Source organism: Colwellia sp. BRX8-7, from assembly GCF_014077275.1.
Lineage (GTDB): Bacteria > Pseudomonadota > Gammaproteobacteria > Enterobacterales > Alteromonadaceae > Colwellia_A.
On the sequence record NZ_JACGVP010000004.1, the window covers coordinates 173014 to 283997 of the forward strand.

The following is a 110984-nucleotide window of genomic DNA, read 5'->3' on the forward strand; positions in this document are numbered from 1 at the left end:
CCGTCATACTATGGATCATATTGTTGTCCGTTTACTGAGTCTAAAAATTAAGGTAATTATGCCAAACGCGTAATCAGGTAGCTACTATATTTTATACGCTTAAAGAATGAATTTTTATTTATACGAGCGTTAATATAATTTCCATTTTTCTTTAATTTTTGCAAGTTGACCTGTGGTTACTAATTGTTGAAATGCCGTTTGGTATTTTTTTATCAATGTCGGTGACGTATCAATACTAAAGGCAATACTGAGTTTGTTATTTAAAGCGGCTACTTCGTTTAACCTTTGTAACTCACTAAAATCATAGCCAAGATTTTTAGCTCTGGTTTCTATGGTAATTTGTGTGGCAAGTATTAGGTCAACTCGATCAATAAATAACATATCCATGTTTTGTCGCTCGTTAGCAAGTTGGTAAATATTGGAGAAGCCTTGAGCGAGTAAATATTGTGCTGAATTCGAATTTCTAGAAACGGCGATCTTAAGATTTTTTAATGCGGAGACTTTATAGTTAGTTTTAGGGTAATGTTTTTTTAATCCCCAAAAATATAAGCGCTCTTCTTTAAGGGCGCCGATCCAATGAAATTTTTTATTTCTAAGCTTTGTATGTGCAATAGAGTAAATTAAAACATTAGGGTTATGAAGTGCAACTTCGTATGCCCTTGCCCAAGGCATTATCTGAATCTTAGGATGGTCTTCAGTTATTTTAAATAAAGCTTCAACGACATCGGTAGAAAAACCACCTAAGCTACCATCCGGGTTTTTAATTTGATAAGGCTCTAGAAGCTCGGTAACAACTTCAATGACTTCAGCTTTGCCATTAAACGGTACCAATAAAAGGAAAAAAGTTATTATTAAAATGGTGAGATAATTGTTAAATAATTTGATCATATATATTTTAAGTATCCGTAATATACTCGGTAGCAATACTATTTATAAACCTTAACCAAGATTTTTATTTTTATTAATATAGCTCATTTTATTTGAATGGGTGGTTATATTATTAAATTTAGGCATAAAAAAAGCAGCCTAAGCTGCTTTTTAAAATAAACGCTAGATATAGGTTAACTTAGCACAAAGTCTAAAATACCTATTGCTGCTTTGCGGCCCTGATCAACAGCTGTAACAACAAGGTCTGAACCTAGCACCATATCACCACCGGCAAAAATATTTTGTTTAGTGGTTTGTAATGCAAATTCGCTATTATCAGCGGCTAACACCAGACCACGTTTATCTATTTCAACGCCGGCATCTTTCATCCATTGTGGTGGACTAGGTAAGAAACCAAAAGCAATAACGACGGCGTCAGCTTCCATAATAAACTCACTACCCGCTATCGGTTCAGGGCTTCTTCTGCCTTTCGCATCCGCAGCGCCTAGTTGAGTTTTTACAAATTTAACACCACAGGCATTACCTTCTTTATCAACAGCAATATCAAGAGGTTGTATGTTAAATTGAAAGTTAACACCTTCTTCTTTAGCATTTTGAACCTCACGTGGTGAACCCGGCATATTGGCTTCGTCACGACGATAAGCACAGGTTACTTCGGTAGCACTTTGACGAATTGAGGTACGTACACAATCCATTGCCGTATCACCACCACCGAGTACAATGACTTTCTTATTTTCAAAACTAATAAAAGGTTTAGCATTTTCAGTAATTTTCATTAAGTTTTGTGTATTACCGATTAAGAAATCGAGTGCGGTATAAACACCAGTAGCGCCTTCGTGTTCAAAGCCACCTGTCATATCTGTGTAGGTACCGAGCGCTAAAAATACCGCGTCGTACTCTTCACTTAATGAATCAATGGTAATATCAACACCGACATTGACATTTAATCTAAATTCAATGCCCATGCCTTCAAAGATTTCACGACGCGTTTGAATAACATCTTTTTCTAGTTTGAATGATGGAATACCAAAAGTGAGCAAGCCACCTATTTGAGCATGTTTGTCGTAAACAACAGCGTCGATACCATTACGTGTTAGTACGTCAGCACAAGATAAACCTGCAGGGCCAGCACCAATAACAGCAACACGTTTGTTCACTTTTACTACGTCTGATAAGTCAGGTTTCCACCCTTGTGCAAAGGCAGTGTCGGTAATATATTTTTCGATATTACCAATAGTAACCGCACCAAAATCTTCGTTTAATGTACAGGCAGACTCACAGAGTCTATCTTGTGGACAAACACGGCCACACATTTCTGGTAAGCTATTTGTTTGATGACATAAGTCAGCAGCTTCAAAAATCTTACCTTCGGTAACCAACTCTAACCATTGTGGAATATAATTATGAACGGGGCATTGCCACTCACAATAAGGATTACCACAATCTAAACAACGATCTGCTTGGCCAGCACTTTGGTCAGTACTCAATGGCTGATAGATTTCAACAAAATTTATTTTACGTTGTTCAATCGCTTTTTTAGGCGGATCGATGCGTTTAACATCGATAAACTGATAAACATTTTTACTCATACTGTTTTCCCTTAATTCGCATTCTCGACACGACTACTGTGCTTGAACGCGAAGTTCAGCAGATGAACGACTACGATGACCTAATAAGGTTTTAACATCGGTTGCCGTAGGTTTAACTAATTTAAATCGTGGTGCGTAAGCATCAAAGTCAGCTAATATTTCTTGAGCGCGTGCACTACCTGTTTCATCAAAATGTTGGTTAATAATACCGCGTAAATGTTCTTGATGAATAGTCAGATCACTTATTGGTAATAATTCGATAGATTCGCTATTTAAGCGGACATCTAAATCACCTGATTCATCAAACACATAAGCAAAACCACCTGTCATACCGGCACCAAAGTTTACACCAACTTGCCCAAGAATGGTCACTATGCCACCCGTCATGTATTCACAAGCATGATCACCAGTGCCTTCAATTACGGCATGAGCACCCGAGTTACGCACCGCAAAGCGCTCACCCGCACGGCCACAGCCATAAAGTCTGCCACCGGTTGCGCCATATAAACAAGTATTACCCATAATCATGGTTTTATGGCTTAAATACTCAACACCTTTAGGTGGCTTGATGGTTAGCTTACCGCCAGTCATTCCTTTACCAACGTAATCATTGGCATCACCGGTTAGGGTCATTTCTAAGCCACCGGCATTCCAAACACCAAAACTTTGGCCAGCTGTGCCATTAAGATAAATTTTAATAGGAGATGACGCCATCCCTTGGTCACCATGATGACGAGCAATTTCACCCGATAATGATGCACCGACAGAACGATCAGTGTTTTGTATAGAAAAACGGAACTCACCGCCTGCGCTGTGTGAAACAGCATCAGTACAAGCCGCCAATATTTCTTTATTTAATACGCCTTTGTCAAAGGGCTCATTTCCTTCTGTTTGATAAAGAGCTGTATCAGCACCTGCTACAACAGGTGCAATAATAGGTGATAAATCTAATTTTTGCTGCTTAGCTGTTAAACCTGTCAATTGAACTAATAGGTCGGTTCGACCAATTATCGCTGTTAAGCTTTCGACCCCTAAACGGGCTAAAATTTCACGTACCTCTTGGGCAATAAACTTAAAGTAGTTCATTACTTGCTCAGGTAAACCTTTAAAGAATTTTTCACGTAAAACATCGTCTTGTGTTGCAACACCTGTAGCACAATTATTTAAATGACAGATACGTAAGAATTTACAGCCCAGAGTGACCATAGGCGCGGTACCAAAACCAAAGCTTTCTGCGCCTAAAATTGCCGCTTTAACAATATCGATACCAGTTTTTAATCCGCCGTCAACTTGTAAACGTACTTTATGACGCAAACCGTTAGTCACTAATGACTGGTGTGCTTCGGCTAAACCTAACTCCCATGGACAACCGGCATACTTAACTGAACTCAATGGACTAGCTGCAGTACCGCCGTCGTAACCTGAAATGGTAATAAAATCGGCGTAAGCTTTAGCAACACCAGAAGCAATAGTGCCAACACCAGGTCCTGAAACCAGTTTTACTGAAATAACCGCTTTAGGGTTAACTTGTTTTAAATCGAAAATAAGCTGAGCTAAATCTTCAATTGAATAAATATCATGATGTGGTGGTGGAGAAATCAAGGTCACACCGGGTACTGAAAAGCGCAACTTAGCAATTAACGGTGAAACCTTATCACCGGGTAATTGACCACCTTCGCCGGGTTTTGCACCTTGAGCGACTTTTATTTGTAGTACATCGGCATTAACTAAGTAATGCGGTGTCACCCCAAATCGGCCAGAAGCAATTTGTTTGATACGTGAATTTTTTACGGTACCAAAGCGGCGTTCGTCTTCACCCCCTTCACCTGAATTTGAATAACCGCCTAAACGATTCATGGCAATTGCCAATGCTTCATGAGCTTCAGGGCTTAATGCACCAATAGACATAGCGGCACTATCAAAGCGTTTAAACATTTCAGTATCAGGTTCTACTTTGCTGATATCTATGGCTTGGGTATCTTCTTTAAAGCCCAATAGGTCACGTAACGTTGCCACTGGGCGATTATTTACTTGATCGGCAAACAGGCGGTAATCTGCATAATCGCCAGATTGAACTGCTTTTTGTAAGTAAGTTACGACATCAGGGTTATAAGCGTGGTATTCACCGCCATGTACATACTTAAGTAAGCCGCCGTGATTGACTTTTTGATGAGCTAAAAAGGCTTTACGAGCAAGGTTAATATTGTCTTGTTCTATGTCTGAAAAATCAGCGCCTTGAATACGACTTGGTAAATCAGGGAAGCATATTTGCATGATATTTTGATGCAAACCAATCACTTCAAACAAACCTGCACAACGGTAGCTGGCGATTGTTGAAATACCCATCTTAGATAATATTTTCAACAAGCCTTTATTAATGCCATCACGATAGTTCATTACAGCTTGACGCGCCGTTAACTCAATTTGTCCTTGTTCAACTAATTGCTCAATTGTCTCAAAAGCAAGATAAGGATAAACAGCGGTAGCGCCTAAACCTAGTAACACAGCAAAGTGATGTGAATCTCTTGCCGATGCCGTTTCAACAATTATATTTGAGTCACAACGTAATTGTGTTTCAACTAAGCGTTGTTGTACTGCGCCAACTGCCATCGCTGCAGGTATAGGTAAAAACCCTTTATCAATTTGACGGTCTGAAAGTATTAAAATAACGGTGTTTTTATCACGAACTAATGTTTCGGCTTCATCACATAAACGAATAATAGCCGCTTCTAAACCTTCTTCTGTGCGGTAATTTAAGTTCAGTGTGTCGCTGCGGTAATGCTCAGGGGCAAGTTCACGTAGCTGCTTTAATCCGGTATACATTAAGATAGGTGTTGCAAACAAAATTCTGTCGGCATGGCCTGTTGTTTCGTTAAAAACATTATGTTCACGACCAATGCAGGTACCCAGCGACATAACATAGCGTTCACGTAATGGATCTATGGGGGGATTTGTTACCTGAGCAAATTGCTGGCGGAAATAATCATAAATTGTACGAGGTTGGCTTGAAAGTACTGCCATAGGGGTGTCATCGCCCATAGAACCCGTTGCTTCCATGCCATTTTCAGCCAATGTTTTCACAATTTGATGAATTTCTTCGTAACTGTAATTAAACATTTTATGGTATTGCGATAGGCCTTTATCATCAAAAATACGCTTACCAATAAGTTCGGCATCGAGTTGATGAAAGGGTACTAAACGGCGGATGTTCTTATCCAACCATTCACGGTAAGGATGGCGAACTTTTAGTTCTTCATCAATATCGGTAGAAGTGAATATTTTACCGGTGTAAGTATCAATGGCAAGCATTTCACCTGGGCCAACACGACCTTTTTCGACCACTTCATCTTCACCGTAATCCCAAATACCTACTTCAGAGGCAAGGGTGATAAAACCATCACGAGTAATAACATAACGAGCAGGACGTAAGCCGTTTCTGTCTAAATTACAGGCAACATGGCGACCATTGGTAACCACAACGCCGGCTGGGCCGTCCCATGGTTCCATATGCATAGAATTAAATTCGTAAAACGCTTTTAAGTCTTCATCCATTAACGGACTATTTTGCCAAGCAGGTGGCATTAATAAACGCATACCTCGGTATAAATCCATACCGCCAGCAAGGAATAATTCAAGCATGTTATCTAGTGATGATGAGTCAGAACCACTTTCATTAACAAAGGGCGCAGCATCTTGAAGATCGGGTAATAAAGGTGATTTAAAGATGTGGGTACGGGCACGACTCCACTGTCGGTTACCTTTAATTGTATTAATTTCACCGTTATGAGCCAAATAACGAAAAGGCTGTGCTAAATGCCATTGTGGAGAAGTATTGGTTGAAAAACGTTGATGAAAAACACAAATGGCCGTTTGCATGCGAATATCAGCAAGGTCTAAATAAAAGTTAGGTAAGTCTACCGGCATCATTAAGCCTTTATAGATAGTTACCAAGCACGACAAACTTGCCACATAAAAAACGCTATCTTCAATGCGTTTTTCTGCACGACGACGTGCCATAAATAAGCGGCGTTCTAAATCTCGATTTCTCCAGCCCGGAGGAGCATCAACAAAAACCTGCTCTATTTGCGGCATGTTATTGACAGCCGTTTCACCTAGCATAGAAGTATCAGTAGGCACTATGCGCCAGCCAATAAGTGTTAGGGTTTCACGCGCTAACTCTTCTTCAAGAATCTTTTTACTTAAAGCGGCTTGAATAGGGTCAGGATTGAGGAAAATCATACCTACAGCGTATTTTTTGCCAAGCTTCCAGTTGTTTTCTTCGGCAATAGCTCGAAAGAAGGTATCAGGTTTTTGCATCAACAAGCCACAACCGTCACCTGTTTTACCATCAGCAGCAATACCGCCACGATGTTGCATGCGATCAAGGGCATGAATTGCCGTTTTTACTAGTTTATGACTTGCTTCACCTTGTTGGTGAGCAATTAAGCCGAATCCGCAGTTGTCTTTTTGAACGCTGTGATCGTAAAGCATGATGTTATTTTCTCCTCAGGAAATAACCACTTGAGCACAGAGAACATGTTAAAGGAATAAAGTTATACAAATAATGCATAAATACTCTGTTTTCACTCAGGTGGAACCCTTCACATTAAACACTTATCGATAAAAGGTCAATCAAAATAGAGTATTTGCTCGTAGTTTTTGTACATTAGTGTAACTATATGTTTTTATTGGTTATTGCTTGTCTAGGTTGGTTTTGTTGATTTAATCGCCTATTTTTTAAGCTGTTATCAATAGCTTTTAGCGAGTTGAGAATGATTTTTGTTTACTTTGTTGTAATTTAATTACATTTTTATTTTTATGACGAGATATGCTGAGATATGTTAATTTTAGCTGTTATTCATCTTTTATTCATTGATGTATGTACAAGATGGTGGAGAATACGCTGAAAATTCATCAATAAAAAAGCCAGTAATTACTGGCTTTAATACTAACTTACTTTTTGTAATTGAATATCAATAGCTTAGGGTTGGTAGCCACCCTCAATGCCTTTAGTCGTAATACTTACCGCATCGTGGGCATGTAAAGATTCAAGGTGGTTGATACGTAGCCAAAAGTCGTCATATCCAGCAGTATTATTCATTGCGTGTTGTAAACGACGAGCGGCGTCTTCACAAAACATTAAGTTTTGACCATTCAGTAGCGCAAATTCTTGTTCATCTTCTCTTTTTACTGCGGCTTGAACGGGTGTCTTTAAAGAGCCTTCAATAATATCGACTAATGCAGTAATAGGGAATTCACTAATGTTGGCATTTAACTTTACTTTTAATTCAGCAACTGAGCGTTGACTATGAGGTGTAGCAACAATACCTTCAGTTGTACCCAGCCACTCATGAATTGAGTCTAAATCGGCTTCTTGGCCATTAAACTTCTCTTTAAAAGCTTTTTGGATTAACTGTCGAGCAAGGGCGGCAGAACAAGGACAAGTTGATGAATATCTAACATCAACTGCTAGCTCTATATCGAGTTTACCTTTATTTAAGCGACCGGTTAATGTTACTGGGTATGCTTTCCAGCCTTGCTTACCACTGATTAATGATTTTCTTCTTAAGTGATAGTCGAAGCGGAACTGCACTTTAGCATTATCGCTAAGATCGTGGTGACTACTGATAAAACCACTGAGTAAAGTGACCAAGCTTTGAAAGTCTAAAGTATTACTGGTTGAAAGTTCATCAAGCAGTAAATACAAGCGAGACATATGAATGCCTTTTGCTTGTGGTTCTTTTAAGTTTACAAACGCGTCAATAAAAGTAGAAACCATTCGCTCATTCTCACCTTGCGAAGCAACCATCATCGGCATTTCTATATTACTCATTCCAACCCAATCGAGGGTACCTTCGGTTTGAGCTGTGGTGTGGTTGGCGATATCAGGCATTAATGTGGACATTTCTACTCCAGTATTTCTAACACGCTATGTAAAGGGCTTTTTGAAACTTCAGTACATAACAAACTTATTAAGGGCGCGTATTCTAACGTATATTTCCTTGTAGATATAGCGACAGTTCTTTTTTAAGTTACTGAGCAAGATAACTTATTGAAACGCTCTGTATTCATATGGTTTTATGCTTTTCAAATGACTTTGAAGTAATCTAGATGAAAGGCATTTGTTTAATGACATCGGCGTTGATATTGTTACAATGAAGAAAATTACGCCACGATAATTATAATTTAAGGTAGGTTTTGTGAATTATACCGAACAGTTAGATGTTAATTTATTAGATGGATACTTGGATAGCTTAGGACAAGATATTGTGCAACAGATGTTGGACTTATATATTGAGCAATCAGTGACCTATATTGAAGACATTATCGATTCGATTGCACAAGAGTCACAAGTATTATGGCAAGAACGTTGCCATAAAATGAAAGGTGCAACTGGCAGTGTTGGTTTGTTAACCGCTCATGCTAAGTTGGTGGCAATTGAAAAATTACCCGGGCAATGGCCAGAAAAATCAGCCTTTATCTCTGAGTTGAATGAGATAAATAAAAATGCCGTTACTGCTTTTAAAGTATGGTTAGACTCAAAATAACCATGATTTAAGACAATTAAAAAAGGGGAAGCAATTATTGCTTCCCCTTTTTTAATTATTTATTGTTAAAGCGCGCTTAATCTACAGAGCCAATAAAACGATATCCTTCACCGTGAATGGTATTAATTAATTCAGCAGCGTCAGGTACCGATTCAAAATGTTTGCGTAAACGCCTAATCGTTACATCAACGGTACGGTCATTTGAGCGAAGGTCACGCCCGGTCATTTCTTTAATCAATTGCTGGCGAGTAACAATTTGGCCCGTGTTTTCAATTAATAAACGTAGAGCGCGATATTCGCCGCGAGGTATAGATAAAACTTGCCCGTCAGGTGCGGTCATTTTTCTTGAATTACCATCGAGTGACCATTTATTGAAAGTGATCACTGCTTTTTCAATTTCATTCTTTGTCTGACCAATTCGGTTAAGAATGTTTCGAGCTCGAATTGTTAATTCACGTGGGTTAAATGGTTTTGTTAAATAGTCATCAGCACCAATTTCTAAACCAAGTATCTTATCTATATCACTATCACGACCGGTAAGAAATATTAACCCTAGCTCGTTGTTGCTGGTTAATTCTCTTGCCAATAATAAGCCATTTTTACCCGGAAGGTTAATATCCATGATGACTAAATTAATGGTGTTTTTTTGTAATTGAGTATCCATGCTCTCACCGTCTGTAGCCTCTGATACTTGATAGCCTTCTGCTTCAAACAAGTTACGTAGGTTAAAGCGTGTAACATCTTCGTCTTCTACGATAAGTATGTGAGGTTTTTGCATGTTTTTTTTTCCATTCTTTATGTATTTAGCAATAATGTTTACGGTATGTTAGTTATAGCTGAAAATTATATTAACGCTATGTTACTAATGCTTATTTTGTTAATTATTTATACAATTATTAGTATGGTATAGAACCACTAACTAAAAAACAATCAAGTTTGTTAGTTTCTTCTTATTCAACAAATATTTATCAGCACAGCTTTAATCTTCTTTAATGACTTGTGTTGGGATAATAATTTTGAAATTAACCCCTTTTTCAATTTCACTAATAAAGGATATTTTTCCACCTAGTGCTTGTGTGACTAAATTATACACCAGATGTAAGCCCAAGCCACTGCCACCCGAACCCCTTTTTGTGGTGGTGAAAGGCTCAAAAATTTTATTCATAATAGAAGGCTCAATACCCCTACCGTCGTCCTGATAGTCAATAGTAAGCATATCGCTAGAAATACTAGTCTGTATGGTAATTACACCATGGTCTCTGTCATCAAAGCCATGATTAATAGAATTTTGTATTAAATTAATAATTATTTGATTGATAGGACCGGGTTTGCTTTTTATGACGAGTTCGTTTGGACAGTCCACATTAATAATAAAAGGTAACTTTTTAATTTGTGGGGCTAACGTTAATAATATGTCGTCAAACAAATTTTTAATATTGAATGTTCGTGCTTCCTCACTTGATTGGTCAACGGCAACTTTTTTGAAACTGGCAATTAATTCTGCAGCGCGTTTCAAGTTACGGTAAATAATTGCGGTATTTTCTTCACCTTCAACAAGAAACTTTTTCAATTGACTTGATTTTAAGGTTTTATCATCAAAAGCTTTTTTTATTTCTAATAAGCGATCCGATAATAATGTTGAAGCTGTAACGCCTAAACCTATCGGTGTATTTACTTCATGAGCGACACCGGCAACCATATCGCCTAACGAAGCCATTTTCTCACTTTCAACAAGTTGCCCTTGAAACTGATGCAATTTTTCTAATGTTGAAAGTAATTCATTATTTGAATCCTTCAAGGCTTGGGTACGTTTATTGACTTTATTTTCAAGATCTTTGTTTTGCTGATAAGTGAGTTGCTTGGCATCTGAGAGTTTAGCAAGTTGTGTTTCAGCTCTATTGAGTACAATGTTTATGTTGCGCGCTAGAATATCGAGCTCTTTAAAAGGCATTTGTTCAATGCGTAAATTGAACTGTTTATGTTTCGAAATATCTTGTACTTTATTTGCCATATCTGACATAGGAATGGTAATAAAGCGGTTGAGTATTATTGTTATTAAAAGCGTCACTAAAATAAGCATGAAAATAATGACGCTATAACGCAAGAACATGTTGTTTGTTATACGTTTAATATAGTCAGTACCAACTTGTATATAAACGTAGCCAACTTTTTTATCTTGCTGGGTAATGGGTACCATAAGCTCTATAATATAAGTACTTATCTTTACTGAAGATAACTCCATTATTTTATCTGTTTTTTCAAGTATAGGTGAGCTCATACTTTTATTATAGTTCGCAAAAAACACTATGCCTTCAGGCTCAGGGGACACTTTATAAATATGAACGTGGTTAATATAAGGGACAGATTTAAGCATGGATAAATAATGATCAGTTAACAGCATTTTATCATTAACAAGATTGGTGCTGCTGGCATTAGCGATAAGCTCGGCCCAATATTTTGTATTAGTCGCTGCGTCTTCTTTTGTATCTTCAATAAATGAATTAGCGATGATAAAAGAAGAAAGAGTAACAAACAATACAATGAAACCGATGATCATAATCATCAGTTTTTTCTTTAATGAGTGAATGCGTTTCATTTTTTCCATATATTTATAGTAACTTAAATTTTATATTGAGCAATTAAATTGAACAATGATAAAGAGAAAAACCCTTTTGCTTAGCTAAAATTTGTGTTCTACCAATCGCCTCTTCCATGATGGGTTGATAACGGAGAAAACTATTTGCCACCACAGTGACTTGTCCTTTCGGTTTTAAATGGGGTTTTATTTTTGAAAGGAATGTCTCTGTTGCTTGATAATTGGTTTTAAGGCCCTGATGAAAGGGTGGATTTGAAATAACGTAATCGTACTTACCTTTTACATCTGACAAGCTATCTGATGGAAAAACGTGGCCAGTTAAATTATTTAATTTCAATGTTGCTTGCGCTGAATATAATGCTAAGGAACTGACATCAAGTAAGTGTAACTTAATCTCAGGAAAAACTTTACCCAAGTAACTGGCTATGACTCCGGCACCACAGCCAAAATCGAGTAGCTCGCCGGTAATTTTCTTTGGTAAATTTTCCAACAATACCTGAGTGCCAATGTCGAGGCCGTTTTGACTGAATACACCAGGCAAGGCAACCACATCTACACTTGTGTCTTTAATCATAAAAGAATATGGCTTTAGCCAGTTGTCTAAGATAAAAGACTCTTGCGTCGCAAGTATATTGCTTGCGAATAATAAGCAATGGCGAGCAGCATCAATTTTTGCACAATCGCCAAGCTGTTGTTCGGTCAACTTTGCTAATGACTTAATACCGCTTTTATTCTCACCGACAACCAAAACTAAACATTCATTTGCTATCGAGTCTTTTATCATCGCGAGCATAAAAGTTAACTCGGCCTTACTTTTAGGAAACTGAATAATCACTAAGTCGTGGGCAGTCTTACTTTGATAATAGACATTAAATACCGCAGTCATTTGAGTGAGGTCTAATCGTTTGGCTTGTAAATGTGATTGATAATTCGTGTTATAACATGTCATCACTGCTTGAGGGTGAAGTGCATGGTATTCTTCAAAAAAATCGTCAATAGGTAAGTTGATAAATAATGGCGCTTTTGCTTTTAGTAAATCGGGATTACGCAGCAATAATTGATTGATGTTATCTAACAAAGTTATTCTCAAATAATTGGGTTATGGCATTCATAAATATATAACTTATACCCTAAATTAATTAACGGTATTTTATACGCTTAACGAAAAGATATGTTTATAATAGCCGCTATTCTACGTGAATATTATTATCATGTCAGAAAGGCGAATAATAAATTTGCAAATCACCATATAAAATTCAGGGAGTGGGTTATTTTTACTAAATTTTTTACTTGGTTTAAAGTGAAACTAATACGCAGTGATAAGCGTGCATGGTTATTAAAATTTCGCTATTTTACCGTCCCTAACTGGTTTAGAAAAACACCTGTCGCTGAAGTTTACTTAGCACTTAATGACCCTTATAGCTTTATGCTGATTCAAGTGTTACCAGAGCTAGAGCAACGTTTCAATATTCAATTTAAATTGTTCTTAGTCTATGAAAGTGTTCCAGGGGTAACTATCGATCCCAAATTAATGCGCACTTGGGCAATAAAAGATGCCAACTTTATTGCTGATCAATATCAATTGAAAAACATAACGCAACGACCGACTCAAGAATCACTCTTTACTGGTCAGCAAATGTGGCAGTTGCGACCTAAAACACTCGATAATGCTTGGCAACTCTTTCAACAGACTTGGTCGAATGATTTTGATTACTACTATCATGCTTCTACACCGGTAATAAATTATCAAATTAAAAATTTAATACGTTTAGTTAAACAAGGGCATTACTTACCTTCGTCTATTTTTATTGCGGGGCAATGGTTTGTTGGTATTGATAGGCTTGAACATCTAGAAAAACGTTTGGCTGACTTTGGTTTAGCAAAAGATGACAGTGTTGCTGTTTATCAAAAAAATAAATTAGTCTTTGCTGAGCAACAAGTGAAAGATAATGCAGCTGACATCGCTGACACGAAAATATTAGAAGCCTTTATTTCATTACGAAGCCCTTATTCTTACATTGGTTTATTACAAGCAGAAAAGTTAAGTCAGCATTATCAGATCCCTTTAAAGATAAAGCCGTTATTACCTTTGATTATGCGGGGGTTAACCACGACAGAAAATAAAGAACGTTATGCTGTTTTTGATGCCAGTCGTGAAGCTAAAAAACTTAATATTCCTTTTACCGGTATTGCAGATCCTTTAGGGCAAGGTATTTTTAATGCTTTTCAAATTTTTTCGTATGCAGAACAACAAAATAAAGAACTCGATTTTATTAAGTCTGCGTTTAAGGCCATTTATGTTGACGGTTTAGACTTATCAAATAAATCGGTAATCGAATCTTTATGTCAGCAGCATAAAATCAATTATCTACAAGCGTTAGAATATAATAATGAACATGACTGGCAACAATGGTCTGATACCAACCAAAGTACTTTAGATGGCATGGGGTTATGGGGAGCGCCTTGTTTTCGATTTCAAAATGTTATTTGTTGGGGGCAAGACCGCTTGGCACAAATTGAACAAGCGATCATTGTTTCATAAGATATAATATATCCGTATTATCTTCATTTAGAACACTATTGACTCAACATTAGAATAAATGTTCTAATGTTGCTGTCCTGAATTCAATAAAGTTTTGTTTTTTCAAACAAGCGAAACTTATGATAAAGGGCCAGAAGAGGAGCATTAACCAGGTAGTTATCATAAAGAGATCAAGCTCTAATGATTGGTAACGAGGGGGATTAATGCCGAGGTAAGTAATTTTTTGATAATTTACTTATCGGTTGTTTGGGTTGAATCCTAACAATTGTCACCAACTTGGTGGGGAGCTTCTGGCCTTTGTAAAGCCTAATGCTCTTCACATAAGTGATTGTTATCTTGGTTATTACAAACGCCTAAAAGTTCTCCGAACGAACAGAGTTCGAGAGAAATGAATCAAATAAAACTATCAAAAAAAATTAGCTTAACAGCTAACCCAACGCTTCATCATACTATTTTATGGACCGCATTAATTACGCCATTACTTGATGATGGTCAAATCGATTTTCCAAGCCTCAAACAATTAGCTATTAGTCAGTCTGACGCCGGTAATGGTATTGTCTTGCTAGGTAGTACAGGAGAGGGCCTGGCCTTAACATCGCAAGAGCAAGTTAAGATTGTTGAATTCGTTTGCCAATTATCACTAAGCGCACCTTTAATGGTTGCTGTTGGCGGTTATCAGTTAACCGAGCAAATTAATTGGATAACAGCTTGTAATAAATTACCTATTTCAGCCTACTTACTTGGTAGTCCCATTTACGCAAAGCCGGGTGTGATAGGTCAAACGCAATGGTTTAGTGCCTTACTTGATGCCGCCAACTTCCCCTGTATGTTATATAACGTCCCCTCTCGTAGCGGTGTTTCTATTGCTATTGAAACTTTACAGGCGGTGCAAAATCATCAGTATTGTTGGGCGTTAAAAGAAGCCAGTGGCGATTTAAATCAGGTACTCGCCTATCGCCAGTATTGTCCAGATATTGCCCTATATAGTGGTGAAGACGCCATGAAGCCTTACTTAGCACAAGCAGGTGTAAAAGGGTTAGTTTCGGTTTGTAGTAATGTCTGGCCGGCAGCGACTCATCAATACGTCGAGCTATCACTAGCTGGTGAGACTCAAGGTTTATTTCCACTTTGGCAAAATGCGGTCGATGAGCTTTTTCAGGTGGCAAGTCCCATACCCGTAAAAGTATTAATGCACCAAAATAAAATGATCAACACTCCCTTTTTACGTGCGCCGTTAACCCATTTAGAACTTAACGACTGCAACTCGCTGTTAGCATCAGATAAATTAATTAATCAATGGCTTGAAACTCAAGCTAAGTGATCCCTTTAAGTATTAACATGAGAATTTAAAATGAATTGGCAAGAAACATTAACACAATTAGAAGCAGGTACTGTTCGTGCGGCAAATCAAGATGAAGCAGGAAATTGGCAGGCCAATGTAGCCGTAAAAGAAGCTATATTATCAGCATTTAAAGCGGGCGAAAACATTGCTTTTGATGGCATTTATAAGGGGTTTGTCGATAAACATAATTTACCCGCGCGTGAGTTTACCGCTGACGATAAAGTGCGATTAGTACCGGGTGGTTCTTCAGTTCGCCGTGGTGCACATGTTGCTCCTGGTGTCATTATTATGCCACCCGCTTACATTAATGTTGGGGCTTTTGTTGATACAGGTACTATGATTGATAGCCATGCATTAATTGGCTCGTGCGCCCAAATAGGTAAAAATGTTCATGTTTCTGCCGCTGTTCAAATTGGTGGTGTTTTAGAACCGGTTGGTGCAAGCCCTGTTATTATCGAAGATGGTGCCTTTCTAAGTGCTGGTGTGGTCATTGTCGAAGGTATTGTTGTTAAAAAAGGGGCTATTTTAGCGCCAGGTGTCTCACTTTCAGCGTCAGTGCCTGTTTACGATTGTGTGAATGAAGTGATGCTTGAAAAAGGTGCTGATATTCCTGAACGTGCTGTAGTGGTGCCAGGAACACGTCCGGTTTCAGGGGCGTGGGCGAAAACGCACGGTTTAAATATGGCTTGTGCATTAATCGTTAAATATCGCGATGAAAAAAGTAATGCCTCGTTAGAACTCGAGTCTATTTTACGTTAAGCCCTCTAAGGTAAAGTAGGAATATCATGTCTGAGTTAGTAAATACTACCTATTGTTTTGATTCTCCTTCGGCGCTTGAATTAAGCGCTGAGTTAACAAAACAACAACCTGAAAGTAGCCAGCAAGAAGGTTACTTTGTTTATCATCTTGATGCGCTTAAAGCCCATTTAGCCGAACTACAACGCCAAGACGTCATTAAGTTATGGTTTGCGGTAAAAGCGAACCCGTTATCTAACATCATTAAAACCTTAGACGATGCAGGTTTTAATTTTGATGTGGCGAGCAGTGGCGAATTAAATCAAGTCTTAAAGCAAGGTATTACACCCGAACGTATCTTAAATACCGGTCCGGCAAAATCAAAAGCACAAATAACGTCGTTCATTAAACAAGGGGTTAATATTTTTGTTGCTGAAAGTTTGAATCAATTAATTTGGTTAAATGAAGCAGCTATTGAGCATGATGTTAAGCCAAGAGTGCTGTTGCGGGTTCAGTTGCAATGGCCAGAGGGTGAAAAAAACCCTTTAGGGGGAAATTCCCTAACACCATTTGGTTTGTCGATAGAGCAGTGGCAAAGCATTAAAGTCGTTAACTTTCCTGGTATTGAGTTGTGTGGTTTACATATTTTTCAATGGGGCAATATGCTCAGTAATGAAAAAATGTTCTCGCTGTGGTCACAAATGGTTGCACCATTAAAAGGTTTAGCTGATGACATAGGTATGCCATTAAAAATCTTAGATTTAGGTGGCGGTTTAGGTATTGATTATTTACAGCAAGGCAAAACACTTTCTTGGCAGAAAATTATTGCTGATCTGGCGATCATAAAGCAGCAGGCAGGTGCCGAAGAGTTATGGTTAGAATTGGGCCGTTTTGCGGTTGCTGAGTGTGGTTATTATGTGGTCCCCGTTGTTGATAGAAAAATGAATTATGGTCAAGAGCAGTTAGTCTTAGCCGCAGGTATCAATCATTTGTTAAGACCGGCGATAACCGAACAGCCTTTTCCTGTAAATTTACTACGAGAGTCTACACGCGAAAAACAGTTGTTTGATATTCATGGTCCGCTATGTACCAGTATGGACAAATTGGGTAAGTTGCCTTTGCCTGATGACGTATCTGTTGGCGATCAACTAGTATTTGGCTATTGCGGTGCTTACGGTTTTACTGAAAGTATGCCGTTTTTTCTTTGTCACCATATCGCTGCTGAATACGTGTTTAGTCAAGGGGCGTTGGTTGAAGTCAGAGCAGCACAACCAGCGGATTGGTATTTAAGATAGCGATAAATACTTCAGCTTAATGTTTAAGATAAAGTGAACAAAATGAATGAAATAAAAAAAGAAGTTATGCATGTTGGTGAAATGGCGAGCGGCGCAGCACTTACCGTTCCTGTTTATCGTATAAAAGGACGTACTGATGCACCCAGTGTTTATATTCAAGCGAATATGCATGGCGCTGAAGTGCAAGGTAATGCAGTTATTTTTCAACTATTAGAATTATTGAAAAACACAAAAATAAATGGCGATATTACCTTAGTACCTTATGCCAACCCTGTGGGTTGTAATCATAAAAATGGTGAATATACCCTTGGCAGATTTGATCCTATCACCGGAGTGAATTGGAATCGGATGTATCACTTTGATGAAAGCATCATCAAGCCGTTTGTTCGTGAATGTATTGGCAAAAAAAATCAAGTTATTGAAGCCAATTTTAAAAAGCTAATGATTGAAAGTATTGAAGAAAAACTTAACCATAATATTTATGGGCTAACGACCGGACAACGCATTGCTTATCAATTACAGCGCTTGGCGCATCAAGCTGACTACGTTTTAGACTTACATACCGGCCCTATTTCAAGTAAACATTTATACTGCCCTGAATATGCGCAAGAAAGCGCCCAGTACTTTGATATTCCACATACATTATTAATTCCTAATGACTTTGATGGTGCCTTAGATGAAGCAACATTCTGCCCTTGGTGGTCATTACAAGACGCTTTTGCTGAATTAGGTATCGAGTTTTCGATTAGTTCAGCGTCTATTAACAAAGAAAGCTTTACCGTTGAATTAGGCTCGCAAGAACAGATTGATCTTGATGTAGCCTTAGAAGATGCTAAAAGCATTATGAATTATTTACAGCATAAAAACGTCATCAACACTACTGAATACCGACCTAAAACGATGACACGTTATGGATGTTATTTAAAAAACTACAAAGCCTTTTATTCGCCAATGGGAGGGATGGTCGATTACTTGGCTGAATTTGGTCAACCATTAGCTGCGGGTGAACCGCTGGCGAGAATTTTGCGCATGGATAATTATGGTGACGGCGATCCATTGCACTATATTTCACTGGATAAAAAAGTCATTCCTATTTTACATTTTGCCTCGGCGAGTGTGAATCAAGGTACAGAATTATATAAAGTGTTTAGTGAGTATTTTGAGTTTTAATACTGTTTGAATTAGCCTTGATTTATAAATAAGGTATTGACAATACTACTGTTGCCAATACCTTTGAACTACTTGTTTTTTGCTCTTTTTGGCGAGATTGTTCGATACTCGCGCTAAGTTCTTTGGCTAAAGATTGGACTTCGGGTATAAAATCTTGCATTAACTGTTGTGAAAGTATGATTGAGTCTTGAATAATTAAAGGCATTTTTTTCGTCATACTTCTGCCAATATCTGAACGATAAAATGTTATTAACCCTTGTATTTCTGCTTCGGTAAAATTGCGGCTGTAGATGTCTATCATTGGCTCTTTAAAGCTATGCCAATTCATTTTCTCATGAAGAAGGGCATTTACTTTATCCATATATTTATTATCACATTATATGTTGTATAACACCGCTAATGCTTTTATGTTTTTAGCAAGACTTACATACATTAAGGCCTCTTAACATTCATTAAGAGGCCTTATTTTTTTATCAGAGAATTTTTTTATTTTAACCGCTACAGCTTCAAGTGTGTATTGAAGTAATTAGTCATCATGGTTTTAATGTGTAACGTTGTGCCACTGCCTTCGTACAAGCCATGGCTTCGATTCGGGTAAGACATGAAGTCAAACTGACGGTTGTGCTTAACTAATTCATTAATTAGGCGTTCAGAGCCTTGGTAATGAACATTATCGTCGCCTGTGCCATGAATAAGCAGTAACTTACCTTGCAAGTTTTTAGCATGGGTAATAGGAGAACCTTGTTTATAACCTTCGGCAAAGTCAGCTAATAAACCCGAATAGCGTTCTTGGTAAATAGAATCGTATAAACGTTGATCAGGCACTGGTGCTAAAGAAATACCTACATGATATTGCTCAGGATAACGGAACATCATATTTAAGGTCATCGAACCACCGCCAGAATGTCCCCAAATAGCAACATGGTCAGTATCAATATAGTCCCAACGATTTGCCATTGCTGTTAATGCATCAGATTGGTCACGTGAAGAAAGTACGCCGACTGCGCCGTAAATTGATTTGCGCCACTCTCTGCCTTTTGGTGTGCGTGTACCGCGATTATCAATAGAGGCTATTATGTAACCCTGTTCAGTTAACATTTGATCCCACATAGCTGCACTGCCACGCCAGCTATCAGTAACCGTTTGTCCCCAAGACTCTCCATAAACATAAAAAATGATAGGATATTTTTTCTTAGGATCAAAATCTGCAGGGCGAATAATATAACCGTCTAAAACGACACCATCTTGTGCTTTTACTTGAAAAAACTCATGATCTGTTTTTGGCAACTCAGCTAATTTATCGATTAATACCTTGTTGTCCATCATCATGTGTTTGGTTTGATGACCTTCAATTTTCACTAAACGTTTCTGCGTTGGTTGGCTAAATGTCGAGTGTGAATGAATCGCCCATTGCCCGTCTGCCGACATTTGGTAACTGTTAGTACCAGCAAATTCTTCAGGAGTGACCCGTTGATTACTTAAACTTCCATCAAGCTTGCTGCGATATAAGTAACGCTGTGCAACATTTTCAGGTGAAGCTATGTAGTACAACCAACCATTTTCTTCGTCGATGGTTTGAATGCTTATTACATCAAAGTCACCTTCCGTTAAGTTTAAAGCGGTTTTTCCGTCACGTGTTATGTTGAAAACATGGCGCCAACCACTGCGTTCACTAATCCATAAAAAGCTGTTGCCTTGGTTTAACCAGCGAGCATCGTCAAAGAAATCAAGAAAGGTCTCTTCTTGCTCTGTCATCACGGTTGTGACATCACCGGTATTAGCGTTAGCTAAATAAAGAATATTAGTGTCTTGTTTGCGGTTGACATGCTGTACCAATATTTGTTGACTGTTACCTGACCAATTCATGCGTGGAATATACATGTTGCGTGAGTTGTTGGGTAGATTGGCCCAGATAGTTTTTGTTGTCGCTAAATTTACTACGCCAACTTTTGGTAATGCATTTGTTTCACCCACTTTAGGGTAAGGGAATTTTGTGATGGTCGGGTAAAGTTCGTCAGTATTATTAATCATAATGAAGTCTTTACTACCACTGGTGTCTAACTGCCAGTAGGCAATTTTTTCACCGTCAGGGCTCCAGCGAAAACCATCCTTAATGGTAAACTCTTCTTCGTAAACCCAGTCAAATAAACCATTGATTTTTCCATCGCCAGCGTCAAATGTTAATTGAGACACCTTATTATTTGCTAAGTTTTCTACATAAATATTGTCTGCAACCACGTAAGCGACTTTATTTGCATTAGGCGAAAATTTTGCAAACATTAATGAGCTTGCTAAGGGGTTTTTGCCACCAAGTTGCATTAATTTATTGGTTTTTATATCTAATAACCAATAATCACCTCGACTGTTTGAGCGCCATACTTTTTTACTATTAGTATAAATAAGCAATTTTTGACGGTCGTCTGACCAAGTGTAATTATCTATATCTAATGGCTTTTCAGTGCCTTTAGGTGTCAGTTGTTGTGCCGAAATCAATACCGAACGCTTTAAGGTTTCAGGGTTATAAACAACGATGTCACGACCTATGCTGACTTCTTTGCCTTTTTCATCTGTTTTTGTTTTTGCTGATTTTTCAACGATGGTGTAACCACTACCGTCGGCTAACCAACGTAGGCGAGAAATATAATCTGAGCTAAATTCACCCTCTTTGTAAATACGTTCAACGGTTAACGGCGTTGATTTTTTAAGGTTAATGTTAGTATTTGTGGTATTTTCTGTGGAGATGTTTTGACAAGCAGCTAATGATACTGCAATAGCAGTGGTCAATGCGGTTGAGCATAGCCAACGAGTTATTTTTATTTTAGGCATAATATTTCCTTAATTTGCGTACAATCACTTTAAATTGTATACAATTAATTGGCAATGCTGTTGGTCGACTATTTTGTCACTTTTACCGTATTTAAATGATCGCTTAGCGGTTGAAAAAAGTAAATTTGACCTCACCTATTGCACATCAAAAAACAAAAGGTTGAACCATGGATAACGCACTAGAAATTTCTGGCTTAAAAAAAGTTTATAAAGGTGGTTTTACTGCACTTAAAGGTATCGATCTTACGGTTAAACAAGGTGATTTTTTTGCTTTACTTGGTCCTAATGGCGCAGGTAAGTCGACAACCATAGGTATCATCACCTCTTTGGTTAATAAAACCGCAGGTAGTGTTAAGGTTTTTGGCCATGATATCGATAAAGAACTTGAACAAGCCAAGAGCTATTTAGGTCTAGTCCCACAAGAGTTTAACTTTAATCAATTCGAAACCTTGTTAACTATTTTAGTTAATCAAGCCGGTTACTATGGTGTTGAACGTTCTTTAGCATTTAAACGCGCTGAAAAGTACCTGAAAAAACTCGATTTATGGGACAAGCGTAACGATGCAGGTCGTATGCTTTCAGGAGGAATGAAACGTCGTCTGATGATTGCAAGAGCGCTAATGCATGAACCGCAGGTACTTATTCTTGATGAACCTACTGCTGGTGTTGATATTGAACTTCGTCGCTCAATGTGGATTTTCTTACGTGAATTAAACAAGCAGGGTATTACGATCATTTTAACGACCCATTATTTGGAAGAAGCTGAAATGCTTTGTCGAAATATTGCCATTATTGACTCAGGTGTGATCGTTGAAGATACTGATATGAAATCTTTGCTGTCAAAATTAGACCAAGAAACAATCGTCTTTGATATCGACTCCGTAACTAATGCGCCAGAGCTTGATGCCTTCACTTGTCGGTTGATTGACGACCACACCTTAGAAGTTGATGTGAAAAAGTCGCAACTTATTAATGATATTTTTAGCCAGCTTAACGGACAAAATATTAATGTTCGTAGTATGCGCAATAAAAGTAATCGCCTAGAAGAGTTATTCGTCAGTCTCGTGGGTAGTGGGCAAAAAGTTAAACAGGAGAATAAATAGTATGTCATCAAAAAGTAATTTTATTGCTCTGAAAAGCATCTTATATAAAGAAATAAATCGTTTTATGCGTATATGGGTACAAACATTGGTCCCTCCGGCTATTACCATTAGCTTATACTTTGTTATTTTTGGTGAACTTATCGGTTCGCGCATTGGACAAATGGGCGGGTTTGATTATATGTCGTTCATTGTGCCTGGCTTAATCATGATGAGTGTCATTACCAATTCATACTCCAATGTCGCCTCGTCATTTTTTAGTGCTAAATGGCAACGTAATGTTGAAGAAATGCTGGTTGCACCGGTACCAAATTGGGTGATTGTTGCCGGTTATGTCGGTGGCGGTATGGCACGTGGTATGTTGGTGGGTACGATAGTGACTTTAGTCTCTTTATTGTTTGTTGATATTCAAATTCATAATATTTGGGTGATTATTGCCACGGTTAGTTTAACGTCAGCCACGTTTGCCTTAGGCGGTTTGATTAACGCTATTTTCGCTGGTAGTTTCGATGATATATCCATTATACCAACGTTTATTTTAACGCCATTAACGTATCTTGGTGGTGTCTTTTATTCAATCAGTTTACTCCCTGATTTTTGGCAAGGTGTTTCACAATTAAATCCTATCGTTTATATGGTCAATGCTTTTAGGTACGGATTTTTAGGCATCAGTGATGTGAGTCTAACATTAGCATTCTCTGTATTAGGGGCATTTATTATTACCTTATATGCGATTGCCATGACACTTATCACCAAAGGAATAGGGCTACGTAGCTAATGACTATCAATATCGATAAAGAGGATGTCAGCGTGACGGGTGATTCAAGAGTTATCATCACTAATCAACCTGGCATTCATGAAAAACTTGAAGAAATTGTTGAAAAACATTTACAGCACCGCTCACAAAAGCCTTTTCAAGCACATACCGAGCAAGCGTTTGCCGAAATGGATGCTTTAGTGAAAGCCCATCAAGGGGATATTATTTTAGACTCGTGCTGTGGTGTTGGGCAAAGTACACGTATTTTAGCCAAACAAAATCCGCAGGCTTTAGTGATTGGTGTAGATAAGTCAGCGCATCGCATTAATCGTAATGTTGATGAACTTCTCCATGACGATGGCTCTAAAATTGAGAATTTCCATTTAGTTAGAGCAAATTTGAATGATTTTTATCGTTTAGTTGACCAAGCGAATTGGCCAGTAAATAAACATTATATTTTGTATCCCAATCCTTGGCCTAAATCTAAACATATTCAAAGGCGTTGGCATGGTAGTGCGGTATTCCCACAAATTATTAATATTGGTGAACAAATTATTCTGCGCAGTAACTGGCGATTATACTTAGAAGAGTTTCAATTTGCTGCCGATGTAGCGGGTATTTTAGGTGATATTAGTGCGATTACTAATGAAGAGCCTTTAACGCCATTTGAAGCAAAATATAAAGCGAGTGGTCAACCTTGCTGGCAGTTATTGCTCAATCGTGAATATCTACCTTTTATTTAATTTTATTAACTATGCTGCTTAGCAAAATTGACAATAAGTTAGTGAAACTCGCTAATTTATTTAATGAGCAGTAAATAATGATTTTAAATTAAATTTGATTTTCATTAAAAATCAACTCTTTAACGTATATGGCTTAGATCTTGATTACTTTTTGATTAATGAGTAATAATACTCAATCAAAAAGGATATTGAAGATGAATAATTTAATTAAAAAGAATGTATTAATGATGGCGTTGAGTACTTTAGCACTTGTAGAATTAGCGCTAGTTTACGCAGCAACCATTATGTAGTGACTTTATTGCTGGACTTTTCTCTGGTAGATAAAAATAAAGTACAAGACATTTCAGTCATTTTTTATTAAAGTGCCGTTTTATGTTTACTTACCAACATGGTTACAGCGGCAAGGTATGACGACGAATAAGCGCACAGCAAAAGCGACTCAAGAGTCTTTACACAGTATTTTTACAATTCCGGAAGCACCTGATTCGACGTTGGGGCTGATCGAAAAAGAAATATCAGAAAATCTTGCTGGTTTTTTAGGTAATCATATTGCTGCTAAAGAACGTGCCTTAAGCGAAATTGAAAAAGATTTCGCTAGCTCGGCAATTCCCGAAGAACCTAGTTTTGTTTCTGATCATACTCGTCATATTTTAGATAAAGTTGTTGCACAATCAGTGCATACATCAAGCCCAAGTTTTATTGGTCATATGACCTCAGCTTTACCTTACTTTATTTTACCACTTTCTAAATTGATGGTGGGTTTAAATCAGAATTTAGTCAAAATTGAAACATCAAAAGCATTTACCCCACTTGAACGTCAAGTGTTAGGTATGATGCATCGTTTGGTTTATAAAGATAATGACCATTTTTATGAGCAATGGATGCACAGTGCTAACCATTCATTGGGTGCCTTCTGTTCTGGTGGCACTGTCGCCAATTTAACGGCCTTTTGGGTCGCGCGTAATAATTTGTTGAAAGCTGATGGTGATTTCAAAGGTATTGCACGAGAAGGCTTATTTAACGCATTAAAACATTATAAATATGATGGCTTAGTGATTTTAGTGTCTGACCGTGGCCATTATTCATTAAAGAAGTCTGCTGATATCCTAGGGATTGGTCAGGACAGCGTGATATCAATTCCTACCGATGGCCATAACCGCATTGATTGCCAGAAATTGCGTGAAAAATGCCTTGAGTTGAAACAAAGAAACATCCGCGTATTAAGTATTGTTGGCGTTGCTGGTACAACAGAAACAGGTAACATTGATCCATTAGATAAAATGGCTGATATTGCTGAAGAGTTTCAAACACACTTTCATGTTGATGCAGCATGGGGTGGCGCGACATTATTATCAAATAAATATCGTCCACTGCTTAAGGGTATCGAACGCGCTGATTCAGTAACTATCGATGCTCACAAGCAAATGTATGTGCCTATGGGGGCAGGCCTGGTGGTGTTTAAAAATCCGGCTTCTGTGGCTTCTATTGAACACCATGCAGAATATATTTTACGTAAAGGTTCAAAAGATTTAGGCTCACATACCTTGGAGGGTTCAAGACCCGGTATGGCGATGTTGGTTTATGCAAGCTTACATATTATCAGTCGACCTGGTTATGAAATGTTGATTAACCAAGGAATTGACAGAGCACGGTATTTTGCAGAACGCATTAATCAGCATGCTGACTTTGAGTTAATAACTGAACCAGAGTTATGTTTATTAACCTATCGCTACAATCCAAAAGCGGTGCAAAACTTATTAGCAAATAGTTCAGCAGAACAACAAGATAAGATTAATTATTTACTCGATGACCTGACTAAATTTATTCAAAAACGTCAACGTGAAAATGGTAAATCATTTGTTTCACGCACGCGTATTGAAGTGCAGCGTTATCAAGGTCGTAAAACTGTGGTTTTTCGTGTTGTATTGGCGAATCCATTAACCTCCAATGAAATTCTTAATGATGTGCTAGTCGAGCAACTTGAATTGGCTCAAGAAAGTGAAACCTTTCTACCTGATTTGTTGTCTTTAACTTAGCTTATATTTTGTAATTCTGCTTGAAATGTTTTACTTATACTTTCGTTGTGTAAGTTATTTCTTTCGTTTTATTATTTATCTCCCTAAAAAAAATTATCTAACTCACTGTTAAGTAAAGTTATATATATTTTTAATGAATTTTTGTTCTATAAAGTTTCATTTAGATCTATAAATGTTATTTTCTTTATGAAAGTTGCTGTGTAATAATTCATGCACGATTACATTTTGTGGTGGTAATAATTATGGAATACGACATGAGAAAAACTCCAGTAGAAGTATCTGAACACAATCACGCTGACATTTCATCGGTTCAACAAGCCTTAATTGAAGCGCAAAAAGAAATTTTAGAATTGCAATCGCAAATTCAATGGTTAGAACGCTCATACGAATAAATTTTTGTCGCGTTTTAGCACAGTAAATACTAAAAAGCCGAACGTTATGAAAATAACATTCGGCTTTTTTGATCTTTATTGATTAATACGAGCAGTAAATAATTATTACAGGAAAACTTGTAAATTATCGATTAACCTTGCTTTACCACAATGGGCAGCGGCGAGGATCACTAATTCTTTATCATCTTTATTGGCGGGTTGCAGTGTTCTTGCATGACAAATATCAATATAGTCAGTTTTCATACCGGCATTATTAATCAAATGTGTGGCTTGTTTGATCAGACCACTAAAGTCGTGATCAGACTTTATTTGCTGTGCTAGCCATTGAATGTTTTTTGCAAGTGCTGGTGCGATTGCAAGTTGTTCCGGCGTTAAATAACCGTTTCTCGAACTCATTGCTAAGCCACTTTTTTCGCGAACCGTATCGACAGCAATTATATCAATAGCCATTGAAAGGTCTTCAACCATAGTTTTTATCACTTGGACTTGCTGATAGTCTTTTAAACCAAAACACGCGATGTCTGGTTGTACTAAATTAAACAGTTTACACACAACCGTTGCAACACCACGAAAGTGCCCTGGACGGCTTTCTCCACAGTAACCAACAGATACATTGGGCACATCAACATAAGTCTGCTTATCTAGCCCTTTAGGATAAATCATTTGAGCTGATGGAATAAAGAGTAAATCAGTATTAGCAGAGACTAATTGGTGTTGATCGTTGTCGAGCGTGCGCGGGTAATTGTCAATATCTTCATTGGCGCCAAATTGCATAGGATTAACAAAGATACTGGCAACCACTTTGTCTGCGTGGCGATGAGCCTCTGTTACTAAAGCTATATGCCCAGCGTGTAAATTGCCCATGGTAGGGACAAACGCTATTTTTAAACCTTGTTTACGCCATTGAGTGACTTGTTGGCGTAATTCGATAATCTCATTTACTATTTTCATATAGGGTATTTTACAATCTATTTAACAAAAATATGTTCGTCACCAGGGAAATTTCCATCGGAGACTTCGCTAATGTATAACTCAATGGCTTTTTTAATGTCACCAGTATCGATCAAAAAATTACGTGAAAACTTCGGCATATAGCTACAGGAAATACCCAAAGCATCGTGCATCACCAAGATTTGACCATCGGTATCTTTACCTGCACCAATACCAATAGTTGGGATTGAAACAGCAGTAGAAATCGCTTTACCTAAATCACAAGGTATACATTCTAAAACTAACAATTGCGCGCCAGCCGCTTCAAGTAACTTAGCGTCGGCGATCATTTTATCTGCTTGTGATTTTTCACGGCCTTGTACTTTAAACCCACCAAATACATTAACAGATTGTGGTGTTAAGCCCAAGTGAGCACAGACTGGGATACCGCGCTCTACTAGGCCTTTAATTGTATCAACTAGCCATTCACCACCTTCCATCTTTACCATGCTTGCACCGGCTTGCATAAGTTTTGCCGCGTTAGTGAAAGCTTGCTCTTTAGTGGCATATGTCATAAAAGGCATATCACTAATGATGAGGGTGTCAGTAACACCACGCTTTACCGATTGTGTATGATAAGCCATATGGTCTATATCAACAGGTAATGTGTCATCTTGGCCTTGTAAAACCATACCCAATGAGTCGCCAATTAAAATAGCGTGAATACCCGCTTGATCGAATAGTTTTGCAAAACTTGCATCATATGCGGTGATGGTAGAAATTTTTTCACCTTGCTGTTTCATTTTTAGCAAAGTTGATGTGGTTATCTTAGCCATATTTAGTCCAAAATTTTTAAGGTTTGAGTAAATACTCAGAGAGCGTATTTGAGTGGGCGTACTTTCGCATAATTGTTAAATTAGCGCAACTTGCTATGAATTTTTAACCCATTTGTCGCAATAGCTTGGCTTAATGCTAAAACAGGCTTGCCATTGGGGAGTGTTAGCTTAGGTGATAACTCTGCAAGCGGTAGCAAGACAAACTCACGAAGCTCTAAGCCATAATGAGGCACGGTTAAGCGTTCGTGGTTAATGGTTTCATTATCGAATAAAAGCATATCTAAATCGAGAATACGTGCTCCCCAGCGATTATCTTTTCGAACACGACCGGCATTATTTTCGATAGCTTGTAATTCGTTGAGTAAATCTAAAGGATTGAGGTCAGTTCTTAACAAGGCAACAGCATTCATATAATCAGGTTGGTCTTGTGGTCCCATTGGGCGGCTAAAATACAGCGAAGAAACACCGTCGAGTGTGGTGTTTTTTATTTGTGTTAAGGACGCAACTGCAAGTTCTATCTGTTTTTGAGGATCAGACAAGTTACTGCCTAATCCTACATAGACTAACGCCATTAATCAGTACTGCTCGACTTGTCTTCGCGAACAACCCGACGTTTTCTAGGACTTCTTCGGCTGCTAGTTCGTGATTGGGCAATACTTTTTATCATCAATTCTTGCGTGTTGTGGTCATTCACTTGAAAGTCAGTCCACCACTTTGCTAACTCTTCTAATGCTGGGTTTTCTGGTGTTGCTTCTATTTGGGCTCTCAGTAAAAGAAAATCATATCCCGCACGGAATTTCTGATGTTCTAACGCCTTATAAGCACGTTTACCATCTCTACGACTTAGCTTATCTTGCAGGATCCATATGTCTTTCATTACTGCCTGAAAACGTTTAGGGATACCTATACTGCGCTGTTGTTCAGACATTATTTCGCTTAAAGCAGCAAAAAATACATCTTGGGGTGACAGCTGTGGTTGTGCACTACGTAAACGCTCAACATGACTTTGCAGTGGATACCAAAGCATAGCGGCAAATAAGAATGCTGGGGTGACGCGTTGTTCATTATTAATGCGGCTATCGGTATTTTCCAGTGCTTGAACGATAAAACGTTCAATATGTGGATGATTGCCTTTACTTAGCATTTGGTCGGTTGCTGGGAAAAAATAGCGAAATAAATCATACTTTCTTAACTGCTGAAAAGTAAGTTGCGCTTTGCCGGCAATAAATAACTTTAAAAATTCTTCGAACATTCTTGCCGGAGGTATGTTTGCCATTAAAGGAGCTAATTCAGCAATTGGCGCTTCTGTTTCTGGGCTAATGGTCATATCTAGCTTAGTGGCAAATCTAATTGCACGTAGCATACGAACCGGATCTTCACGATATCGTGTTTCAGGATCACCAATCAAACGGATTAATTTAGCGTTAATGTCGCCAATACCGTTAGCAAAATCATGAACTTTAAAATCTTTTGCACTGTAGTAAAGTGCGTTAATGGTAAAGTCACGACGTTCAGCATCTTCTTCGATAGAGCCATAAATATTATCACGCAGTAACATGCCGTCTTCACTTTGTTTTGAAGTCTTTTGGCAACTTTGCTCTTTCTCTGGCGCATTTTCATGGTGGCCACGGAATGTTGCTACTTCAATAATTTCACGGCCAAAAACAATATGAGCTAACCGGAAACGGCGACCTATTAATCGACAATTGCGAAATAAATCTTTAATTTGTTCAGGAGTCGCATTGGTCGCTATATCAAAGTCTTTTGGCTCTAAACCCAATAATAAATCACGTACACCACCACCGACTAAATAGGCGTCATAGCCACCACTATTTAAGCGGTAAAGCACTTTTAAAGCGTTGTTGCTCATTTTCTTACGAGAAACATTATGCTGGTCGCGTGTTAAAACAGTAGAGCCTGAGGTCGGCTGAATTTTAGTTGAGCTTTTAGCCATTTTTTTAGAGGCTTTACCTAATACTCTTTTACACAAGTTGATAACACTTTTGATAATACTGGCCTTGATTGGATAATGTGGGAAGTTGAAACATCTTGTAATGCTACGTTTCAGTTTTTTATTGGCTACAATAATATATCACGGGGCAATAAAAGAGAATATAAAACGTTTGAAAATTCAACAAACACCCGTTTTACTTGAATATTACTGACAAAATGCTATTTCTTGCTGCTTAGGGATCGCATCTGTAGACCAGTTTTCTATCGCCCACTCTATTATTTGCGTGGCAGAATTAGCATAAAGGTCTTTGGGTGGATGTTGCCCTAGAAAATTAAGGGCTGCGATTAAGGAGGGTGTTGGATTGTTATTATCAATGGCAGGGGCTTTGTTTTGTTTACTGAGTTTAAAACCAGTAGCATCAACGGCTAATGGAATATGGCCAAACTGTGGCGCTTGATAACCTAATTGTTGATAAAAACTTAACTGCCTTACTGTCGGGTCGAGTAAATCACAGCCTCGAATAACATGGCTAATATTTTGATAAATATCATCGACCACAACAGCAAGTTGATAAGCAAATAGCCCATCTTTTCTGGCTAAAATAAAGTCTTCTTTGGCAAGCTGTTGCGGACAAAAATAATCACCTTGTATTAAATCATGATAGTGATAAATACCGTGGAGATTACGTAACCGCGTAGCACTATTTGTTTGCGGATGATTTTTATTTCTGCACTGACCTTGATAAACCCCACCCTGGGCCTTGATTTCAGCGCGTGTACATTGGCAGTGGTAAGTGAGTTTTTGCTCTGCTAATTGTTTTAAAACGTCACGATATAAATCACTTTGCTGACTTTGATATAAAACAGGTTCGTCCCAGTGGAGTCCATAAGCATCCAGTGTTGTTAAAATTGCAGCACTGGCGCCGAGCATTTCACGGGGTGGGTCTATATCTTCAATACGAACTAACCATAAACCTTGCTGATTTTTTGCATGTAAATAGCTGGCGAGTGCGGCGATTAAAGAACCAAAATGAAGGAAACCCGAAGGGGATGGAGCAAAACGGCCACGATATTGAGTCGTAGATTTACTCAAATATTGTGGCCGCGTAATATTAATTTTGTCGTGATTCATATAATGAATACGTTAGCGTAATATCATTTAATCAAGCAACTAACCTGCTAATTGGCGTTCTTTAATCTCAGCAAGTGTTTTACATTCAATACATAAATCAGCAGTTGGGCGCGCTTCTAAACGACGAATGCCAATTTCAATACCACATGAATCACAGAAGCCAAATTCATCTTCTTCAATCAATTGTAATGTTTTTTCAATTTTTTTAATGAGTTTACGTTCACGATCTCGTGTGCGTAGCTCTAAACTGAACTCTTCTTCTTGAGCTGCTCGGTCAACCGGATCAGGGAAGTTAGCTGCTTCGTCTTGCATATGCATAACTGTGCGGTCAACTTCTTCGCGAAGCTGCACTCGCCAAGCATCAAGAATTTTCTTGAAATGCTCTAATTGAGCAGCGTTCATGTACTCTTCGTTGGCTTTCTCTGCGTACGGCGATACGCCCGCTAATGCTAAAATACCTAGTACTTTTTTGGCTGGCATGCTTATTCTCCTAAATGCTACATCGACCTACATGGCGAAGTTGTTGCTCTTTCATTAAAAGCTACACCCGTGGTTGCAATTGCCAATAATAAATAGACCTGAAATACCCAGTCTATATTGCGTTGCACGAATCATAATTCAAGGCTTTCGTTACAATTAACTTAAAAAATAATTATTTTTCTTTTAAATCAAACGGTTGTGGGTTCGTTCGGAAAAGTGGAAATATTTTTGTATACTATTTTTTAACAATTTATTTTTGAGCAAGCTTTTTTAACAATTTTTGTTAGGGTGAGTCAATGTATTTAACTCTTTTTTTTGGTTAATCCGTTACATTTTCCGCTAATTTTACCGGCAAGGCGTCGACCAAAGTCATTTGAATGTTGCTGATATCTTGCTTAAAGCTTACTTTGTAAGCAATAACCTCAACACCCTGCTCCTTAGCCTGTGATAGAAGTTCTGCATATTTAGCGTCAATATGCTGTGCGGCCATAACGCTGTCAATCCCACTATGAAGTACAGCAAATAACAAAATAGCTCGATGACCTTGTTGTTTCATTTGCATGAGTTCACGTAAATGCTTCTGGCCACGAAGCGTGACTGCATCAGGAAAGTAGCCTTGCTTACTTATAGAGCCATCACCTAGCAGGGTAACACTTTTAACTTCTATATAAGTTAACACATCGTTTTCGTCAGTAAGTAAGAAGTCGATTTTACTATTTTCATCACCGTATTTTACTTCTCGTTTTAACGTTTTATAGTTGTGCAGTTCATTAATTGTTCTATTAGTCAGTGCTTCTTCAACTAATTGGTTGGCACGTAGGGTATTTACACATATGAAATGATCATTTTGTGTTTGGGTGATTTCCCAACTGTAGGGATATTTACGTTTTTTATTATCTGAAGTACTATACCAGACAGTATCTTTTTCTGTCGCACAACCGGTCATAGCACCTGTATTGGCGACATGAAGCGTTGTTTCAGTACCATCTTCTAATATGATATCTGCAAGGAAACGTTTATAACGTTTGATTAAAATCGCTTTTTTAAGATTTATGTTCATTGGAAAAATAAATGATAAGTTTTATTAATGTTACGTTATGTACTGACAAACCGCTAACTTTTGTTAGTGGTACTTAATTGGCCAACAATACTCGCTAAAATTATTGCAAAGTTAGCCGTTTTTTCTAAAGCCAGTCTTTTACTTCTATGTTAATAAGCGTAAGACTAAACTTGTTGCAGACAGTGCATTTGGATTAGAAAAGGCGTTAAAAGATGGTAGTTGTGATAAAAAATTCCATAGATATTTTGGTGTTGTCGTTAAAAAGAACAACAAGAAAATCGCAATATTATACCGTTAAATAATCCATTTTCCCTGCTGAACGCCCTTGTCTAAAGCTAAGGTTTGGCTAGGTTTACATTAATTAAATAACTACTTTTTAAAAAGTATCGGCTTTGCTTGATGATAAGTATAAACTAAGTCGTATTAATTTATGATCTTCAGGATAGTTTATGACCCAAGTAACAAATATTCATTTATCAAAGCAAAGTAGTAGTAATAATTGGCAAAGTGACAACCTTGTTCAGTATGTTGATAACGAACTTCATATCTGTTTGAAAGATTCAAGTGGTAGCCCCTTAAGACAGATTCAAAAAGCAGCACGTAGCATTGAAAAACTTGGCGTTAAGCATGCACGTTTATCTGGTGATAACTGGCAAGCTAATACTCAATGGAGTTTTGCACTCGGTTTTACTTGTGTTGGAAAATTAACTAACGTTGAATTTACCGGTAGCAGCGAATGTATCAATAGTTTGAACGACAAATTAGCTGTTTTTGCCTGGAGCCGTGATTTAATTAATCAAACACCTTCTGAGCTATATCCGCTTAAATTGGCTGAGTTAGCAGCAGACTATATTAATGCTCAAGCACCTGCTTATGTCACCAGCAATATTATCTCTGGCGATGAATTGCAACAGCAAGGCTGGGTTGGCATTTATAATGTTGGTAAAGGCAGTATTAATCCGTCGTGTTTATTAGAAGTTGATTTTAACCCAACAGGCGATCCTGATGCGGCTGTATCTGCTTGTTTAGTCGGTAAAGGTATCACTTTTGACAGTGGCGGTTACAGCTTAAAGTCAAACGCAGGTATGTTTGACATGAAATGTGATATGGGCGGTGCTGCAGTGGTTGCGGGGGCTATGGCACTAGCCATTAGACAAGGTTTAAATAAACGCGTTAAGTTATTTTTATGTTGTGCTGAAAATATGGTCAGTAACGATGCTTATAAGTTGGGCGATATTTTAACTTATAAAAACGGTGTAACGATGGAAGTCGCAAATACCGACGCTGAAGGTCGAATAGTACTGGCTGACGGTTTATTAGCAGCAAGCGAAACTAAGGCGCCTCTTATTATTGACGCAGCAACACTAACAGGTGCGGCGGTAATGGCTACTGGTGGTGAATACAATGCTTTATTTACTTTAGATAACCAAGCTGCAGAGCAAGCGAAAAAAGCCGCAGAGCAAGTGAATGAGCCAATATGGCAATTTCCTTTAGCCGCTTGGCATCAAGATAAATGTCCATCTGAATTTGCAGATACGGCAAACAGTCGACCTGTACCGGGTGGCGGTGCTGGCGGTGCAAGTAATGCTGCGGGATTTTTATCTAGATTTGTCGACAATGAAGGAGCAGGTTGGTTACATTTTGATTTAGCGACGGCTTATAATGGCAGTAGCACTAGTCTATTTAGTGCCGGAGGGACTGGCTTAGGTATTGCCACGATCGCTGAGTTAATTAAGTAATTTTTAATGTAACGTGTTAATCGATATAAAGCACAATAATGAACATTATTGTGCTTTTTTGTTTAGGCATTTATATATTTACATTCTTAGCGGTTATTTACCTGTTTTAGGCTGGCGAACGAAATATAACAATATGGCTTGAAACGTTTGTGATAGAGTGACTATCAGCTTGTTACCCGACCCTATTTCATAAAAATTAAAATGTCTGTTTCTCCATTACCCATAGAAAACATCAAAGCGGAATTTCTTGATGCATTAACTCAGCATCAAACTCTTGTACTATCTGCTCCGCCAGGCGCGGGTAAATCAACAGGCCTACCGTTATGGCTATTAGCACTTGGCCAATTTAAAGGTAAAAAAATATACTTACTTCAACCTCGTCGTTTAGCGGCTAAAACAGTTGCTTGTTTTTTAGCAAAGCAGATAGGTCAGCCGGTCGGGAAAACAGTCGGTTATCGGTTGAAAAATGAAAGTAGGGTATCTGAAAATACTCAATTGGAGGTCATCACTGAAGGTATATTCACCCAAATTATTCAGCATGACCCTGAGCTTGAAAATTGTGCTTTAGTGATCTTTGATGAGTTTCATGAAAGGTCACTTCATGCAGATTTAGCTTTTGCATTAGCACGAGATACACAACAAGGGTTACGAGACGATTTAAAAATATTATTAATGTCAGCAACGTTAGCGACTGCTGAATTACTCAAGCAATTACCCGACGCCGTTTCTCTTGCTAGTGAAGGTCGAAGTTTCCCTATTGATGTTAGTTATTCGCCAGTAAAAAATAGCCGATTATGGCGTGAACACGCGGTTAATATTTGTAAGAATGCAATAAACTCGCACCAAGGTTCAATATTGGTTTTTTTACCCGGTATCGCTGACATTCGTTTTCTTGCTGAAAAGTTAGGTGAGTTATTACCCAAGCATTTTTTATTATGTCCATTATATGGCAACTTAACGCTTGCGGAGCAACAACAGGCAATTTCGCCTACCGAGCAAGGGCTTCATAAAATTGTTCTAGCAACTAATATTGCAGAAACGAGTTTAACTATTGAAGGAATTGATTTAGTTATAGACTGTGGTTTAGAAAAAGTCGCCATCTACGACCGGCAAACGCTGACAAATCAGTTACAGCAGCGTAATATTTCTAAGGCCTCTGCAATACAGCGTATGGGACGTGCGGGTCGAATGATGGCAGGTAAATGTATTCGACTTTACAGCGACGAAGATTTTCAGCGCAGGAACGAACAAAGTGCCAGTGAAATTCAACAAGCTGACTTACTTCCTATGGTTATAGAGGTTGCACGCTGGGGTGTTAAGCAATTTAATGAACTACCTCTGATAGAACTTCCGGCAAAACTACTCGAAACTCAAGCATGGCAAGAATTACAAAAGCTGCAGATACTTGACGATAAAAGAAACTTAACTCCACTTGGCAAAAATGTTGCTGGTTTTGCTTGTCATCCACGTTTTGCTAAAATGATTGTGAGAGCCTCAGCATTAGAAAAAAAACATCAATACTTAGGATTAACAAACCTCGCCGCATTGTTAGCGTCATTGCTTGAAGACCGAGATATATTTCGTGGTGAACGTGCATTTACCGATTGTGACTTACGTCACCGTTTGAGTGAGTTAATTCAGCAATCAAACAGCAAAAAATATCAGTCATTTTTCCTACAAACAAAAAAACACTTACAAAGAATTAATGAAGTTTCAGTATCGAATTTATCAAGCTTACCAGTGGAATTAACCGGATTATTACTTGCTTTAGCTTATCCCGAGCGTATTGCTAAACAACGGGCACAATACGGCCATTTTTTAGCTGAAAATGGTAAAGGTCTTATGATCAATGAGCAAGATGCGCTGGCGAGTGAAGATTATATTGTGGCTGCTAATTTAGCTGAATACCAACAAAAATTACAAGTAAGACTTGCTGCACCGGTTGATATTAAACAGCTTATTAATTTGAGAATTATCGCTGAAAAACAAATAAAACAACTTAATTACGATTCGAAAACCCAACGTATAAGTGCTAAGCAGCAAACAGTATTTGGTGCTATTGTCTTGTCAGAAAAGCCCAGTAATGAACAAATAAGTGATGAAGCACTAGCTACTTTATGGCAACAACAAATTGAGCGAAATGGTCTGTCCTATCTTCATTGGCGCGAAGCTGATCAAAAATTACTCAGTCGTTGGCGTTGGGTTAATCAAACTCAGCCGCATTTAAATTTTCCTAATGTTGAGGAAAGTGATTTATTACAACACTTAGCGTTATGGTTAGTTCCTTTTATTGGTGCGATTAAAAATAAAAACCAGCTAGATAAAGTAAATTTATCATCGGCATTACTATCGTTACTTGATTATAACCAGCAAAAAACCTTCGCTCGTATTGCCCCTGAGTATTTTGTTGGCCCAACAGGAAGACGTTGCCCAATTCGATATAGTGTCGAGCAAGCGCCAATTGTTTCAATGCCTATGCAAGAGCTTTATGGCGTGAGTGTTACCCCTAAGGTTGGCGATGATCAACATAACAGCGATGTTTCCTTGATTATTGAGCTGCTATCGCCGGCAAAGAGACCTATTCAAGTGACACAAGATCTCATTGCTTTTTGGCAAGGAAGCTACAAAGAAGTACAAAAAGAGATGAAAGCAAAATACCCTAAGCACTTTTGGCCTAATGATCCCGCTAATGCAAAGGCGACTAACCGCGTTAAAAAATATATGTAATGAAGCATTAGCTTTATTAACTGATGAAAATACTATTTAAAATGACTAATAATGTGAAAAAAGAAACCAAAGAAAAGACTGCTACCAGAGCCTCTCGGGTAAGTTGGTGCTGGCATACTGCTTTGAAATTGTTCATTACCTTTATATTTTTATTTAGCTTTTATGCGGTTTACCTCGACAGTAAAGTGAAAGATAAATTTGAGGGGCAACGGTGGAACATTCCCGTGCAAGTTTATGGCAAAGTTGACAGTTTCAAAGTTGGCGATAATGCTTCACTTGTTCAACTAAAGCAAAATTTACTTTTGTCTGGTTATCAGAGAAAGCAACAGGCGCTCAACCCGGGTGAATTTGCTTTATCAAAGACGACGCTGATTGTTTATCGTCGCGCTTTTGATTTTGGCAACGGTAATACGCACGTAGAGCGCTTCACTATTAATATTGCCGGTAACAAAATACTTTCTTTGTTTAATGAGCAAGGAGCTATTGAAAGTTTTTCATTTGAACCTTACTCACTGGGGCGATTAGTTCCTGAAAACAAAGAAGATAGGGTGATAGTCTCACTACAAAGAGTACCAGAGCAACTTATTGATACCTTACTATTAGTTGAAGACCGTGATTTCTATTTTCATGCGGGTGTTTCCCCATTAGGAATTTTTCGAGCTTTAGTGGCTAATATTCAAGCAGGGAGAACGGTTCAGGGAGGGAGTACCTTAACACAGCAACTGGTTAAAAATATGTTTTTAACCCGTGATAAAACACTCTGGCGTAAAGTTAACGAAGCGGTTATGTCGATTATTCTGGAGCTTAGATATAGCAAAGATCAGCTACTTGAAGCCTATATAAATGAAGTCTATTTAGGACAACACTATGCTAATGGTATTTATGGTTTTGGCTTAGCGGCTAAATTTTATTTTGGTCAGCCGATCCAATCTTTAACGATTGAACAAATGGCCATGCTTGTTGGGCAGGTCAAGGGGCCTAGTTATTATGATCCTTGGCGTCACCCTAAAAATGCTAAAAAGCGACGAGATCTTGTTTTACGGTTGATGTATCAAAATGAACTGATCTCACAAAAAAACTATCAAGCGGCAGTCGTATCACCTTTATCTATTCGTAAAACTCGCCGTTTAGCCAATAAAAAGTTTCCTGCTTATTTACAATTGGTCAAAAAAGAACTTTCTGAAAAGCTTTCAGCGTTCCAACAACAAGCGGGTGTTCGAGTTTTTACAGGCTTTTCAATAACAGCACAAATGAATGCAGAACAAACGATAGCTAAGCATATCCCTGAGTTAACAATACTAAACAAAGGCGAGTCCTTACAACTTGCCATGGTGGTTACCGATATCAAGTCAGGTGAAGTAAAAGCCTTAGTTGGCGATAAAAAAGCGGGTTATGCCGGATTTAACCGAGCATTAGATGCTAAACGTCCCATCGGTTCATTAGTAAAACCCGCAATATACTTGGCCGCTCTAGAGCGTTATCAACAATATAACTTTGCAACCTTATTGAACGACGAACCTATTGTACTTATCAGCGATGGGGGCAAAGAATGGCGTCCAAATAATTATAATGGAAAATTTGAAGGCAAGGTAAGCCTACATGATGCTTTAGTTAGGTCGTTAAACGTGCCAACAGTGAATTTAGGTATGCAACTCGGCTTAGAAAATATTGCCAATATCTTTCACTTGCTAGGTTATCCCGAAGATATCGTCACTCGCCCTAGTATGTTATTGGGCTCTTTAAGTTTATCACCATATGAAATTAATCAGCTTTATTTATCTATAGCCAATCAAGGATTTAAGAGTAATAGTCATGCGATTGACCGTATTATCTCGGCACAGGGCGAAACTTTATGGCAATTTGAAGCGCCAGACGAGCAGTTGTTCTCAACTCAAGCTATGTATTTACTTGACCATGCTTTATCACAAGTAACCGAAGTAGGAACGGCTAAGTCGCTTACTTGGCGTTTAGATGGGGCAGCAGTAGCAGGAAAAACAGGTACCACCAATGATCAAAGAGACAGTTGGTTTATTGGTTATGATAACCAAAACTTAGTGACGACTTGGCTAGGTCGTGACGACAACAAACCGACCAACCTAACAGGCAGTAGCGGCGCTTTAGTGCTATTTGCACAGTTTATGAATAAAAACGGTGTGGTTAACAAAAGTCGTTTAATGCCTGAAAATATTGCATTAACTAATTTTGAATCTTCCAGTGGTATCGCCGTCAGTATCGAGTGTGCTGAAATGATTAGTTATCCGGCAATAACGACAGGTCTTTTAATAGAGCCGCATTGTTTAGGAAAAAAGCTGATAGAAAAGAAGAAAAAGTTATCTTGGTTCGAACAACTTTTTACTGATTAGCATAACAGGTTTACTAATGTATCTTGTTTTTTTATCATGCCTTTTCTTGCATGTTTATTATACAGATACTATTGTATAAAAAATTAGCTGGCTCATAGGATTGCTTGTTAATCATAAGGGATTGATATCACGTATAAAATTAATACGCTGGATCTGATATGAAGCATCGTTTAAGTTTTGGCTTTTATAATATATTTGCAAATAATATTATTGAAGTAACCGCTGATGAAGGCGTCGAAATGACACTTGAAATGGTTGAGGAATGCCATGAATTTGTGCATGAGAACGTAGAAGGGGATTTTGCCCTGTTAATCAACCGCATTAATAACTACACCTATACTTATGAGGCGAAACTTTCAGTCGCATCTTATGAAGGTTTGAAAGCGCTTGCCTTTGTTTGCTATTCTGAAAAAAGTGTCTTAGTGACTAAGAAACTGCAGGCAAGTCGTTCATTTGATCAATGGAAATATCCGGTATTTTCAGGTTTAGAATTAGGTTGGCAACAAGCTTATCATTGGCTTGAAAATGAATTACTGGCCGTTAAAGTAAATTAGCGTCACCGTTAATAAAAAGGGATAGCCATCGGCTATCCCTTTTTATTTTAAGGATGGTCTTGTTAAAAATTAACATCCTTGTGCGTCAACGAGCGTGGTTTAGTCGCTAAACCACGCTAATTTTTACATTATAGTTGAGCAAAGCACTTATCAGCAGCGGCTAACGTTAATTCAATCTCTTTATCGGTATGAGCCATAGATAAAAAGCCAGCTTCATAAGCTGAAGGTGCCAAGTAGATGCCGTTTTCTAGCATTAAGTGGAAGAAACGTCTGAACTTATCTGTATCGCAAGCGGTTGCTTGTTCAAAAGTAGTGACAGGCTCTGGTGAATCTGTAAAGAAAAAACCAAACATTGCACCAGCATAGTTAATGCTTAATGACACGCCATTGCGCTCGGCTGCTGCTTTTAAACCCATAGCAAGCTTTTCAGTTGATGCACTCAATTGCTCGTGTTTATCACCGATGCTTAATTCATTTAATGCCGCTAAACCGGCAGCCATAGCGATAGGGTTACCCGATAAGGTACCTGCGTGGTAAACAGGGCCAATAGGTGCAATATAATCCATAATCTCTTTTTTACCGCCAAACGCACCGACAGGCATACCACCACCAATAACTTTACCTAACGTCGTTAAATCAGGAACAATATTGTAATGTGCTTGAGCCCCACCTAATGCAATACGAAAGCCGGTCATTACTTCATCAAAAATCAATACACTTTTATGTTCATCACAAACGTCACGTAGACCTTCAAGGAAACCTTCTACCGGAAGAACACAGTTCATGTTTCCAGCAACAGGTTCGACAATAATACAGGCGATTTCATCTTTATATTTAGCAAAGATTTGTCTAACTTCGTCAATATTATTAAAACTAACGGTTAATGTGTGCTTGGCAACATCAGCAGGAATACCGGGTGAATTTGGCACCCCCATGGTTAGTGCACCTGAGCCTGCTTTTACTAATAGCGAATCAGCATGACCATGGTAGCAACCTTCAAACTTTAAGATTTTATCACGTCCAGTGTAGCCACGAGCTAACCGAATTGCGCTCATGGTAGCTTCTGTACCTGAGCTGGTCATTCGAATGCGTTCCATTGACGGTACTAGTTCACGTACCTTCTCTGCCATAGTGATTTCTAGCTCGGTAGGTGCGCCAAAACTTAAGCCATTTTGAGCAGTTTCAATAACTGCTGCTAAAATAGCCGGGTGGTTATGGCCTAAAATCATTGGTCCCCAAGAACCGACATAATCAATATAAGCTTTATCATCGGCGTCATAAATATATGCACCTTCAGCGCGTTTAATAAAACAAGGCGTACCGCCAACACCATTAAATGCACGAACAGGCGAGTTTACGCCACCGGGAATAATTTGTTTTGCGCTGTTAAAAAGTTGTTCTGAATGGTTCATAAATTGCCTACTTTGTTAATTATAATACGACTAACATTAAATAAACTGTTGTCGCTTATATACTTAAGAATTATTTATTTGTTGGTGTACCAAGTCACTGGTTTTTCAAATTGGCTGAGCTTATTTTCAACACCCAGTGTTAAGGCAAATAATGCCATACGTACCAGTACACCATTTTGGGCTTGTCTAAAAATAGCTAGGTTGTCTAAATCATTTAAATCACTATCAAGCTCGTTTGCTTCAGGGCGAGAATCGCGTGGTAAGGGATGCATTATCACAGTATGTTGCTGGCAAAACTGCTGATAAACTTCTCTATTTAAGCTGAAATGACCACGGTACAAATTAGCTTCGTCTTTACTGGCAAAGCGCTCTTGCTGAATGCGCGTTTGATAGATGATATCGCACGATAAATTATGGTCAATTTTATCGGTAACCACAACTTGATGTCCGGCATTGGTTAAGGATGAGATTATACTGTCGGGCATGTTAAGTGCGTCAGGAGATATCATCGTTACTTTCATGTTTTTATATAAGCTGAGTAATTTTGATAATGAATGTACGGTTCTCCCGTGTTTGAGATCACCCATTAAGACAATATTTAAACCGTCTAAAGTTTTGTTATGTGGCGCCATTTCAGATTGCATGGTAAACAAATCAAGTAAGGCTTGTGTTGGGTGTTCATTAGCTCCATCTCCGCCGTTAATAACCGGTACACTACTGCCTTTTGAAAACTCTTCAACTGAATACATCGTGGGATGTCGCATCGCAATAATATCAGAGTAGCCGCTAATAACACGTGCCGTGTCAAAGAGAGATTCACCTTTACTCAACGATGAATTTTCTTGTCCAACGGTCTCACGAACAGCACCACCGAGAAGGTTAAAAGCAGCACCAAAACTGACTCGAGTACGGGTACTGGGCTCGAAGAAAAGATTGTTGAGAATTGCGCCATCCAACACATGACAACGCTTCTTACGCATAGCATAAGGCGCCATTAGTGATGAAACTTCTAAAATACGAGAGATAGCATCGCGATTAAGCTGCGAGACAGAAAGGATATGACTTCCTTCAAACTTCATCATAAAAAGTTACCTAAAATTATAAGACTGCGACTATTTTTGATGCAGGAATATAGCACAATTCAGAAATGTTGAGAATAGATTATCGCTGTTATTCAATTTCTGTGTGTCTAAATCAAAGCGTTCAAATTAATTAATGAAAGCTTCTTATGGGCTATAAACCAGAATATGAGCAAAGATAAGCCATTAGAAAGGTTTTAAATACACCAAATATAATATGGCGAGCAATATAAGGACGGGAAATTCATTAAAAATTCGATAAAATTTTCCTGAACGTACATTTTTATCTTCTTTAAAATCTTTAACTAACTTAAAACAATAACCATGGTAAGCGAGCAGTAAAATCACTAAAGTTATTTTTAAGTGCAACCATTTTGAAGCAATAAACCAAGCGTACCCGTAATAATAAATCAAGGCTATGCCTAAAGACACGGTTAACACAGCGAAAGGTGTTACAAAATATAACAAACGTTTTTCCATACCCTTTAAATGCTCGGCGACTTCAATACTAGAGGTTTCAGCATGATTAACAAACAGGCGTGGTAAATAAAAAACACCAGCAAACCAAGCGACCATAAAAAAAACATGGCAAGCTTTTAACCATAAAAGAGTTGTCATACTGTTGTTTTTCCTTCTAATAAATAACTTCTGATCTGTTCAAAAGTAATAATACCTAAGATCTCATTAGGATCATTATCATAAATATAAACACCACCATCTCGCTGTTCAATCAGGGCTAAATAGGCTTCAGCTAAAGTTGATTGGCTTTGCAAAGGTAGTAGCTGTAATTGTACTATTTCAACGCGCTTAGTGCCTGGCTCGTGTTTTATTTTTAACCATGAAAATGTTGAGTAAGGACTAAGACTTTCTGTTTCAGGTGCTACTTCAATAATAACATGATTTAACAATTCAACATTCTTCAATGCCCTGAAAACTTCCAAAGAACATTCTTGTTGATAAACGCTAATATTTTCCTGTAAAACGCCTAATACACCGATACGCTGCAATGATTTCTCGATGGGAGATTTTCGATATTTGAGACCCTGCTGCTCAAGTTGCATAACAAATACCGATCGGTTGTTGAAAAACTGCCCTGAAAAGACACAGGCAGTGGTGATAACTATCATTGCTGGCACAACAACCTCTAACTGATTTGACAACTCGACTACCGTTAATAATGCGGCAAGGGGAGCGTTTAGTGTTGCTGCTAAGAACCCCGCCATACCCATTAAGGCATAATCACCAGCAAAATTTTCTCCGGGTAGATAACCCGTAGCTAATACTGAAACACAGGTGCCTACAATAGCACCAATACCAATAATAGGACCGATAATACCACCAGGAATACCTAGGCCTAAAGCGGTAATGGTCATCAAGATTTTAGCGAATAAAACCCCAAGTAATAATTGTAAAGGAATATTATTTTCTAAGGCAAACGTTATTACACTTAAGTCTGTGCCCATAGCAAAGGGTACAAAGAAGCCAAGTATGCCAGTAATTAATGCCGCTAACATAATGCGTGGCACAATATGAATCGAGCTCGAATATTTTATAATAAGGACTAAGTATCGGTTAAAGCCATAGGCTAATAACCCAAGTATTAACCCTAATATAATCAAAACAGGGTAATGATGAAAACTGAGGGATATTTTACTAAAATATCCAAATTCATGGGCAGGCCCCAAAAGGCTTCGGGTGATCATTGACCCCGTAATAGAAGCGATCATTACAGGAATAAAAATATGCACTTTGTATTCGCGTAAAATAACTTCCATAACAAATATAACAGCGGCAATGGGGGTATTAAAACAAGCGGAAATACCTGCGGCAATGCCACATGCACAAAGTGTGCGTATGGTATTAAAAGGTAGATTTAACTTGTTACCTAAATAACTACTACAAGCGGCTCCTAAATGTATAGCAGGTCCTTCTTTTCCAACTGAGAAGCCTGAGGCTAATGCAATCACACTGCCGAAAAATTGATTTAACGTATTGCGAAATGGAATAATGCCATTAGCTACTTTTAGGCGATGTAATACAAAAGGAATGCCGGTACGTAAATACTGGTAGCCGGTTAGCCAAGCAAAAAATAAAATGACTAATCCGCCTACGATAGGCAAATGGAAACGACTTAAAGCATCTAAGCTGGTATAATTATCTTTTTGGACTAAATAAAAGCTTTGAACTGTCTCAATGCTGTAGGAGAATAGCACAACTAAAAGTGCTGATGCAGTGCCACCTAAAGCGGCTAACAAACAAAGTTGCCAGGAAGTTCTCGGTAAGGCTAAACGTTTTCTAAGTAAAGAGAGCGATATCATAATAATGAAAGGGTGCACCTTTTATTGTTTGAGCCTAAAAATATTTATTAACTCGTTGGATATCATAATACTTTTCAAATGAATTGGTTAGCAAAAATAAATCTAAATACGGTTGTTGTGCGTTTAGGCGCATTCCGTTCCGCCCTTTTACTTCTTCTCGTGATTGTTATCTGTCTTTACAGTGGCTATCGTGTTGGGAATTTTTATCATGGTTATCAAGTTAAAACGTTAGCACAACAGCAAACGCGATTGAGTAAACTCTATGAAAAAAATGTTCAGCAAAATAGTCAGATTAATACCCTTGAAGTAGAGCTAGAAGTTGAACGTATGGCTAATCAGCACTCCCAAGAGCTTTTAAAAAGCATGGAGTCTGAGCATTATGAAGTAAAAAAAGAATTAGCTTTTTATGAAAAAGTGATGGCACCAGAAAAAACCGCTGATGGATTGGCTATTGATCGAATGATGATCCATCCAACAGCCAGCCCACATCATTTTCGTTTTCAAATTGTGTTAATGCAACAGCAAGTACGTAAGCGTTTTGCTAAAGGCTATGTCGATTTTACTTTATTGGGAAGTTTAGATAATAAGCCAAGCGAATTAAAGTTAAGTAATATATCGGTATCTACAAAGAAAGATTTATCCTTTAGTTTTCAATATTTTCAAATTGTTGAAGGAGAGTTCACTCTTCCTGAAAACTTTCTACCCGAAAAATTAGCGTTAGCTGCTATTTTGCCAAAAAATAGATGGCAAAAATATCAGCGAATAGATCAGAGCTATATCTGGAATGATTTATTAAAAAACACTCAATAATGACAAGTTTTTTTTAATTATTCACGCTATTCCTCAGTAAGCTTTTCCATAAGTGCTATAGCCGCAGCTCTGTTAGGAAGTGTACTTTCATTTTCTAACGCAGCCTTTAGATATTTCTTTGCTTCACCCTTGCGATCTAATTGATATAAAGTAACAGCTAAGTGATACTTTATTTCAGCATTGTTGAAATCTTTAACAATAACTTGTCTAAATATAGGTAGTGCCAAATCTGCTTGTTTATTTAGGGTATAAGACCAAGCAAGTGTATCCATTATTGCGACATTATCAGGTAATATCTTGTCTGCTTTTTTTGCATACGTTAATGCCTGAGGGAACTGCTCCAGTTTAATGAATACTTGTGCGGCATTATTCAACAAAATTGGCAGTTCAGAAAACACCTCAATTAAATCTTGGTATTTTTTAGCAGCACTCTGCAGTTGATTTTTTGCGACTAGTGTATCGGCTATTGCTATTTGAGAGGTAATGTCTCTTGGGTTTTCTTTAACCCAAAGGGTCAATAAATCAAGCGCCTTTGAAAATTGTTCTTGTTGTTTGTATACACGATATAAACCATAAACCGCGGGTCGGTTTTGACTTTTTTTCAAGGAAGCTAGAAATATTTTTTCTGCTTCGGCTAGTTTTCCTAATTGTAAGTATAAGTTACCCTCAAGGTTGTTTAAAAAGATAATATTAGTACTTTTTTTGGCTATACGCTTTAAAATATCGAGCGCTAACGTTTCGTTTTTTTGTTGCAGATAAATATCAAACAACTTTAAATGGGAGTCAAGATTTTCAGCATTCCATGAAATTGATCGTTTTAAGCTGAGTGTAGCGCCTTCAAAATCTGAGCGTGACAATTGTGCATCAGCAAAAATATTATAAACATTTGATTTATCATTACTATTTTTAACCGCCAATTCGAAAGTACTAAACGCTTTTTGGTATTCTTTATCTGCCATGTATAAATTAGCGAGTGCTAGATAAATACTTCCTGCTTTGTTGTTTTTGTTTAAAAACTCACTGGTTAAGGTTATCGCTTCTTTCAATTGGCCAAGCATAACTTGTATTTCAATAATATTTATTAATGCATTGGGGTTAGTATTATCAACACTGTAGGCTTTTTTGTAGGCTGATAACGCTTCATTATTATTGTTGGTTAGGCGATGTATATTACCTAGCTCAATCAGTAAAAATGAATTGGGTTCTGTTAGTTCAACGATTTTCTTATTTATTTTTGTTATCGCTTTTTCTGGCTGTTGTTCTATAACATCGATTCTTGATAAATGGACAAGTGTCCTAAGGTTGTTAGGGTTTAACTTTAGTGATTGTTCTAGTGATTCTTTTGCTAGTAGGTGCTGTTCTAGTTGACCTAATAAAATACCTTTTTTTAAGTGCAAAACGCTATCATCACTTTGTAAAATTAACGCAAGGTCTAATTGCTCTAGTGCCTGTTCAAACTGATTGTTTTGTTGGAAGGCCTCTGCGAGCAGCACAATAAAACTTATATTAGCATCTATTGATTTTGCTAATTGAAGGTGAGTAATAGCTTGTGGGAACTTTCCTGTTAAAATTTCTAACTTTGCTAACTCAAATAAAGGTTGGGGATCTTCTTTATCACTGTCAATAACATCTTTGAGGTAATCTTCAGCAAGTTGTAGTTCTCCTAATACGGTATAGGTCTGACCAAGAAGCGACCATGTTTCAACGTCGTCAGGGGTTACTAGCTTAGATTTTACTAATAATGTTTTTGCACGAAAGGGATTATTTAATGCGAGTTCAATTTGAGCGGCTAACTTTAACGCTCTTATATCGTCACTAATAATAGCGATATATTTTTGCAAAAAATCTTGAGCCTTTAAATTTTCTTGTTGCTGAAAACTAATCACACCCGCTAAATAAAGATACACGGGATTCTGTTTCATTATATCTTCGGGTAATCCCATTAATACGGTATTGATATGAGCGGTTGTTTTATTAACTTCTTCAGTATTACCTAAGGCACTGTTTGCAATTATCTTTAAATAATTTGCTTTCGGCTCATTGGGAATTTCTGTGATGATTATACCAAGGTCGTTTAAAGCAAGTTGAAAATCACCCAGTTCAATATATAAACTGGCTCGCGTAAGTAACGCAGGAAAATCTTTATTGTTTAGCTCAATAACTTGTGAAATTATTTTTAACGATTCAATCCGATTGCCAGCTTGCTGTTCTATATTAGCAAGCATTGTCAAAGCGATATTGTTTGTTGGCGATGAAGAGAGTGCTTTATCAATATAGGCTCTTGCTTGGAGCATATTTCCATTAAGCAGCTCTACTTGTGCTATGCCTAATTGGGCTTTGATACTACTAGGCATATACTCTAAAGCTTCTTGGAATAAAACTTTTGCTTGCGCTAAGTTATTCATCGCTATAAAAGCACGTCCTTGCAATACGGCAACTTTACTCAGTTGTTGTTTTTGAGTTATAGAAGCCATTGGCGCATTAATTACTTTTTTATATTTTTGCTGTAAAAGATAAGCTTCAAGCATTAACGGCAGTATTTTACTTTCATCGGCATTCTTTTCTTGGGCGTTTTCTAGTTGATTTTCTGCCGAAGCGCCATCACCCATAGCAATATATACTTCGGCGAGTAATACCATAGAAGGTAAATGTTCAGGATCATTTTTTAAGGCATTCTTTAAATGAATAATTGCCGCATTGAGTTCAGAAAGGTAAAAGCTTGCTAGGGCATCTTCATAAGGTTTATCTGCGTTTTGATCGGGCAAAGCCAGAGCATGCGAACTCAGCAATAAAATTGTGCCGGAGAGTAAGGCTAAAGTCGTTTTTACCAAAGAGGCCATTTAATTATTTCTCTTATGAAAATCAATTGCTAAGGATACTAGGAGTCATTATGAATATCTAGCAGATCTTTAATTGTTTAAGTTGTACATTTAATAGTTGTCGATATTTTTTACACTTTTAGGTAAAATAACCGATATATAAAATAATATAATCCTATGCACTTAAAAATAAAGGGCTTTTTAATCTTGGCTTGAATATTGAATTGGGTGGGGTCAATAAGTAAATAAAATTTATACATAGTCTTGTGTTTTTATTACACATGTTATTTATGCCAGTATTTAGAAGTAGGTTTAAAATATGAAATGTTTAAAATGGATTGCAATCGCTGCACTTTCAGTATCAAGTATTAACGGGTTTGCTACAACACTTACCGCCGAAAACATAATGAATCAGTACACAGATAAAGGTTATTCTGATATTCAAGATAATTATATAGGTAAAGGTCATAGTAATGACATCAATGGTAAATCTTATCTATATGACGTTGACCAAATGTTTGTTTCTCGTGTCGGTACCACACTATCTGTTGATATCTTTACTGCATTTTACAACGATATAAATAGAGACGGCATCAGGCTTGGTGATTTGTTTATGGCTGCTGATAATAGTTTTAACAGTACTGGAGAATCGCCTTGGGATCCCCAAGGAAATACCTCAGATGACAGCTTTACTAGCGCTGCAGCTAATTCAAATACCGGCACAAATTGGAACTACGTTTACGATTTAAGTGGTGCACGTAATTCTAATTCAGGAACTGGGCAATTAAAGTCGAATTTTGGTGCTAATCAAGTTGTTTCTTCAACGACTCTTCATGGTAACAGTGCCCGTGCTGATCAAGCGGTTATGCTTGCTGATAATAATCATACTGATAAGATTCATGATTCATCTTCATGGTATGCAGATACTTCTTATAGCTATGCTAAGACCGTTGGTGGAACATGGAATGGCTACGGTAAGGTGAGTTTTACCTTTGACGTTACTGGAACTGCATTAGCGACAGCTAATCAAATTGCCTTTCGCTGGGCAATGACCTGTGCTAACGACATTATTGAAGGTGTAGTTTCTTTTGCTCCACCTACAGATACTATTGCAGTGCCGGAGCCACAAACATTTGTATTAATGTTACTTGCTATGTTTGGTCTTATTTACCGTAGAAAAATAACTCACTAATTGACCATTAGCTACTGACCCGTTAGTGGTTTAATTTATGCGCTATATTTAATTATATAGCGCATTTTTTGTATATATTTCAGATTAAATTCTTCTTCTTGCTGATAAATTTTACTATCTCAGACAATACTTGACTAAATTAGTCAAGTTTAAGATAATACACGCGAGACACTCCCGTAACATCTTTGTAAGTAGAGCAATATGTCAACTCCCGAATTACCAATAAAATTTTCCGATGCCGCCGCAAATAAAGTATTATCTTTGATCACAGAAGAAGAGAATCCGGAATTGAAATTACGTGTTTATGTAACAGGTGGTGGTTGCTCAGGGTTTTCATATGGATTTACTTTTGATGAAAAAGTGAATGACGGTGACATGACTATTGTGAAAAAAGGCGTCACTATGGTTATTGATCCTATGAGTTTACAATATTTAGTTGACGGCGAAGTTGACTATATAGAAGGTTTAGAAGGTAGTAGATTTTTAGTACATAACCCAAACGCTTCATCAACCTGTGGTTGTGGATCTTCTTTCTCAATCTAATTCTCTTTAGTTACATTGCGATTAATAAAAAGCCAGCGAAATATCACTGGCTTTTTTGTGCTTTTTTTTCAGCTACGGCCATTCTTTTATTTAAAAAGTTTTTTAAATTAGGCATGCTATTACACCTGATACTGCCGCCAAGCAAGGTTGACATCGCTTTTAGCGCACTATTCAATTTACTGCTATTACAATCTACCTCTTTAATTTTTGCTTTCGCTGGGGCTAACTGATCATACGTTGTGATGGATTGGCCAACGGTACTCTTCTTGGTTAGGTATTTAGTTAAGCTGTCGTTTGCGGCGTTTTCACGGGCTTGGTTATCTAAACGTTGCTTAAGCTTCTCCAGTGACGTTTGACTCATTTTTTTACTTGATGTTTTACTCTCCAACACGTTTTTATCAATTGGCTGTTTAGATAACTTTGCAGGCTGTATCTTCCTATTATTGGTTTTTTCTAACCATTCATTACTTCTTTTTTTTTCATCTGTTGGCATGGTTTCTTTAATTGCTAGCGGTTCCTTGCTGGAAGTAAGAATCGCTTTTTTCCTTAACCGTAAAGGAAAATATAGGCGAGCTTGAATAATAGGGTTAACCGAATCGTTATTTTTTACTGCGCTAAGTGGAACTGTTGATAACCCTTGTGTAAAAATGATCAGTACAGCTATATGCAAGATAATCGAGAAGGTTAGTCCTTTGCTTAATTTATTCAAATGTAATCCTCCTTGTTTACTTTATATTTAGCGCTGTAGTATTGAGCTATAAATCTTTTAAAAGTTCAGTATTCGCTTAATTAGGGCTCAATGGTTTTAATAAAGATAGTTTGCCACTTTTTTAAGGCGAACCTATTTGCATGTCGGCGCAAGATTCTTGATACTGAATTAATTCTACAATCAATAATATCTATAAAAGGGAATATAATGCTTAAAGTGCCTTTTCAATCTGTAATAAAAACGCTTGTTTTCAGTAGTACTTTGTTAGCTTTATCAAGTTCAGCGGCAACACTGACTGAATCAGAAACTAAGCAACTGACACAATTAAAAAATACCGCTCTGCAATCTAATTTGTCCTATCAAGTCTTAGAATCTTTAACCACGGAAGTGGGGCATCGATTAATGGGTTCAGAAGGTGATAGAAAAGCTGTCATTTGGGCGCAAGCTAAAATGAACGCTTTAGGCTTTGATAAAGTGTGGACAGAAGAAGTCACGGGTACTTTTTGGCAACGTGGTGAAGCACAAGCGAAAATAATCTCGCCTTATCCTCATAAGGTCGTCGCCATTGCTCTTGGTGGCAGTATTGCTACCAGTGAAGAAGGGTTGATTGGAGATGTTGCACATTTTGAAACCTTAGCTGACTTAATCGCGGCACCAGATAACAGTTTAGATGGAAAAATTGCATTTGTTTCTTATCAAATGGAAGAGCATATCGACGGTAACGGCTATGGTCCAGCCGTAGGTACGCGTGTGGGTGGGGCAGTTGTAGCCGCTAAAAAAGGGGCATCAGCATTAATTATGCGTTCTGTAGGTACAGACAATAACCGTATAGCTCATACCGGCATTATGCGTTATGAGGCTGGCGTGAAAAAAATTCCTGCGGCTGCGCTTTCAAATCCTGACGCAGACTTACTTGTTAATCAATTAAAGCGTAATAAACCGGTTAGCTTTTATCTAAAATTAACCAGCCATACTGATGCTAAAATAACAGCTGTTTCTGCCAATGTCATTGGTGAAATAACCGGTAGCGAATTTCCTGATGAAATTGTCTCAATTGGAGCCCACCTTGACAGCTGGGATGTCGGTACGGGTGCATTAGATGATGGTATGGGTGTTGCTATGATGCTTGCCTCTGCTCACCATATTGCTCAATTACCTATACGTCCAAAGCGCACTATACGCGTCATTCTTTTTGCAGCTGAAGAAGTGGGTTTATTAGGTGCAAAAAAATATATGGAGGTCCATGAAAAAAATATGGATAATCATATCATTGGCGCTGAATGGGACTTTGGTGTTGGTCAAATTTATAAAATGACTTCGGGTGTTGGTAAAGAGTCATTAACGGCAATTAACGACCTTGCTAAGCATCTTGCGCCATTAGGCGTTGAATTATCAAACGATAATAATGCACAAGCACAATCAGATATGAGTGTGATGAGCGCTGCGGGTATGCCAAGCATGAATTTTGCACCTGATGGTACCAAGTACTTTGATTATCACCACACAGAGAACGATACCTTGGACAAGGTGAACCCTGAAGACTTAAAGCAAGCAACAGCGGTTTACACCCTATTTGCTTATTTTTCAGCCCAGTCAGGAATTAACTTTAGAAAATAATATGAGGAGTCGTGAAAAGTTAAGGCTGATTTTTCGCGACTCATTATTCATCACTTCGTAAATATAATCCCTTATTCTTTTTATTTAGCTCACGACACTTGCTCTTCTATTCGTACAAGTATAAGAAACATTTATTGTTTTCTTGATTTTATTAGAACTATAAACTTAACTTTTAATAAATATACTTACTCATAGTCAACAGAAGAAGTTCTCTAAAGTGCTCCACGAGAGTAAATGAATAGTACCTTCACTGTGCCTTATTTTCAGTTTTATTAAAAAAGGTGAATTAATCTTTGGTGTTTACTAGCGTTAATGCTGGTAAAGTAATAGGTGGCTACAGCCATTTATCATGAGATTACTAAAAACGTATCCAGCTAATCACCTTATGATTTATAATAAGTTGAACTTAGCCTAGCGATTGAATAACAACAGACTTTCTTGTGGAGTGTATGCTTGATAAGCACTTCTAGCAGATTTAGAGCATTGTGTAGAACGGAGTCTAGTCATTGAGTTTCATTTAAGCTCAACTTAAGAAAATGCTAATGTAAAAGTAGTTAAAAATTATTGAAGGCCCGTAGGGCTTATTATTTGAGTATTTTAACAATGTACGGTGCATCGTACGCCATTTACGATTAGGATAAATATGAAGCTTTTTAAAGAATTACCTATATTTCATAAAATATTAGCAATACTAGCGATTGCAATTTTGAGCTTTGTTATTAATTTACTTATTAACATTACTGCCATCTCTAAAAACCAAATTTTATTACAAAAAATTCAAAATACTACGATTCATTTGGTTAACTTAACCAGTGAAAATGTCAGTACTTGGCAACGTGTAGATGAGCTCTACAACCAGAGTGTCTCTTTTGGTGATGAAGAGTTAGTTGATCAAGCTAGTCAGTTCGTTACGGTGTTAACCGGTAATTTAACGCGTATTGATTCACTTGAACCCTCATTTTCCGATACTTCTACTCTGGTCTCATTAAGCAACGAGTATAATGACATCGCGCGAAATATTTCAGTAGGATTTATCAAGGAAGAAATCGATTTTCAATTGGCCTCAACAAAGACCAGTATTGATAATAAAGCAGATATTTACCAAAAGGTTACTGACCGCTTAGCCCAGGAAAAAGAAAAGGCGGCTAAAGTATTTAATACCTTGCTTGAAGAAACAGTGGCTAACTCTAGTGACTCAAGAGATTTAAGTATTTTAGTGGGTATTTTACTTTTGGTTATGATGTCACTATTGAGTATCGTCATCGCACGTTCAATTAGTCATTCAGTATTAAATATTGATGCTTCTTTAAAAGAACTGGCAGAAGGTGATGGTGATTTAACCAACCAGATTGAAGTCATGAGTCAGGATGAGTTAGGCAGTGTTGTTAAGAACTTTAATGCTTTTACTCAGTTACTAAGAGGTATTGTTTCAGATGTCATTGATGTTGTGCCACCCCTTACCAAAAGTGCTGAACAATTGGCTGAAAAGGTACGTGATGTTGATGCTAATGTACAAAGCCAAGCAGAAGTGGCTGAAATAACAAAACAATCTATGGTTGAAATGCAATTTAGTGTTACTGATATTGCTAAGTCTGCCGCAGAAGCCGCAAATGCTGCAGGTTCTGGAGAAGCAGAAGTTAATCGAGGCATGGAGAATGTTCAGCGTTCTTTACTTATCTCAGGTGAATTAGTCCACGAAATTGGTAATGCAGCGGATGTGGTTGATAGGCTCGCTAAAGACTCGCAGAACATGAATAAAATTCTTGATGTTATTAATGGAATCGCCGAACAGACAAATTTATTAGCGTTAAATGCTGCCATTGAAGCGGCTCGAGCGGGCGAGCAAGGCCGAGGCTTTGCTGTAGTTGCCGATGAAGTTAGAAGTTTAGCTTCGAGAACAGCGTTATCTACTACTGAGATTCGTGGTTTACTAGATAAGCTCATTTCAGCGGCTGACCAATCGGTAAGTACCATGGGATTAGCGCGAGAAAAAGCAAATACCAATGAGGAAATATCACTTGCCGTTGATAAATCTTTAACAAATATAAAAGAACAAATTGGTCATATTAGTTCAATGAACAGCCAAATTGCTACGGCAACAGAAGAGCAATCTTGCGTTGCTGAGACCGTTGTTAATAATATAGAGCAGATGTATAACAGTTTTGGAACGACTCAAACGGCGATCGAAGAGATTGGTAATGTGGCTCATTTAGTTGATAAAAATGCCATTCAATTACAGAAGGCAACATCGAAGTTTAAGGTTTAAGACCTTTACCCTTCCATTAAAAGAAATTCGATGATTTTGTTCATATCTAGATCAAAATCATCGGCCCTTACCCCTCGAACAATAAAGTCTTCATTGTCGGATAAATTTATATCTTCAGCCATTACGTAACGGCCATCTAGAGAATTATAGAATGAACGCACATTAGGATTGATTGGATCGCCATCATTTCTGCTTTCGACAATAGCCAGTTTATTGGAACTCAACTCGACTAATGAACCAACAGGATAAATACCCATACACTTGATAAATAAGTCGACTAAACGCTGATCTAAATGCTCTTTTTGCGCCAAACTTCGTAAAATACTAAATGCTTTTATATGGCTATAACCTTCTTTATAACAACGGTTGGCGGTTAGGGCATCAAAAATGTCACAAATGGCAATCATCCGACCATATTTCGTAATTTTTTCTTTAGGGATGTTATAAGGGTAGCCAGTGCCGTCGAGCTTCTCATGGTGGAGTGCAGCAACTTCAAGACTCAATTCGGAAATACCCGGCGTCGACTCTATTATTTTTATCGAATGGTTTACGTGGCTTTTCATAATGGTAAATTCAGCTTCTGTTAACTTACCCGGTTTATTTAAAATGCTATCTGGGATATTAATTTTACCGACATCATGTAAAAAAGCACCAACTGAAAGTAACTGAATTATTTTTTTGTCTATTTTTAAAAAGCGCGCAAAAATCGTCATTAATACAGAAACTGATACTGAATGCTCGAGTAAGTACTCATCTTTTTTCCTGATATTGATCACACAGGCTAAGGCATCCGCATTTTTAAATACGGTATCAATGGTTTTATTCGTTATTTCAATAACGGGTGTTAGGTTTATATTTCGTCCTTGTTGAGCATCTGAAAATACTTGCCGTTGAATCTCTTTCGATTGATTAAAGAGTTTTTTCGCTTTGCTTATCTCTAAGATAATGGGGGATTTATTACTTGCTGGTAAGGGCGTCTCTTTTATACGACCAACAATATTATTATCGGCATCGAAGGTGAGTGTTTTGCTGGTATCAATTAATAAACTTTCGACGCCCCTGCTACGCAAATTAGCTATAACCTTGATATTTTTTATATGGCCAGGGGTTGTTAAGCTGTATGCGCCTCGTTGTTTGGCGATATCAACCACATAATGCCCTTTTAATAATCCTGAAATTTCAATTTCAACAATCATAAATAATATACTCGTTAAACTAGCAGCTGTTTTCTATTATTCTTTAGTTGATATAAATGGGTATCCGCCTCTTTTAGCAGTTCGTCCATCGAACATTTACCATCACTTGCTGCTACCCCACAGGTTATTGTAACGGGTAAAACTGCTTGTTGATAAGGAATAGGGTTTTTAATAAAAAACTCGCTTAAACGTTTTGCTGCTAGTTCTGCTTCTTGGTATTTTTGGCTTGCCAATACCACAACAAATTCATCGCCTGCGAAACGAAAACAGCGGTCATTTTCTCTTATTAATCCTTGTAAATTTGTCGCTATATAAGCCAGTACTCTATCACCACAATCATGACCGTATCGGTCATTAACTTGTTTGAAATCATCACAATCAACAAATAATAGTGAAAAGGGAACGCCATACCTTTGCTGTCGTACTAACTCCTCAGCAATAAAAATTTCCATTAAACGACGGTTGGCAACACCGGTTAAGCGATCATAATGTGCCATGTATTCAAGTTGCTCTCGAATGAGCACATTGGATAAGCACAAACTTACTTTAGTAGCGAGTTGCTCTAAATGAAAGGTGCCGAGTATATTACTAAAGCGACTTTTATCTCTATCAGAAAACAATAGGCTACCAAAAAGTTGCCCTTCTAGTATTAAGGGAATAAGCGCAATAGATTGTGCTTCTATAAGTAATTCAGGAGGTATAACAGCAGGTAAATTATCTAAATCATTCGTTAGGAAAGGTTTACTGTCATGATGAAAAGCTTTTAGCTGCTCTAAAGATATTTTGTTACTATGTCGTTGTTGCCAATTCGATTGCAATCGTTCATTGAATAAATAGCTGATCGGTGTTGGTTCAACCAAAAGTAAAGTAATCTCAGTGATATCAAATTTTTGTTGTATGGAGTTCAACAAACGTTGGATAAGTTCTTCACAAGATTTACTTTCAAGTACTTCTTTTTCTATTTCAAATAGCTTTAGTGCAATGTTTTCATTAGCTTTTGAGTTGGCGATTAGTTGCTCAATTTCTAATTCTGACATAATCATTTCTTGTTTTATGAAACCGTTTTAATTGTGTTCTTTTCAGAGCTATTGTGCAAGGGCTTAGTCAGGTCCCCTTTGTTAATCGCTATATTTACTAAAACATCACTTTTAAACGCTAAGGTAGTTGAGATAATGGTATTAATATTGCTTAATCTTTAATCGTTGATAAGAGAGGATGTTGGCAACAAAAAAATGTCAGTCTTTATTACTTAACCTTTTTTATGTTCAGCCGATAATAAGTTAATGCTTATATATTTTTTTGAATTTTTGGATTGTCATTTATGCGATTTTTATTAGTAATTTTAGCGTTGTTATTTTTTATAAGTAATACCTGCTATGGTCAAAAACTTGAAGCAGTGCAAATTTATACAGATAACCAGCTTTTGGGTTTGATTAAAGAGAATAAACATTTGGGGCAAGTTGTGCTCGACGAATGTCAGCTTGTACAAGACATTGAAGCACGAGCCACTAAATCAGAATACCCTTCGTACCAATTTCTTTGGGGGGATATGCTAGCGTATGGTGTCTGTGTTAAAAAAGATGTGCCGCTTGGACTTCACTTTATGAAAAATGCTGCAGACCAAGCTTTGCCTGAGGCACTTGAACAACTGGGGCGTTACTACCATACCGGTAAATTTATGCAGGTTGATGTAGAAAAAGCAATGTTTTATCTCAAAGAAGCCGCGGCAGTAAATAATTTAAAAGCACAGATCCGTTTAGCGGATATTTATGCACAAGGCTATGGTAGTCCATTAGACTACCCAGAGTTATATACACAACTTCATCACTCAGTTACCGATGATAAAAAAATTCATCAGCAAATTGCAAAAATATTATCAGCGTTGGCAGATAAAATGCCGGAGCATGTTGTTAATTCAGCCAAAGAAGGTAAATTTTAAGCTGTTTTTCATGTGATGACATTTTTTATCGCATTACTCTCTTAATAGCTTTAGCTAGTAAATCCCATAATTAACATGGGACTAAACGATTTATATTGCGTTATTAAATTTTAAAAAAGCATCATCATTCGATAAAATTAATGTCTATCAACAGCGTTTTTAATTACCACTTAAAACCAACGCTTTGAATGGTAACGGGTATAGGTATATAATTGCTGTATTAACACATTAATCGAGTTTATCCCCTGAAAGATCCTCATCAAAAACGCGAAGCACAAAAATACGACAATCCAGTGGCGAGTCGAGAATTACTATTATCAGTAATAGAAAACTCTGCTGTGCCACTTAATTTTAAAGCGATATGCAAAGCTTTGAATTATCATGATGAAACGCATCATGTTGGCGTAAAACGACGTTTGCGTGCTATGGAAAATGCAGGTCAGCTTGTTTTTAATAAACTTAAGCAATATGTCATTCCTGCCAAAAATAGTTTGATCACGGGTAAAGTTACCGGTCATCGTGATGGTTTTGGCTTTTTTATACCTGACATTGCTAAAGGTGAGAAGCCAGGCAAAGATTTTTATATTTCATCTCATGAAATGCAACGGGTATTCCATGGTGATATTGTTAGCGCTATTTTAGTGGATCGTACCGATCGTAAAGGCCGACAAGAAATTAAAATAATTGAAGTCATTGAACCGCGTAAAGCCGGTATTGTTGGCCGTTTCTATGTTGAACATGGTATCGCTTATATTGTTCCAGACGATGCGCGTATTAAACAAGATATTTTGATTGAACCCGAAAGTAAGCTTGGTGCACGCCACGGACAAATGGTGGTGGTCAATGTTCTGCATCGCCCATCAAAACGCAATAATGCCGTAGGTGAAGTGATTGAAGTCTTAGGTGACCATTTAGCACCAGGCATGGAAATTGACATTGCTCTACGTGAGCATGATTTACCGCACGAATGGTCTTCTAGCGTTATTGAAGAAGTTGCAACAATAGCAGACGAAGTCGAAGACGAAGCAAAAATTTCACGAGTTGATTTACGTGACTTACCGCTAGTTACTATAGATGGCGAAGACGCCAGAGATTTTGATGATGCTGTTTACTGTCAGCCTGAAGAATCCGGTGGCTGGCGTTTATGGGTGGCTATAGCCGACGTAAGTTACTACGTACGTAATGGTACAGCGCTTGATGATGAAGCTATATCTCGTGGTAATTCGGTGTATTTCCCGAGCCAAGTTATTCCTATGTTACCGGAAAAACTATCTAACGGTTTATGTTCATTAAACCCTGATGTTGACCGTTTATGTATGGTTTGTGAAATGACTATCAGTGCGTCAGGTGAGTTGTCGGGTAGTAAGTTCTACTCTGCGGTTATGCGCTCACATGCTCGTTTTACTTATAGTAAAGTAGCAGCAATTCTATCGGGTGAAGACGCAACCGAAAAGGCAGCGTTGCGCGAACAATATCAGCCATTAGTCGGCGATTTAGAAAATTTATATCAAATGTATTTAGCATTAAAGACCTCGCGAACTAATCGTGGTGCCATTGCCTTTGAAACCTCCGAGTCTCTATTTTTGTTTAATAGTGATCGTAAAATAGAATCGATTGTGCCGCTTATTCGTAACGATGCGCATAAAATCATTGAAGAATGTATGGTTTTAGCGAATGTGGCAACGGCAAAATTTGTAGAAAAACACCAAATGCCGGGCTTATTCCGTGTTCATGACAAACCGAGTGAAGATAAGTATAAAAACTTTGTCAGTTATTTAACTGAACTCGGCATATCCTTGCCAACACGAGAGCAACCTGAACCTGCTGATTACGCTAATATTTTAAACCATGTTCAAGGTCGTCCAGACCAAGAGTTGATCCAAACCATGTTGCTGCGCTCTATGCGCCAAGCAGTTTATCAAAGTGAAAATTTAGGACATTTTGGTTTAGCACTCGAGTCTTATAGTCATTTTACTTCGCCAATTCGTCGTTATCCAGATTTGGTTATTCATCGAGTGATTAAAGCGATTCTGGCAAAGCAAGCACAAAGCGCTAACGAAAGTAATGAAGCGAATGCCGGATTTTACCAATACTCACCTGAAGAAGTTATTGAACTAGGAGAGCATTGTTCAATGACCGAACGTCGTGCTGATGATGCGACTCGTGATGTTGCTGATTGGTTGAAATGCGAATTTATGCAAGATCACGTTGGTGATACTTTCACCGGTGTTATTTCAACCGTTACTAATTTTGGTCTATTTGTACGCTTAACCGATTTACATATCGAAGGCTTAATTCATATAACCTCTTTAGGGCATGACTATTATCACTTTGATGATGTTCGCATGTGTTTGAGCGGTGAACGTTCGGGCACTAAATATCGTATTGGTGATGTTTTAGAAGTTAATGTTGCCGCAGTAAACTTGGATGAGAAAAAAATAGATCTCGTTTTGTCGGGTGAACAAGCCCCGAAAAGTAGTGGTAAACCTGATGGTAAATCGAAAGCTAAAAGTACAGGGCTGAGAAAAAACGCCGATCAGGGCTTTAATAGGCCCAAGGGAACTAGCGACAAAGGAGCGCCTAAAAAGCCAAAAGACAAGAAAACAGAAAAATCAAAAGCTAAAAAGCGTACCGCACGAAAAAAACGTCCAGGTAAAAATGCTCGTAAAACGGCTGAGTAATATCGGTTAAAAAGTCGTAACGATTAACGTTCGACCGATACGTAATGAAGCTCGATATAGAGTAATTAAAGAAGAAGTTGAAAAGAGAATAACATGGCAAAACAAGACGAATTAGTATTTGGCATTCATGCTGTTAATGAATTAATTAAACGTGCTCCAGAACGCTTTATTGAGCTTTTTTTATTAAAAGGTCGTGAAGATGAACGGTTAATGACGATCATTAATTTGTCAAAAAAGTATGACATATCCACCCAGCTTGTTAGCCGTAAGGTCCTTGATGAAAAAAGTGATGGCGAACAGCATCAAGGCGTCTTAGCACGTATTACCCAAGGAAAAACTTACACCGAAAATGATCTCGTTGATATTCTAGCCCAAGCCAAACAAAAAGATGAAACACCCTTTTTATTAATTCTTGATGGTGTCACCGATCCTCATAATCTTGGTGCGTGTCTTAGAAATGCAGATGCGGCCGGTGTACAGGCTATTATTGTTCCAAAAGATAATGCGGCCCGCTTAACAGCAACAGTGCGTAAGGTTGCTGTTGGTGCAGCTGAAACCGTGCCATTGGTACAAGTGACAAATTTAGTACGTACGATGAAACAGTTGCAAGACAATGGTGTTTGGATTATTGGTACAGCAGGAGAAACGGATCATTGTTTGTACGATGAGAAATTAGCTGGCCCAATGGCATTAGTGATGGGCGCAGAAGGCAAAGGTATGCGTCGATTAACCCGTGAAAACTGTGATCAATTAGTTAAATTACCTATGGCTGGCAGTGTTTCAAGTTTAAATGTTTCTGTTGCTACCGGCATTTGTTTGTTTGAAATAGTACGCCAACGCCGTTAATGCTTACCTACATTTATGGTAGTTAAGTTGTGCCACAGCTTTAAACCTCAATAAAATCATCAAAGAAGTCATTTTCTTGGTGATTTTTTTGTTTATTGCCCTGTATCATTATATTTATCTTGCCTTCGCTGCTTATATTTACTACACTTCGCGACCTTAATTCAGCCCGAACTTTTTGTTCCTTGCCTCTTTCTGGTGTTTGGCTGAGCCAGCTAATGAGGCTACAACCGTAAGGAGCTCGTAATGCGTCATTACGAAATCGTATTTATGGTTCACCCTGATCAGAGTGAACAAGTACCTGGCATGATCCAGCGCTATACAGACTTGATCAATGCTGCTGAAGGCAAAGTCCACCGTCTTGAAGACTGGGGCCGTCGCCAATTAGCATACCCAATCAATAAATTGCACAAAGCACACTATGTTTTATTAAACATTGAAGCGCCACAAGCAGTTATTGATGAGCTTGAAACAGCTTTCCGTTACAATGATGTTGTTATTCGTAACATGATCATGCGTACTAAAGACGCAGTAACAGAAGCGTCAGCAATGGCTGCTGCTAAAGAAGAACGTCGCGACGATCGCCGCGAAGTTAAGAAAGATGCTCCAGCTGTTACAGAAGCACCAGTTGCTACTGAAACTACAGAAGAAGCTGCGAGCGAATAAGTAACTCGTGACAAACTCTCTTTATGAGAATTGCCTTGTGTTGGTAGGTGAAGTGGTAAAACCACCGAAAAAATCAACAAGCCCTGCAGGTATTCAGCATTGTCAGTTTTCAATGGACCATAAGTCCATACAAAATGAAGCTGGCATGAACCGACAAGCATTTGTCCGGATACAGGTTGTCGCAACAGGTGAGCTGTCACAAAACTTAACTCGTGATTTAATTGCGGGCAGTAAGCTCAAAGTGACTGGTTTTATAAACCGTCATGAATCAAGAAATGGTAACCCACTTCTTGTCTTACATGCTCAACATATTGAAATGATTAATTAAGGTGGTTTTTTTGGTTGGTTAATCTACCCAATAAAGACACCATATTTAGGAGAAATCCATGTCTCGTTTTTTTAGACGTCGTAAGTTCTGCCGCTTCACAGCGGAAGGTGCTACCTCTATCGATTATAAAGATATTGCTACACTGAAAAACTATATCACTGAAAGTGGTAAAATCGTTCCTAGCCGTATTACTGGTACTGCCGCTAAATATCAACGTCAACTTGGTCGTGCGATCAAGCGTGCTCGTTACTTAGCTTTATTACCATATACTGATTTACATAAGTAACCTAAAAAGGGGTTTTGAAAATGGAAGTAATACTTCTTGATAAAATCGCCAAATTAGGCGGCCTTGGTGACAAGGTATCAGTTAAATCTGGTTATGCACGTAACTTCTTATTACCGCAAGGTAAAGCAGTTTTTGCATCTGAAGCTAACGTTGAACATTTTGAAGCACGTCGTGCTGAAATTGAAACAGCATTAGCAGCAACTTTAAAAGCTGCTGAAGCTAAAGCTGCTAAAATCGTTGAATTGGCTGAAATCACTATCGCATCATCTGCGGGTGAAGAAGGCAAATTATTCGGTTCTATCGGTACTAAAGATATTGCTGATGCAATTACTGAAGCAGGCGTTGAAGTAGCGAAAGCTCAAGTACGTATGCCTTTAGGTACAATCCGTGAAACGGGTGAATTCGAAATCGCAATTCACTTACACAACGATGTTGATACTAACATTAAAGTTGTTGTTATCGCTGAAGCTTAATTTAGTTCGCTAAATTACGTTGATAAAATACCGTTATTTCTTTTTAAGAATAGCGGTATTTTTTTGCCTATTGTTTCCGATAGTATAAATATTTATGCCTGAAAATTATCACTGTAAAATAATTCCCCTCTAAAATATCATCAAAAAGTAGGCATACTCCAGTCGTTAGCGTTAAGTAAACCTCGTTCAATTAAACCGCCAATACCTTGTAAACCACCAGTATGTAATAAGACGAGGCGATGTCCTTTAGGAAAGTACTGCTGATCTATTAGGTCTAATAACGCTAAAATCATTTTTCCTGAGTATACAGGTTCAAAAATGAAACCTGTTTGTTGGCTAAAGCTTAATATTTTTTCCGCATCTTCTTTACTAAATTTAGCATAACCGCCACGGTGAAATTCTGGCATTATTTGCCAATTATTGAAATGTAGATTATCACCGAGCAGGCTATTTACTTGTTCTGTTAAGTAACCATCTTGCTTTAATACGCCAATCCCTAAAAGATTATGCTGATTATTATCTGCTTTTATAAGTCCGGCTAATGTACCACCACTACCCACAGGCGTTACTAAAGTATCAAATTCACATTGTTGATTTAATTCAGTTATGACTTCGCCAACGCCAGCTAATGCTAAGGTGTTACTGCCGCCTTCAGGCACAATTAAATAGCCAGGGTATGTGAGTTGTAATTGATCTAAGTACTCCTTGTTTTCACGAAGTCGATAGGATTTTCTGTCAACAAAGTGCAGTTCCATGCCCCATTGTTGCGCCATCGAGAGGGTGAAATTACTCGCATATTCTTTTTCACCACGAATAATGCCGATACTTTTTAACCCCTGCTGATGGCAAGCAAAGGCGAGGGCGTGAATATGATTAGAAAAACTACCACCAAAACTTATCACACCAATATAGTTATGTGCTTGGGCGTGGCGTAAGTTAAATTTTAATTTACGCCATTTGTTGCCAGATATTATCGGATGAATAATGTCGTCTCGTTTGATCGAAACAGAGAGTTGATGCTTCTCAAATAAAGGATGGATGATTTTCTGTAAAGGAGATTCTGTTTTCATAAAAGGTAATGTTATTCTTTACTTAAATATAACTACTCGATAAAAAACTTGCGCCTTCAATGGAATAGGGGATAATGATTTATAGACATCTGACTATAAATAATAATATTGATAAATGTCACTTATTAAAAAAATAAATAATTTTTTCTCCAAAGTTGAGTCCAAAGACTTGTTAGGTGTAAGTTTACATCAGCATTCTTTTGCCTTTTTTTCCTGTCCAGAGCAGGGAGAATCTCAGTTTCAACAAATTAACTCGCCATTGGCAGAGCATCCTCAACAGATTAAAATTCAAAAAGAAAAATATCAGTTGCAAGGGCAATGTCATCTAGTGCTGGCTTCATCACAAACCCAAATATTGCAAGTCGACAAACCCAATATTCCCGATAATGAATTAAACGCCGCTTTAAAATGGCAGATTAAAGATCTCGTTAACCATTCTCCAGAAGATATGGTACTCGATTATTTTGACGGTCCAACACTTTCTGGTGGCAATGACAAAATAAACGTTGTTTGTGCTTCTAAAAAGGAATTATTAGCCTTAATTGGTCCACTTAATCAAGATGGGCTAATATTGAAGACGATTACTACCGAAGAATTCGCCTTTGCCAGTTTATTGCCAGTGAAAGATGATGCCTGTTTAATGGTATGTCAGCAACCTAACGAAGAAATAATTTTATTGATCGTTAAGCAAGGCAAAGTATTCTTCTCTCGTCGTTTACGTGGTTTTGCTCATATTGCAACCAAAACAGAAGAAGAGTTATCGTTTGGCATTGTTGATAATTTAAACCTTGAAATTCAACGCTCAACTGACTATTTTGAACGTCAATTAAAACAAGCACCTATACGCAGTATTGAAGTTATTGTGCCGATGGCTAATGAGGCGTTACTTGCACGTAAATTGGCTGAAAACACCAATGTTGCTGTGAACTTATTCACCATGCCTGAAGGTTTTAACCATGCACGAGAGTTTGCGGTAAGCTTAGGAGCAACAAAATTGAATAATATGGAGCCAATAAAATAATGGCAAAAAATTCAATTAATTTACTACAACAAGACTTATTGCCTAAACAAGTGCTGGTGACTTTACCCCGCGTTGTTATGCTTTGGTGTTTAACTCTCGTCTTTATGTTGTCTTGGACTTTTTTCAACCTTTATCAAGTAACTGAATTGACGGCTAAGTACGTAGCGCTTTCTCAAATAAAAACTAATCAAGATAACCAACTTGCTCAACTAGAAAATAAGCTCAAAGCGAACAGGGCAGACGTGACAGTGCTTGAAGAACTAGCAATGTTGAAAATTGTTTTGAAAAATAAAAGTGTGCTACTGAATGAATTAACTGACCGCACTCATACTTCGGTGGCAGGTTTTGCCTCATCGATGACAGAACTGTCTTTAATGCATCATAAAGACATTAGTTTGCAGCATGTTAATATTACTTATCAAGATTTAACGTTTTCTGGTGTGGCGCGAACGCCAGAAGCGGTACCCGCATGGTTAGCTAAATTTGAAACATCAAAGTTTTTATCAGGTAAATCATTTATTAATTTTTCTCTTAACGAAAATGAGCAAAAGCTTACCGAATTTTTAGTTAGTTCTAAATCAAAGACCGGAGGCGCCGATGAATAAACAATGGCAAGCGTATAGTGAAAAATATTTAACGATTACTCCTCGTGAACAATATATGGTGTTATTAACTGGGTTAGTTGCCATTATATTTATTATTCATAACTTCTTTATTGATGATAACGCGCTAAAGATTGTTAAGCTTGATAAGCAAATTATACAAGTGAACAACGACAATCGAACAGCTAAAGCTTCTATATTAATTTTTGAAGAAGGCTTGTCAAAAGATCCTAACGAATCATTAAATAAGCAAATCTCACAATATAAAGATAAATTAAATAAGGTTGATGTAAATTTATTAAAACTTACCTCAGACTTAATAGACCCTGTTCAAATGCGTTACGCGTTAATGCAGTTATTAAAAACCCAGAAAGGTGTTTCTTTACAATCATTTCAAGTTATTGCTGCACAGCCGATGAACATCGCTAGTACAGCGACTGCGGTTACCGATGATGGCACTAAAACGGCTGTCGTTAACTCTGACCAGCCAGAATTGATACTTTATCGTCATGCGATAAAAATTAAACTCAGCGGTAGTTACTTTCAATTACGTGACTACTTAACACAGCTGGAAGCATTATCTTGGAAGTTTTTTTGGCAAGAGTTTACTTACCAGCTAAAAGAATACCCAGTGAGTGAGTTAGAAATAGAAATGTACAGCTTAAGTACTAAACGGGAGTTTATAGGTGTTTAAAACCTTAACTTTCAACAGTATTTTTTTTATAATTTTGCTGACTTCTATTGTGGTTAACGCTCAAGATGTTGACCCAACTAAACCGCTTTCAGGTACTGATTTTTTATCAATGAGCAAAGCTCAAACGACACCGAAAGCAGAATTAATATTAGAAAGTATTATTCATGGTGTAGAAGTACACACAGCTGTTATTAATGGCCAAGTGTTAAAAATAGGTGATTTTATTCGCCAGTATGAATTAGTAGCTGTGAACAATACCAGCGTGGTCTTACGTTCAGCAGAGAAACGCTTAAAGCTCAGTGTTTTTTCTAGTGTCGTGGTTAAATCAAAATGAAAAGATATGATCAAATGAAAAACACTCAAAGAAAATTTTATTGTTTCACCTTACTGTTAACTTTGTTTGGTTGTCAAACGGCGCCAGATAAACCAACTGAAATGATTAATGCACTAGACAAAGCGATTGAAGAATCGAGTAAGCCTGCGCCTAAAGCATTGCAACAAGTGCCAAATGCTATTCAGCAAGAATTAATGCAACGTAATGTTAGCCAAGCTCGAGAGGGTTTATTGGCAGAAAAACGCTTAGAAATTGCCGCTAGCGATGTTAGCGCACAAGAGTTTTTCGCAGCCTTAGTCGACGAGTCAGCGTACAGCGTTGTTGTACATCCCGACGTAAGCGGTACGATTACCTTGAACTTGAAAAGCAGTACGCTTAATGAAGTGCTTGATGTTGTTGAAGAGGTTTATGGCTATGAAATTAGACGTAGTGGCAAAATAGTACAAGTTTACCCAGCCGGTATTCGCACTGAAACTATTCCACTAAATTATTTGTTTGTTAAACGCTCAGGCATGTCGAGTACTAGTATTAATTCTGGTGGCGTGTCAGAAAATGACCAAGGTAGTGGTAATAACTCAAATAACAGTTCAAACGGTAATTCAAACAATTCTGGTAATTCAGGTGGTGGAAACAACCAAAATAGTCAGCAAGGAAGTAGCGGTATTAATATTTATACTGAGACCACATCTGACTTCTGGGCTGAATTAAAAGAAACGCTAACGGTATTGGTAGGTTCTGAAGAAGGCCGTTCAGTTTTTGTTTCTCCGCAAGCAGGCTTAGTGACTGTTCGCGCTTTTCCAGATGAAATAAAAGTCATTAAGAGTTTTATTAACGATACAGAAACTCATTTACGTCGCCAAGTCATTATTGAAGCTAAGATTATGGAAGTTACGCTCAACGATGATTATCAGCAAGGTGTTAAATGGGATCAAATTTTAGGCAGTATTGGTAGCACTAACTTAGCTTTTTCAACGTCTGGCTCCATCGCTGGCAATGTTATTTCAAATACTATTGGTGGCACAAGTAACCTTACCATTAACAATAACGATTTTTCAGGCGTTATAGATTTACTCTCTACCCAAGGAAATGTTCAAGTATTGTCAAGCCCAAGAATTACCGCTACCAATAATCAAAAAGCGGTAATTAAAGTCGGTGGTGATGAATATTATGTTACTGAGGTTTCAAGTACGACGACTACCGGTACGTCAACTACTACTACACCTGAAATTAACCTAACCCCTTTTTTCTCAGGGATTGCTTTGGATGTTACCCCTCAAATAGATGGTAATGGTGAGGTTATTCTTCATGTTCATCCTTCAGTTACTTCAACTGATGAGCAGACTAAAGTTATTAAACTTGGCAGTGAAGAAATAATTTTACCACTTGCACAAAGTAGCGTACGTGAGTCCGATACTATTATTCGTGCTAAATCAGGTGAAATAGTGGTGATTGGTGGGTTAATAGAAACACGTAAAGTGATGTTAGATTCAAAAACACCTTTTTTGGGCGATATTCCATTTATGGGAGAGTTATTTAAAAGTAAAAGTGAAACTACCCAGAAAAAAGAACTGGTGATCATGTTAAAGCCGATTGTTATTGGCCAGGATACTTGGAAAAATCAATTACAAGATGCTCGCTCATTATTGAAACAATGGTTTCCTGAGGAAAATGATTTTTCTCAAAGTGAAAAAGGTAGGTCTGATGATTCTAGCGACAATGAATAATAGCTAAAATCTATGTACCTTTACCACTTTGGTTTAACGGAACTTCCGTTTACATTAACACCAAATACTGCATTTTATGTAGGGTTAGAGCCGCATAACGAGGCGTTAGCTGTCTTACTAACCGCGCTAAAAACAGGTGAAGGCTTTATAAAAGTTATCGGTGAAGTCGGTACGGGTAAAACCCTACTTTGCCGTAAACTGCTTAATGAAATACCTGAACATTTTGTAACCGCTTATATTCCTAACCCTTATTTAAAACCTGATGAATTACGACGAGCGGTGGCGGTTGAATTAGGTATCAAACAAGCACAGCGAATGTCAGTGCAATTGCTTACTCAACGTATTCAACAGCGATTATTAGAACTTCATTTAGCCGGTCATTCGGTAGTGCTTATACTTGATGAAGCACAAGCTTTACCAGAAGAAAGCCTTGAGGCTTTACGCTTATTTACTAATTTGGAAACTGAAACACGTAAACTTTTGCAAGTTGTGCTGTTCGCACAACCAGAATTAGATGAGCGCTTAGCGACGAAAAGATTTAGGCAGTTAAAGCAACGTATCACTTTTTCTTATAAATTACGTGCGATGACAGCGCCAGAAGTTCAACGTTATATTCAACATCGTATGCAAGTTGCTGGCTATAAAGGTGCTTCTTTATTTAGTGCCGCCATATCGAAGAAGGTGGCGAAAGTTAGTTTAGGGATCCCACGTTTAGTTAATGTGTTATGTCATAAAATGTTGATGTTAAGTTATGGCCAAGGTCAATATCAGATAACGAACAAGCATTTATCTGTAGCGATAGAAGATACCGAAGCAACAACTCAAGCGAGCAATGTTAAAGGCTATTTAAGTATTACGGGTCTGATCATTTCAGCCATCTTAATCGTCTATGTTTTAAAAAATTATGGAGTGATAGCTTGAGCGTAATTAACCAGATGTTAAAAGATTTAGATCAGCGTAAAGCTGAACAACAAGGTTCGAGTGATTTTACCGTACCTGTTTCTTCAGCGTCCTTAAATAAAAAAACTGTTTTTATCAGTTTACTGGTCATTATTTTATTAAACATTTGCGGTATTTTTGTTTGGCAAATGTATGTTGAAAACCAAACATTAAAAATGTCTAATTCTTCAGAAATCAATCGAGTTGGGAAAAAAGCCGAGCAAGATCAAGTCGTAATAAGTGAACACTTAGCGCAACCACCGAACAGCACTGAACCAGTAAACATGACCCAAAATAGCGTTGTAGCATCTAAACAGGCTAGTTTGAATAATAATTTGAAAAGAGAACAGCTAATTCAAGTTGACTTAAACCAAGCTAATTTAGCTGAAACTCTGTCTCAGAATATTACAACCGAAGAAGCGCCCAGTAAGATTGATGCACCAGAGACAAAAAATAGTGGCTTAGTGAATGACTCAAATATTCAACAAGCGTCAATTGACTCTTTAGCGCCAGTAGCGAAAAAATCAACATTAACAATATCTCGAAAAGCACTAACGCCTTATCAACTTGCTGAGCAAAAATTAAAACGTGCTGAGCAAGCGCTTGCCAACAATGATATTTCTAAAGCAGAGACTATGTTCGAAGATGTATTATTAGTTCTGCCAACACATAAAACAGCGAGAAAACATTTAGCGGCTTTATGGTTTGGCCGTCAATCTTATGCTGCTGCGTTAAACTTACTTTCTCAAGGCATTAACTTATCCCCTGATGATAGCGAATTTCGGGTGATGCAAGCTCGAATTTATTTACAGCAAAACAGACTACAACAAGCATTCGCCACTTTAAATAATATGCCGAATGTCAATGATGTTATTAATGTCGAATATCAGAGTTTACGCGCAACAACAGCGCAGCAACTTAAGGAATTCACATTTTCTGCACAAGCCTACCAAATTTTAGTTAATATCGAACCTACTTCGGGGCGATGGTGGTTAGGCTTAGGCGTAGCTTTGGACAGTAATAGTGAATTTAAGCAAGCAAGTACAGCGTATCAAAACGCATTAACTAAAACAGGGTTATCTGCAAGCGCTGAGAATTTTGCCCGTCAGCGTATTATCGAGTTGGGAGAATAATTATGGCAGCACCTAAATTAAAAATGCGCCTAGGCGATTTATTAGTACACGAGCATATCATTACTAATGAACAATTAATGCAGGCACTGAATAGCCAGAAAGCGACAGGACGAAAACTAGGTGATACCTTAATTGAACTTGGCCACATCGGCGAGCGTCAATTACAAGAGTTCTTAGCGCAACAGCTTAATGTTCCTTTCTTAGATATTAGTCAACGTCGAATTCCCAATGAAGTTGCTTCATTATTACCAGAGGTTCATGCACGTCGTTTACGCGCGTTAATCATTGAAGACGAAGGTGAAAGTGTCTTGCTAGGGATGAGCGATCCTGCTGATTTAAGTGGTCTAGACCAGCTTGAAAGAATGCTTGCTCCGAAAAAAATAAACCTTGCCGTAGTCATGGAGTCACAGCTTTATCAAGCATTTGATGGCTTGTATCGACGCACAGCAGATATAGAATCATTCGCCAGTCAGTTAGAAGAAGAGTATGAACAAACCACTGATTTTGATTTATCATCAACATTTTCAGATGACAGCGGTGATGCAACGGTTGGTAAATTATTACAATCGGTCTTTGAAGATGCGGTGCAGATGCGTGCCTCTGATATCCATATTGAGCCAGATGAAAATCTATTGCGCATTCGTCAGCGAATAGATGGAGTATTACAAGAAAATATATTAAAAGAAAATAAAATTGCCTCAGCCATGGTTTTACGATTGAAACTAATGGCTGGCTTAGATATTTCAGAAAAACGTTTACCACAAGATGGCCGTTTTAATCTTCAAATTAAAGGCCATAATATTGATGTGCGTATGTCTACTATGCCAGTACAGTACGGTGAATCGGTCGTTATGCGATTACTTGACCAGTCTGCAGGTTTGCTGTCTCTCGATAAAATTGGAATGCCTGCCGACTTAGTCGCCCGTGTTCGTCACCAAATTACCCGGCCACATGGTATGGTGCTAGTTACAGGGCCAACAGGTAGTGGTAAAACAACAACTTTGTATGGCGCGTTAACCGAACTTAACCAAGCGAGTAAAAAAATTATTACCGTGGAAGACCCCGTAGAATATCGTCTACCTCGGATAAATCAGGTGCAAGTGGCACCAAAAATCAATTTAAATTTTTCAACCGTGCTACGTACTGCGCTTCGTCAAGATCCCGATATTATTATGGTTGGCGAAATGCGTGATCAAGAAACGGTCGAAATTGGTTTACGTGGCGCATTAACAGGTCACTTAGTGTTATCAACACTGCATACCAATGATGCCATTACCAGTGCCTTACGATTAATTGATATGGGTGCGGCGGGTTTTCTTGTTGGTAGTTCATTACGCGCGGTGATTGCACAACGTTTAGTACGCAAGGTCTGTGAATACTGTCTTGAAGATCATTCGCCAGACAGCCAAGAAATGATGTGGTTGACTCATCTTGCTGGTGATGAAGCCACAACAGCCAATTATAAAAAAGGTCGTGGCTGTCGGTCATGCCAGTATACAGGTTATAAAGGACGTATAGGTGTATTCGAATTATTAGAAATGAATGATGCGATGATGGCGGCTTTAAAACGTGATGATGCAGAGGCATTCACTGAATTAGCAAAAGCTAATCCTACTTTCACACCAATAGCACAAGCTGCATTTAATTATGCTAAACAGGGTATTATTAGCGCAGAAGAAGTACTTCGTTTAGTTGATAGTATTGACGTTCAGGGTTAAGAGTAGACTTACTTATGGCTATATTTAGTTACGTAGGCAGAAATGCTAGCGGCTCACAAGTTAAAGGGACAATAGAAGCAACAAACGCTAATACAGTTGCTGAGCAATTATCACGTCAAGGCATTATTCCCGTTGCTATTAATAAATCAAAAGATAGTGGTTCAACTGATATAACAAATATAGATATTGGTGATTTACTGGGCTTTTCTGTTATATCACTGGATGAACTCATTGTATTTTGTCGACAAATGTATGCACTTGTTCGTTCGGGGGTTCCAATATTACGCGCGATCAACGGTATGGCAGAATCAAGTACATCTGCTAAATTAAAAGTTGCTTTAACTGATATTGGTAGTCAATTAGAAGGGGGCTACACCCTTTCAACCGCTTTAAGTAAATACCCAAAGCTTTTCTCACCTCTATTTGTTTCGTTAGTCCATGTTGGTGAGAATACTGGACAGCTAGATGGTTCGTTCTTAAAGTTGGCCAATTATCTTGAACGAGAGCAAGACACTCGTAAACGAATAAAAACCGCCTTACGTTATCCAAGCTTTGTCCTTGGCGCCATTGTAATTGCCATGGTTATTTTGAATATTTTTGTTGTTCCTACATTTGCAAATATGTTTGCAAAATTAGGCGCGGACTTACCCGTGACTACAAAAATGCTAATTGCCAGTTCGAATTTCTTTTTAAACTACTGGCCTCATCTGCTTGTAGGAAGTGTATTTGGCTTCTTTGGCCTTAAAAATTATTTAAAAACTAAGCGTGGTATGTATTTATGGGACCGGTTAAAAACAAAAATACCGGTTGTCGGAGGTGTGATTGAAAGGTCTATTCTGTCACGATTTTCCCATACATTCGCCATTGTACTTAAAGCAGGTGTTCCTTTAACAACAGGATTGACCTTAGTTGCAGACGCCGTAGATAACACTTATATGCGAGATAAAATTTTAGCCATGCGCGGTGGTATTGAAAGTGGAGATAGTTTATTGCGCTCAGCCAATGCCAGTAAGTTATTTACGCCTCTCGTTTTACAAATGGTGGCTGTTGGCGAAGAAACCGGTCGAGTAGACGAGCTTCTAGAAGAAGTTGGTGATTACTATGAACGCGAGGTTGATTACGAGCTGAGTACGTTAACGGCTCGTATTGAGCCGATAATGATCGCTATTGTTGCCGCTATGGTATTGGTGCTTGCATTGGGTATATTTACTCCAATGTGGGACATGATGTCGGCCTTTAAAGGTAAATAGTGTTTGTCTTTAATTGTTACGTTTGATTATTATCAATGTAATGAGCCTATGACTTGAAACGTAGATCAATTTAGCTGGTTGATTTAATCGTTGAGGTATTTATAGCCTAATAATTTTTATGGACTAAGTTAGTTATAATATGACATTACAACAGGTAAGTGCTAAAAAGGGTAAGTCGTTAGCTGAAAACCTGATCATACTCGCTATGATTGGCTTACTTATGGCGACATTCCTCTATTATTTTTTTAAACAAGAGCAGCATTTATCACGTGTAGGTTTTGATTCTGTTGCCAATACATTTTCCGCACGAGTTATAGGTATTCATGCGCAATGGTTTATGGATAATAAACCTAGCTGGGTCTTGATCAAAGAAGCAACAGCAGTCAATGGCGATCGCGAAAATAATCGCATTGCCGTAAACAAATTGGGTTGGGTTGATATAGCCACTGTAAATAGCCTAAGTAATGAAAACGAGTGTCAGAAAATATGGCAACAAGTGTTAGCAACACCTATGATTTATATAAAACAGCCTATTTCAGCAGTAATAGTCAATATAAAAACTAATCAAGTGGGCCAGCAACAAAAATATCTTTGCCAATATAGCTTACCTTCGGGTGAATATTTTGAATATCACCCAAGCAACGGTAAGGTTACTGAAATAAAAATACATTAATAAAAAGTAGTGAATTTGTTTTATATACGTTAATAATGCTATAAAAGTACACTAAGTAAGTGACTTTATTAGTAAATCGTTGTTAGAATCAATTTATAACACTAGTCAAAGCGCTAGCAAAACGATAGAAGAGGTTGTGATGAAAAAACAAGCAGGTTTTACACTCATTGAATTAGTCATTGTTGTGGTTATTTTAGGTTTCTTAGCGGTAACGGCCATTCCTAAATTTATTGATTTAACTGATCAAGCTAAACAAGCCAATATCGAAGGTATGGCAGGTGGTTTTGCAACAGGTATTTCTCTAGCTAGAGCTCAGTGGGAAGCTGAAGGGCGCACGACTACTGGCACAAATAACACCACAGTTTATGATGGTGTGAGTCTAACATTAACCACTGAAGCAGCAGGTGTACGTCCCGGTTATGTAACGGGTTTAACCGATGGGGCAACATTAGGTGGTGGCTTCGACGCAGCTAACTGTAAAGAAATTTGGGATAATATTTTTCAACAACCTCCAACACTAAAAACATATGCAGATTTAGACAATACAACAAATTATATTGTTGCTGAAACAGGTGATGCCGCTGACTCACATTGTATATATTATTTAAAAGAAACATTGAACAAAGACGCAACAACGGGTGATTTTGTTGACCCAGGCGTAGCAAATATAGGCAACAATTTTACCTATTATCCTGCGACTAGTCGTGTAGAGATTAATATTGCAGTAATAAACTAATCGTTAGATAGATAAGAATTTAAAATTAAATTAAAAGGTAAATTATGAAAAAATTACAAAAGCAAGCCGGTTTTACGTTAATTGAATTAGTTATCGTTATCGTTATTTTAGGTATTTTAGCAGCAACAGCAGCACCTAAGTTTATTGATTTGACTGGAGATGCCAAAAAATCAGTAATTCAAGGGACGCAAGGTAACATTAATTCAGCGATGAATCTGGCTCATGCTAAAGCTATCGTTTTAAGTCAAACTGGGTCTACAGGGGAAATTGTTATTAATGGTGAGTATTATGCTCTAATTTATGGCTACCCTACTGTAGTAGGAGCAACAGCTGATGGTACCACGGGCAAAGGCTGGGGCATTGATAAATTAGTTGATTTAAGTAACGGTTCTAATATTAGTTACGCTACTGGCGTATTCAGTCATAATGATGCGGCCGATTCAACAAAATGTAAAGTAACTTATGCAGACGCCTCTGGCACAGGTACTCCAACTGTTGTCACCCCTGCCAGTGCAAGAATTGATGTTACTGATTGTTAGAGTGCTCTTGATTAGATTTTAATCTTTTAAAGGGGAGCTATGCTCTCCTTTTTTGTTTTATATTTAAAAAGTCAGGTAAAGAGTAATGAGAACCAAAGGATTTAGCTTAATAGAATTAGTCGTTGTTATCGTAATTTTAGGTATTCTTGCTGCTACGATTGCACCAAAGTTTATTGATTTAAGTGCTGCTGCTCGAACCGCAACCCTAGAAGGTGTAAAAGCTTCTGTTCAAGGTGCCTCTTCTTTAGTACATAGTAAATCTTTAATTGCAGGCAATCAAAATAATGCAAAAACAGATACTCCAACACCATCTATCACTTTATCATCTGGGACCTCAATAGCACTTAGCTATGGATACCCTACTGTACCAGGCCCCTTTTCCTCACCCAATACTCTAGTTTATTGGAACGCGTTAATTGATATTGATGAAAGCTTTAACATTATTCCCGACATCCAAGTAGGGGTCTTAATTATATATCCAATTGATGCTTATCCTGATAATTATCCCGATCCTAATAGTCCGTGTGTTGTTGTATATAATGAAGTCTCAGCAAAATTTGGCCTTCCTGACATTAAAATAAATGAGTGCATTTAAGTTATTACACATTAGGCTTATAAACTATGGTTTGATTTATGAAAAGTAATTTTTTGTTAAAAAATGGGAAGTTTTCTCAATATTCAGGTTTTACTTTAATTGAGTTGGTCATTGTGATGATCATGATAGGCATCCTCTCCGTAACAGTTATTCCTAAAATATTTACCTCTAGTGGCTACGAAGAAATTGGCTACCAAGCTGAAACTGTAGATAAATTGCGTGCTATCCAATTAAGAGCCATGCAAGATACTTCGGCTATCCAATGTTTATTAGTTTATGTGACCAAAAAAAAACTAGGTATCCCAGATAGCAATTGCAGTCCGCCAATTTTTTTATCGAATACAGAGCCAAGTAGTACCATAGTAAAAATAAGTGAACAGTCGTTAAGCTTTGATGATCATAATGGTGGTTATAGTTTTACTTTTGATCAAATGGGACGGCCAGATCAAGCAAGGACCATAAATATACAAGGTGGCGAACAGACTCTGATTATTACTATTAATGCTGAGGGCTATATCAGTGCGAATTAATATGAGTAAGCAAAATATTGTTATTAAAAAACATGCAGGCTTCACTTTGGTTGAGCTCATTGTTGGTATCGTTGTGTTATCTATTTCTTTTTCTATACTAACCACATTACTTTATCCGCTAGCAAATAAAAGTGCCGAGCAAGTTCACCAAATCAGAGCAGCTGAATTAGGTCAATCGATGATCAATGAAATCATTGGTCGAGCTTTTGACGAAAATTCTGATATGTCAGGAGGTTTTATCCGTTGTGGTGAGTCTGGGGTCAGTTGTTCTGCCATTGGCGCTGATAGCGGCGAAAGCAGGGCTGGTTATGACGATGTTGACGATTATGATGCTATTAATTTTGGTGATACTTTAGAGAACTCGTTAGGTGAAGATATTTCTACTCAATATGTTGGCTTTTCAATGGACGTTAAGGTGATTAATGATGCCAATTACGACGGCAATAGCACAGGAGATAATTCAACCGCTAAATTAATTACTGTCACTGTACGTACTCCACAAAATTTTGATTTCGTATTCTCTGTTTATAAAGTGAACTTCTAATGGCCAATATTTCTATGCAGAAAAAGCAAGCTGGTTTTACGCTAATAGAGTTGGTAACTGTCATTGTTATTTTAGGTGTTTTATCAATAGGGTTAAGTAGCTTTTTAAAGTTTGGGGCACAGATTTTTATTGAAGCGACAGACCGAAATCAAATATTGTCGTCAGCCCGATTTGCAATCGAGCGTATAAATCGAGAGTTAAGAGGCGCTGTACCCAACAGCGCAAGAATTTTATTTAATGGTTGTTTAGAGTTTACCCCTATAGCAAAAAGCTTTGTCTATGTTGATATACCGGTTACACCTGAGCCTGATGCTAATGTTGTTACACTAGTACCTACTGATACTTCATTCACCGCTGAAGAGGATGATAATTATTCTGTGGTGGTTTATCCATTAAATAGTGATGATGTTTATCAAACGATTAATAGTAAAGTATTTCCATTAAAGTCAGGGAATTTCAATGGCAGCGGATCTCCTCATACATTAACGTTTTTTAATGATATTAGCTTTGCCGAAGACTCTACTACTCAACGACTTTTTATTAGCAAGAAAGCGGTGATGTACTGCCATGAGAATAACAATGAATTAGTACGTTACGATATAGATAGTCATAATTCTGATGGTAGTATTAGTGGTCAAAGTACGGGTATGTTAATGGCTGAAGATTTAATTACTGCTACTTTTAAAGCTGGGACAGGCTCACGTCAACGAAATGGTACTATTGAATTAGATTTCGAATTTTCTCGTAACAATGAAACAATTCATTTTAACAATGAAGTACAGGTGCCTAATGTTCCTTAATCATGTGGGTCAGCAACTATTGCTAACAAAAACTATAACTCATTGTAAAGTTAAAAAAACTCAACAAGGTAGTGCTTTAGTTATTGCGATATTTATTATTATCGTGATGACAGTCTTAGGTTTGGCGCTTGTTCGTATGTTAAACACTAGTGCAGAATCTGTTGCCTATGAAGTGATGGGTACTCGCGCTTACGCGACAGCACAAATCGGGGTTCAGTGGGGGGGGCGAGAAATTTTTCCTCTAGGTACCGGTGCGTCTCGCCATTGTGATGGCAGTACGGTTTCAGTGAACAATAACAGCTTTGTGTCTCCGCAAACGTTAAATCCCCCTAGTGGTATAAGTAATAATGACGGCTTAGCTAATTGTCAAATAAGCTCTTTAATCTGTAAAGATTTAAAATACGATGGCGTAGCATATTTTACGATTACTAGTACAGGGCAATGTAATGTTGGTGGGATAATTACTTCACGAACGATTGTAATAGAGGCCCGTAGCTTATAAGCTCTAAATACTTTGATTACTATTGCTGTATTGTATAATGTGTTAATATTCTTTACACAATATAATTCTTACAGTTAATTGATTTTTATAATTTACCTTTAAAACAACATGTTGTATTTATGGCTCGTTAATTGCATTTTATTTATATAGTAAGATTTTTTACTGCCATTCTTCATTAATTAGGATTTATAATGATTAAGTTAATTAGCCAGTTTTTAGTTGTTTTATTATTTATCACTGCCGGTGTGGCAAACGCTACTCTTATCACTGCGGATCTGACTGAAAATAATTATATTAATTATAAAGGTCTTGATTGGGCTTGGGCTTCTCCGGTAAATGTAGAGGTGTACGGTTCGAATAGACTATATTCTCCAACTCTTCATGAGGGGTGGAGATTTGCTTCTGAAAATGAATTAATTATTTTAAAAACAGAATTAACTCTTCAAGATTTCACTGGTATTGATGAAAGTGGTAATGAATTTACTATTCAAGCCATTGAATATTGGAATACACATTATGTTCGCTTTAATATCGAAGATTTTAATAATGACTGGGTAAATAGTAGTTGGACAATAACGCCTAATATTGATTGGAACTATGAAACATTCTACGTACGTGATACGCCATCGGATGTACCTGAACCATCTACTATCTTGATTTTTGCTATTGCGTTAATCGCTATATCTTTGAGAAAACGCGTGATTAAATAATTTGAATGCGCAGTGAATAAAATTAAAAACAGCCTCGTCAATGCGGGGCTTTTTATTGCCTTAAAATAATTATATAGGACCTATATTAGGCTCGCTAAATTTATTTGAAAAGATGTGCCGATAAAAAATAGTTGGCTTTTAAGCCGAACATTCATCTTTATTCATTAGTCATCATGAAATTTTATTCACCGATAAATATGATTAATTAGCATGGTTATCTCGTGGTAAAATGCTGAAATTTATTAAATAGGTTATCTAAAAAGATTGATTTTTAATTCGAAGCGAGTACAAAAATATTTTGTCATTTTATGGTAATAATTAGGGAACTATTGGTGTTGAATACAAGACTAAAGATTGGCGAAAGTGTAACTGCAACGCAAAGTAAGTAACATAACCGATAAACGTAATTGTGCAATTGTAACATTTTGCCCAAATCGAGAAAATGTTACTATGACTTTTTAACAAGAATGAGGGATTTAATACATTATTGATTAACAATTCCCTCAATTTTGGCTTAGTCATTAAAAATATGCTAAAAAAGTGATGTTTTTTATCATTCAAACAACACAAATTTGAAACACTCAGGTATGATTAGCCAATATAATATATTATTAACAAACTTGACAAAATGCTCATTGATTAACTCAATGCTTTGTTGAGAATAAAAGAGATTAATTCTCTTTTTATAACACTTTAGGATATTTAGATCTTATGTTTAAAAAATTACGCGGCATGTTTTCTAATGATTTATCAATAGATTTAGGAACGGCGAACACTCTTATTTATGTAAAAGACCAAGGCATCGTTTTGAATGAGCCTTCGGTAGTTGCTATTCGCCAAGACCGCTCTGGTGGTTCAAAAAGTGTAGCCGCAGTAGGTTCTGCTGCAAAACAAATGCTGGGCAGAACGCCAGGTAATATTGAAGCTATTCGCCCAATGAAAGATGGTGTTATCGCTAACTTTTTTGTTACTGAAAAAATGCTGCAATACTTTATTAAACAAGTTCACAGTAATAATTTTTTACGCCCAAGTCCTCGTGTACTTGTTTGTGTTCCTTGCGGCTCTACTCAAGTTGAACGTCGCGCTATTCGTGAGTCTGCACTTGGTGCTGGCGCCCGTGAAGTTTATCTTATTGACGAACCAATGGCTGCGGCTATTGGTGCAGGTATGCCAGTTTCAGAAGCTACAGGTTCGATGGTAGTTGATATTGGTGGTGGTACCACTGAAGTCGGTATTATTTCATTGAACGGTGTGGTTTATTCTTCTTCTGTACGTATCGGTGGCGATAAGTTTGACGATGCCATTATCAATTACGTACGTCGTAACTTTGGTAGTTTAATTGGCGAAGCAACCGCTGAGCGTATTAAACATGAAATTGGTTCAGCCTACCCAGGTGAAGAAGTATTAGAAATTGAAGTACGTGGCCGTAACTTAGCTGAAGGTGTTCCTCGTAGTTTTACGTTGAACAGCAATGAAATATTAGAAGCACTACAAGAACCACTAACCGGCATTGTTAGTGCTATTATGGTTGCTTTAGAGCAAGCGCCACCAGAACTAGCCTCTGACATTTCAGAACGTGGTATGGTACTTACTGGTGGTGGCGCATTATTACGTGACTTGGATCGTTTATTAATGGAAGAAACTGGCATTCCTGTTGTCGTTGCTGATGATCCACTTACGTGTGTGGCTCTTGGTGGTGGTAAAGCGCTTGAGATGATTGATATGCACGGCGGCGATTTATTCTCTTATGAATAAGTAACCTTCCGTCTGTCGTTGTAGGGTAAATTTAGCGGGTAGAAGTACTTATTGACTGATGTCATCTTGTATCTATTACTTAAATTTACCTATGTAGTTTAACGATGACCATTCCCTAAATAAATTTTAGGTTTATATGAATCCAATATTTAAACATGGCCCTTCCCCTCAGCACCGACTCTTGTTGGTGCTGTTTTGTTCTGTGTCTTTAATTTTTTTCGATCACAAAATGAATAGCTTTGAAAATATTCGAGGTTATTTACAGTCTCTGGTCAGCCCCTTACAGTATTTAGCGACGACTCCTAAGCAAGTCATGACTTGGGCTGCCGAAAATATTGTTACGCGGCGACAACTACTCAGTGATAACCAGCAATATAAAGTTGAAGAATTGCGTTTTCATCAACAACTATTAGAACTTGAAATTATCAAGAAAGAAAATAAGCGGTTGCGTTTATTACTGGCGTCGCCGATACGTGGTGAAGTAAAGAAAATGGTCGCTGAAATAATATCAGTCGACTCTGATCCGTATAGTCAGCAAGTCGTTATTAACCGTGGCAGTGATGATGGTGTCTTTGAAGGTCAACCTGTTATTGACGATGAAGGTATTGTTGGGCAAGTATTACATGTGGGTATTAATAGTAGTCGGGTTATTTTAATTACTGATGTCACTCACGCCGTACCTGTTAGAGTTAGTCGAAATGGTGTGCGTTTAGTCGCTTCAGGAACAGGACAAATAGACAGATTAACCCATAATTTTGTGCAACACAGTACGGATGTTCGCACGGGTGATTTATTAGTAACTTCAGGTCTTGGTGATAAGTACCCTGAAGGGTATCCTGTTGCACGAGTGACCAAAGTTTCACAGAATGATGCAAATGCCTTTGCTTTAGTACAAAGTCAGCCGGTCGCTAAAATTGATCGATTACGCTATTTATTATTGCTGTGGCCTGAAAAAGCATCAGAGATTTTTGCGCCTTCGCAAAAAGTAGTAACACCAAACGTACCTGATAATAAAAAAAGTGAAGATAACACAGGACTAAATAATGTCGATACGTAACCTTTTGATTATTATTTTTACTACGGTTATCGCTTTAATCGCCAGCATTATGCCATTACCCCAGAGTATTGATGTTTTTCGTCCAGACTGGGTGTTAGTGGTATTAGTATACTGGTGCTTAGCCTTACCCGCGCGTGTTAATGTTATAACCGCTGGTTTTGTTGGCTTATTACTTGATGTTTTACTGGGGTCTATTCTCGGTGTGCACACGATGGCGATGGCTCTTGCTGTTTATATTATCGCGGGCAACTTTCAAAAAATTAGAAATTTCTCTGTTTGGCAACAATCACTCATTGTTGGTGTTTTATCGGCGTTATATCATTTAATTGTTTTTTGGATGCAACGGTTTTTAACTGATGCCGTGTTCCTACCTAGTTATTTATATCCGGTGATCACAACTATTGTACTGTGGCCTTGGGCGTTTTTATTATTAAGAAAAGTACGTCGTCACTTTCGTATTACTTAACCCCTGTTATTGACCCGTTAACTGAGTAATTTTTCTATGAAGCCTGTTTTAATTTTAGCGTCACAGTCACCACGAAGAAAAGAATTACTTAGCCAACTGGGTTATCAATTTCAAACTATTTCTGCTGATATCGATGAAAGCATCATCGACAATGAATCACCAAGCGATTATGTGTTACGTTTGGCGATTGAAAAAGCGACAGTAGTCTCAAAAAATCAAGTAGCAGGCAGTGTCGTGCTCGGTTCTGATACTAGCGTTATTTTCGACAATCATATTCTTGGTAAACCTGAGAATATTGCAGCATGCTGTCAACAACTGCTAATGTTATCAAACAACACTCACCAAGTACTGACCGCCATTGCCGTTGTAAAAAACAAACAAATATTATCCGCGGTTATTTCTACGGATGTTACCTTTAAAAAATTGTCTGTTGAAGAAATTAAGCGCTACTGGCATACCGGTGAACCTCAAGATAAAGCAGGCTCGTACGGTATTCAAGGTATTGGTGGACAATTTGTGACACAAATTAAAGGTAGTTATTCTGCTGTAGTCGGTTTACCTTTATATGAAACAGCAAAATTATTGGCTGAGTTAGGTTTACCTACCCCTGTTCAAGACCAAACAAGCCCCCTCAGCGACGGAGAAATTTTATGAGCGGTGAATTACTGATTAATGTAACCCCAAGTGAAACTCGAGTTGCGCTAATAGAAAATGGCGTATTGCAAGAAGTTCATGTTGAACGTGAATCTCGTCGTGGTTTGGTTGGCAATATTTATCTAGGTAAAGTTATTCGGGTTTTACCGGGTATGCAAGCAGCCTTTATTGATATTAATTTAGAAAAAGCCGCGTTCTTACATGCTTCAGACATCAACACTAAACTCATTATTAGTAATGACGATTTGCCCGCTGACCACGTACCTGACATTAGAGCGTTAGTGCATGAAGGCCAGCAAATTGTGGTTCAGGTCATTAAAGATCCACTGGGCACCAAAGGAGCGCGCTTAACCACAGATATTACCGTAGCCGCTCGATATTTGGTGTTAATGCCAAATGCTAATCATGCGGGCATATCACAACGTATTGAATCTTCAAAAGAGCGCAATCGTCTCAAAGATATTATTACGCCATATTGTAGTGAGGAACACGGCTTTATTGTTCGAACGGCTGCTGAAGGTGCTGATGAAAAAGAATTAAAACATGATGCTGAATTTTTACGTCGTGTCTGGAAAAAAGTGCAAGACCGTAAAAAAAGAAAGCAAATGAAAGCGCCTATCTATCAAGATCTTTCATTAGCATTTCGTGTACTCCGTGATTTTGTTGGTATTGATCTTGAACGAATTCGTATCGATTCAAAACTGACTTTTGAGCAGTTGCGGGAATTTACCGAAGAATTTGTCCCTAATTTAACCCCTTTTTTAGAAAATTACCCAGGGGAGCGACCAATCTTTGACTTGTTTGATGTCGAAAATGAGATACAAAGAGCGTTGCATAGAAGAATTGAATTGAAGTCGGGTGGTTACTTAATTATTGATCAAACCGAAGCGATGACCACGATTGATATAAATACCGGTGGATTTGTCGGCCATCGTAATCTAGAAGAAACTATTTTTAATACTAATTCAGAAGCCACACAAGTCATTGCTCGACAGTTGAGACTGAGAAATCTAGGTGGCATCATTATTGTCGATTTTATTGACATGAACAGTGCCGAGCACCAAAAACGTGTGTTACACAGTTTAGATGTAGCGATGGCGAAAGATAATGTTAAATACAGTATTAGTAAGTTTTCTAAGCTCGGCTTAGTAGAAATGACCCGTAAACGTACCCGAGAGAGTTTAGAACATATATTATGTGGCGAATGTTCAGTGTGTTCAGGTCGAGGGCATTTAAAAACTGTTGAAACCGTTTGTTTTGAAATTTTGCGTGAAATAGTACGAGTAAATCGCGCCTATGATTCAGATAAATTTACTGTTTATGCTTCTTCTGCAGTAAGTGAATCACTAATTAATGATGAATATCATCACCTTGCTGAGTTAGAAGTTTTCATCGGTAAGCAAATTAAAGTTCAGACAGAAACCATGTATAATCAAGAGCAGTTTGATGTGATTATGATGTAATTAAAAACTATCGATAAAGGCCATTAGGGTCTTATTGTTACTTAAACTTAGGTTTATAGTTCCAGACTAAACCTAAGTACCTACATCCGTGTAGGCAATTTAGTATGTTGGCTTCAAAACCTGATTTGACGGTAAATAAATCAATCACCGTAAGTTAAAAATTAAGATAATTAAGTGTGTAGTAAATTCATTTTATGAGTATTTCAGCTTTTTCGAATCGTTGGTTAAATCGACTGTATAAAGTATTGGCAATTTTGTTGGTGCTTTTTGCGGTACTGATCAGTGCGTTTCGTTTATCTTTGCCCTACGCACATAATTTTCATCAAGACTTACAATATTATCTCAATGAAACTTATGACAGCAATGTAAGCATAGGCTCGTTGAGCATGGAGTGGGAGGTTGACGGGCCGACGATAGTTGTTGAAAAAGTCAATGTACTAGATACTCAAACCGCTAATATATTTGTGTCTCGCATGGAATTGACTGTTGATTTCTGGGGAAGCTTACGCCATCAAAAATTGATTTCTCAAGATATAACCTTAGCAGGTGTACAAGTTTTTTTTGATAAAGCATTATTAACGTCAAAAGATCAAAACGCGGAAGATAGTTCGGTTATTGCTACCATCAGCGATGTATTGTTTCAGCAAATTAATCGCTTTTCATTAATAAACAGTAATATCACCATACAAGATGAGTCAAAAACGCGAACCTTTTTAGTCGACCAACTTGCTTGGGTCAATAACGGTAATCATCATCGAGCTACGGGTAGTATGCTTATTGACGGGCTAACATCTAATAATATTAAATTTAATCTTGATGCATCAGGACAAGACCTTCGTGATTTAAGTGGTCAACTATACTTTGAAGCGAATAAGCTTAATGTAACTCCGTGGCTAGATACTGTTTTTGCTATCGAAAATGACAAAACTTATTCATCGGTTAATTTTAGTGCTTGGTATACCTTAAACAAAGGCAAAGCCAACAGATTACAAATCGCATTAGGCGATAATGAAGTGAGTTGGCTTTTTAAAGATGAATTACACAGTATTCGTATCGACGAAGGTAATATCTTGGTTGAAAATTTTGACGATGCTAAAAATATAAACACTACGACCACACCATTACAGTTCTACACCAACAATAAGGCTTGGCAGCCATTAACCATCAACACGAAAAGAACGGCCAATGGCCTACTTACGTATATTTCTTCATTAGAGCTGTTTGGTTTAGCTGACCTTTATCCACTTTTTTCTGGCCACCCAGAAAGTGAAACATTATTAAATGATCTTGCTCCGGTTGGACAGATAACCGACGTTTACTTGCTCAATAATGACGATGATATTAAAGCCGTAGCGCAATTTTCGGATGTTACCTCTTCGTTTAGTCAAGGGATCCCCGGCGTTGAAAATGTCAGTGGTGAACTTACCTTCACTCAAAAAAACTTGCAGGTTAAGTTGTTAGCTCAAAATGGAGAGCTAGATTTTGACCAACACTTTCTTTATCCCATTCCATACCAATCGATTGCTGCACAAGTTAATGTCGACTTTAATCATGCTGAACTATTAGTGAAAGTTCAGCAAATCGAAATGATATCAGAACAACTTAATGCTACCGCCGATGTAGAAATTAAAGCGCTAGAAGATGAAACAATCACGATGGCATTACTCGCTAATGTGCATCAAGGTGACGCTAAGCTCGCAAACTATTTTTACCCACATCTATTGATGGGACAGGAGCTGGTCGATTACTTAAACTTAGCCATCATTGACGGTGAATTCGCACAAGCTCAAGTGCTTTTTAATGGGCCACTCGATAAATTCCCATTTGAAGATAATAGCGGTATTTTTGTTGTTAATGCAGAATTGGTCAAGAGTAAATTTCAGTTTGATCCAAGTTGGCCGGTGATTAATGATTTTGATGCTAACTTAAATTTCACTAACAACAGCATGCTAATTACGGGTCGAGGTGGCGAGCTTACTGGCATAGACGTTACCGGTGTTAAGGTTGCTATTGATGATTTAGCTGGCCAACAAATATTAACGGTTGCCGCGAATTTTAAAGATACCCAAGCCAATGCAGTAAGTGACTTAATGAACAATAGTCCGTTGGCCGACACGGTTGGAGAGACACTAAACCAGCTACAAGTATCAGAAAATATTTCAGGTAGCTTTGCACTAAATTTACCTTTAAATGATCTTGATAGTGCTGTGGCAAGTGGCAAGGTTGAGTTCAAGAATAATAAAATAGCATTGCAAGCACCTGCCATGAACTTTACGGAAGTGAATGGTGAATTGAGCTACGAAAATGATGTAATAAAGACGCAAGGACTGACATTAAATTGGCGAGAAATGCCCTTAGTACTGAAAGTAGAAGCCCAGGATACTAACCGTAAATATTACCAAACATTGATTAACCTACAAGCGCAGTGGCCAGAAACCGCTTGGAAAAAAGAGCTGCCAGAATTACTTGAAAAATATGGTCAGGGTCTGTTAGCGTGGCAAGGTGATTTAACGCTAAAGATGCACCACCAAGGTGGTTTTAGTTATGAACTCTTACTGGACTCTACTTTAGAAAAGATAGCACTTTCATTACCTGCGCCTTATAAAAAAATAGCCGACGATGTACTTAATGTTGCGGTAAAAGTTTCTGGAGAGGAACATTCATCAGTACTTTACGCACAAATCGGTGATGAGCTAAATTTTTATGGTGAGTTAAATCATAGTAAAGTGCAATTTACTAAAGCACATTTAGTCTTAGGTAATGAACATATGTTATTACCAACGGAAGGCTTTCATATCACGACAAACTTATCTACCGCCTCAGTAACCGAGTGGCAACCGTTAATTTTTGATATTCTTGATGGCATAGAACAAGCATCGGTAAATACAGCTGCAGATAATGTTGCCCTGTTAAGTGGGCCTAAACGTATTAGGGGCAAGGTTGAAAAGCTTAATGTGTTAGGACAAGAATTAACTGACGTCTCTTTTAATCTTAACGATGAAGAGCAATGGTGGTTACTTGAATTGCAAGCCAAAGAAACACGTACCAAAGCTAAGTTTTATCCTGATTGGCATCAACAAGGGATAGAGCTTAATGCTGATTTTATTCATTTAACGGCAGATGATGAACTTGTTAATGAAAACCTTGTTGAGGAACCATCAGCAGAACCGATAAGTAACGATGTTATTTTCGCTAATATTCCGCCTATTCGTGGGAAATGTTCGAGTTGTAGCTATGGAAAATTTGATTTTGGTGAAGTTGATTTTTCTATTGAACGGTCTGCTGTCGATACGTTAACCATTAAAAAATTTACGACTACACGGGGTAAAACACAATTAAGTTTTGATGCCAGTTGGCAACATAATGCCGATGAATCTCAAACCACTATTATAGGCAAATTGAAAGCGAAAAATGTTGATCAAGAAGTCGAGAAATTAGGTTATCCTTCAACGATAAAAGATAGTGAATTGGACATGTACTATAATTTTAACTGGACAGGTAGCCCATTAGATTTTGCGATAGGAAGCTTTAACGGTACAAGCCAAGTTAAACTTTCAGACGGATATTTAGCTGAAGTACCTGATCAAGCCCGAGCATTTTCACTACTCAGTTTACAGTCCTTAGTTCGTAAATTGAAGTTTGATTTTCGAGATATTTTTAGTGATGGTATGTTCTATGATTCCATTAAAGGAGATTTTGAGGTCAAAAATGGCGTTGTTTATACCGATAACACTTTCATGAAAGGTGCGGCAGGCGACTTATCTATAAAAGGTAATACCAACTTAAACGACCAAGTACTCGATTATAAAATGTCTTATAAGCCCAATTTAACCTCAAGCTTACCTGCAATTGCCTGGATAGCGACATTAAACCCATTGACCTTTATTGGTGCTTTGGCTCTTGATGGCGTTATTACCTCGCAAGTTGTTTCAGAATATAAAATTGAAGTTACTGGGCCAATTGACTTACCCGTAGTAAAAGTCGTCGATAAAAAAACCCAAAATATAAAAGTTGGCCGTTCAACACCTCCTGAAGTTATTGATATCATTCCTGATCAGAACAATATCACTCCTGTTACACCAGCAAATAAAACAGAGGGTATAAAAGATCACAAGGAAATAAACCTAGATGGTTAGACTTACGGCAATACAACTATGCTCTGTACCCAATGTTGAAGAAAACCTAGTGAGTATTGAGGCTGAATTAGCTCGATTATCGCCAGTTACTTCGAATGATGAACATATTGTCGTTTTACCTGAGTGTTGTTTGTTCTTTGGAGGAAAAGACGCCGAGCAATTAGCGGTATCTAAACGATCATTAAAAGATAAGCTGGCAACGTTAGCCAAAAAATATCAGGTGCTTTTGGTTGCTGGTAGTATTCCACTAGCAACCTCAGCCAAAATTGAAGATAAGTTTACTAACAGTAGTTGTATTTTTTCACCGCAAGGTCATGAGTTAATACAGTACGATAAAATTCATTTATTCGATGCTAATGTTGAAGATAACGAAAAAAGTTATCGTGAATCTCGCTATACTCAAGCGGGTGATAAAATTTGTTGTTGGCAAGCTGAAAATGTAAATATTGGCTTAACAATTTGTTATGACTTGAGATTTCCTGAACTTTATCGCCAACTTCGCTTGTTAGGTGCTGATGTTATTACGGTACCAAGTGCCTTTACTACAGTAACTGGTCAAGCACATTGGCAAACATTATTACAAGCACGTGCCATTGAAAATCAAGTGTATATTGTAGCTGCAGGCCAACATGGTACGCATCTTAATGGTAGAGAAACATGGGGACACAGTATGATTATCAGTCCTTGGGGAGAAATACTTAGCTGTATAGAGCAAGGTATTGGTAGTATTAGTGTTGAATTTTCCCGTGACGAACTAGACAGAGTAAGAGCAGCAATGCCTGTTACTGAACATAATCAATTTGAAAGCACATTAAAACGCCCAAATTAAATAAATTAATACGATAAGTGAAAAATATGAATAGTGTTGAACGTGAACTTTTAGCCGATAGCCAAATTGACCGAGATCTTTTAGATCAAACGTTAAACAATATATATCAACGAAACATTGATTTAGCCGACTTATACTTTCAGTCGAGCTGTCATGAGTCATGGATGCTAGAAGATGGCATTGTCAAAGAAGGTTCATATAATATTGAACGTGGTGTTGGTGTGCGAGCAATATCAGGCGAAAAAACTGGTTTTGCTTACTCTGATGATATTTCTCCTCTCGCGTTAAAAAAAGCAGCTGATGCCGCTAAAGGTATTGCAAATGCCGACCAAAATGGTCGAGTACTTGCTTTTAAAAATCAAACAGTGAAATCAGTTTATCAAGCCACTGATCCGTTAGGCAGTCTAGCGCAAGAGCAAAAAATCACCTTAATGCATGAAATTGAAGCCCATGCTCGTTCAGTTGATAAGCGTGTTCAGCAGGTTATTGTTAGTTTGTCAGGTGTTTATGAAAAAATATTAGTGGCTGCTAGCGATGGTACTTTTGCTACTGATATACGACCACTGGTTCGCTTAAATTGCTCAGTATTAGTTGAAGATAATGGTAAACGTGAACGTGGCAGTGCTGGCGGTGGTGCTCGAACTGATTATAGTTATTTCTTTGAACTTGAAAATGGTAAAGCACGTTATTTAGCTTATGCCGAAGAAGCGGTTCGTCAAGCTTTAGTCAATGTGGTGGCAATAGAATCTCCAGCTGGCATGTTACCTGTTGTACTTGGTTCAGGTTGGCCGGGCGTGCTATTGCATGAAGCCGTTGGTCATGGTTTAGAAGGTGATTTTAACCGTAAAGGTTCGTCAGCATTTTCAGGTAAAATTGGTCAAAAGGTGACTTCTGATTTATGCACTATTGTTGATGATGGCACAATCCCTAATCGCCGTGGTTCAATTTCAATAGATGATGAAGGAACGCCAGGACAATACAATGTACTGATTGAAAAAGGTATTTTGAAAGGTTATATGCAAGATAAGCATAACGCTAAGCTGATGGGTGTAGCACCTACCGGTAATGGTCGCCGTGAATCTTATGCACATTTACCTATGCCTAGAATGACTAATACTTATATGCTTGCGGGTGAACATGATCCAAAAGATATTATTAAGTCAGTGAAAAAAGGCATTTACGCGCCACATTTTGCTGGTGGTCAAGTTGATATTACCTCTGGAAAATTTGTTTTCACCAGCTCTGAAGCTTACCTTATTGAAAACGGTGAAATTACTTCGCCAATAAAAGGCGCTACGTTAATTGGTAGTGGTCCTGAAGCGATGAAAAATGTCAGCATGGTCGGTAACGACCTGAAACTTGATGCTGGCGTTGGTGTTTGTGGAAAAGATGGACAAAGTATTCCGGTAGGTGTTGGCCAACCTACTTTGAAAATCAATGAAATGACAATTGGTGGCACTCAGTAGTTCATTTCTGAATAAATTACTTTTAAGAAAGTCATCCGCTATTTAGAAATAAATGGCTGATGACTTTTTTTTTGCGCTAGCTATTAAGAGGAATATTTTGGCAAAACATTATAAAAGTAATAACAATCGCTATTTTTATTAACAGGGATTGAAAAACAGTTCTAATTGTTATAATGTAACAACATATGCGTAGTAATCACTTTTTATTTACACAGTTTTTTTCACAGAGTCGGCAATCAATAATAAGTTTATTGATCATGTCTGCATTTCTGTGCGCCACGCTTAGTCATAGTTCGCATGGTGAATTGATACCTGATAATGTTGAATTACAGCAGTGTAAACTGTGTCAGCATAACATTGACACGCCAAAGAATAATATCACCTTAAAACTGGTTAACGTCAGTAATTATCAACAATCCACGCAAACGTTAATTATAGTTAATCGTTACACGCCATTTTATTTGATACCACAGTTACGTGCCCCCCCCTGTTCAATAGATAAAAATTAACACAGTTCAAAAATAAAAATTTTAGGAAATTAGCTTAATCGCTAATCTTCTTTAGATCTATCTATTGGAAAAAAAATGAAATCAATTTATATCAATAAAATTGCACCTTTGTGTGCCTTATCATTATTAATGGTCGGCGCTGCCAGCCATGCTCAAAAATTTTCAGGCGTAGTATTTGATGCCGATGGCAACAGGATTGCGAAAGCTAAAGTTTCTTTGGTTAATACTAAATATAAAGCAGTTACTGACGAAAAAGGCCAATTTACTTTTAGTGACATTGGTGTTGGTAAAGTAGAACTTCATGTTAGTGCTAAAAACTTTAGTCATATCAACGAGTATTTCACCATTACCGATCAAGACATTACCGAGGTGACAATTTCACTGAGCGCTACGGTCATGGAAGTGGTCGATGTTTATGCGACACCTTTGCATTCATCGAGTATTGAGTCGGCCTTGCCAGTAAATGTTATTTCTGGTGACGAGCTGCGTTTAAAGCAAGCATCTACATTAGGTGAAACACTGAAAAATGAAGTGGGTGTACATTCAAGTTATTTTGGCCCAGTTGCAAGTAGTCCTATTATTCGTGGTATGGATGGACCAAGAGTGTTAATCACACAAAATGGTTTAGACGTAGGGGATGCATCTCGTGTAGGACCAGACCACGCGGTTGCAGCCGAAGCTGGTACTGCCCAACAGGTAGAAGTACTTCGTGGGCCGTCAACGCTTTTTTATGGCAGTGGTGCGATAGGTGGTGTGGTGAATGTCGTTGATAATCGAGTACCTACAAATATTGATAATCAGGTCGATTATTTACTTAAGCATAATGATGTTGCAGATGAAAGTGAAGCAACACTCAATATAAACACAGGGTACAAAAGTTTAGCCGTTCATCTTGATGCGTTTTGGCGTGAATCTAATGATTATAAGATCCCAGGCTATGCGACTGCAGAAGAAGACGATGATGAACATGAAGAAGGCCATGATGAACATGAAGGCGAAGAAATTAAAGGTATTCTAGAGAACAGTGCCTCGAAGTCATCAGGTTTTACCCTGGGTTCAAGTTATTTGTTTGACGCAGGATATATTGGCTTTTCGTATGGCCGAATGGAAAGAACTTACGGTATTCCTGGGCATTCAGAACACGGTGAAGAAGAACATGAAGAAACAGGAACTGAAATCAGTGAAGAAGGCGCTGTTTTTGGTGATTTAGTACAAGACAGATATCAACTATTGAGTGAAATTAGTTTTGAAGACAGTTTTATTAATCGTGTAATGAGTAAAGCAGCTTACACAGATTACCAACATCAAGAAATTGAAGGAGGAGAAGTCGGTACTCAATTTAATAATGAGATGTTAGAAACACGCTTTGATCTTTATCATCAAGCCGTTAACGGTTGGAAAGGTGCATGGACATTGCATTATAAAGAAAATGATTTTAATGCGATTGGAGAAGAAGCATTCACGCCTCCTTCAAACACAGAATCAATTGCTATTGCTTGGCTTGAAGAGAAACACATAGACGATGTTTTATGGCAATTAGGTATACGTGCCGAACATGTAACCTTGAGTGCAAATAGTGAAGTTGAATCACACGATGAACATAGCGATGAACTAGGCAGCCATGAAGAAGAGTCGCATTTTAATAAACAGAGCTTTACGCCTATAAGTGCGTCTTTAGGTGCTGTATGGGAATATTCAACGGGTTATAATTTAGGATTTTCTGCTGCGTTTTCTCAGCGAGCACCTTCAGCGAGTGAATTGTTTTCGAATGGTGCTCATATCGGCACGAATACTTATGAAGTTGGGGCATTGTTTGAGGTACATGAAGAAGACCATGAATTACATGTAGACCTGTCTGATCAAAATGTTGAGTTAGAGACAGCTTATAATCTAGATCTTACTTGGAGAAAATTTGAAGGCGACTTTGGTTTTGTTGCCAGTGCTTTTTATAATCATATTGACGATTATTATTATCAAGCGAATACTGGGCTATTTGCAGAAAGCGGCCATGATAGTCACGATGAAGCCATTGAAGAAAACCATGAGGAGGAAACTGCCGGTTTGCCCGTTTATGTATTCCAACAAAATAATGTGGTGATGTATGGTGTAGAAGCTGAGTTTTTTTATCAGGTAGCACCTTCACTTAAAGCGACGCTATTTACTGATTATATTCGTGCAAAGCTTACTGATAATAACAATGATAATCTACCTAGGATCCCGCCAATGCGCGTTGGTGGTCAATTAAATTATATGACCGATAAGTATTCAGCAGAGCTAAGTGCAACACATTACTTTAAACAATCAGATACAGCGGTATTAGAAAGTGAAACAGACGGCTATACTATGCTAGATGCTAACTTTAATTACTTTATTAATAATGTTGGCGACGATATGGTGGCATTTTTAAAAGTGAATAATATTACAGATGAAGAAGCACGAGTACATACGTCATTTCTCAAAGGTGTTTCACCATTACCGGCACGAGGGTTTACGGTTGGTATTAGAGGAAGTTTTTAAGCAGTAGAATAATAGCTTTGTAGATGAGGCCAAGGCTTCATCTACAAAGTATGTTTAACGATTTACTTTAATCTAAGACCTGACTTTTCAATCGTGATTTTGTCTTTCTTCAATAAGTTTCCAACGGTAGCTTTAAAGGTTTTTTTACTAACACCAAGAATACGCTGAATAAGTTCTGGCGAACTTTTGTCATGTAATGGGCTAAAACCATCATTTTCTGCAATGTGCGCTAATAATTTATCGGCAAAGTCATTAACTTTCCCTTCACCTGAACGAGAAAGTGATAAATCGATACGACCATCTTCACGGATGTTTTTAATAAAACCGTCAATAATTTTACCAACACGTAATGGTTGAAAAATTTCATTGTCGTAAAGTAAGCCCCAGTGCTTATCGTTGATAATCGCTTTGAAACCCAGATCAGTTTTTCCACCAATCATTAACTTAACTTTGTCCCACTTTTGATAATCAGCAGGCCAAATATCAATATATTTGTCGAGCTTACTTGAAGCGGCAATTCGGTCTGTGGTGGTATCAAGAAAAATACGTACTAGATAATATTTCCCTTCTTCCATTGGTGTATGCTGCTGATTAAAAGGTACTAATAAATCTTTAGGTAACCCCCAATCAAGGAATGCACCCATTTTATTGAGCTGTTTTACTTTCAATGAAACGAATTCATCTACTTGGCCAAACGGCTTTTCAGTGGTCGCAATAATGCGTTCAGCTGAATCAACATAAATGAAGACAGTGAGTTTATCGTCTACTTTACAGTTTTCAGGAATAAAACGGTTCGGTAGTAATACTTCACCCAGTTCTCCAGCACTTAAATAAGCACCTTTTTCGGTGACTGCAACTACAGAAAGGGTATTATATTTACCAATGTCGGCCATTTGAATTTACCAAGAAAATTAATATTAAAATCTTAAGGGCTATAATAACGCATATCAAAAATGAATGATGTTATTTTCTTGGTTTGGTTTGAATATATTCAGCGTGGCGTAGCTGAAGTAAATCGCCAATTTTGCGAATAACATGCTCTTCAATACTTGCCAGCTCACCATCGGCATAAGCCATATTCCATAACTGCTTAACAATTGATATTCGTTGTTCGATAGAAAAATGTTTATTTATTTTCGATGTATATCGATAAAAATCAGTCGCTTGTTCACTTTGAATCAGCGCCTGGTCAATAATTTGCTTAACTTCTTCTTCATTCAAGTGAAACTGTTCAACGAGTAACACGGCCAGTTTAGCTTGTTCTTTTTGGTCAAAGTGTCCATCAGCACGCATCACTTCACACAATAATACCGCACAGGCTAGCTCTATAGTCACCTCATCAGAATTTTTTTTAGTGTTATTGTCTGTTAAATCATCGGCCAGGTTTTGAAAAAAAGAACTGATTTTTGTAAGCATGTTTATTCCTTAAATAAAGTAATCACTTTATTGTTACGCTCAGCAATAAAGAAAACAAGCAGATAATAGCTATATTTGATAACAAAGTGTGTCTGATTGCTATTTTTTGCTGGTAATATTATGATAACAAACTGATGACAGCGCTGTCTTTGGTGGCAAGGTTGCACTAAAGTTTATAAGGTAAAAGAATGTTAAGTCAGTATCCCTCTGCAGTTGTAAAAGCAAGTCCAAATAAAAAACGACTATTGTCAATTGACGCTTTACGTGGTTTCGATATGTTTTGGATTTTAGGCGCTGAAGGTTTGTTTGCAGCATTATTTATAGCGACAGGCTGGCCCATTCTTGCGGTGCTTGCACAGCAAATGGATCACAGTGCTTGGCATGGGTTTCGTATTTATGATTTAATTTTTCCCTTATTTATTTTTCTATCAGGAGTCAGTCTAGGTATCGCAGCAAAGCCCTTATCTAGCTATGAGCCAGAACAAGCAAAATCGATTTTATATAATGGCATCAGGCGCTTATTGCTTTTGATTAGTTTTGGCATTTTATATAATCATGGTTGGGGCGGCGGTATTCCCACATCATTTGATAGTATCCGTTATGTTAGCGTACTCGGGCGTATTGGTATTGCGTGGTTTGTAGCAGCATTATTAGTTTGGTACGTCAGTGAAAAAATACAGTGGTTCGTTGCAGGCGTTATTTTAATAGGATATTGGTTACTACTAAGCTTAGTCACATTAGGTGGATATGGTGGCGGTGATTTTTCAGCGAATGGAGCATTGAACGCTTGGTTTGATCAACATTTATTACCGGGGTCAACTTATCAGGGGCTCGCCATCGACCCAGAAGGGTTGTTATCAAATATAACATCGATTGTAAATGCACTAGCGGGTGTCTTCATTGGTCGTTACATGATAAAAAATATTTATACGCCCAAGACACTATTAACCGGTCTTTTGGTTATTGGGACCTCTATTTTATTACTCGGTTATTTATGGGGCGTTTTTTTCCCAATTAACAAAACATTATGGACGAGTTCATTCACTTTGGTCACTATTGGTTACAGTATCTTATTACTGACGCTATTTTATTGGCTGATTGATGTATTAGAGTTCACCCTATGGGCTAAATTTTTCGCAGTAATTGGTACGAATTCAATCATTATTTATTTAGGTTCGAGTATTGTTGATTGGCAATATACCTCGAAAAGTATTTTCGGAGGCTTAATCAACTCTGTACCTGCAGGTTGGCAAGATTTTATTCTTTATGCTGGCATGGTGCTTTTACAATGGCTAGTCCTGTATTGGCTATATCGAAGAAATATTTTTATAAAAGTATAAATATTGGTTAAAAGCACGAATATTGTCGAGGACTGTTTTTTCAAGACAGTCTTTTTTTATATCAGTAAATAAATAGTGGTTTGTTAACTTATTGTTTTTGATTGAAAAATAATGTTTTTTTGTTTTTGTTTACTGAATTTGTTATTTCGGCGCGTATCTTGTAACAAGCATTTACAACTTAATTGATTGTATAGACTGTTAATTAGCTATCCTATAGACAATTAAAAGAATTATTAGTTCAGATCACATTTATGAGGACATAACCGTGACACGTAAAAAACAAATTATTATACCCATTGCCATTCTAATCATTGGCATTTTATTGTTTTTTGGCTTTTCAAGCATGAAATCGCCACCAGAAGAAAAAGCGGAAGTTGATAATACCCCTATCGTTGCTGTTGAAGAGGTTCATGTTGCACCGATGAATTTAACGGTTAAATCATATGGTGTCGTACAGCCTAAGTATGAAACCGAACTTGTCGCTCAAATTAGTGGTGAAGTAGTTGAACTGGCAGATGTTTTTGTACGTGGTGGTTTTGTTGCAAAAAACCAATTGCTCGCCCGTATCGACCCTAATGATTACCAAGCTGCATTAATTGATGCTGAAGCAACAATTGCCTCGGCACGTGCTTCGCTAGAAAAAGAGCGTGCCCAAGGGCAGGTAGCTGAACAAGAATGGAAACGCATTACGGATACTTCTCCTACTGAATTGAGCTTGCGTAAACCGCAACTAGCACAAGAACTTGCTAATGTTAAATCAGCACAAGCCTCTGTACTTCGCGCCAAACGTAACTTAGAACGTACCGAAATTAGAGCGCCTTATGATGCAATGATTGAAAGTCGTATGATTGGTTTAGGCTCTTTTGTCGGTACTGGCACTAAAGTGGGTAAATTATTAGGAACAGGGGTAGCTGAAGTTCGCTTACCCGTAGCCGATGATCAACTACAGTTTTTAGCTTCACAAGGGGAAAATGCCCAGGTTAATTTACTTGGAACATTTGCGGGTGAAAATATTACATGGTCCGCAAAAATTGCTCGCAGTGAAGGTGTTGTAGACAATAAAAGCCGTATGACTTATTTAGTGGCTGAAGTTAAAGACCCTTATGGTTTGAAGTCTCAAAAAAATGTAAATAAACACAATCCTATTCGCTTTGGCTCTTATGTTAAAGCAGAAATTTTTGGTATTAGCCTTAATCGGGCCGCTTTGTTACCTCGATACCTCGTTAGTAATAACCGCGTTGCCATTTTAGATGCCGATTCTAAATTGCACTATGCTGACATCATTATCGCTCGTCAAGAAGGCTCAAATGTTATTGTAACTGACGGTTTGAAGGAAGGTGACCAGCTCATTGTTTCAGCATTAGATTACCCTGTTGATGGCATGAAATTAGCTTTGCAAGGTAGTAAAAGTGAAGTCATTAATCAAAATGAACTTGAAACACAAATCGCAAGCACTAAGGATTAGATGATGGATGATACCAATAAAGGCTTAATTGCTTGGTTCGCCCGTAATAGTGTCGCGGCAAATTTGTTGATGATATTTATTCTAGTGGGTGGTTTTTTTACGATTAGCACCATCAACAAACAAATGTTTCCACAAATAAACATTAACTGGATTTCTTATACCGCACCTTACCCAGGGGCAGCCCCTCAGGAAGTAGAGGAAGGTATTACCATTAAGGTTGAAGAAGCTTTAGAGACTGTCCAAGGCTTAAAGCGTGTGATCACTTATTCTAACCGCAATTTTTCAAATGGTTGGTTTGAGGTTGATCTCGATTACGACCCACAAGTTGTTTTAGAAGAAGTTAAATCAGCAATTGATTCTATTTCAAGCTTTCCTGACGGTATGGAACGTATTAAAGTTGAACGCGAAAAGTTTCGCCAAGAAGTTATGTATATCAGCTTATACGGTGACCTAACTAATGGCGAGCTTAAAGAGTTAGGACGAAAAGTCCATAATGAAATTCAACAATTACCTTTAGTCAATATTGCAGAATTATACAGCGGCTTAGACTACGAAATTTCAATAGAAGTTAGTAAAGATAAGTTACGCGAATATGGCTTAACTTTTAGAGATGTTGCTCAAGCGGTACGTGGTTATTCTGGCAATATGTCTGCTGGACAAATTCGTGCAGAGAATGGCTACATTAATTTACGCGTTGAGAACCAAGCTTATCGAGGTTACGAATTCGAGCAAATACCTATTATTACCTTAGCCGATGGTACTAAAGTCTTGTTAGGCCAAATGGCGACTATTATTGATGGTTTTACTGAAGGCCTACAGTATTCAAAATTCAATGGTGAAAACTCGGTCAGTATCTTTATTGGCGCAGCTGATAATCAAAGTATTACCGATGTTGCCGATGTCATTAATAAGTATGTTGATGAAAAGTCGAATGTTCTTCCTGCAGGCGTTAAGTTAGAAACTTGGGTTGATATGACCTACTATCTTGAAGGCCGTTTGACCATGATGATCGACAATATGAAAAGTGGTGCAATATTAGTCTTTCTAATGTTAGCGTTATTCTTACGTGTCCGTTTGGCTTTTTGGGTAATGATGGGCTTACCCGTATGTTTTCTTGGTACTTTATTCCTGATGCCATTAGAATTTATTAATGTCACTATTAATGTCATTAGCTTGTTCGCCTTTATTTTGGTGTTAGGTATTGTTGTTGATGATGCCATCGTTATGGGGGAGAGTGCCCATGACGAAATTGAACAACATGGCCATAGTACTGAAAATGTTATTCGCGGTATTCAACGTGTTGCTATGCCAGCAACCTTTGGGGTATTAACAACGATTGCGGTCTTCTTGCCTTTTCTTTTTGGTGAAGGGCCTTCTGCCGCGTTCGGTAAAGCCATTGGCTCGGTAGTTATCTTGTGTTTAATTTTCTCTTTAATTGAGTCAAAACTCATTTTACCGGCGCATTTGGTTAAAATGAAACCTAAGGTTAATATAATAAAACTTAAGAAATTAAACGAGTATGGCTTCTTTTGGTTCATTCAATATCCTTTAGATAGGATCACTAAAGTAGTAGACAGGCTTCGAGGAGCCATTGATGACAGTTTAAAATCTTTTATTCAAAATATTTATCAGCCAGCGTTACAGAAATTTCTAGATTATCGTTATGCCGTACTAATGTTTTTTATTAGTTTAATGTTAATCAGCGCAGGTTTGTTTAGTGGTGGTTTTGTTCGCTTTGTTGGTCAACCTAAGATCCCACATGACTTTCCTCGTGTTAATGTTGAAATGAATGTAGATGCCTCAGAGAAAGCAACCTTACAAACCTTATTAAATATCCAAGGTGTAATTAATACCATAGATAAAGAGATTGAAGCTCAATACGGTCAGTCAATGATCTCTGATATGCAGGTCGATTTACGCAGCAGAACCAGTGGTCAATTGATGGTTAAATTAGTGGTACCTGAATTAAGACCGATGAATACTTTCGAACTGGCTGATTTATGGCGTGCCGCTATACCGAATTATCCTGGGGTAAAATCGTTTACCATTGGTGATAATTTATTTGGCTCTGGCCGAGACGACGGTGATATTGCCTTTAGATTAGAAAGTAAAGACGATGCACAACTACTCGCTGCATCAAGAGAGTTAAAAACTAAACTTAATTCTTTAAAAGGTATTGGCGATGTTAATGATAGTCGTCAAACAAGTGCCAAAGAAGTTCAGTTTGAATTGAAACCGCTTGCTTATAGTTTAGGATTAACTTTAGCCGAAATTGCTTCACAAGTGAGTTACAGTTTCTATGGTTTAGAAGCACAACGCATTTTACGTGACAGCGAAGAAGTGAAAGTGATGATCCGTTATCCACTTGAGCAACGAAGCTCTGTTGGACATGTTGATGATGTGATGATCAAAGCGCCAAATGGTGCAGAATTACCTTTGTCGGAATTGGCTAATATTACCTTACAAGAAGGGGTGACTAGTATTCGTCGTGAAAATGGTAATCGGACAATTAACGTCTGGGCAAGTGTTGACGCTGAACAAGTTGAGCCATTCAAAGTTGCTAACGATATCAGAGACAACTTTATTCCTGAACTATTAAGAAAATTTCCAAAAGTTCAAAGTGAAGTGTCGGGCAGTATTCAAGAAGAAATGGAAGGTGCGGACAATCAAAAACGTGACTTTATTATCTCATTGTTGATTGTTTTCTCATTACTGGCTATACCATTGAAGTCTTACTCTCAGGCAGTGATGATTATGATCGTTATTCCTTTTGGTATTATTGGTTCGGTCTTTGGCCACTTCCTTTTAGGTATGGACTTAAGTGCACTATCAGTTATGGGGATATTAGCGGCTGCGGGTGTGGTCGTTAATGACTCCTTAGTCATGGTTGATTATGTTAATAATGCCAGGAAATCAGGCGTCAAACTAAAAGATGCGGTAATACATGCCGGCACTAAACGTTTTAGAGCTATCATGTTAACGTCAATAACAACCTTTATTGGTTTAGTGCCTATCATCTTCTTTGAGGTAAGTGCCCAAGCACAAATCGTAATTCCAATGGCGATATCTTTAGCCTTTGGGGTATTATTTGCGACTATAGTTACACTGGTATTGATCCCAAGTTTATATCTTATTATTGAAGATATGAAAAAGATCTTTAAGCGTAAAAAGAAACAACCGCTTATTGCTGAAAACACAGGTGATTTATCGGTTAATTAATCGGTAGTATTTTTATCAAAGCCATTACTTTTGTAATGGCTTTTTTATGCGATTCATTAAATTTATTAACCAATATCTCTCTGCTAGCCTGGTCAAGAAAAGCTATCGTTAATAATAATAGCTGGCTATAATGGTGTTAATGCTAATATTAATAAATGAAGCGAACTCATTATAATGAAATATATTTATCTTTTTTCAACACTTACTCTCATGACAATAACGGGTTGTTCGACAACTGAAAATGCTTGCGAAGATATAACCATCGCGAGTGAACAGATTCAAATGTGCCAGTCACTGCAACGCCAAATAGCAGACGCCAAAGGTAAACCTATAAAACGAACTGAGTTAGAACGTCGTTATCAAGTTGACTGCATCGACATTCGCTACTATCGTGATGACAAACAACCAGCAATTTGTGGTAATAAACAAAAAATTGGCGAAGAAATTAAGACGCTTAAAAAAGAGGCTAATCAGTAAACGATTAAGCTCTTGGTCGCTTACTTTAAGGCAAACTTTAGGGTTTGCTTTTTTGTTTACTTTTCTTAAAATTAATCATCAAATGAGTGTGTCATATGTTTAAAAAAATAGTCGGTTTAGTCTTCACTTGTAGCTTTTTATTCTCATGTCAGCAAGCCGCTGAGGAAGTGACTAGCAGAGATACAGCCAATACCGAAGCTATTTCAGCCGCAGAGGTATCAATAATGCCTAAAAAAAGTTTGTCTGCTAAAGCGGAACCTGAGCAAATATCATTTACCGCAACAATTAAATATATGAATTTAGAAGGGGGCTTTTTTGGATTAGTTTCTAAAGAAGGTAAGCATTGGTTACCGCTGAATTTAGAAAAAGAATTCCAAAAAGATGGCGCTGTTATCAAAGTAACAGGCAAAGCTATCACGGGTATTATGACTATTCAGCAATGGGGAACTCCTTTTTCAATTACCGATATTGAATTAATTACTGCAGCGAATAAAGCGCCTGAAAATAAGAACCTGCAGTAGTTTTACTTACAGAGCGAAGGTTGCATCAATAATGTTAGATGACTAATGTTAGATGACTAATGTTAGATGACGATTTTTACCTGAAATGATGATTTGACAGATACCACGATATTCTTGTTCTGTCATTAGTGATACAAAGCTTTGGCTTAGTCATTCTGCCAATTGTATTAAGGTATGTAGCGGTGTTACTTACAGAGCGAAGGTTGCATCCATAATGTTAGATGACTAATGTTAGATGACTAATGTTAGGTGACGATTTTTACCTGAAATGATGATTTGATAGATACCACGATATTCTTGTTCTGTCATTACTGATACAAAGCTTTGGCTTAGTCATTCTGCCAATTGTATTAAGGTATGTAGCGGTGTTACTTGCAGAGCGAAGGTTGCATTAGTAATGTTAGGTGTCGATTTTCACCTGAAATGATGATTTGATAGATACCACGATATTCTTGTTCTGTCATTGGTGATACTGAGCTTTGGCTTAGTAATTCTGCCAATTGTGCCGTGGTGTTACTGTGTCCAAACACTACGGTGTTCTCTTGTTCTTTGATCAATTGCCAGGCGAGTTGCTCTAATTTATTGGGCGCATAATTTTTGATCGCAAGTTGTTGCTGTTGTGCTAGCGGTGTAGCCGTTGCCATAGTCCGTTGATAGCGCGTACTGTATATATTTTCTATTTCTGCATTCTCTAGAATACGAGCAAGTTCTTTTGCTCTATATGTACCGCATTGTGTTAATCCAGAATCTTCTTGTTCAGTTTTGTTTTCAGCATGACGAATTAAATAAAGGCTGTAGCTTTTACTTTCCTTTTGTACATAAGCGTTTTCAGTCGCATTAACGATTAAAAAAGGTATGTTGATAAAAAAAATTAACAGTAAAATTAATTTATTCATAACATACCTTTTTCGATTCATGCTTATTCACTGTTAAAATAAACGATTCAAACCATTCAATGCAGCAACACGAAATGCCTCAGCCATCGTTGGATAATTAAACGTGGTATTAACAAAGTATTCAATGGTATTACCGCCATTGGTTTGTTGCATAATTGCTTGACCAATATGAATGATTTCAGCCGCATTTTCACCAAAACAATGAATACCTAAAATTTCTTTAGTTTCGCTGTGAAAAAGTATCTTCAGGGAACCGACTAAACTATTTGATATTTGTGCTCTTGCTAAATGTTTGAACTGGGCACGACCAACCTCATACGGAATTTTTGCCGCGGTCAGTTCTTGTTCTGTTTTACCAACAGAGCTTATTTCTGGAATCGTGTAGATACCTGTAGGAATATCAGCAATAAGTTTTGCTGTACTTTGGTGATCTATCATCGCTGAAGCTGCTAACCGGCCTTGATCATAAGCGGCACTGGCTAAGCTTGGGTAACCAATGACATCACCTACCGCATATATATTGTCGACACTGGTTTGATATTGATCGTTGACTTTTAGTTGCCCACGTCCATCTGCTGATAATCCTGCATTTTCAACTTTTAAGTCGGCTGTATTACCTGTTCGCCCATTAGCAAAGAGTAAACAGTCGGCGCGCATTTTTTTACCTGATTCTAAATGAACAACCACAGAGTCGTCGGATGCTTCAACTCGTGCAATCGCTTCGCCATGACGGATCACTACACCATTATTCCATAAGTGGTAGCTGAGTGAATCAGACATTTCTGCATCTAAAAAAGAAAGCAGTCTATCTCGGGTATTAATTAAATCTACCTTTACACCTAAACCTCTAAATATAGAGGCGTATTCGGAACCAATAACACCAGCACCATAAATAATGATAGAACGGGGATCATGCTTAAGTGATAAGATGGTATCTGAGTCATAGACTCGCGGATGGTTAAAATCAATATCTTTAGGTCGGTAGGGATGTGAACCAGTAGCAATAACAATTTGCTTTGCCGTAATTTGTTCAATGGCGCCCTCGTTATTCACTATTCTAAGCGTATGGGCATCAATAAAAGACGCTTCACCCGAAATCAGTTCAACGCGGTTACGATCATAAAAGCCACTGCGTAGCTGCACTTGTTTACGAATAACCGAAGAGGCATGTTTAAGAATAGCTGGGAACGTTAAATGTTTTGCTTTTTCATGGCCTCTAAAAAGTGGGCTCGCGTTATACTCAATGAGTCGGCTAACACTTTGACGTAAAGCTTTTGAAGGAATAGTTCCCCAATGCGTACAACCACCGCCAACGTCTTTATATCGCTCAACAATAGCAACACGTTTTTCTTTTTTAGATAGCTCCATAGCCGTACCTTCGCCACCTGGTCCGGTACCTATAATTATTGCATCGTAATCGTAATCGTTATTTGTTTTCTTCTTCGTTTTAGCTTTATTTTGAGTTGCCAAAATCTTGCCTTAAATTCCTACTAAGATAAAAAAATTTTAGCAGGAATTTAGACATCTGACCATGTAAAAGCTTATTAATCTAGAGGGTTTATGCCAGTTGGGTTAATAAGCGTTGAAAATGTTGTTGCTGGTCTGCCAAGTGCTGCTTAAATTCTTGGTATTGCGCTGCTAATTCAGAGCTCTCAACGTCGGCGATTAATTTATCGCGCCTACTGGCAAGTAATTTTTTACGCACATCATAGTAGTCATTAATTCTACTAATGAGTAAATCATATTCTTGCTGTAGTTTTTCTCGCATTTGCTCCGCATTTGGATGAGAGAGTAACTTCTTCTGGCTACGTTTAAATACCATAGCTAAGCGCGCTTTTTCAATTTTGTCATCCGGATAAGTCCGTAGTTTTGAGGTAAGCTTCAAAAACTCACAACCCTTAATCAACCATTTAGTTGGATCAAACTGCCACCAACGAATGCCGTTACGATAATCATTTTCAAAAATATGATGATAGTTATGATAGCCCTCACCAAAAGTTAAAAAAGCAAGAAAGCCATTATCTCGTGCAGTATTTCTTTCTGTGTAAGTTTGTTTACCCCAGATATGTGCCAAAGAATTAATGAAAAAAGTAGTGTGATGGCTTAACACTAAACGCAAGAAACCGACTAAAAGTAAACTACTAATAATATCGCCGTGCCATAAACCAAATAAAATAGGTACACCAAAGTTCATTAATATTGTCAGCAACAAATAATTTCTGTGCTGCCACATTACAATAGCGTCTTTTTGTAAATCACGGGTATTGTCGTAATTAGCATATCGATGCGCTTGATACTCACGAAGCATCCAACCGATATGTGAATACCAAAAGCCTTTTTTAGCTGAATAGGGGTCTTTGTCATTATTATCGACATGCTTGTGATGAACTCTATGATCAGAAGCCCAATGTAATATACTATTTTGTAAGGCAAATGCACCACCTAGTGCAAAAATGAAACGCAGCGAAGCATGTGCTTGATAGGTTTTGTGCGACCATAATCGGTGATAGCCAGCAGTAATAGACATACCACAATAGATAAAGCAGCATAGTGCTACTACAAGTTCAGTGGTATCAAAACCGTGTGTTATTGCTCGATACGGGACGCCAATTGCGGCAACTAAAAAGGTAATTAAAAACACACTAAAATTTAGCCAAACGATTTTAGGTTTATTCATGTAATAAGAATTCCATCAGTAAAAAAACGAACACTAAGTAAACAATTTCAGTGTACACGTGTACTCTATTTTAACTTTGATCACTTTTCAGTCAAGGTAATTTTTATTAAACTTTTTATCTTCAATCAATAATACTGGATTTAAATGTAGATGTTAGTGATCAAGTTTCTAGTAAATAGATGAAAATTCAGTATGATATAAACAGGCTAAAGTATAGGTTAATTAAGTAATGAGCGGGATTCGGGCACAGCAAAAAGAAAAAACACGTCGACAAATAATTGATGCTGCTCTTGGGCAGTTAAGTAGTGAACGTAGCTTTTCGAGTTTGAGCTTACGGGAAGTCGCTAAAGAGGCTGGCTTAGCACCAACATCATTTTATCGACATTTTTCTGATATGAACGAACTAGGTTTGACGCTGGTCGATGAAGCGGGTTTAACTTTGCGTCAATTAATGCGACAAGCTCGCCAACGAATTGAAAAAGGTGGTTCTGTCATTCAAATATCTGTCGTTACCTTTATGGAGTTTATTGAAAGTAACGGTAATATATTTCGCTTATTATTACGAGAGCGTTCTGGAACGTCAGCTGCTTTTCGAGCGGCGGTAAATCGAGAAGTGCGTTATTTCACCTTAGAACTATGTGATTATTTACAGCAAGCAAATAAATTGAATGCGGATGTGGCTTTTTTACAAGCCGATGCAGCGGTGACTATCGTATTTAGTGCTGGCTCTGATGCATTAGATGTTGATAAAGAGGATCGTCAACAAATTTCAATGCGTACCATTCAGCAGCTGCGCTTTATAGCACGGGGAGCTGCTGAATTTAGCAATAGGGGAGTAAAAAAGTAAAAACGTTACTTTTTACGTGAAAGTATCACACCTGTTTCAACATGGTGGGTATATGGAAACTGATCAAATAACGCAAATTTTTCAATATTGTGTGTCTTTATTAGTTCAACTAAGTTTTCTTTTAATGTCTCAGGATTACATGAGATATAAACAATACGTTCAAATCGGCTGACTAACTCAACGCTGTCAGGGTCAAGGCCAGCTCTTGGTGGATCAACTAATACTGTATCGTAATTATAGCTTTTAAGATCGAAACCTTCTAGACGACGAAATACTCGCTCACCGTTCATCGCTTGACTAAAATCTTCACTAGACATTCTTATTATATCAACATTGGTTAACTGGTTTGCGGTGATATTATTTTGTGCTGATTTTACTGATGTTTTCGATATTTCAGTACCTAAAACCCGATCAAAGTTTTCAGCGAGTGCGATACTAAAGTTACCATTACCACAATAGAGTTCGATTAAGTCACCACCGATATTTTGTGTGCCTTGCTTTGCCCAAAGTAGCATTTGCTCATTAACGTGCCCATTAGGCTGTGTAAAACTATTTTCTACTTGCTCGTAGATATAAGTTTTATCGCCAACAGTTAACTTCTCAGTGACATAATCTTTATCAAGGATAAATTTTTGTTTTTTAGCACGGCCAATAATATCAACAGGGGCTATTGCTGAAAGGGTTGATTTTAGTGTTGCCGCTTCAGTTAGCCATTCTTCATCTAATTGTCTGTGATACAACAAGCTTATTAAAAGCTCGCCACTGAGCGTTGATAAAAAATCGACTTGAAATAATCGATGACGAAGTGACGGTTTATCTTTAATTTCGTCAAGCAAGGCTTTCATAGCTTGATTAATGAGTTTACTGGCAACCGGAAAAGTGTCGACGCGATACTTTTCTTTCGTTTCACTATTAAACATAATATAAAATAAGTCATCATTGTCATGCCAAACTCTAAATTCTGCTCGTAATCTATAGTTTAAAGGCTCTGATCGAAAAACATCAAAATTTGGTAAGTCAAAATCACTAAACAATTTAGCGATATCATCCTGTTTGTTATCAAGTTGTTTATCATAAAATTGTGGTGCAATGTGACTAAACATATATAAGCCTTAAACGTAGAAAGAATTAAACAATATTATACCCAACTCTAGTGAGTATTAAAGAGGCGCTGAGTTTAGCGATTGTGATTACTTTGTCTAGTCATTTGTCTATAATTTTCTTACAAGAGATTGACTTCTTGCTAAAGTTTTACGAAAAAATGCCGATATAATAGCCATATTAAATTTAAGGATCTTTAGATCTTTGATTGTGTTTAATTAAAATTTAATTAGATACTGGAGAGTAACAATGAATAAAATTGATAATCAGACAAGGTTGCCGAATTATTTAGGGCAAAGTCGTAAAAGTGAACCAGCAAATAATGAAGTCGTTAAACGAGAAATGCCAGCAGAGTCAGTTAATACACTGGCATTAAACCATCGTGCTGCCATTACGATGAAAATTATATCTCAATCAATTTCTAGTCAGATTTCAGCAAATTTTCAAAAGATTACCGATGCACCACAAGCAACTAATGTAGTGATGAGTGATATCAGTAAAACAGCGTTAACTGAAAGCGAGCCATCAACTAGCCTTTTTGATTTCGAAGCAGTGGCTCGTAATGTTATGGACTTTGTTAGCGCGAGTATCTTAGCTGCCCAAGCAAATGGAGCGAGTGAGGACAAGTTGAAAGAGATGTTTGAGCAGGGGCGTGCTGGGGCGAATTTAGGTATTGATCAAGCAAAAGGCGATTTAAAAGATCTCGCCATGCTTGACGATGACTTAAACCAAGGTATAGAAAAAAGTCGTACGCTTATTAACAAGGGAATTGATGACCTCCATGAACAAATGTTTCCTTCAGCCAATAAATCAAATGAGAAGGTATCAGAGTTAACGCCAATTATCAGTTCTACAGCAATTGATAGCGAATTATACACAAGCAATTCAAAAAGTAGCGAGCTGAGTATTACTACTACTGACGGTGATGTAGTTTCAATATCATTTAGCGAATTACAAGAATATGCCAGTAAAGAAGCTTACCAGTATCAAGAGAGTAGCCAAGGGGGATCGATAAATTATAGTAGTACCAGTAGTCAGTATCATGAAATCAACTTTTCTTATAGCGTAGAGGGTGAACTTGATGATGATGAAAAAGCAGCAATCGAAGCATTAATTAAAGACGTAAATTCATTACAAAAAGATTTCTTTAATGGCGATGTTAATAAAGCTTTTGAAAAAGCAGTTGAACTTGGCTTCGATAATAAACAGATAACTAGTTTTAGTATGGACTTGCAACAAACAAAAACCAGTTATGTTAGCCAAGCGTATACAGCAGTGGCAGAGTTGGATGATAAATTAGCGCCTAGTGTCGGAAAAGACCTGAGGCCTTTAATTGACTTCTTAGATCAGTTTAACCAACTACAAGAACAAGCAGATAAAATATTTTCTAAGAATGATGATGCTTTTGGTCAGTTACTTGATGCAGTCTTTAAAGCTGAGTTTGGTGACGATAAAGTCGCTAAAGAAAAGTTCGATAAAGTAATAGATACGGTTAAGTCTGACAACATTAAGCTTTAATAGATAAAATAAACCCACGCTAACGTGGGTTTATTTAGGATAACTTACCAAGAAGAACGGTTATTCTTCTTCAAGATTTTTTTCTGGACGTTCCTTAGCTTCACGGACTTTCAAAGTACGCTGCTGAAATTCAGTATCATTAAGCGATGAAACAGCCGCATCAGCCGCATCAGCTGACATTTCAACAAAACCAAAACCACGACGCTTTCCAGTATGTTTATCTTTCATTAAACGAACAGAATGAACTTGACCATGTTCAGAGAATAACTCTCTGATCGATGATTCATTTGCTCGGTAAGGTAGATTCCCTACATATAACGTTTTTATTTCTTCATCAGCACTTTCTGCAGCAGTTGATGAACCTATAAGTGGCGCAATAAAAGTACTTACTAAAACTAATATCGCAGTAATTTCTGGTGAGCTGCCAATAACAGTTGATAAAATGTAAGCAATAACAGCAAATACTACTGCGACTATAAATGTTAACCCTTGAGGAGACTTCATATATGAATACCTAATTATTATTTTAAATTCTAAATTAAAAAACTAAATTGCAATGTACCTGCTACCCAGCCTTGAATATTGTACAAAGTACAAAGTTGTAAAAAAGATAAGTGTAATTTATATGCAAATAACACCTTACTTATATTAAGCAAAAAATAAAAAGTTTACTACACTAAATAAGCATATTAATTAAAAGCACTATTTTAGTGCTTATATAAGCCACTTTAAATGGATTATTATATAGTAGGAATAAGAACACTGATGTTTATTGAGCGATTAGAGAGTATATTGCCCACATTGTTTTTATTTTCAGCAAACAAACATAAAGATGAAAATAGTGCTTGATCCTTTTCAAAATATGTCTAGAATGCGCTCCAGTTCCAAGGGGTAACCCAAACGAACGTTTTGATAAGTTATCTACATCACTTTAGGGTAAAGTAGTTAACTTAACGTTTTATAGATAAGGTTTGAATCTTCGAAAAGAAACTTCAAATTAAATTAAATAAAACGTTGACATCAAAACTGAG

95 protein-coding genes and 1 riboswitch (1 of these 96 running past the window's edge) are annotated in these 110984 nt (G+C 37.6%); of the genes, 62 read left to right on the plus strand and 33 right to left on the minus strand.

The window, feature by feature from the left end; all coding sequences use genetic code 11:
* The 5 genes from H4J57_RS05600 to folE2 form a co-directional block, all read right to left on the minus strand.
* Positions 1-19: the beginning of a YicC/YloC family endoribonuclease gene (locus H4J57_RS05600; protein ID WP_182242202.1), read on the minus strand. Its footprint begins 845 nt before the window's first position; only the first 19 of its 864 coding nucleotides appear in the window; it begins with the start codon at positions 17-19; its stop codon lies off the left edge, out of view.
* Positions 20-129: 110 nt separating this feature from the next.
* On the minus strand, positions 130-888 hold the full coding sequence (locus tag H4J57_RS05605; protein WP_182242203.1) for an ABC transporter substrate-binding protein: 759 nt from the start codon (positions 886-888) through the stop codon (positions 130-132).
* A gap of 173 nt (positions 889-1061) precedes the next feature.
* Positions 1062-2477 (minus strand): FAD-dependent oxidoreductase, encoded by a 1416-nt coding sequence (locus H4J57_RS05610; RefSeq protein ID WP_182242204.1) that lies wholly within the window; start codon positions 2475-2477, stop codon positions 1062-1064.
* Between the two features lie 33 nt (positions 2478-2510).
* Positions 2511-6971 (minus strand): glutamate synthase large subunit, encoded by a 4461-nt coding sequence (gene gltB / locus H4J57_RS05615; protein ID WP_182214605.1) that lies wholly within the window; start codon positions 6969-6971, stop codon positions 2511-2513.
* Between the two features lie 487 nt (positions 6972-7458).
* A complete protein-coding gene (gene folE2 / locus H4J57_RS05620; protein ID WP_182242205.1) occupies positions 7459-8382 on the minus strand; it encodes a GTP cyclohydrolase FolE2 in 924 nt (307 codons plus the stop codon).
* Between the two features lie 295 nt (positions 8383-8677).
* Here folE2 and H4J57_RS05625 point away from each other — a divergent pair, with 295 nt between their 5' ends.
* Positions 8678-9025 (plus strand): phosphorelay protein, encoded by a 348-nt coding sequence (locus tag H4J57_RS05625; protein ID WP_182242206.1) that lies wholly within the window; start codon positions 8678-8680, stop codon positions 9023-9025.
* Positions 9026-9101: 76 nt separating this feature from the next.
* On the opposite strand, the gene arcA is transcribed toward H4J57_RS05625, so the two are convergent.
* The 3 genes from arcA to H4J57_RS05640 form a co-directional block, all read right to left on the minus strand.
* A complete protein-coding gene (arcA, locus tag H4J57_RS05630) occupies positions 9102-9803 on the minus strand; it encodes a two-component system response regulator ArcA (RefSeq protein WP_070375514.1) in 702 nt (233 codons plus the stop codon).
* Between the two features lie 201 nt (positions 9804-10004).
* Positions 10005-11621, minus strand: a complete 1617-nt coding sequence (locus H4J57_RS05635; protein WP_182242207.1) for an ATP-binding protein — start codon at positions 11619-11621, stop codon at positions 10005-10007.
* A 43-nt stretch (positions 11622-11664) separates the two neighbouring features.
* Positions 11665-12699 (minus strand): methyltransferase, encoded by a 1035-nt coding sequence (locus H4J57_RS05640; protein WP_259366802.1) that lies wholly within the window; start codon positions 12697-12699, stop codon positions 11665-11667.
* A 222-nt stretch (positions 12700-12921) separates the two neighbouring features.
* Here H4J57_RS05640 and H4J57_RS05645 point away from each other — a divergent pair, with 222 nt between their 5' ends.
* The 5 genes from H4J57_RS05645 (at position 12922) to H4J57_RS05665 (ending at position 18705) form a co-directional block, all read left to right on the plus strand.
* Entirely contained in the window at positions 12922-14163 is a 1242-nt protein-coding gene (locus tag H4J57_RS05645) for a DsbA family protein (protein WP_182242209.1), read from the plus strand.
* Positions 14164-14289: 126 nt separating this feature from the next.
* Positions 14290-14461: riboswitch (Lysine riboswitch) on the plus strand.
* A 90-nt stretch (positions 14462-14551) separates the two neighbouring features.
* Positions 14552-15484, plus strand: a complete 933-nt coding sequence (dapA, locus tag H4J57_RS05650; RefSeq protein WP_182242210.1) for a 4-hydroxy-tetrahydrodipicolinate synthase — start codon at positions 14552-14554, stop codon at positions 15482-15484.
* A gap of 30 nt (positions 15485-15514) precedes the next feature.
* Positions 15515-16264, plus strand: coding sequence for a 2,3,4,5-tetrahydropyridine-2,6-dicarboxylate N-succinyltransferase (locus H4J57_RS05655; protein WP_182242211.1), 750 nt, complete (start codon positions 15515-15517; stop codon positions 16262-16264).
* 26 nt (positions 16265-16290) lie between these two features.
* Positions 16291-17535 (plus strand): PLP-dependent decarboxylase, encoded by a 1245-nt coding sequence (locus H4J57_RS05660; protein WP_182242212.1) that lies wholly within the window; start codon positions 16291-16293, stop codon positions 17533-17535.
* A 33-nt stretch (positions 17536-17568) separates the two neighbouring features.
* A complete protein-coding gene (locus tag H4J57_RS05665; protein ID WP_404842398.1) occupies positions 17569-18705 on the plus strand; it encodes a succinylglutamate desuccinylase/aspartoacylase family protein in 1137 nt (378 codons plus the stop codon).
* Positions 18706-18727: 22 nt separating this feature from the next.
* On the opposite strand, the gene H4J57_RS05670 is transcribed toward H4J57_RS05665, so the two are convergent.
* Together H4J57_RS05670 and H4J57_RS05675 are read right to left on the minus strand one after the other, a co-directional pair.
* Positions 18728-19066, minus strand: coding sequence for a DUF2059 domain-containing protein (locus tag H4J57_RS05670; RefSeq protein WP_182242213.1), 339 nt, complete (start codon positions 19064-19066; stop codon positions 18728-18730).
* Positions 19067-19203: 137 nt separating this feature from the next.
* Positions 19204-21531: a S9 family peptidase gene (locus H4J57_RS05675; RefSeq protein WP_182242214.1), complete on the minus strand. Its 2328-nt coding sequence runs from the start codon at positions 21529-21531 to the stop codon at positions 19204-19206.
* A gap of 167 nt (positions 21532-21698) precedes the next feature.
* Here H4J57_RS05675 and H4J57_RS05680 point away from each other — a divergent pair, with 167 nt between their 5' ends.
* The 5 genes from H4J57_RS05680 to H4J57_RS05700 all read left to right on the plus strand — a co-directional run bounded on the left by H4J57_RS05680 (position 21699) and on the right by H4J57_RS05700 (position 26559).
* Positions 21699-22634: an ABC transporter ATP-binding protein gene (locus H4J57_RS05680; RefSeq protein WP_182215606.1), complete on the plus strand. Its 936-nt coding sequence runs from the start codon at positions 21699-21701 to the stop codon at positions 22632-22634.
* Between the two features lies 1 nt (position 22635).
* Complete coding sequence (locus H4J57_RS05685; RefSeq protein WP_070375522.1) at positions 22636-23409, plus strand: ABC transporter permease; 774 nt, start codon at positions 22636-22638, stop codon at positions 23407-23409.
* Positions 23409-24131, plus strand: a complete 723-nt coding sequence (locus tag H4J57_RS05690) for a tRNA (guanosine(46)-N(7))-methyltransferase TrmB (RefSeq protein WP_182221296.1) — start codon at positions 23409-23411, stop codon at positions 24129-24131. The genes H4J57_RS05685 and H4J57_RS05690 overlap by 1 nt, the downstream gene beginning before the upstream one ends.
* 407 nt (positions 24132-24538) lie before the next feature.
* Complete coding sequence (panP, locus tag H4J57_RS05695; RefSeq protein ID WP_182242215.1) at positions 24539-26167, plus strand: pyridoxal-dependent aspartate 1-decarboxylase PanP; 1629 nt, start codon at positions 24539-24541, stop codon at positions 26165-26167.
* 254 nt (positions 26168-26421) lie between these two features.
* Complete coding sequence (locus H4J57_RS05700) at positions 26422-26559, plus strand: hypothetical protein (protein WP_157470960.1); 138 nt, start codon at positions 26422-26424, stop codon at positions 26557-26559.
* Positions 26560-26664: 105 nt separating this feature from the next.
* Here H4J57_RS05700 and panC read toward each other — a convergent pair whose 3' ends face one another.
* The 7 genes from panC to sfsA all read right to left on the minus strand — a co-directional run bounded on the left by panC (position 26665) and on the right by sfsA (position 32950).
* The gene (gene panC / locus H4J57_RS05705; RefSeq protein WP_182242216.1) at positions 26665-27510 is read right to left on the minus strand and encodes a pantoate--beta-alanine ligase; all 846 of its coding nucleotides are present in this window, start codon (positions 27508-27510) and stop codon (positions 26665-26667) included.
* A gap of 17 nt (positions 27511-27527) precedes the next feature.
* On the minus strand, positions 27528-28325 hold the full coding sequence (gene panB / locus H4J57_RS05710) for a 3-methyl-2-oxobutanoate hydroxymethyltransferase (RefSeq protein WP_182215597.1): 798 nt from the start codon (positions 28323-28325) through the stop codon (positions 27528-27530).
* A gap of 80 nt (positions 28326-28405) precedes the next feature.
* Entirely contained in the window at positions 28406-28897 is a 492-nt protein-coding gene (folK, locus tag H4J57_RS05715) for a 2-amino-4-hydroxy-6-hydroxymethyldihydropteridine diphosphokinase (RefSeq protein ID WP_182221293.1), read from the minus strand.
* Complete coding sequence (pcnB, locus tag H4J57_RS05720) at positions 28897-30279, minus strand: polynucleotide adenylyltransferase PcnB (protein WP_182215628.1); 1383 nt, start codon at positions 30277-30279, stop codon at positions 28897-28899. The genes folK and pcnB overlap by 1 nt, the downstream gene beginning before the upstream one ends.
* A 204-nt stretch (positions 30280-30483) precedes the next feature.
* A complete protein-coding gene (gluQRS, locus tag H4J57_RS05725) occupies positions 30484-31410 on the minus strand; it encodes a tRNA glutamyl-Q(34) synthetase GluQRS (protein WP_182242217.1) in 927 nt (308 codons plus the stop codon).
* Between the two features lie 39 nt (positions 31411-31449).
* Positions 31450-31890: an RNA polymerase-binding protein DksA gene (dksA, locus tag H4J57_RS05730; protein ID WP_182175389.1), complete on the minus strand. Its 441-nt coding sequence runs from the start codon at positions 31888-31890 to the stop codon at positions 31450-31452.
* A 319-nt stretch (positions 31891-32209) separates the two neighbouring features.
* Positions 32210-32950 (minus strand): DNA/RNA nuclease SfsA, encoded by a 741-nt coding sequence (gene sfsA / locus H4J57_RS05735; protein WP_182242218.1) that lies wholly within the window; start codon positions 32948-32950, stop codon positions 32210-32212.
* Between the two features lie 449 nt (positions 32951-33399).
* Between sfsA and pepB the strand changes: the two genes are divergently transcribed.
* From pepB to H4J57_RS05755, 4 genes are all read left to right on the plus strand, one after another.
* On the plus strand, positions 33400-34689 hold the full coding sequence (gene pepB / locus H4J57_RS05740; protein WP_182242219.1) for an aminopeptidase PepB: 1290 nt from the start codon (positions 33400-33402) through the stop codon (positions 34687-34689).
* 201 nt (positions 34690-34890) lie between these two features.
* Positions 34891-37416, plus strand: a complete 2526-nt coding sequence (gene hrpB, locus H4J57_RS05745; protein WP_182242220.1) for an ATP-dependent helicase HrpB — start codon at positions 34891-34893, stop codon at positions 37414-37416.
* A 53-nt stretch (positions 37417-37469) separates the two neighbouring features.
* Positions 37470-39779, plus strand: coding sequence for a penicillin-binding protein 1B (mrcB, locus tag H4J57_RS05750; RefSeq protein WP_310733704.1), 2310 nt, complete (start codon positions 37470-37472; stop codon positions 39777-39779).
* Between the two features lie 158 nt (positions 39780-39937).
* On the plus strand, positions 39938-40333 hold the full coding sequence (locus H4J57_RS05755) for a hypothetical protein (RefSeq protein WP_182215586.1): 396 nt from the start codon (positions 39938-39940) through the stop codon (positions 40331-40333).
* 128 nt (positions 40334-40461) lie between these two features.
* Here H4J57_RS05755 and hemL read toward each other — a convergent pair whose 3' ends face one another.
* The 4 genes from hemL to H4J57_RS05775 all read right to left on the minus strand — a co-directional run bounded on the left by hemL (position 40462) and on the right by H4J57_RS05775 (position 45142).
* Positions 40462-41745: a glutamate-1-semialdehyde 2,1-aminomutase gene (gene hemL / locus H4J57_RS05760; protein ID WP_182215584.1), complete on the minus strand. Its 1284-nt coding sequence runs from the start codon at positions 41743-41745 to the stop codon at positions 40462-40464.
* A gap of 74 nt (positions 41746-41819) precedes the next feature.
* Positions 41820-42827: an aspartate carbamoyltransferase gene (locus tag H4J57_RS05765; RefSeq protein ID WP_197517584.1), complete on the minus strand. Its 1008-nt coding sequence runs from the start codon at positions 42825-42827 to the stop codon at positions 41820-41822.
* Positions 42828-43010: 183 nt separating this feature from the next.
* On the minus strand, positions 43011-43442 hold the full coding sequence (locus H4J57_RS05770; RefSeq protein WP_182215583.1) for a CopD family protein: 432 nt from the start codon (positions 43440-43442) through the stop codon (positions 43011-43013).
* Positions 43439-45142 (minus strand): chloride channel protein, encoded by a 1704-nt coding sequence (locus tag H4J57_RS05775; RefSeq protein WP_182215581.1) that lies wholly within the window; start codon positions 45140-45142, stop codon positions 43439-43441. Before H4J57_RS05775 ends, H4J57_RS05770 begins: the two co-directional genes overlap by 4 nt.
* Before the next feature lie 78 nt (positions 45143-45220).
* On the opposite strand from H4J57_RS05775, the gene H4J57_RS05780 reads away from it, so the two are divergent.
* Positions 45221-45952 (plus strand): DUF6776 family protein, encoded by a 732-nt coding sequence (locus tag H4J57_RS05780; RefSeq protein WP_182221285.1) that lies wholly within the window; start codon positions 45221-45223, stop codon positions 45950-45952.
* A 26-nt stretch (positions 45953-45978) separates the two neighbouring features.
* On the opposite strand, the gene prsT is transcribed toward H4J57_RS05780, so the two are convergent.
* Positions 45979-48792, minus strand: a complete 2814-nt coding sequence (gene prsT / locus H4J57_RS05785) for an XrtA/PEP-CTERM system TPR-repeat protein PrsT (RefSeq protein WP_182242222.1) — start codon at positions 48790-48792, stop codon at positions 45979-45981.
* Between the two features lie 298 nt (positions 48793-49090).
* Between prsT and H4J57_RS05790 the strand changes: the two genes are divergently transcribed.
* The gene (locus H4J57_RS05790) at positions 49091-49963 is read left to right on the plus strand and encodes a PEP-CTERM sorting domain-containing protein (protein WP_182221283.1); all 873 of its coding nucleotides are present in this window, start codon (positions 49091-49093) and stop codon (positions 49961-49963) included.
* A gap of 201 nt (positions 49964-50164) precedes the next feature.
* Positions 50165-50506: an iron-sulfur cluster insertion protein ErpA gene (gene erpA / locus H4J57_RS05795; protein ID WP_070375537.1), complete on the plus strand. Its 342-nt coding sequence runs from the start codon at positions 50165-50167 to the stop codon at positions 50504-50506.
* 43 nt (positions 50507-50549) lie between these two features.
* Here erpA and H4J57_RS05800 read toward each other — a convergent pair whose 3' ends face one another.
* Positions 50550-51215 carry a hypothetical protein gene (locus H4J57_RS05800; protein WP_182242223.1) on the minus strand — a complete coding sequence of 222 codons (666 nt, stop codon included), beginning with the start codon at positions 51213-51215 and terminating at the stop codon, positions 50550-50552.
* A gap of 207 nt (positions 51216-51422) precedes the next feature.
* On the opposite strand from H4J57_RS05800, the gene H4J57_RS05805 reads away from it, so the two are divergent.
* Together H4J57_RS05805 and H4J57_RS05810 are read left to right on the plus strand one after the other, a co-directional pair.
* Positions 51423-52832, plus strand: a complete 1410-nt coding sequence (locus H4J57_RS05805; RefSeq protein WP_220465214.1) for a M20/M25/M40 family metallo-hydrolase — start codon at positions 51423-51425, stop codon at positions 52830-52832.
* 643 nt (positions 52833-53475) lie between these two features.
* Positions 53476-55098, plus strand: a complete 1623-nt coding sequence (locus tag H4J57_RS05810) for a methyl-accepting chemotaxis protein (protein ID WP_182242224.1) — start codon at positions 53476-53478, stop codon at positions 55096-55098.
* A 5-nt stretch (positions 55099-55103) separates the two neighbouring features.
* Here the strand turns inward: H4J57_RS05810 and H4J57_RS05815 are convergent, their stop codons facing one another.
* Positions 55104-56294, minus strand: coding sequence for an HD-GYP domain-containing protein (locus tag H4J57_RS05815; RefSeq protein WP_182242225.1), 1191 nt, complete (start codon positions 56292-56294; stop codon positions 55104-55106).
* Positions 56295-56308: 14 nt separating this feature from the next.
* A complete protein-coding gene (locus tag H4J57_RS05820) occupies positions 56309-57331 on the minus strand; it encodes a DUF484 family protein (protein WP_182242226.1) in 1023 nt (340 codons plus the stop codon).
* Between the two features lie 284 nt (positions 57332-57615).
* On the opposite strand from H4J57_RS05820, the gene H4J57_RS05825 reads away from it, so the two are divergent.
* The 7 genes from H4J57_RS05825 to rplI all read left to right on the plus strand — a co-directional run bounded on the left by H4J57_RS05825 (position 57616) and on the right by rplI (position 63510).
* Complete coding sequence (locus H4J57_RS05825) at positions 57616-58233, plus strand: tetratricopeptide repeat protein (RefSeq protein ID WP_182221279.1); 618 nt, start codon at positions 57616-57618, stop codon at positions 58231-58233.
* Positions 58234-58526: 293 nt separating this feature from the next.
* A complete protein-coding gene (rnr, locus tag H4J57_RS05830) occupies positions 58527-60914 on the plus strand; it encodes a ribonuclease R (protein ID WP_404842397.1) in 2388 nt (795 codons plus the stop codon).
* A 93-nt stretch (positions 60915-61007) separates the two neighbouring features.
* A complete protein-coding gene (gene rlmB, locus H4J57_RS05835; protein WP_070375544.1) occupies positions 61008-61760 on the plus strand; it encodes a 23S rRNA (guanosine(2251)-2'-O)-methyltransferase RlmB in 753 nt (250 codons plus the stop codon).
* Positions 61761-62003: 243 nt separating this feature from the next.
* Positions 62004-62423 carry a 30S ribosomal protein S6 gene (gene rpsF / locus H4J57_RS05840; RefSeq protein ID WP_070375545.1) on the plus strand — a complete coding sequence of 140 codons (420 nt, stop codon included), beginning with the start codon at positions 62004-62006 and terminating at the stop codon, positions 62421-62423.
* Between the two features lie 37 nt (positions 62424-62460).
* The gene (gene priB / locus H4J57_RS05845) at positions 62461-62751 is read left to right on the plus strand and encodes a primosomal replication protein N (protein ID WP_083277989.1); all 291 of its coding nucleotides are present in this window, start codon (positions 62461-62463) and stop codon (positions 62749-62751) included.
* 58 nt (positions 62752-62809) lie between these two features.
* Entirely contained in the window at positions 62810-63037 is a 228-nt protein-coding gene (gene rpsR, locus H4J57_RS05850; RefSeq protein WP_070375547.1) for a 30S ribosomal protein S18, read from the plus strand.
* A gap of 20 nt (positions 63038-63057) precedes the next feature.
* Complete coding sequence (gene rplI / locus H4J57_RS05855; protein WP_182175428.1) at positions 63058-63510, plus strand: 50S ribosomal protein L9; 453 nt, start codon at positions 63058-63060, stop codon at positions 63508-63510.
* Between the two features lie 140 nt (positions 63511-63650).
* Here the strand turns inward: rplI and H4J57_RS05860 are convergent, their stop codons facing one another.
* The gene (locus tag H4J57_RS05860; RefSeq protein ID WP_182242227.1) at positions 63651-64580 is read right to left on the minus strand and encodes a 1-aminocyclopropane-1-carboxylate deaminase/D-cysteine desulfhydrase; all 930 of its coding nucleotides are present in this window, start codon (positions 64578-64580) and stop codon (positions 63651-63653) included.
* 115 nt (positions 64581-64695) lie between these two features.
* Here H4J57_RS05860 and H4J57_RS05865 point away from each other — a divergent pair, with 115 nt between their 5' ends.
* The 28 genes from H4J57_RS05865 to H4J57_RS06000 all read left to right on the plus strand — a co-directional run bounded on the left by H4J57_RS05865 (position 64696) and on the right by H4J57_RS06000 (position 94476).
* Positions 64696-65601, plus strand: a complete 906-nt coding sequence (locus H4J57_RS05865; protein ID WP_182215563.1) for an MSHA biogenesis protein MshI — start codon at positions 64696-64698, stop codon at positions 65599-65601.
* Positions 65601-66206 carry a PilN domain-containing protein gene (locus H4J57_RS05870; RefSeq protein ID WP_182221277.1) on the plus strand — a complete coding sequence of 202 codons (606 nt, stop codon included), beginning with the start codon at positions 65601-65603 and terminating at the stop codon, positions 66204-66206. The genes H4J57_RS05865 and H4J57_RS05870 overlap by 1 nt, the downstream gene beginning before the upstream one ends.
* Positions 66199-66897 (plus strand): hypothetical protein, encoded by a 699-nt coding sequence (locus tag H4J57_RS05875; RefSeq protein WP_182242228.1) that lies wholly within the window; start codon positions 66199-66201, stop codon positions 66895-66897. Before H4J57_RS05870 ends, H4J57_RS05875 begins: the two co-directional genes overlap by 8 nt.
* Complete coding sequence (locus H4J57_RS05880; protein ID WP_182242229.1) at positions 66890-67231, plus strand: hypothetical protein; 342 nt, start codon at positions 66890-66892, stop codon at positions 67229-67231. The genes H4J57_RS05875 and H4J57_RS05880 overlap by 8 nt, the downstream gene beginning before the upstream one ends.
* Before the next feature lie 14 nt (positions 67232-67245).
* The gene (mshL, locus tag H4J57_RS05885; protein ID WP_182230504.1) at positions 67246-68955 is read left to right on the plus strand and encodes a pilus (MSHA type) biogenesis protein MshL; all 1710 of its coding nucleotides are present in this window, start codon (positions 67246-67248) and stop codon (positions 68953-68955) included.
* A gap of 12 nt (positions 68956-68967) precedes the next feature.
* Entirely contained in the window at positions 68968-69876 is a 909-nt protein-coding gene (locus tag H4J57_RS05890; protein ID WP_182215554.1) for an ExeA family protein, read from the plus strand.
* Positions 69873-71027 carry a lipopolysaccharide assembly protein LapB gene (locus H4J57_RS05895; protein WP_182230503.1) on the plus strand — a complete coding sequence of 385 codons (1155 nt, stop codon included), beginning with the start codon at positions 69873-69875 and terminating at the stop codon, positions 71025-71027. The genes H4J57_RS05890 and H4J57_RS05895 overlap by 4 nt, the downstream gene beginning before the upstream one ends.
* A gap of 2 nt (positions 71028-71029) precedes the next feature.
* Positions 71030-72745 carry a GspE/PulE family protein gene (locus H4J57_RS05900; protein WP_182242230.1) on the plus strand — a complete coding sequence of 572 codons (1716 nt, stop codon included), beginning with the start codon at positions 71030-71032 and terminating at the stop codon, positions 72743-72745.
* A 14-nt stretch (positions 72746-72759) separates the two neighbouring features.
* Entirely contained in the window at positions 72760-73995 is a 1236-nt protein-coding gene (locus H4J57_RS05905; RefSeq protein WP_182242231.1) for a type II secretion system F family protein, read from the plus strand.
* A 139-nt stretch (positions 73996-74134) separates the two neighbouring features.
* Positions 74135-74668: a hypothetical protein gene (locus tag H4J57_RS05910; protein ID WP_182221271.1), complete on the plus strand. Its 534-nt coding sequence runs from the start codon at positions 74135-74137 to the stop codon at positions 74666-74668.
* A 139-nt stretch (positions 74669-74807) separates the two neighbouring features.
* On the plus strand, positions 74808-75404 hold the full coding sequence (locus H4J57_RS05915) for a type II secretion system protein (RefSeq protein ID WP_182242232.1): 597 nt from the start codon (positions 74808-74810) through the stop codon (positions 75402-75404).
* Positions 75405-75448: 44 nt separating this feature from the next.
* Positions 75449-75943 (plus strand): type II secretion system protein, encoded by a 495-nt coding sequence (locus H4J57_RS20255; RefSeq protein ID WP_182242233.1) that lies wholly within the window; start codon positions 75449-75451, stop codon positions 75941-75943.
* A gap of 85 nt (positions 75944-76028) precedes the next feature.
* The gene (locus H4J57_RS20260; RefSeq protein WP_182242234.1) at positions 76029-76538 is read left to right on the plus strand and encodes a type II secretion system protein; all 510 of its coding nucleotides are present in this window, start codon (positions 76029-76031) and stop codon (positions 76536-76538) included.
* A gap of 38 nt (positions 76539-76576) precedes the next feature.
* Positions 76577-77068, plus strand: a complete 492-nt coding sequence (locus tag H4J57_RS05930; RefSeq protein ID WP_182242235.1) for a type II secretion system protein — start codon at positions 76577-76579, stop codon at positions 77066-77068.
* A gap of 1 nt (position 77069) precedes the next feature.
* Positions 77070-77612: a prepilin-type N-terminal cleavage/methylation domain-containing protein gene (locus tag H4J57_RS05935; RefSeq protein WP_182242236.1), complete on the plus strand. Its 543-nt coding sequence runs from the start codon at positions 77070-77072 to the stop codon at positions 77610-77612.
* A complete protein-coding gene (locus H4J57_RS05940; protein ID WP_182242237.1) occupies positions 77612-78412 on the plus strand; it encodes a PilW family protein in 801 nt (266 codons plus the stop codon). The genes H4J57_RS05935 and H4J57_RS05940 overlap by 1 nt, the downstream gene beginning before the upstream one ends.
* Complete coding sequence (locus H4J57_RS05945; protein ID WP_182242238.1) at positions 78402-78914, plus strand: hypothetical protein; 513 nt, start codon at positions 78402-78404, stop codon at positions 78912-78914. Before H4J57_RS05940 ends, H4J57_RS05945 begins: the two co-directional genes overlap by 11 nt.
* Positions 78915-79105: 191 nt before the next feature.
* Positions 79106-79624: a PEP-CTERM sorting domain-containing protein gene (locus H4J57_RS05950; RefSeq protein ID WP_182242239.1), complete on the plus strand. Its 519-nt coding sequence runs from the start codon at positions 79106-79108 to the stop codon at positions 79622-79624.
* 711 nt (positions 79625-80335) lie between these two features.
* Entirely contained in the window at positions 80336-81379 is a 1044-nt protein-coding gene (locus H4J57_RS05955; protein ID WP_070375565.1) for a rod shape-determining protein, read from the plus strand.
* Positions 81380-81515: 136 nt separating this feature from the next.
* Positions 81516-82436, plus strand: a complete 921-nt coding sequence (gene mreC / locus H4J57_RS05960) for a rod shape-determining protein MreC (protein WP_070375566.1) — start codon at positions 81516-81518, stop codon at positions 82434-82436.
* A complete protein-coding gene (mreD, locus tag H4J57_RS05965; RefSeq protein ID WP_070375567.1) occupies positions 82423-82902 on the plus strand; it encodes a rod shape-determining protein MreD in 480 nt (159 codons plus the stop codon). Before mreC ends, mreD begins: the two co-directional genes overlap by 14 nt.
* Positions 82903-82938: 36 nt before the next feature.
* Positions 82939-83556, plus strand: coding sequence for a nucleoside triphosphate pyrophosphatase (locus H4J57_RS05970; RefSeq protein ID WP_182215530.1), 618 nt, complete (start codon positions 82939-82941; stop codon positions 83554-83556).
* Positions 83553-85019: a ribonuclease G gene (rng, locus tag H4J57_RS05975; RefSeq protein ID WP_182175473.1), complete on the plus strand. Its 1467-nt coding sequence runs from the start codon at positions 83553-83555 to the stop codon at positions 85017-85019. Before H4J57_RS05970 ends, rng begins: the two co-directional genes overlap by 4 nt.
* A gap of 194 nt (positions 85020-85213) precedes the next feature.
* The gene (locus tag H4J57_RS05980; RefSeq protein ID WP_182242240.1) at positions 85214-89155 is read left to right on the plus strand and encodes a YhdP family protein; all 3942 of its coding nucleotides are present in this window, start codon (positions 85214-85216) and stop codon (positions 89153-89155) included.
* On the plus strand, positions 89148-89984 hold the full coding sequence (locus H4J57_RS05985; protein WP_182215527.1) for a carbon-nitrogen hydrolase family protein: 837 nt from the start codon (positions 89148-89150) through the stop codon (positions 89982-89984). Before H4J57_RS05980 ends, H4J57_RS05985 begins: the two co-directional genes overlap by 8 nt.
* 26 nt (positions 89985-90010) lie before the next feature.
* Positions 90011-91450: a metalloprotease TldD gene (tldD, locus tag H4J57_RS05990; protein WP_182175476.1), complete on the plus strand. Its 1440-nt coding sequence runs from the start codon at positions 90011-90013 to the stop codon at positions 91448-91450.
* Positions 91451-91707: 257 nt separating this feature from the next.
* The gene (locus tag H4J57_RS05995; RefSeq protein ID WP_182221264.1) at positions 91708-91959 is read left to right on the plus strand and encodes a hypothetical protein; all 252 of its coding nucleotides are present in this window, start codon (positions 91708-91710) and stop codon (positions 91957-91959) included.
* Positions 91960-92034: 75 nt separating this feature from the next.
* Positions 92035-94476, plus strand: a complete 2442-nt coding sequence (locus H4J57_RS06000; RefSeq protein ID WP_182242241.1) for a TonB-dependent receptor — start codon at positions 92035-92037, stop codon at positions 94474-94476.
* A 62-nt stretch (positions 94477-94538) separates the two neighbouring features.
* On the opposite strand, the gene H4J57_RS06005 is transcribed toward H4J57_RS06000, so the two are convergent.
* Complete coding sequence (locus H4J57_RS06005) at positions 94539-95369, minus strand: S1 RNA-binding domain-containing protein (protein WP_182215524.1); 831 nt, start codon at positions 95367-95369, stop codon at positions 94539-94541.
* Between the two features lie 70 nt (positions 95370-95439).
* Entirely contained in the window at positions 95440-95892 is a 453-nt protein-coding gene (locus tag H4J57_RS06010) for a TerB family tellurite resistance protein (RefSeq protein WP_182215523.1), read from the minus strand.
* 188 nt (positions 95893-96080) lie between these two features.
* On the opposite strand from H4J57_RS06010, the gene nagX reads away from it, so the two are divergent.
* The 5 genes from nagX (at position 96081) to H4J57_RS06035 (ending at position 102914) form a co-directional block, all read left to right on the plus strand.
* Positions 96081-97232, plus strand: coding sequence for a transmembrane glucosamine N-acetyltransferase NagX (gene nagX, locus H4J57_RS06015; protein WP_182242242.1), 1152 nt, complete (start codon positions 96081-96083; stop codon positions 97230-97232).
* Positions 97233-97497: 265 nt separating this feature from the next.
* The gene (locus H4J57_RS06020; RefSeq protein ID WP_182242243.1) at positions 97498-98697 is read left to right on the plus strand and encodes an efflux RND transporter periplasmic adaptor subunit; all 1200 of its coding nucleotides are present in this window, start codon (positions 97498-97500) and stop codon (positions 98695-98697) included.
* Positions 98698-98700: 3 nt separating this feature from the next.
* Entirely contained in the window at positions 98701-101916 is a 3216-nt protein-coding gene (locus H4J57_RS06025; RefSeq protein ID WP_182215518.1) for an efflux RND transporter permease subunit, read from the plus strand.
* A gap of 174 nt (positions 101917-102090) precedes the next feature.
* On the plus strand, positions 102091-102393 hold the full coding sequence (locus H4J57_RS06030) for a hypothetical protein (RefSeq protein ID WP_182215516.1): 303 nt from the start codon (positions 102091-102093) through the stop codon (positions 102391-102393).
* A gap of 95 nt (positions 102394-102488) precedes the next feature.
* Positions 102489-102914, plus strand: a complete 426-nt coding sequence (locus H4J57_RS06035; protein ID WP_182242244.1) for a hypothetical protein — start codon at positions 102489-102491, stop codon at positions 102912-102914.
* 368 nt (positions 102915-103282) lie between these two features.
* Here the strand turns inward: H4J57_RS06035 and H4J57_RS06040 are convergent, their stop codons facing one another.
* The 3 genes from H4J57_RS06040 to H4J57_RS06050 all read right to left on the minus strand — a co-directional run bounded on the left by H4J57_RS06040 (position 103283) and on the right by H4J57_RS06050 (position 106487).
* Positions 103283-103810 (minus strand): histidine phosphatase family protein, encoded by a 528-nt coding sequence (locus H4J57_RS06040; protein ID WP_182221260.1) that lies wholly within the window; start codon positions 103808-103810, stop codon positions 103283-103285.
* 33 nt (positions 103811-103843) lie between these two features.
* A complete protein-coding gene (gene sthA, locus H4J57_RS06045) occupies positions 103844-105280 on the minus strand; it encodes a Si-specific NAD(P)(+) transhydrogenase (protein WP_182175485.1) in 1437 nt (478 codons plus the stop codon).
* An 88-nt stretch (positions 105281-105368) separates the two neighbouring features.
* On the minus strand, positions 105369-106487 hold the full coding sequence (locus tag H4J57_RS06050) for a fatty acid desaturase (protein ID WP_182221259.1): 1119 nt from the start codon (positions 106485-106487) through the stop codon (positions 105369-105371).
* A gap of 229 nt (positions 106488-106716) precedes the next feature.
* Here H4J57_RS06050 and fabR point away from each other — a divergent pair, with 229 nt between their 5' ends.
* Entirely contained in the window at positions 106717-107334 is a 618-nt protein-coding gene (gene fabR / locus H4J57_RS06055) for an HTH-type transcriptional repressor FabR (RefSeq protein WP_070375583.1), read from the plus strand.
* 5 nt (positions 107335-107339) lie between these two features.
* Here fabR and trmA read toward each other — a convergent pair whose 3' ends face one another.
* A complete protein-coding gene (trmA, locus tag H4J57_RS06060) occupies positions 107340-108437 on the minus strand; it encodes a tRNA (uridine(54)-C5)-methyltransferase TrmA (RefSeq protein WP_182230488.1) in 1098 nt (365 codons plus the stop codon).
* A 247-nt stretch (positions 108438-108684) separates the two neighbouring features.
* Here trmA and H4J57_RS06065 point away from each other — a divergent pair, with 247 nt between their 5' ends.
* The gene (locus H4J57_RS06065; RefSeq protein ID WP_182242245.1) at positions 108685-109953 is read left to right on the plus strand and encodes a DUF5610 domain-containing protein; all 1269 of its coding nucleotides are present in this window, start codon (positions 108685-108687) and stop codon (positions 109951-109953) included.
* A gap of 60 nt (positions 109954-110013) precedes the next feature.
* Here H4J57_RS06065 and H4J57_RS06070 read toward each other — a convergent pair whose 3' ends face one another.
* Positions 110014-110457, minus strand: coding sequence for an RNA-binding protein (locus tag H4J57_RS06070; protein ID WP_182242246.1), 444 nt, complete (start codon positions 110455-110457; stop codon positions 110014-110016).
* Between the last annotated feature and the right edge of the window lie 527 nt (positions 110458-110984).

What these genes read in the sequence shown, in the direction of transcription:
- pepB (WP_182242219.1), top strand. Translation starts at nt 33,400, where the DNA reads ATGACCCAAGTAACAAATATTCATTTATCAAAGCAAAGTAGTAGTAAT.
- H4J57_RS05780 (WP_182221285.1), top strand. Translation starts at nt 45,221, where the DNA reads ATGAATTGGTTAGCAAAAATAAATCTAAATACGGTTGTTGTGCGTTTA.
- H4J57_RS05825 (WP_182221279.1), top strand. Translation starts at nt 57,616, where the DNA reads ATGCGATTTTTATTAGTAATTTTAGCGTTGTTATTTTTTATAAGTAAT.
- H4J57_RS05940 (WP_182242237.1), top strand. Translation starts at nt 77,612, where the DNA reads ATGGCCAATATTTCTATGCAGAAAAAGCAAGCTGGTTTTACGCTAATA.
- hrpB (WP_182242220.1), top strand. Translation starts at nt 34,891, where the DNA reads ATGTCTGTTTCTCCATTACCCATAGAAAACATCAAAGCGGAATTTCTT.
- H4J57_RS06000 (WP_182242241.1), top strand. Translation starts at nt 92,035, where the DNA reads ATGAAATCAATTTATATCAATAAAATTGCACCTTTGTGTGCCTTATCA.
- H4J57_RS05980 (WP_182242240.1), top strand. Translation starts at nt 85,214, where the DNA reads ATGAGTATTTCAGCTTTTTCGAATCGTTGGTTAAATCGACTGTATAAA.
- rlmB (WP_070375544.1), top strand. Translation starts at nt 61,008, where the DNA reads ATGGCAAAACAAGACGAATTAGTATTTGGCATTCATGCTGTTAATGAA.
- pcnB (WP_182215628.1), bottom strand. Translation starts at nt 30,279, where the DNA reads ATGGCTAAAAGCTCAACTAAAATTCAGCCGACCTCAGGCTCTACTGTT.
- hemL (WP_182215584.1), bottom strand. Translation starts at nt 41,745, where the DNA reads ATGAACCATTCAGAACAACTTTTTAACAGCGCAAAACAAATTATTCCC.
- H4J57_RS05945 (WP_182242238.1), top strand. Translation starts at nt 78,402, where the DNA reads ATGTTCCTTAATCATGTGGGTCAGCAACTATTGCTAACAAAAACTATA.
- mshL (WP_182230504.1), top strand. Translation starts at nt 67,246, where the DNA reads ATGAAAAACACTCAAAGAAAATTTTATTGTTTCACCTTACTGTTAACT.
- H4J57_RS05910 (WP_182221271.1), top strand. Translation starts at nt 74,135, where the DNA reads ATGACATTACAACAGGTAAGTGCTAAAAAGGGTAAGTCGTTAGCTGAA.
- H4J57_RS05870 (WP_182221277.1), top strand. Translation starts at nt 65,601, where the DNA reads ATGGCAAAAAATTCAATTAATTTACTACAACAAGACTTATTGCCTAAA.
- H4J57_RS05900 (WP_182242230.1), top strand. Translation starts at nt 71,030, where the DNA reads ATGGCAGCACCTAAATTAAAAATGCGCCTAGGCGATTTATTAGTACAC.
- rplI (WP_182175428.1), top strand. Translation starts at nt 63,058, where the DNA reads ATGGAAGTAATACTTCTTGATAAAATCGCCAAATTAGGCGGCCTTGGT.
- H4J57_RS06040 (WP_182221260.1), bottom strand. Translation starts at nt 103,810, where the DNA reads ATGAATAAATTAATTTTACTGTTAATTTTTTTTATCAACATACCTTTT.
- rpsR (WP_070375547.1), top strand. Translation starts at nt 62,810, where the DNA reads ATGTCTCGTTTTTTTAGACGTCGTAAGTTCTGCCGCTTCACAGCGGAA.
- trmA (WP_182230488.1), bottom strand. Translation starts at nt 108,437, where the DNA reads ATGTTTAGTCACATTGCACCACAATTTTATGATAAACAACTTGATAAC.
- rng (WP_182175473.1), top strand. Translation starts at nt 83,553, where the DNA reads ATGAGCGGTGAATTACTGATTAATGTAACCCCAAGTGAAACTCGAGTT.
- H4J57_RS05955 (WP_070375565.1), top strand. Translation starts at nt 80,336, where the DNA reads ATGTTTAAAAAATTACGCGGCATGTTTTCTAATGATTTATCAATAGAT.
- mreC (WP_070375566.1), top strand. Translation starts at nt 81,516, where the DNA reads ATGAATCCAATATTTAAACATGGCCCTTCCCCTCAGCACCGACTCTTG.
- H4J57_RS05605 (WP_182242203.1), bottom strand. Translation starts at nt 888, where the DNA reads ATGATCAAATTATTTAACAATTATCTCACCATTTTAATAATAACTTTT.
- H4J57_RS06005 (WP_182215524.1), bottom strand. Translation starts at nt 95,369, where the DNA reads ATGGCCGACATTGGTAAATATAATACCCTTTCTGTAGTTGCAGTCACC.
- H4J57_RS05685 (WP_070375522.1), top strand. Translation starts at nt 22,636, where the DNA reads ATGTCATCAAAAAGTAATTTTATTGCTCTGAAAAGCATCTTATATAAA.
- erpA (WP_070375537.1), top strand. Translation starts at nt 50,165, where the DNA reads ATGTCAACTCCCGAATTACCAATAAAATTTTCCGATGCCGCCGCAAAT.
- H4J57_RS05610 (WP_182242204.1), bottom strand. Translation starts at nt 2,477, where the DNA reads ATGAGTAAAAATGTTTATCAGTTTATCGATGTTAAACGCATCGATCCG.
- H4J57_RS05860 (WP_182242227.1), bottom strand. Translation starts at nt 64,580, where the DNA reads ATGAAAACAGAATCTCCTTTACAGAAAATCATCCATCCTTTATTTGAG.
- arcA (WP_070375514.1), bottom strand. Translation starts at nt 9,803, where the DNA reads ATGCAAAAACCTCACATACTTATCGTAGAAGACGAAGATGTTACACGC.
- folE2 (WP_182242205.1), bottom strand. Translation starts at nt 8,382, where the DNA reads ATGTCCACATTAATGCCTGATATCGCCAACCACACCACAGCTCAAACC.
- H4J57_RS05765 (WP_197517584.1), bottom strand. Translation starts at nt 42,827, where the DNA reads ATGATGAAGTTTGAAGGAAGTCATATCCTTTCTGTCTCGCAGCTTAAT.
- H4J57_RS06035 (WP_182242244.1), top strand. Translation starts at nt 102,489, where the DNA reads ATGTTTAAAAAAATAGTCGGTTTAGTCTTCACTTGTAGCTTTTTATTC.
- folK (WP_182221293.1), bottom strand. Translation starts at nt 28,897, where the DNA reads ATGGCGTTAGTCTATGTAGGATTAGGCAGTAACTTGTCTGATCCTCAA.
- H4J57_RS06030 (WP_182215516.1), top strand. Translation starts at nt 102,091, where the DNA reads ATGAAATATATTTATCTTTTTTCAACACTTACTCTCATGACAATAACG.
- tldD (WP_182175476.1), top strand. Translation starts at nt 90,011, where the DNA reads ATGAATAGTGTTGAACGTGAACTTTTAGCCGATAGCCAAATTGACCGA.
- H4J57_RS20255 (WP_182242233.1), top strand. Translation starts at nt 75,449, where the DNA reads ATGAAAAAATTACAAAAGCAAGCCGGTTTTACGTTAATTGAATTAGTT.
- H4J57_RS05875 (WP_182242228.1), top strand. Translation starts at nt 66,199, where the DNA reads ATGAATAAACAATGGCAAGCGTATAGTGAAAAATATTTAACGATTACT.
- panB (WP_182215597.1), bottom strand. Translation starts at nt 28,325, where the DNA reads ATGGCTAAGATAACCACATCAACTTTGCTAAAAATGAAACAGCAAGGT.
- H4J57_RS05805 (WP_220465214.1), top strand. Translation starts at nt 51,423, where the DNA reads ATGCTTAAAGTGCCTTTTCAATCTGTAATAAAAACGCTTGTTTTCAGT.
- H4J57_RS05865 (WP_182215563.1), top strand. Translation starts at nt 64,696, where the DNA reads ATGTCACTTATTAAAAAAATAAATAATTTTTTCTCCAAAGTTGAGTCC.
- H4J57_RS05815 (WP_182242225.1), bottom strand. Translation starts at nt 56,294, where the DNA reads ATGATTGTTGAAATTGAAATTTCAGGATTATTAAAAGGGCATTATGTG.
- H4J57_RS05820 (WP_182242226.1), bottom strand. Translation starts at nt 57,331, where the DNA reads ATGTCAGAATTAGAAATTGAGCAACTAATCGCCAACTCAAAAGCTAAT.
- H4J57_RS05655 (WP_182242211.1), top strand. Translation starts at nt 15,515, where the DNA reads ATGAATTGGCAAGAAACATTAACACAATTAGAAGCAGGTACTGTTCGT.
- panP (WP_182242215.1), top strand. Translation starts at nt 24,539, where the DNA reads ATGACGACGAATAAGCGCACAGCAAAAGCGACTCAAGAGTCTTTACAC.
- panC (WP_182242216.1), bottom strand. Translation starts at nt 27,510, where the DNA reads ATGAAAATAGTAAATGAGATTATCGAATTACGCCAACAAGTCACTCAA.
- rpsF (WP_070375545.1), top strand. Translation starts at nt 62,004, where the DNA reads ATGCGTCATTACGAAATCGTATTTATGGTTCACCCTGATCAGAGTGAA.
- H4J57_RS06050 (WP_182221259.1), bottom strand. Translation starts at nt 106,487, where the DNA reads ATGAATAAACCTAAAATCGTTTGGCTAAATTTTAGTGTGTTTTTAATT.
- H4J57_RS05670 (WP_182242213.1), bottom strand. Translation starts at nt 19,066, where the DNA reads ATGGATAAAGTAAATGCCCTTCTTCATGAGAAAATGAATTGGCATAGC.
- H4J57_RS05935 (WP_182242236.1), top strand. Translation starts at nt 77,070, where the DNA reads ATGAGTAAGCAAAATATTGTTATTAAAAAACATGCAGGCTTCACTTTG.
- H4J57_RS05790 (WP_182221283.1), top strand. Translation starts at nt 49,091, where the DNA reads ATGAAATGTTTAAAATGGATTGCAATCGCTGCACTTTCAGTATCAAGT.
- dapA (WP_182242210.1), top strand. Translation starts at nt 14,552, where the DNA reads ATGAATCAAATAAAACTATCAAAAAAAATTAGCTTAACAGCTAACCCA.
- H4J57_RS05690 (WP_182221296.1), top strand. Translation starts at nt 23,409, where the DNA reads ATGACTATCAATATCGATAAAGAGGATGTCAGCGTGACGGGTGATTCA.
- H4J57_RS05890 (WP_182215554.1), top strand. Translation starts at nt 68,968, where the DNA reads ATGTACCTTTACCACTTTGGTTTAACGGAACTTCCGTTTACATTAACA.
- nagX (WP_182242242.1), top strand. Translation starts at nt 96,081, where the DNA reads ATGTTAAGTCAGTATCCCTCTGCAGTTGTAAAAGCAAGTCCAAATAAA.
- H4J57_RS05995 (WP_182221264.1), top strand. Translation starts at nt 91,708, where the DNA reads ATGTCTGCATTTCTGTGCGCCACGCTTAGTCATAGTTCGCATGGTGAA.
- H4J57_RS05950 (WP_182242239.1), top strand. Translation starts at nt 79,106, where the DNA reads ATGATTAAGTTAATTAGCCAGTTTTTAGTTGTTTTATTATTTATCACT.
- H4J57_RS06070 (WP_182242246.1), bottom strand. Translation starts at nt 110,457, where the DNA reads ATGAAGTCTCCTCAAGGGTTAACATTTATAGTCGCAGTAGTATTTGCT.
- H4J57_RS05915 (WP_182242232.1), top strand. Translation starts at nt 74,808, where the DNA reads ATGAAAAAACAAGCAGGTTTTACACTCATTGAATTAGTCATTGTTGTG.
- H4J57_RS05660 (WP_182242212.1), top strand. Translation starts at nt 16,291, where the DNA reads ATGTCTGAGTTAGTAAATACTACCTATTGTTTTGATTCTCCTTCGGCG.
- H4J57_RS05775 (WP_182215581.1), bottom strand. Translation starts at nt 45,142, where the DNA reads ATGATATCGCTCTCTTTACTTAGAAAACGTTTAGCCTTACCGAGAACT.
- fabR (WP_070375583.1), top strand. Translation starts at nt 106,717, where the DNA reads ATGAGCGGGATTCGGGCACAGCAAAAAGAAAAAACACGTCGACAAATA.
- mreD (WP_070375567.1), top strand. Translation starts at nt 82,423, where the DNA reads ATGTCGATACGTAACCTTTTGATTATTATTTTTACTACGGTTATCGCT.
- H4J57_RS05755 (WP_182215586.1), top strand. Translation starts at nt 39,938, where the DNA reads ATGAAGCATCGTTTAAGTTTTGGCTTTTATAATATATTTGCAAATAAT.
- H4J57_RS05680 (WP_182215606.1), top strand. Translation starts at nt 21,699, where the DNA reads ATGGATAACGCACTAGAAATTTCTGGCTTAAAAAAAGTTTATAAAGGT.
- dksA (WP_182175389.1), bottom strand. Translation starts at nt 31,890, where the DNA reads ATGCCAGCCAAAAAAGTACTAGGTATTTTAGCATTAGCGGGCGTATCG.
- H4J57_RS05985 (WP_182215527.1), top strand. Translation starts at nt 89,148, where the DNA reads ATGGTTAGACTTACGGCAATACAACTATGCTCTGTACCCAATGTTGAA.
- H4J57_RS20260 (WP_182242234.1), top strand. Translation starts at nt 76,029, where the DNA reads ATGAGAACCAAAGGATTTAGCTTAATAGAATTAGTCGTTGTTATCGTA.
- H4J57_RS06010 (WP_182215523.1), bottom strand. Translation starts at nt 95,892, where the DNA reads ATGCTTACAAAAATCAGTTCTTTTTTTCAAAACCTGGCCGATGATTTA.
- H4J57_RS06025 (WP_182215518.1), top strand. Translation starts at nt 98,701, where the DNA reads ATGGATGATACCAATAAAGGCTTAATTGCTTGGTTCGCCCGTAATAGT.
- H4J57_RS05930 (WP_182242235.1), top strand. Translation starts at nt 76,577, where the DNA reads ATGAAAAGTAATTTTTTGTTAAAAAATGGGAAGTTTTCTCAATATTCA.
- H4J57_RS06065 (WP_182242245.1), top strand. Translation starts at nt 108,685, where the DNA reads ATGAATAAAATTGATAATCAGACAAGGTTGCCGAATTATTTAGGGCAA.
- sfsA (WP_182242218.1), bottom strand. Translation starts at nt 32,950, where the DNA reads ATGAACATAAATCTTAAAAAAGCGATTTTAATCAAACGTTATAAACGT.
- H4J57_RS05700 (WP_157470960.1), top strand. Translation starts at nt 26,422, where the DNA reads ATGAGAAAAACTCCAGTAGAAGTATCTGAACACAATCACGCTGACATT.
- H4J57_RS05810 (WP_182242224.1), top strand. Translation starts at nt 53,476, where the DNA reads ATGAAGCTTTTTAAAGAATTACCTATATTTCATAAAATATTAGCAATA.
- gluQRS (WP_182242217.1), bottom strand. Translation starts at nt 31,410, where the DNA reads ATGAATCACGACAAAATTAATATTACGCGGCCACAATATTTGAGTAAA.
- H4J57_RS05635 (WP_182242207.1), bottom strand. Translation starts at nt 11,621, where the DNA reads ATGAAACGCATTCACTCATTAAAGAAAAAACTGATGATTATGATCATC.
- H4J57_RS05970 (WP_182215530.1), top strand. Translation starts at nt 82,939, where the DNA reads ATGAAGCCTGTTTTAATTTTAGCGTCACAGTCACCACGAAGAAAAGAA.
- H4J57_RS05770 (WP_182215583.1), bottom strand. Translation starts at nt 43,442, where the DNA reads ATGACAACTCTTTTATGGTTAAAAGCTTGCCATGTTTTTTTTATGGTC.
- H4J57_RS05675 (WP_182242214.1), bottom strand. Translation starts at nt 21,531, where the DNA reads ATGCCTAAAATAAAAATAACTCGTTGGCTATGCTCAACCGCATTGACC.
- H4J57_RS05905 (WP_182242231.1), top strand. Translation starts at nt 72,760, where the DNA reads ATGGCTATATTTAGTTACGTAGGCAGAAATGCTAGCGGCTCACAAGTT.
- prsT (WP_182242222.1), bottom strand. Translation starts at nt 48,792, where the DNA reads ATGGCCTCTTTGGTAAAAACGACTTTAGCCTTACTCTCCGGCACAATT.